General features: G+C 40.6%; 81 protein-coding genes, 3 tRNA genes, 1 rRNA gene and 7 pseudogenes (2 of these 92 running past the window's edge). 37 read left to right on the top strand and 55 right to left on the bottom strand.

The features are described from left to right. Window positions 1-1,314, bottom strand: a 16S ribosomal RNA gene (locus QUD05_RS04360); it reaches 178 nt to the left of the window's first position. Window positions 1,315-1,973: 659 nt separating this feature from the next. Between QUD05_RS04360 and rsmA the strand changes: the two genes are divergently transcribed. The 6 genes from rsmA (at window position 1,974) to QUD05_RS04330 (ending at window position 6,172) form a co-directional block, all read left to right on the top strand. Beyond that, window positions 1,974-2,816: a 16S rRNA (adenine(1518)-N(6)/adenine(1519)-N(6))-dimethyltransferase RsmA gene (gene rsmA, locus QUD05_RS04355; protein WP_289795017.1), complete on the top strand. Its 843-nt coding sequence runs from the start codon at window positions 1,974-1,976 to the stop codon at window positions 2,814-2,816. A 67-nt stretch (window positions 2,817-2,883) separates the two neighbouring features. Next, complete coding sequence (gene ispE, locus QUD05_RS04350) at window positions 2,884-3,858, top strand: 4-(cytidine 5'-diphospho)-2-C-methyl-D-erythritol kinase (protein WP_289795016.1); 975 nt, start codon at window positions 2,884-2,886, stop codon at window positions 3,856-3,858. A gap of 177 nt (window positions 3,859-4,035) precedes the next feature. Beyond that, window positions 4,036-4,365 (top strand): DUF3082 domain-containing protein, encoded by a 330-nt coding sequence (locus QUD05_RS04345; protein ID WP_289795015.1) that lies wholly within the window; start codon window positions 4,036-4,038, stop codon window positions 4,363-4,365. Between the two features lie 402 nt (window positions 4,366-4,767). Beyond that, window positions 4,768-5,373: a GerMN domain-containing protein gene (locus tag QUD05_RS04340; RefSeq protein WP_289795014.1), complete on the top strand. Its 606-nt coding sequence runs from the start codon at window positions 4,768-4,770 to the stop codon at window positions 5,371-5,373. Window positions 5,374-5,543: 170 nt separating this feature from the next. Beyond that, window positions 5,544-5,615: transfer RNA gene (locus QUD05_RS04335), tRNA-Gly, on the top strand. A gap of 176 nt (window positions 5,616-5,791) precedes the next feature. Further along, window positions 5,792-6,172, top strand: a complete 381-nt coding sequence (locus QUD05_RS04330) for an Arm DNA-binding domain-containing protein (protein WP_289795013.1) — start codon at window positions 5,792-5,794, stop codon at window positions 6,170-6,172. Window positions 6,173-6,218: 46 nt separating this feature from the next. Here QUD05_RS04330 and QUD05_RS04325 read toward each other — a convergent pair. The 6 genes and pseudogenes from QUD05_RS04325 to QUD05_RS04300 all read right to left on the bottom strand — a co-directional run. After that, window positions 6,219-6,407 (bottom strand): annotated as a pseudogene (locus QUD05_RS04325) (IS4 family transposase); the annotation flags it as partial. Between the two features lie 81 nt (window positions 6,408-6,488). Continuing rightward, window positions 6,489-7,247: a type II toxin-antitoxin system RelE/ParE family toxin gene (locus QUD05_RS04320; RefSeq protein ID WP_289795012.1), complete on the bottom strand. Its 759-nt coding sequence runs from the start codon at window positions 7,245-7,247 to the stop codon at window positions 6,489-6,491. After that, window positions 7,244-7,498 (bottom strand): hypothetical protein, encoded by a 255-nt coding sequence (locus QUD05_RS04315; RefSeq protein ID WP_289795011.1) that lies wholly within the window; start codon window positions 7,496-7,498, stop codon window positions 7,244-7,246. Before QUD05_RS04315 ends, QUD05_RS04320 begins: the two co-directional genes overlap by 4 nt. 38 nt (window positions 7,499-7,536) lie before the next feature. Beyond that, window positions 7,537-8,169, bottom strand: a pseudogene (locus tag QUD05_RS04310) (N-6 DNA methylase); the annotation flags it as partial. Window positions 8,170-8,274: 105 nt separating this feature from the next. After that, on the bottom strand, window positions 8,275-9,582 hold the full coding sequence (locus QUD05_RS04305) for an NF041680 family putative transposase (protein WP_289795010.1): 1,308 nt from the start codon (window positions 9,580-9,582) through the stop codon (window positions 8,275-8,277). A 542-nt stretch (window positions 9,583-10,124) separates the two neighbouring features. Continuing rightward, window positions 10,125-11,876: a hypothetical protein gene (locus tag QUD05_RS04300; protein WP_289795009.1), complete on the bottom strand. Its 1,752-nt coding sequence runs from the start codon at window positions 11,874-11,876 to the stop codon at window positions 10,125-10,127. A gap of 649 nt (window positions 11,877-12,525) precedes the next feature. On the opposite strand from QUD05_RS04300, the gene QUD05_RS04295 reads away from it, so the two are divergent. The 3 genes and pseudogenes from QUD05_RS04295 to QUD05_RS04285 form a co-directional block, all read left to right on the top strand. Beyond that, window positions 12,526-13,752 (top strand): succinate--CoA ligase subunit beta, encoded by a 1,227-nt coding sequence (locus tag QUD05_RS04295; protein WP_289795008.1) that lies wholly within the window; start codon window positions 12,526-12,528, stop codon window positions 13,750-13,752. A gap of 272 nt (window positions 13,753-14,024) precedes the next feature. Next, the gene (locus QUD05_RS04290) at window positions 14,025-14,906 is read left to right on the top strand and encodes a succinate--CoA ligase subunit alpha (RefSeq protein ID WP_289795007.1); all 882 of its coding nucleotides are present in this window, start codon (window positions 14,025-14,027) and stop codon (window positions 14,904-14,906) included. A 405-nt stretch (window positions 14,907-15,311) separates the two neighbouring features. After that, window positions 15,312-15,568, top strand: a pseudogene (locus QUD05_RS04285) (rubredoxin); the annotation flags it as partial. Window positions 15,569-15,585: 17 nt separating this feature from the next. Here QUD05_RS04285 and QUD05_RS04280 read toward each other — a convergent pair. Continuing rightward, a complete protein-coding gene (locus QUD05_RS04280; protein ID WP_289795006.1) occupies window positions 15,586-17,085 on the bottom strand; it encodes a hypothetical protein in 1,500 nt (499 codons plus the stop codon). A gap of 1,064 nt (window positions 17,086-18,149) precedes the next feature. On the opposite strand from QUD05_RS04280, the gene QUD05_RS04275 reads away from it, so the two are divergent. After that, entirely contained in the window at window positions 18,150-19,580 is a 1,431-nt protein-coding gene (locus QUD05_RS04275; RefSeq protein ID WP_289794880.1) for an IS110 family RNA-guided transposase, read from the top strand. A gap of 41 nt (window positions 19,581-19,621) precedes the next feature. Here QUD05_RS04275 and QUD05_RS04270 read toward each other — a convergent pair whose 3' ends face one another. The 4 genes from QUD05_RS04270 to cysK all read right to left on the bottom strand — a co-directional run bounded on the left by QUD05_RS04270 (window position 19,622) and on the right by cysK (window position 23,900). After that, a complete protein-coding gene (locus QUD05_RS04270) occupies window positions 19,622-20,710 on the bottom strand; it encodes a sensor histidine kinase (protein WP_289795005.1) in 1,089 nt (362 codons plus the stop codon). A gap of 5 nt (window positions 20,711-20,715) precedes the next feature. After that, window positions 20,716-21,426: a response regulator gene (locus QUD05_RS04265; RefSeq protein WP_289799881.1), complete on the bottom strand. Its 711-nt coding sequence runs from the start codon at window positions 21,424-21,426 to the stop codon at window positions 20,716-20,718. 225 nt (window positions 21,427-21,651) lie between these two features. Continuing rightward, window positions 21,652-22,347 (bottom strand): LabA-like NYN domain-containing protein, encoded by a 696-nt coding sequence (locus QUD05_RS04260; RefSeq protein ID WP_194042607.1) that lies wholly within the window; start codon window positions 22,345-22,347, stop codon window positions 21,652-21,654. A 593-nt stretch (window positions 22,348-22,940) separates the two neighbouring features. Beyond that, on the bottom strand, window positions 22,941-23,900 hold the full coding sequence (gene cysK / locus QUD05_RS04255; protein WP_289795004.1) for a cysteine synthase A: 960 nt from the start codon (window positions 23,898-23,900) through the stop codon (window positions 22,941-22,943). A 1,018-nt stretch (window positions 23,901-24,918) separates the two neighbouring features. Between cysK and QUD05_RS04250 the strand changes: the two genes are divergently transcribed. From QUD05_RS04250 to QUD05_RS04220, 7 genes are all read left to right on the top strand, one after another. Beyond that, window positions 24,919-25,341, top strand: coding sequence for a hypothetical protein (locus tag QUD05_RS04250; protein WP_289795003.1), 423 nt, complete (start codon window positions 24,919-24,921; stop codon window positions 25,339-25,341). A gap of 35 nt (window positions 25,342-25,376) precedes the next feature. Beyond that, entirely contained in the window at window positions 25,377-25,664 is a 288-nt protein-coding gene (locus QUD05_RS04245; RefSeq protein WP_289795002.1) for a hypothetical protein, read from the top strand. Window positions 25,665-25,666: 2 nt separating this feature from the next. Continuing rightward, window positions 25,667-25,978, top strand: coding sequence for a hypothetical protein (locus QUD05_RS04240; protein WP_289795001.1), 312 nt, complete (start codon window positions 25,667-25,669; stop codon window positions 25,976-25,978). 315 nt (window positions 25,979-26,293) lie between these two features. Continuing rightward, complete coding sequence (locus QUD05_RS04235; RefSeq protein ID WP_289795000.1) at window positions 26,294-26,656, top strand: hypothetical protein; 363 nt, start codon at window positions 26,294-26,296, stop codon at window positions 26,654-26,656. A gap of 149 nt (window positions 26,657-26,805) precedes the next feature. After that, complete coding sequence (locus QUD05_RS04230) at window positions 26,806-27,813, top strand: LLM class flavin-dependent oxidoreductase (RefSeq protein WP_289799880.1); 1,008 nt, start codon at window positions 26,806-26,808, stop codon at window positions 27,811-27,813. Further along, window positions 27,803-28,177 (top strand): hypothetical protein, encoded by a 375-nt coding sequence (locus QUD05_RS04225; RefSeq protein WP_289794999.1) that lies wholly within the window; start codon window positions 27,803-27,805, stop codon window positions 28,175-28,177. Before QUD05_RS04230 ends, QUD05_RS04225 begins: the two co-directional genes overlap by 11 nt. A gap of 257 nt (window positions 28,178-28,434) precedes the next feature. Beyond that, window positions 28,435-29,283 (top strand): RpnC/YadD family protein, encoded by an 849-nt coding sequence (locus QUD05_RS04220; protein WP_289794998.1) that lies wholly within the window; start codon window positions 28,435-28,437, stop codon window positions 29,281-29,283. Between the two features lie 192 nt (window positions 29,284-29,475). Here QUD05_RS04220 and QUD05_RS04215 read toward each other — a convergent pair whose 3' ends face one another. The 12 genes from QUD05_RS04215 to QUD05_RS04160 form a co-directional block, all read right to left on the bottom strand. Beyond that, on the bottom strand, window positions 29,476-29,997 hold the full coding sequence (locus QUD05_RS04215) for a pentapeptide repeat-containing protein (protein WP_289794997.1): 522 nt from the start codon (window positions 29,995-29,997) through the stop codon (window positions 29,476-29,478). 406 nt (window positions 29,998-30,403) lie between these two features. Then, window positions 30,404-31,219 (bottom strand): hydrogenase nickel incorporation protein HypB, encoded by an 816-nt coding sequence (gene hypB, locus QUD05_RS04210; protein ID WP_289794996.1) that lies wholly within the window; start codon window positions 31,217-31,219, stop codon window positions 30,404-30,406. Continuing rightward, entirely contained in the window at window positions 31,210-31,551 is a 342-nt protein-coding gene (gene hypA / locus QUD05_RS04205) for a hydrogenase maturation nickel metallochaperone HypA (RefSeq protein ID WP_289794995.1), read from the bottom strand. Before hypA ends, hypB begins: the two co-directional genes overlap by 10 nt. Before the next feature lie 19 nt (window positions 31,552-31,570). Then, a complete protein-coding gene (hypE, locus tag QUD05_RS04200; protein ID WP_289794994.1) occupies window positions 31,571-32,671 on the bottom strand; it encodes a hydrogenase expression/formation protein HypE in 1,101 nt (366 codons plus the stop codon). Window positions 32,672-32,728: 57 nt separating this feature from the next. Then, on the bottom strand, window positions 32,729-33,907 hold the full coding sequence (hypD, locus tag QUD05_RS04195; RefSeq protein WP_289794993.1) for a hydrogenase formation protein HypD: 1,179 nt from the start codon (window positions 33,905-33,907) through the stop codon (window positions 32,729-32,731). Window positions 33,908-33,959: 52 nt separating this feature from the next. Next, the gene (locus QUD05_RS04190) at window positions 33,960-34,220 is read right to left on the bottom strand and encodes a HypC/HybG/HupF family hydrogenase formation chaperone (RefSeq protein ID WP_289794992.1); all 261 of its coding nucleotides are present in this window, start codon (window positions 34,218-34,220) and stop codon (window positions 33,960-33,962) included. A gap of 74 nt (window positions 34,221-34,294) precedes the next feature. Next, window positions 34,295-36,643 carry a carbamoyltransferase HypF gene (gene hypF, locus QUD05_RS04185; RefSeq protein ID WP_289794991.1) on the bottom strand — a complete coding sequence of 783 codons (2,349 nt, stop codon included), beginning with the start codon at window positions 36,641-36,643 and terminating at the stop codon, window positions 34,295-34,297. Next, on the bottom strand, window positions 36,633-37,850 hold the full coding sequence (locus tag QUD05_RS04180) for an NHL repeat-containing protein (protein WP_289794990.1): 1,218 nt from the start codon (window positions 37,848-37,850) through the stop codon (window positions 36,633-36,635). The genes hypF and QUD05_RS04180 overlap by 11 nt, the downstream gene beginning before the upstream one ends. Window positions 37,851-38,647: 797 nt before the next feature. Beyond that, window positions 38,648-39,493: a NifU family protein gene (locus QUD05_RS04175; protein WP_289794989.1), complete on the bottom strand. Its 846-nt coding sequence runs from the start codon at window positions 39,491-39,493 to the stop codon at window positions 38,648-38,650. A gap of 63 nt (window positions 39,494-39,556) precedes the next feature. Further along, the gene (locus QUD05_RS04170) at window positions 39,557-39,781 is read right to left on the bottom strand and encodes a hypothetical protein (RefSeq protein ID WP_289794988.1); all 225 of its coding nucleotides are present in this window, start codon (window positions 39,779-39,781) and stop codon (window positions 39,557-39,559) included. Window positions 39,782-39,789: 8 nt separating this feature from the next. Then, window positions 39,790-40,056, bottom strand: a complete 267-nt coding sequence (locus QUD05_RS04165) for an asr0689 family protein (RefSeq protein ID WP_289794987.1) — start codon at window positions 40,054-40,056, stop codon at window positions 39,790-39,792. 96 nt (window positions 40,057-40,152) lie between these two features. After that, window positions 40,153-41,127, bottom strand: a complete 975-nt coding sequence (locus QUD05_RS04160; protein WP_289799879.1) for a tetratricopeptide repeat protein — start codon at window positions 41,125-41,127, stop codon at window positions 40,153-40,155. Window positions 41,128-41,529: 402 nt separating this feature from the next. Between QUD05_RS04160 and QUD05_RS04155 the strand changes: the two genes are divergently transcribed. From QUD05_RS04155 to QUD05_RS04140, 4 genes are all read left to right on the top strand, one after another. Continuing rightward, on the top strand, window positions 41,530-42,384 hold the full coding sequence (locus QUD05_RS04155; protein ID WP_289794986.1) for an Rpn family recombination-promoting nuclease/putative transposase: 855 nt from the start codon (window positions 41,530-41,532) through the stop codon (window positions 42,382-42,384). A 93-nt stretch (window positions 42,385-42,477) separates the two neighbouring features. Then, window positions 42,478-42,675: a hypothetical protein gene (locus QUD05_RS04150; RefSeq protein ID WP_289794985.1), complete on the top strand. Its 198-nt coding sequence runs from the start codon at window positions 42,478-42,480 to the stop codon at window positions 42,673-42,675. Window positions 42,676-43,115: 440 nt separating this feature from the next. Then, on the top strand, window positions 43,116-44,078 hold the full coding sequence (locus tag QUD05_RS04145) for a hydrogenase small subunit (RefSeq protein ID WP_289794984.1): 963 nt from the start codon (window positions 43,116-43,118) through the stop codon (window positions 44,076-44,078). Between the two features lie 161 nt (window positions 44,079-44,239). Then, window positions 44,240-45,835 (top strand): nickel-dependent hydrogenase large subunit, encoded by a 1,596-nt coding sequence (locus QUD05_RS04140; RefSeq protein WP_289794983.1) that lies wholly within the window; start codon window positions 44,240-44,242, stop codon window positions 45,833-45,835. A 46-nt stretch (window positions 45,836-45,881) separates the two neighbouring features. Here the strand turns inward: QUD05_RS04140 and QUD05_RS04135 are convergent, their stop codons facing one another. From QUD05_RS04135 to QUD05_RS04125, 3 genes are all read right to left on the bottom strand, one after another. Then, complete coding sequence (locus tag QUD05_RS04135; RefSeq protein ID WP_409878073.1) at window positions 45,882-46,490, bottom strand: Uma2 family endonuclease; 609 nt, start codon at window positions 46,488-46,490, stop codon at window positions 45,882-45,884. 154 nt (window positions 46,491-46,644) lie between these two features. After that, window positions 46,645-47,052, bottom strand: a complete 408-nt coding sequence (locus tag QUD05_RS04130; RefSeq protein ID WP_289794982.1) for a hypothetical protein — start codon at window positions 47,050-47,052, stop codon at window positions 46,645-46,647. Window positions 47,053-47,056: 4 nt separating this feature from the next. Then, complete coding sequence (locus QUD05_RS04125) at window positions 47,057-47,266, bottom strand: hypothetical protein (protein WP_289794981.1); 210 nt, start codon at window positions 47,264-47,266, stop codon at window positions 47,057-47,059. Between the two features lie 148 nt (window positions 47,267-47,414). Here QUD05_RS04125 and QUD05_RS04120 point away from each other — a divergent pair, with 148 nt between their 5' ends. Both QUD05_RS04120 and QUD05_RS04115 read left to right on the top strand, forming a co-directional pair. Continuing rightward, a complete protein-coding gene (locus tag QUD05_RS04120; RefSeq protein WP_289794980.1) occupies window positions 47,415-47,660 on the top strand; it encodes a type II toxin-antitoxin system Phd/YefM family antitoxin in 246 nt (81 codons plus the stop codon). Next, a complete protein-coding gene (locus tag QUD05_RS04115) occupies window positions 47,657-48,055 on the top strand; it encodes a type II toxin-antitoxin system VapC family toxin (RefSeq protein ID WP_289794979.1) in 399 nt (132 codons plus the stop codon). The genes QUD05_RS04120 and QUD05_RS04115 overlap by 4 nt, the downstream gene beginning before the upstream one ends. A gap of 36 nt (window positions 48,056-48,091) precedes the next feature. On the opposite strand, the gene QUD05_RS04110 is transcribed toward QUD05_RS04115, so the two are convergent. From QUD05_RS04110 to QUD05_RS04095, 4 genes are all read right to left on the bottom strand, one after another. Next, window positions 48,092-48,274 (bottom strand): type II toxin-antitoxin system HicA family toxin, encoded by a 183-nt coding sequence (locus QUD05_RS04110; RefSeq protein WP_289799877.1) that lies wholly within the window; start codon window positions 48,272-48,274, stop codon window positions 48,092-48,094. A 45-nt stretch (window positions 48,275-48,319) separates the two neighbouring features. After that, complete coding sequence (locus tag QUD05_RS04105; RefSeq protein ID WP_289794978.1) at window positions 48,320-48,529, bottom strand: type II toxin-antitoxin system HicB family antitoxin; 210 nt, start codon at window positions 48,527-48,529, stop codon at window positions 48,320-48,322. 85 nt (window positions 48,530-48,614) lie between these two features. Further along, on the bottom strand, window positions 48,615-49,283 hold the full coding sequence (locus tag QUD05_RS04100; RefSeq protein ID WP_289794977.1) for a DUF1294 domain-containing protein: 669 nt from the start codon (window positions 49,281-49,283) through the stop codon (window positions 48,615-48,617). Between the two features lie 110 nt (window positions 49,284-49,393). Further along, on the bottom strand, window positions 49,394-50,131 hold the full coding sequence (locus tag QUD05_RS04095) for an SDR family oxidoreductase (RefSeq protein ID WP_289794976.1): 738 nt from the start codon (window positions 50,129-50,131) through the stop codon (window positions 49,394-49,396). Window positions 50,132-50,233: 102 nt separating this feature from the next. On the opposite strand from QUD05_RS04095, the gene QUD05_RS04090 reads away from it, so the two are divergent. The 4 genes from QUD05_RS04090 (at window position 50,234) to QUD05_RS04075 (ending at window position 52,840) form a co-directional block, all read left to right on the top strand. Next, the gene (locus tag QUD05_RS04090; RefSeq protein ID WP_289794975.1) at window positions 50,234-50,566 is read left to right on the top strand and encodes a winged helix-turn-helix transcriptional regulator; all 333 of its coding nucleotides are present in this window, start codon (window positions 50,234-50,236) and stop codon (window positions 50,564-50,566) included. Between the two features lie 165 nt (window positions 50,567-50,731). Next, complete coding sequence (locus QUD05_RS04085) at window positions 50,732-51,154, top strand: hypothetical protein (RefSeq protein WP_289794974.1); 423 nt, start codon at window positions 50,732-50,734, stop codon at window positions 51,152-51,154. A gap of 479 nt (window positions 51,155-51,633) precedes the next feature. Beyond that, the gene (locus QUD05_RS04080) at window positions 51,634-52,173 is read left to right on the top strand and encodes a hypothetical protein (protein WP_289794973.1); all 540 of its coding nucleotides are present in this window, start codon (window positions 51,634-51,636) and stop codon (window positions 52,171-52,173) included. A gap of 196 nt (window positions 52,174-52,369) precedes the next feature. Further along, on the top strand, window positions 52,370-52,840 hold the full coding sequence (locus tag QUD05_RS04075) for a hydrogenase maturation protease (RefSeq protein WP_289794972.1): 471 nt from the start codon (window positions 52,370-52,372) through the stop codon (window positions 52,838-52,840). A 46-nt stretch (window positions 52,841-52,886) separates the two neighbouring features. On the opposite strand, the gene QUD05_RS04070 is transcribed toward QUD05_RS04075, so the two are convergent. The 5 genes from QUD05_RS04070 to QUD05_RS04050 all read right to left on the bottom strand — a co-directional run bounded on the left by QUD05_RS04070 (window position 52,887) and on the right by QUD05_RS04050 (window position 57,401). Continuing rightward, window positions 52,887-53,261, bottom strand: a complete 375-nt coding sequence (locus QUD05_RS04070; RefSeq protein ID WP_289794971.1) for a hypothetical protein — start codon at window positions 53,259-53,261, stop codon at window positions 52,887-52,889. A gap of 18 nt (window positions 53,262-53,279) precedes the next feature. Continuing rightward, window positions 53,280-54,566 (bottom strand): nitroreductase family protein, encoded by a 1,287-nt coding sequence (locus QUD05_RS04065; protein ID WP_289794970.1) that lies wholly within the window; start codon window positions 54,564-54,566, stop codon window positions 53,280-53,282. Then, the gene (locus tag QUD05_RS04060) at window positions 54,529-55,017 is read right to left on the bottom strand and encodes an ankyrin repeat domain-containing protein (protein WP_289794969.1); all 489 of its coding nucleotides are present in this window, start codon (window positions 55,015-55,017) and stop codon (window positions 54,529-54,531) included. Before QUD05_RS04060 ends, QUD05_RS04065 begins: the two co-directional genes overlap by 38 nt. Window positions 55,018-55,338: 321 nt before the next feature. Next, entirely contained in the window at window positions 55,339-56,484 is a 1,146-nt protein-coding gene (gene lysS / locus QUD05_RS04055; RefSeq protein ID WP_289794968.1) for a homocitrate synthase, read from the bottom strand. Window positions 56,485-56,519: 35 nt separating this feature from the next. Then, the gene (locus tag QUD05_RS04050) at window positions 56,520-57,401 is read right to left on the bottom strand and encodes an ATP-binding protein (RefSeq protein WP_289794967.1); all 882 of its coding nucleotides are present in this window, start codon (window positions 57,399-57,401) and stop codon (window positions 56,520-56,522) included. Window positions 57,402-57,719: 318 nt separating this feature from the next. On the opposite strand from QUD05_RS04050, the gene QUD05_RS04045 reads away from it, so the two are divergent. Next, window positions 57,720-57,929, top strand: a complete 210-nt coding sequence (locus QUD05_RS04045) for a TOBE domain-containing protein (RefSeq protein ID WP_289794966.1) — start codon at window positions 57,720-57,722, stop codon at window positions 57,927-57,929. 209 nt (window positions 57,930-58,138) lie between these two features. On the opposite strand, the gene QUD05_RS04040 is transcribed toward QUD05_RS04045, so the two are convergent. From QUD05_RS04040 to QUD05_RS34290, 13 genes and pseudogenes are all read right to left on the bottom strand, one after another. Beyond that, on the bottom strand, window positions 58,139-58,399 hold the full coding sequence (locus QUD05_RS04040) for a FeoA family protein (protein WP_289794965.1): 261 nt from the start codon (window positions 58,397-58,399) through the stop codon (window positions 58,139-58,141). A 104-nt stretch (window positions 58,400-58,503) separates the two neighbouring features. Beyond that, on the bottom strand, window positions 58,504-58,803 hold the full coding sequence (locus QUD05_RS04035) for a 2Fe-2S iron-sulfur cluster-binding protein (RefSeq protein WP_069069799.1): 300 nt from the start codon (window positions 58,801-58,803) through the stop codon (window positions 58,504-58,506). A gap of 234 nt (window positions 58,804-59,037) precedes the next feature. Beyond that, window positions 59,038-59,409 (bottom strand): HesB/IscA family protein, encoded by a 372-nt coding sequence (locus QUD05_RS04030; protein WP_069069800.1) that lies wholly within the window; start codon window positions 59,407-59,409, stop codon window positions 59,038-59,040. Between the two features lie 72 nt (window positions 59,410-59,481). After that, window positions 59,482-60,288 (bottom strand): HesA/MoeB/ThiF family protein, encoded by an 807-nt coding sequence (locus QUD05_RS04025; protein WP_289794964.1) that lies wholly within the window; start codon window positions 60,286-60,288, stop codon window positions 59,482-59,484. Between the two features lie 10 nt (window positions 60,289-60,298). Then, complete coding sequence (gene nifW, locus QUD05_RS04020) at window positions 60,299-60,616, bottom strand: nitrogenase-stabilizing/protective protein NifW (RefSeq protein ID WP_289794963.1); 318 nt, start codon at window positions 60,614-60,616, stop codon at window positions 60,299-60,301. Then, a complete protein-coding gene (locus tag QUD05_RS04015; protein WP_265270016.1) occupies window positions 60,613-60,828 on the bottom strand; it encodes a CCE_0567 family metalloprotein in 216 nt (71 codons plus the stop codon). Before QUD05_RS04015 ends, nifW begins: the two co-directional genes overlap by 4 nt. 135 nt (window positions 60,829-60,963) lie before the next feature. Continuing rightward, window positions 60,964-61,440: a NifX-associated nitrogen fixation protein gene (locus tag QUD05_RS04010; protein ID WP_069069803.1), complete on the bottom strand. Its 477-nt coding sequence runs from the start codon at window positions 61,438-61,440 to the stop codon at window positions 60,964-60,966. Further along, window positions 61,437-61,850 (bottom strand): nitrogen fixation protein NifX, encoded by a 414-nt coding sequence (nifX, locus tag QUD05_RS04005; RefSeq protein WP_012407194.1) that lies wholly within the window; start codon window positions 61,848-61,850, stop codon window positions 61,437-61,439. Before nifX ends, QUD05_RS04010 begins: the two co-directional genes overlap by 4 nt. A 248-nt stretch (window positions 61,851-62,098) precedes the next feature. After that, the gene (gene nifN / locus QUD05_RS04000; RefSeq protein WP_289794962.1) at window positions 62,099-63,436 is read right to left on the bottom strand and encodes a nitrogenase iron-molybdenum cofactor biosynthesis protein NifN; all 1,338 of its coding nucleotides are present in this window, start codon (window positions 63,434-63,436) and stop codon (window positions 62,099-62,101) included. After that, window positions 63,436-64,819, bottom strand: a pseudogene (gene nifE, locus QUD05_RS03995) (nitrogenase iron-molybdenum cofactor biosynthesis protein NifE). The gene nifN and the pseudogene nifE overlap by 1 nt, the downstream one beginning before the upstream one ends. 99 nt (window positions 64,820-64,918) lie before the next feature. Continuing rightward, entirely contained in the window at window positions 64,919-65,266 is a 348-nt protein-coding gene (locus QUD05_RS03990) for a Mo-dependent nitrogenase C-terminal domain-containing protein (RefSeq protein ID WP_289794961.1), read from the bottom strand. Between the two features lie 195 nt (window positions 65,267-65,461). Further along, window positions 65,462-66,997 (bottom strand): nitrogenase molybdenum-iron protein subunit beta, encoded by a 1,536-nt coding sequence (nifK, locus tag QUD05_RS03985; RefSeq protein WP_289794960.1) that lies wholly within the window; start codon window positions 66,995-66,997, stop codon window positions 65,462-65,464. Between the two features lie 242 nt (window positions 66,998-67,239). After that, window positions 67,240-67,407 (bottom strand): annotated as a pseudogene (locus QUD05_RS34290) (nitrogenase molybdenum-iron protein alpha chain); the annotation flags it as partial. 519 nt (window positions 67,408-67,926) lie between these two features. On the opposite strand from QUD05_RS34290, the pseudogene QUD05_RS03980 reads away from it, so the two are divergent. Together QUD05_RS03980 and QUD05_RS03975 are read left to right on the top strand one after the other, a co-directional pair. Then, window positions 67,927-69,256: pseudogene (locus QUD05_RS03980) on the top strand (site-specific integrase). Window positions 69,257-69,673: 417 nt separating this feature from the next. After that, complete coding sequence (locus tag QUD05_RS03975; RefSeq protein ID WP_289794958.1) at window positions 69,674-71,347, top strand: patatin-like phospholipase family protein; 1,674 nt, start codon at window positions 69,674-69,676, stop codon at window positions 71,345-71,347. A 231-nt stretch (window positions 71,348-71,578) separates the two neighbouring features. Here the strand turns inward: QUD05_RS03975 and QUD05_RS03970 are convergent, their stop codons facing one another. Then, a complete protein-coding gene (locus QUD05_RS03970; RefSeq protein ID WP_289794957.1) occupies window positions 71,579-72,118 on the bottom strand; it encodes a DUF2267 domain-containing protein in 540 nt (179 codons plus the stop codon). Between the two features lie 319 nt (window positions 72,119-72,437). Between QUD05_RS03970 and QUD05_RS03965 the strand changes: the two genes are divergently transcribed. Next, window positions 72,438-73,235, top strand: a complete 798-nt coding sequence (locus tag QUD05_RS03965; RefSeq protein ID WP_289794956.1) for a dienelactone hydrolase family protein — start codon at window positions 72,438-72,440, stop codon at window positions 73,233-73,235. 54 nt (window positions 73,236-73,289) lie between these two features. Here the strand turns inward: QUD05_RS03965 and QUD05_RS03960 are convergent, their stop codons facing one another. Both QUD05_RS03960 and QUD05_RS03955 read right to left on the bottom strand, forming a co-directional pair. After that, on the bottom strand, window positions 73,290-73,937 hold the full coding sequence (locus QUD05_RS03960; protein ID WP_289794955.1) for a class I SAM-dependent methyltransferase: 648 nt from the start codon (window positions 73,935-73,937) through the stop codon (window positions 73,290-73,292). 411 nt (window positions 73,938-74,348) lie between these two features. Further along, a pseudogene (locus QUD05_RS03955) lies at window positions 74,349-76,536 on the bottom strand (sensor histidine kinase). Window positions 76,537-76,977: 441 nt separating this feature from the next. Here QUD05_RS03955 and QUD05_RS03950 point away from each other — a divergent pair. Beyond that, a complete protein-coding gene (locus QUD05_RS03950; protein WP_289794954.1) occupies window positions 76,978-77,874 on the top strand; it encodes a glycoside hydrolase family 75 protein in 897 nt (298 codons plus the stop codon). A gap of 995 nt (window positions 77,875-78,869) precedes the next feature. On the opposite strand, the gene QUD05_RS03945 is transcribed toward QUD05_RS03950, so the two are convergent. From QUD05_RS03945 to QUD05_RS03935, 3 genes are all read right to left on the bottom strand, one after another. Then, window positions 78,870-79,826 carry an orange carotenoid protein N-terminal domain-containing protein gene (locus QUD05_RS03945; protein ID WP_289794953.1) on the bottom strand — a complete coding sequence of 319 codons (957 nt, stop codon included), beginning with the start codon at window positions 79,824-79,826 and terminating at the stop codon, window positions 78,870-78,872. Between the two features lie 647 nt (window positions 79,827-80,473). Then, window positions 80,474-80,860: a four helix bundle protein gene (locus QUD05_RS03940; RefSeq protein ID WP_100903653.1), complete on the bottom strand. Its 387-nt coding sequence runs from the start codon at window positions 80,858-80,860 to the stop codon at window positions 80,474-80,476. A 198-nt stretch (window positions 80,861-81,058) separates the two neighbouring features. Further along, window positions 81,059-81,712: a TraX family protein gene (locus QUD05_RS03935; RefSeq protein WP_289794952.1), complete on the bottom strand. Its 654-nt coding sequence runs from the start codon at window positions 81,710-81,712 to the stop codon at window positions 81,059-81,061. A 169-nt stretch (window positions 81,713-81,881) separates the two neighbouring features. On the opposite strand from QUD05_RS03935, the gene QUD05_RS03930 reads away from it, so the two are divergent. The 5 genes from QUD05_RS03930 to QUD05_RS03910 all read left to right on the top strand — a co-directional run. Continuing rightward, window positions 81,882-82,460 carry an Alr1449 family protein gene (locus QUD05_RS03930; RefSeq protein ID WP_289794951.1) on the top strand — a complete coding sequence of 193 codons (579 nt, stop codon included), beginning with the start codon at window positions 81,882-81,884 and terminating at the stop codon, window positions 82,458-82,460. A gap of 122 nt (window positions 82,461-82,582) precedes the next feature. Then, window positions 82,583-82,930, top strand: coding sequence for an immunity protein TriTu family protein (locus QUD05_RS03925; RefSeq protein WP_289794950.1), 348 nt, complete (start codon window positions 82,583-82,585; stop codon window positions 82,928-82,930). Between the two features lie 142 nt (window positions 82,931-83,072). Then, window positions 83,073-83,148 (top strand) — tRNA-Met (locus tag QUD05_RS03920). Next, window positions 83,148-83,222: transfer RNA gene (locus tag QUD05_RS03915), tRNA-Met, on the top strand. The genes QUD05_RS03920 and QUD05_RS03915 overlap by 1 nt, the downstream gene beginning before the upstream one ends. Window positions 83,223-83,987: 765 nt before the next feature. Then, a protein-coding gene (locus QUD05_RS03910) for a slipin family protein (RefSeq protein WP_289799876.1) crosses the window boundary here: on the top strand, window positions 83,988-84,144 show its start. The gene runs 1,370 nt beyond the window's last position; only the first 157 of its 1,527 coding nucleotides appear in the window; its start codon is at window positions 83,988-83,990; the stop codon falls past the right edge of the window.

Raw genomic sequence — 84,144 nt, 5'->3', positions numbered from 1 at the left:
GTATGCTGACCTGCAATTACTAGCGATTCCTCCTTCACGCAGGCGAGTTGCAGCCTGCGATCTGAACTGAGCTCCGGTTTACGGGATTTGCTTGCATTCGCATGCTTGCTGCCCTCTGTCCGGAGCATTGTAGTACGTGTGTAGCCCAAGGCGTAAGGGGCATGCTGACTTGACGTCATCCCCACCTTCCTCCGGTTTGTCACCGGCAGTCTCTCTAGAGTGCCCAACTTAATGATGGCAACTAAAAACGAGGGTTGCGCTCGTTGCGGGACTTAACCCAACATCTCACGACACGAGCTCGACGACAGCCATGCACCACCTGTGTTCGCGCTCCCGAAGGCACTCTTCTCTTTCAAGAAGATTCGCGACATGTCAAGCCTTGGTAAGGTTCTTCGCGTTGCATCGAATTAAACCACATACTCCACCGCTTGTGCGGGCCCCCGTCAATTCCTTTGAGTTTCACCGTTGCTTAAGCGTACTCCCCAGGCGGGATACTTAACGCGTTAGCTACGGCACGGCTCGGGTCGATACAAGCCACGCCTAGTATCCATCGTTTACGGCTAGGACTACTGGGGTATCTAATCCCATTCGCTCCCCTAGCTTTCGTCCCTCAGTGTCAGTTACGGCCTAGCAGAGCGCCTTCGCCACTGGTGTTCTTCCTGATCTCTACGCATTTCACCGCTACACCAGGAATTCCCTCTGCCCCGAACGTACTCTAGCTATGTAGTTTCCACTGCTCTTATCTAGTTGAGCTAGACTCTTTAACAGCAGACTTACATTGCCACCTGCGGACGCTTTACGCCCAATCATTCCGGATAACGCTTGCATCCTCCGTATTACCGCGGCTGCTGGCACGGAGTTAGCCGATGCTTATTCCTCAGGTACCGTCATTGTGTTCTTCCCTGAGAAAAGAGGTTTACGACCCAAGAGCCTTCCTCCCTCACGCGGTATTGCTCCGTCAGGCTTTCGCCCATTGCGGAAAATTCCCCACTGCTGCCTCCCGTAGGAGTCTGGGCCGTGTCTCAGTCCCAGTGTGGCTGATCGTCCTCTCAGACCAGCTACTGATCGTCGCCTTGGGAGTCCATTACACTTCCAACTAGCTAATCAGACGCGAGCTCATCCTCAGGCAGCAAGCCTTTCACCTTTCGGCACATCCGGTATTAGCCACCGTTTCCAGTGGTTGTCCCAGACCTGAAGCCAGATTCTCACGCGTTACTCACCCGTCCGCCACTATGTCCGAAGACACCGTTCGACTTGCATGTGTTAAGCATACCGCCAGCGTTCATCCTGAGCCAGGATCAAACTCTCCGTTTTGTTGTGTTTCGAGTTTGTGGCTCCGAAAAAAATATTTCCCGGAATCCTATCTATAATTTCGATTGTCTTTTTGGGATTTCCCAAAAACAAAATCTTTTGACGAGGATTGGTTTTTTCTTAAGCTTTCAAAGTATTATGTTTTTTAGGTTCAGCGGTCGTTGGCGTCTTTTGCCTTCCGACTTAACTAGAGTAACTATTCATCCCTTAGTTTGTCAAGGGGTAAATTTATTTTTTTTTCTAAATGGGCAAATCACTTGACTGGCATTACTTTCAGTAGAATGACTTAAGCGGCATGAGGAGGCGAGAACGAAAGAACGAAGTGGCTAAACCTGGCTGCTTGTCTCCAAATGGAATCTGATGCAGGTGGAGTGATTATGGAAAAAGGCAGGAGGTAATCTTTCTGAAGGGATTTATCCTGAATCCCTACGCCTGAATTAACTATAATATAAGAGCATAATTGTTGCAGAGCTTGCGATTTAAGACTGCCATTCTACAAATAACGCTTGTATCGGCATTTATCGCGATCGCCATCACTACGTTCGTGGAGCCTTTGGAAGAGAAGATAGGAGTTACAGTGGGTCTAGCGCTGTAGAAGGGCTTCAAAATTTATAATGAATTTTTGAGAAAAAGCTAAAAACTAGACTAGGCAATAAATACAGATGATCCGACCGCGTAAGGTCTTTGCTCAACATTGGCTCAAAAGTGAAAAGGCGCTCGACGCAATAATTAAAGCAGCTGAGTGTACAGAAAGCGATCGCTCCCCCAAAGGCGATCGCGTCCTGGAAATTGGGCCTGGAACTGGCATTCTGACTCGTCGTTTATTACCCTTAGTGCAATCTCTGGTTGCAGTTGAAATAGACCGCGACTTATGCCAACTGTTGTCAAAGCAGCTTGGTAAGACTGAAAAATTTTTACTGCTGCAAGGTGATTTTCTGACTCTAGATTTACCATCTTATCTGGCAGCCTTTCCCAATTTCCAACAGCCAAATAAGGTAGTAGCCAATATTCCATATAATATTACAGGGCCAATCATTGAGAAACTATTGGGTACGATCGCTAACCCAAATCCCGAACCATTTGACTCAATAGTGTTGCTGGTACAAAAAGAAGTAGCAGAAAGGTTATATGCTAAATCAGGTTCAAAAGCTTTTGGGGCTTTGAGTGTGCGGGTACAGTATTTGGCTGAGTGTGAGTTAATCTGCACAGTCCCAGCGGCCGCATTCCATCCACCGCCAAAAGTCGATTCAGCAGTGGTGCGATTGCGCCCCCGAAAAATAGAGATACCAGCACTTAATCCCCGACAGTTAGAAAATTTCTTAAAGTTGGGGTTTGGTGCCAAGCGCAAAATGTTACGAAATAATTTGCAATCTGTTATAGAACGCGATCGCTTGAGCCACTTACTGGAACAATTAAAAATAAATCCCCAAGCCAGAGCCGAAGACCTCAGCGTTCAGCAATGGGTAATTTTAGCAAATGAATTGGGAGTAGAAAGTAGGGAGTAGGGAACAAGGCAGATTTTTCCCATTTCTCCTTCTTCATTCCCCATTCCCCATTCCCCACTCCGAGAAAATGCGTTCTTACAGCCTAATTGCCCCTGCTAAAATCAACTTGTATCTGGAAATCATTGGCGATGCCTCCGGCGGGCTACGCCAACGCCCCGATGGCTATCACGAGTTAGCCATGATACTTCAAAGTATCGGGCTTGCAGACCAGATTGATGTGCGTTCCATCAGCACTGACAATATCCGTGTTCACTGCAACCACCCACAAGTACCGACAGATAAAAGTAATCTGGCATACCGAGCAGCAGAATTAATGGTAAGGCAATTTCCCGAAGCCTTGGCTAAATATGGAGGTGTGGAGATTACCGTCAACAAGCAGATTCCTGTCGCTGCTGGGTTGGCTGGGGGTTCGACAAATGCAGCTGCTGTGTTGGTGGGGATAGATCTACTGTGGAAGTTGGGGTTAACTCAGTCAGAATTAGAGGAGCTGGGAGGTACACTCGGTTCAGATGTACCGTTCTGTGTGGCGGGTGGAACTGCGATCGCAACAGGTAGGGGTGAGCAACTTTCTCCCCTGCCGAGTTTAGATAACATATATATAGTATTGGCGAAATACCGCAGTCTCGAAGTTTCCACACCTTGGGCATACAAAACCTATCGACAGCAGTTTGGTCACTCTTATATTAGAGATAGTGACAACTTGGCAGCACGTGCTAATGCAGTTCATTCAGGAAAAATAGTAAAAGCGATCCTGGATAAAAATACAAGAGAAATTGCCCAAAAACTGCACAATGATTTAGAGCGCGTGGTATTGCCAGCCTATCCCCAAGTCTTGCAGTTGCGAGAAGTGTTTGCTAATCAGGAAGGCGTTTTAGGAACAATGATGTCTGGTTCTGGGCCAACAGTATTTGCTCTTTTTGAGTCTCAGCAGCAGGCAGAGCAAGTGAAACTGCAAGTCAGGGAAGCAATTCTTGATGAAGACTTAGAATTGTTTGTGACTCGGACAATTACACATGGTATTCAGGTGGCATCTTCAGTTTAAATAAATCTTTATTGTTAATAGAGTATGGGCAATAAGCTGATGAGCTTTTGAGTTGCATAGTTAAAATCGCCAAAAAAATGCAAAGACGCAAAGATGCAATTTGAATGACAACAAGCTGATGAAAATAGTTATTCCTAATGTTTCAATCCCAAATCTAACATCTAAAATCTAAATATTATGAATGACCAAAATCTAACGCCGCAAACAGATGCTAAAGAACAGGTAACAGCTAGTCCATTACGCTGTTTTACTGGGGCGGTGATTTCTGGAGGAATGGGATTTGCAGCGTATTCGCTGATGATTGCGATCGCGACAAATTTTGCTAGTAAACCGATCCATTCAATCAATCCATTGGTAGTGAAGATTTCTTCTGCTGTCCGCACTCTGGTTGTTGGTGTAGTTGCTTTAGGTAGCGGGATTTTTGGTATAGTGGCAATTGGTTTATTGGCTTTGGGAGTACAATTATTAGTACAGCAATTGACTAAGCAAAAAAGTAGTGAAAACTAGTAATTTGCTTTTAATCAGTAATCTAAAAGCACAAGTTTTTCTACTAAGGCAGAACAACTTATCCATACTGTACAAGGAGTTGATTTTACTGTTGCCAAATTTATCTAGCACGAGCAGCAGACGTAGATGCAGTGCTACTAGTTGCAGAAATTCTCTAGTTTACTGTATCCCTACTTGTTTTAGTCAAGCTTTTTGGGATTGACGTAGACACAAAGTGGCTTGTTGTCGGATATGTATGACTCCTTGAATAACAAATGTTGTAATTTTGGTAGATAGTATAAAATTTGACTTTAAGAGATTTTGGGTTGACACTTTAGGGACTGGCTCAATATTCACGAATTTATACGGAATTGATACCAACGACACTGAAATCGATAACAACAACATTTATAAGCAAAATTTATGAACACAATCAAGAGATATTTTTTACCCCCTATTTTTGTGACAATGGTTTTGAGCCTTGGTAGTTGTAGTTCTAATCCTACCGCGAGTAATTTAGACAGCAAAACGCCATCCCCTACCACATCACCGACGAATAGCCTACCTTCTCAGGCTCCCAGCCAAATTCCTAGCGTAGCTCAGTTGAGAGAAAAATCTCCTAATGAAGAATCTTCTAAGGAAAATGCGCCTTCCTCACCAACTTCTAAGGTTGCCACTGCCAAAACAACTACCGTAACACTATACACAAGTGATACCCAGTGTCAAAAACTAATTCCAGAAAAAGTTTCAGTACCAGCTGAGGAACCAGTGACAAATGTCGTGAGTAAAATCTTAGAAAAACGCGATACAAGCGACTTTAGCTTGTCTGGGTATCGTGTCAACATCAAAAATGGCATTGCTACAGTTGATTTACGCATATCTCCTGAGTCAAAGCGGCAAATAACTTCTCTTTCTAGTTGTGAACAGTTTGCTCTGTTTGGCAGTCTCCGCAAAACCTTAACGAGTAATGCTCAATGGAATATTAAAGAGGTTCGCTTCACGGAGCGAGGCGAGGACATTGTTCTTTAGTTAAATATGGTAGTAAGTACCGTCATCAGCTAGCTAAAAAATTTCCTAATCTGAACAGCCACAGGACTCATGCATCAGTAGTTGTCAAAATAGTGTATTTTCTAGCCAATTGAAAACAGATGTAAATAGTGGTATGGTTAATTTTAGGTATAAGTTTATCTTAGCAATCTGCGGGTGTAATTCAGTGGTAGAATGTCACCTTCCCATGGTGAACGTCGTGGGTTCGAGTCCCATCGCCCGCTTTTTAAATAAAGCCTTATTTAACAAGCTTTTCAACGATTTTTTCTATAACCTCTTCCATTGAGGGTGGTATATTTGTTTATTGCTAGAAACAAATATTAGCTCTTTTTAGGTACTTTTGGGTGTAACTTGGGTGTAAAGTTGGTGTACTAAAAAAGGTAATAAGAAGGATAAACCTGTGTACTCCAAACCCAACTATAGTAAAGCTTCTAAAGGTACTGTTCAAGTCATCTCTTCCAATGACCGATTACAATTATGGTTCAGGTTCGCAGATAAACGTCATTATCTCAGCATAGGTTTGGCAGATAACTCTGTTAACCGTAAAGCAGCAGAAGCAAAGGCAAGGCAAATTGAGCTAGACATAGTTTCTGGAAATTTTGACCCTACCCTAGCTAAATACAAACCACAGGCTGCACTGAGTAAGGTTGCAACAGAAATAACACGTAGTATCACTGTTAAAACATCACTAGCAGACCTTTGGGAACAATTTATTGAATATAAGCGACAGCAGTGTAGCCCTAACCTTACGGGGGGACAAAAAGGGCTAGGACGCAGATAGAATAAGCCTCATAGCCCTCTCTCCTTGCTGATAGTACTTACGCTTATAAAGACCAAAATCTCTGAAGTCTTTTTCTTCTACTTTCAAAAAATATGGGGATAGGTAAAGCAGTAGCCAGTGCTTCAATGCTAACAGTTTTAATAGATTGTAATAAATTTATCAGGATTTTTAGTAATAAATATTCTGCACGTCCCAATTCTCGCTTGAGGTTTGTTTCGTAGAATTCAGGTAATATTATCATTAAATAGAGCTTGTTGCCAATGAATGCTTTTTTTGTTTTACCACAAATTGCTATACTCGTTGCGCTATATCTATTTCAGGGTATTTTGTCCCCCCTCAAGGGTGTGAGAATACATTCTCTATCTGTTACTGCAACTCTTCCAGCACTTCCCTTGTGAGTAAAGATAACATCGCTAGGTTTTGAGAAACCTACTCTAAGTTTTTTGAGTGGCTCACCAGAAATTTTATATGCGCTGTCGTAATCAATTTTGAATTCTTTGACTTGTGCTGCTGTAATAAAAGGAAGTCCTATAGGAGTAAAATCCACAGTTTTTGGATGATTACTTCCATGATTGCCATCTTTCAAATCTAAAAACGCTCCGATTCTGGGAAGTTCAGCAGCAGAAGCATAAGTCCAAGTTTCAGGAATTTCCCAATTTGCAATAGCTTCTGGCTTTGCAATTTCCTGCGGAACTCCTCGTCGAATTTTATCCCTTAGTTTCAGATTTTTCATTCTCTCCAACAGAATTGAAGCAGTTTCAATGTCTGGGTTTTGTTCACGCCAATCTGCTGTTAAATCACCTCGAAAGGCAGGGGCGAGGACGGATTGGCGGAAGCGATCGCACAACTGAGGTATACTGTCTAGTGCTTCCTTCGCTTTTTGGGTGCGATCGTTCAGAGCTAATTCATCTCGCCTACGTCCCATACCAGGAAATTTTGCTAACCTTTCACATTTGCTGTTAATTTTGCTGAGAAGGCTTTCCGCAGCATTAAAACTACTATTGTCAGCAATGTAATCGATAATAGCCTCAATATCCCGACTTGCTGTAACTGTAAACCTACAAATGTTGCTCATTGACCAGCCTGAGCGCGTTTTTGTTGCAGTTTCGCGCGTAACCGTTGAAATACCTCTTCAGCATCCACTAGTTCACCCCGGTCAGCTGCTTCTATTCCAACTTGAATTTCTTGCTGTAGTTCCTTAAATCTTCCCTTGTATAACTTTTTCCACTCGTCAGCTTGCAATAGGTCGATAAAGGCCAGTACCTCTTGTTGCTTCTCTGGTGATAATACCCGCACTTTTTCTAAAATCGCTTGCTCGATGGTCATTTAACTGCTCCCTAGAGTGAAACTCGCGCATCATATTCCTATTCTAAAGTTGGCATACCCACCGAAGAACTAACAGCCTCTGCTGCTTCTTCCCCTTCCAGCAATATCATTAAAGCTTCCATCTCCTTGGTTGCAATTCGCAGTTTCTCCATAATCTCAGCAGCAATTACCTCTGGCTCAGGTAAATTATCACCTGATTGCAAACTCTCATCCCGTAGCCAGGAAATATCTAGGTTTTCATTACGTTTTTCAATATAATCCCGCGTAAAGCAGCGAAAACGTTCATTCTCTCCTAAATCTACACGAGGATGATTGCCATTAGGGTCATCTCCATAGCATTGCTCAAACTCAGCGAAATGCTCACGATTTAAAGGAAATCGCTTACCAAAACTGGGCATATTGGTTCGCATATCATAGATCCAAACTACTTTGGTGTTACCTTTCTCCGTTGTGCCACGTTGGAAAAATAAGACATTCGTTTTTACACCTTGGGCATAAAATATACCTGTGGGTAGCCGAAGAATGGTATGCAAATTGCACTTATTCATCAAATCAGCCCGAATTGATTTTCCTTGTCCATCCTCAAACAGTACGTTATCCGGCAAAACCACCGCAGCTCGTCCTTCCGGTTTGAGTGACCTGTATATGTGCTGCAAAAATGCCAATTGCTTATTTGAAGTGGAATAGGTGACTGGAGTTTAGACTAAGCCATGCAAAATGACCCAGCAGGGCTGAGTTAATCAGAGACTTAGTGAAATTATCAATAATCTTGAGTATTAAACTGCAATTGATGGTTCTTTGCGTGGTCGTGTTACAGTTTTTTTAACAATCGGACATCGGTTTTTACGGTGACGCTTTTTTCCTGGTTGCCAACCAGGGGACTTTCCACGAGGTTTGGGTGCAGAGGTGGGAGTACCAATGGCCGCGAAAACTCCACCCATAGCTTGAGCAACTCTTCCAGGGGTCAAATTACCCTGAGACTTCTGCCAAGGTAAAGGATTGTCAGTTACAATATCACGGGCTAACCACAATTCCCAAGTCATCAGAGGCATGAGGTCACTCCATCTTTCACAATGTATTGGAGTACTGAACTGTGGCACTGTCCAATGTAGACGTTGCTTTAAAAAGCGATACCAATGGTCAATGGTAAAGCGACGCAAGTAGAGACACCAAACTTCCTCTAATGGTGGGATTTCTTCTCCTACCCAAGCTAACCACAAAGGTTTGGATACTCGTTCATTGCCTTGTGCGTCGAGACGTTCAACCCGCAGGAGTAACATTGGGCGTGTAGCAGCCTGACGGAAGTGTAAATCTTTCCACAAGCTAACACGCACACGCCCTAATTTTGGGTCATTCATTTCCAACACAGATGTGGCTTCACTCCATGTTATTGGTTCATTGAGCTTAAATTTATCACCATGCTTCTTGGGACGGCCAATCCCTGGATAAGCTCCTGGTTCACCCCATAAACACAAATTTGAGCGCAACCGAACGAGAATATCTGCGGGAATACTGGCAGTTTTTAAGACAAAAGGGGCGCATCCATATTCACTATCCCAAACTGAAATCGGTCTAACAGGTAAATATTTACACACCTGTTTAAGTTGCCAAACCGCTTTCCCTATTGGACTTTCCCCACTTGTGATCCGCTCATGTCTCAAAGGTAATGCCCAACTGCCTGATTTTTCAGGTATCCAGGCAATTGTGCTATATCCTTGACCAATGGTAATCGGTTTATTTCCAGCTATGGATGTGCCACTATGTTCATAAGTTCTCTCTTGTAACGTTACTGCATCTGGGCGTGACCAGTTTGTATGGTCTCCTGCTAACAATGGTCGTCCCTCTGCTGGGATCTGTTTGATGTATAGCTGCATCAATTTTTGTCTTTGTGGTCTGCTATCTTGTAAGGCTTCATAGATGCTTGGCCACTTGCGTCTAAATACTGGTGATAAGGATAAATCTGCTAAGGAATAAACATTGCGAGTCAGCAATATGGCATCTGTTAATTCAAACGTCGCATCTTTAGCTCTACCTAAATATTTGTAAGCTACTTGACGAAACTCTTCAAGTCTGGCATTTTTCATGTTGGCAGGTGAGTAATGGTAGTTCTTTTCTCACTTTCTGCCAAAAGGGGGGCTGTATTCAATTAGACACCCCTTTTTTCTTGCTCATTATCTGATAATGATAATCGAATAAGGGGGGTGGGAGAGAAACGAGCGATGCTCGTTTCTCTCCCACCATTTTCATGATTATCATTATTGTATTATTTTCTCGGCAAGCATACTACACAAAAATTGTTCAAGGTCGCGGATGCTTTGAGGCTGACAAGATAATATTTTTAACCTCTAATTCCTTTTGATTTGCGTTCTCTCATATCGCTTTTAGTCTAAACTCCAGTATGGAGCAACTCCAAGGATAATCGGTCAAATGGACAAATTTGGGATAGTAGCCAAATACCCAGGCTTAGAGCTAATTTGTAAACTCAAGTAAAGTACTTGTCTTGTAAGGGTTTCAAGAATTTGAGTCAATAAAGCACTTATTCGCTGAAACTCAGACCTAGTAAGAAGTTGAGTATCCTTAAGATTTTCTTTACGAATCAGCACTTATACTTCACTGGGGATGCTACTTACCCGCCTAAAGTCCGCGTATAAATTACCTGACCTTGGGAATCATAAAGAAAAAGGGATAGATTGGCATTTTCACCAATTACGGCTAGGGCTTCGCGTAAGATTTGCAAGTGATTGGTAACATCAACAGCAGTATCCGAATTCTTAGAATAAGGATTAGCCAAGTTATTTTGCCTGATTTGGTCATACTCAGGGGTTAGTCGGACAATAATTTCTGCATTGTCCATACTAAAGGTGCAAATCCGAATTCCATTAGTACAGGTCTTATCCAAGTCAGTGCGGGTTTGTTGCAAACTACTAACAACTTGTAGTTTTTCTTGTGCTTGTTTGAGCGCAGATGAATAGGGTTCGATGAGAGACTGAGCCTGAGTGTAGTACAAGCTATCTTGGGGAACTTTTTTAGCAGTTTGCAAAGCCTGTTCCCAATATATCGCCGCTGCTTGCCATTGGTTTTGTTGTTCATAAACTTTGGCTTGCTTGGCAGTGCTAAAGGCCTGTTGGTAGGTTTTAACAGCTAATTGTTCTTTAGTAGCGCGATCGCGTACTAATACTAACTTAGGTTTATAATCTACCAACAGCTTTTGGGCTTCTTGGTATCCAACGCTATTTCGGGGAATGGTATTCAAGGCATTAATTACCACCAGCCAAGTAGACTGCGCCTTTCGCCAGTCATTTAAGGATTTAGCAGCAGTTTCCCGCTTCTGGGCTGCAACGGCTACACCTTTTGCCGCCGTTAGTTTTTTCAGCCATTTTTCCTCAATAAATATCTGTTGATTTACAGCGTGCAAACGAACACGATAATTCAGTAATTTACCCTGCACCAGCCCATAAAGTTCACTACTGGAACTTATACTTTCTAGTGGCGCTATAGCCTGTCGCCATAAGTGTTGCCTAGTTTGTAATTCTTCTAAGCTAGATGCTGGAGTTTGAACTTTTTGTGTCGCCAAAGATGCCATTTGCAAAGCTTTGACCACCTGATTGATTTTTTCTGCTCGTCCAGACAAACTTGCTTTTAGTTCCTGTGACAGCTGGTAGCGAGGCGACCAACTAGGAATTACATTCAGGTCTGTGCTGGCTGCTGCAAGTTGCTGTTGTACAGCGATTAATTCTTTTTCAGACTTGGCGCGGCGCATCAGTTGTGGAGATTTTGTTTTTAATTGCTTGGCATTTTGTATTTCCTTACACTCAGACATCACGCAAGGGCGAGTCAATAAGTAAGCACCACCGCCTAAAACTATAATTCCCACCAACACAGCACCCAGTAGGATAGGTTTGACCTGAAATCCTGGCTTTGAAGCCGACAAATTCGGCACATCTGCAAACGGGTCAAACAGTTCTTCTTCTTCTTCGCTCTCATTGATTAATGGAGAATATGTCAGAGATGATGAGGAGGATATTACCTCCTCATCTCCTTGTACTTCCTCATCTCCCTCTGTTACCCATCCCCCCGTCGGCTTCAATGCCAAGAAACATTTAGTATAAGGGAGTTGTTCGCCAAAAACTCTGAGGAAACATTGCACCCGCTGCTCTTTGTGGGGTGCTAGAGACTGAAGTACCTCCTCAATGACTGCAAAAATTAGTTGAGCGTCAACGATTACATCTGACGCGTGTTGCGTTAAAATCATTAACTCGCCTTTATTGACGACGCACTTAACCTCGAAGACTTCAGCCGTTGAGACTTCTACAAGTAATTGTTCTTGCAAAGTTTTGGCTAAAAGCTGTAAATCTTCCTGCTGGACTGCTACTTTCATAGAGCTTTCCCGCTGAACTTCTATATAGTTTTGATTATCTTTAAGGGGATGAAATGAACTTTTTAGGTTTGTTGAATGCAAATGCACAATTTAACCAACCACAGCCTGAGAATCTGAACGACCAACTTTCTAACACAAATTCTGACTTTTCACCAAAAATTAAAAAAGTAAATATTGTTCGTAACAATACATTTTTACAGCACTAGATGCAAAATTAAATAATCTGTCTTCAGATATAAATTACAAATAAAAAATGGGAATAATAGAAGGCTTGAGTATTTTCACTGCATTACTTTGCGATAATTAAATTCACAAAAGCTACTGCTTTGCGAAATTCTAGTTGCAGAGCAATTTTTACCAAATTATCTAAAGGTTAAGAAAACGATGCTATGTCAGAGGGTTTTGACAAAAAAGCTAGTTATCTTCTATGCTGGGAAACTTGCTGAGGAGATTAATTATGTGTTGTGGCTCCGGCACAAACAAGTTGACTATCAAAATTAATATGCTTCATTTGCTGAATTCGATAAAATTGATCCGTGAAAAATAAGTTTTTATAGCTGCAAAAAGGTTAATTCTGCAATAAAGGTGCTGCAAAATATCAAGACAGGAATAACCAAAATCTTGGAAAGTGTCAATACAAGGTGTATCAATGGATTTATTAGAGTACCAAGTTAAAGAATGGTTTGCAAAGATAGGCATTCCGGTATTGCCTTCCCAACGAATTGACCATCCTACAGATTTGAAACGGTTAAAAATTCGCTTTCCAATTGTACTGAAATCTCAAGTCCACGGAGCAGAACGGGCAAAAGCGGGCGGAGTCAGGTTTGCCCAAACAACTATCGATGCGATAGCAGCTGCTCAAAATATCTTTAGTTTACCAATATGGGGCGAATTGCCGGAAGTTGTACTGGCAGAATCTAGATACGACGCCAACCAAGAATTTTATCTAGCAGTAGTTTTAGATACAGCTGTCTGCCGACTAGTACTTTTAGGTTGCAAAGAAGCAGACATCGATTGGGAATCGGCTGGAGAAAGAATGCACCATGTTGTTGTGGAACAGGAATTCTCGCCATTTTATGCGCGACGATTGGCTTTGAAAATGGGTTTGCAAGGAACGCTGATGCAGTCGGTAAGCAGCGTTGTGGAGAAGATGTACCACTTATTTGTCCAAAAAGACCTGGATTTAGTCGAAATTAATCCCTTGGCAGTCAGTACTACTAGTCAAGTTATGGCCCTTAATGGTAAAGTCAGGGTCAACGAACGGGCGATCAAGCGTCATCCCGATCTGGCCGAGATGGCAGCAAAAATTATCAGTCGTCATACCACTACTGAAATTAACGGTATTTTGGGTGACTGGGATGGTGTGCAAATGCATGGAAAAATCGGTATTTTAGGTAATGGTACTGGTTCAGTGATGGCAACTTTAGATTTAGTTGCGAATGCTGGTGGCAACCCAGGTGTTTGTTTGAATCTACGTCATGCTTTCCTTACAGATACTACACCAACTACCTTCCGCGATCGCCTAGAAACAGGTTTGAAAATGCTGGAGGCTGATAAAAGCATTCAAGTAATACTAATTAACTTTCTGGGTAGCATTCCGCAAACTGAGGAAGTGGCTGAAGTTATAGCTAGAGTTGTGCAGCAAGACAACAGCGAACTTCAATCACAGGTTGTACGTTCTAATGGTAGTAAAGTTCGGCGACAGCTTAATTTTCCATCCTTAGTTGTCCGTCTTGCGGGTTCTGAATTTAACACTGCGAGAAAATATTTGACAACACTAAAAACCCACACCGATGCGCTCGTCGTGGTAGAAAATTTAGATGAGGCAGTTGCAGCAGCAGTTCTCCTTGCTAAACCAACGGCTAATAAAAGATAGTGAATGTCATTTTGTTCCAATTCAAAAATCAAAAATTATTAGTTTTTACCTTCAGGTATAAATTGTTGAATTTGATGCTCAAATCAAGTAAAGCTTTGCTTTTTGGAACTAAATTATATAGTACATTCAAACTGGATATTCCTATCTAGAGGCGCGTTTTCTGACTTTTGGAACACTCGGCTTCAAAACTAGTTTTTGGAATTTCAGTAAAAATTGAATCAATATGCCCAGTGGTTGAAGGCGCTGGGTTGCCAAATTTACGGTAATTTTTTATGAACCTAACGCCAGAAAGTAAAGTCTTAATTCAAGGCTTTTGTGAATTTATATCAAGCACTCATGTTGCTCAAATGAAAGCTTATGGCACAAATTTAGTAGCTGGTGTCAATCCTGGATGCGGCGGACAGGAACTGCATGGACTGCCAGTATTTGATTTAGTAGAGGAGGTAATAGAACAATTTGGGGCAATTGACACAACAATTATTTGTGTAGATCCTTACGACGTATTGGATGCGGCATTAGAAGCGATCGCATCTAAGATTCGCCAGATTATTATTATTACTGCTGGTGTGCCGCCTTTGGATATGGTGCAATTACTCCGCAAAGCCGAAGCTTGTGAAACTTTGGTAATCGGGCCAAATAGTCCGGGGATCATCGTACCGGGAAAAATTCTCTTAGGGACTCAACCCAGCGAATTTTATACCCCTGGAACAGTGGGAATCGTTAGTCGTAGCAGCACCCTCACCTACGAAATTGCTTACGAATTAACAAAAGCAGGTTTAGGGCAGTCGATTAGTGTCAGTATTGGTAGTGATGCGATCGTTGGTTCCTCGTTTTTGCAATGGCTGCAAATTCTCGATGAGGATGAAACCACACAAGCGATCGTTTTAGTCGGTCAACCCGGTGGTGGTAGTGAAGAAGCAGCAGCGCGGTACATTGCTGAGGCAATTGATAAACCAGTAATTGCCTACATTGCAGGTAGACTTGCACCGCCAGGAAAAAGTTGGCGTCAAACTGGGACTTTAGCAACGGTTATTGGACGCGATCCTAACTTTGGCACAGCCCAAAGTAAATTAGCCGCTTTAAAAGAAGCAGAAGTTACAGTAGCCGAACGCCCTTCTCAGATTCCAGAATTATTGCGAAAGGAGATTAACTAATTACTAATACTTCTCTACGAGAGGCTGTGCCCGAAGCGTAGCTATGCCGCAGGCTTTACGGCTACGCTCAATACAAGTTCGTAATTCAATTCTTAACTACGAATTACGAATTACGAATTACGAATTATTTTAATGAACGATTTTGAGGGAACAGGTAGGCGATCGCAGCATAACCCCAAGCACTGAGTAAACTAACCAAAAAAGCAGCCAAAATAAAAGTAGACATAATGTTACACTCTATGCATTTCTAAAATCCTGGCATTCATCAACAAACCAAGATTTTGGATACTTTCAAATTAGCAATTGGCTATGACACAGCCATGACTACCTTGTGTCAATCCCTTGTATCTCAAAGGCTTTAACCAGAGAGGCCGCAATAGATAAATTTCAACCTCCTGCCTTCTCCATTATGCCCGTCAGTATTCAGAAGCACTCCAAGCTTTAGATGAAGTGGCGAGTGCAGTCAAGGCAGCAACGATCCGGCGACTCAGAAATGGATTTGCTGCCAGTGTTCAATGATTTACGATCCAGTTGAAGGCGATCCTGATTCGGGTATTGTTCCTGGTACACCATTTGCGGCTATTCCTGAAGATTGGCGTTGCCCGATTTGTGGTGCTACGAAGAAAACGTTTGTTCCTTACGAAGAAGCTGTAGCTGCTTAGGAATTTGCCAAACCGGGTTATAGCAAAACCCGGTTTATTACACTAATACCGTCGATATCACAAAATCGAGTAAATTCGCTTCCTCCAAACATTGTAGTGCCAATTGGGGTAAGGGTGACAGTATTGTTAAATTGAAAAGGAATAACACCTGGTGATGCACCTAACTTAACAGTTAGTGAGTCTAACACTGAGGAAAGTCCTAGATTAGAATTAGTTAGCAATGCATTGCCTAAATTGTTGTTTACGACTTCAAAAGAGTCATTGGGATGAGAATAATTTGTGAGATAATCTTTAATGAAATTACCAAGGGGGATGACATCTTTGAATGCGCTTGGGTCAATTCCATCAATATAATCCAAGTTGACGGCGACATCAGCAACACTAGCACCATCAATCGGAAGTAAAATATCTTCTAGTTGAAATGAGACAATATCGTTAATATCACCATTGGCTGTGCGGGTAATTGTGGTGTCAAATTGGAAAGGAATAATTTTTGGTGACACATCCAGATTAACGCTTAATGAGTCCAACACCCCAGATAGTCCTATAGTGCTATCATTTAGTAACCCTTGGGTAAGGTCGCGATTGAGGACTTCATACAAGCCTGCTTCTACTGGATAATTTGCCAAGAAATCTTTAATGTAATTACCGATGGGTATGACATCTTTTAAGGCGCTTGGGTCGATTCCATCAACATAATCTAAATTAACAGTGACATCGGTAACTATACCACCATCAATTGGAGATGTAACGTCTTCTAAACGAAATGAAACAATATCGTTTATGTCGCCATTTGGGGTACGAGTATTTGTATTATTAAATGGGAAAGGAATAATGGCTGGTGCGACATCAAGATTCACACTTAAAAAGTCTAGCACGGAGGAAAGCCCTAGATTGTCATCACTTAGCAATTCTTGAGTGAGATTGCGATTGATGACTTCAAACAAGTCATTGGGATTATTTGGATAATTAGTTAAATAATCTTTGACTTGATCAGCTATCACTCCGACTTCTTTAAAGTCACTAGGGTCTACTCCATTAATATAATCAAGGGTAATGGTGACATCCGCATTCTCTCTATTTGTAACATCAAGCTGAATATCTTTTAACTGAAACGAGACAATATCGTTAATGTCTCCATCTGAGGTACGAGTATTTGTATTATTAAATGGGAAAGGAATAACTTTTGGTGACACATCCAAATTAACACTCAATGAGTCCAATATTTTAGAAAGCCCTAGATTCTCATCATTTAGCAATTTATTGGTGAGATTGCGATTGATAACTTCAAATAAGTTATTAGGATTATTTGGATAATTAGTCAAGTAATCTTTGATATTATTAGCAATGGGTACAACATTTTTTAATTCACTTGGATTCAGTCCATCGATATAATCCAAGTTAACTGTAACATCAACAACTTCCTTATTCTCCACTTGAAGTCGAATGTCTTCTAACTTAAACGAAACTAAGTTAGATGTGCGTGCTTTGCTATCAAAATTGCATGACTGTGACATAATCTAATTTCTCCAGAAAGTTTTCGCATTCTCTAATTTCTAGAATACCAAAGTTGGGTATTGTTATCTTTGCTGGACACAACTACGCTCTAATTGCGCGAACTCCAACTCATTGTCGCAAAATTTATATCATGCATCATATCCGACTTTGCACGATCACCAAACCTCCTTAAGTTGTGAAGTTATAACCACCATTGTCAATTAAATTTTGTGCTTAACTCCTTCCCTCCCAAATCAAAAGTTGCCTTGAAGCTGCAACAAAGCAGTTGAGATGCTTGATGATTTTCTAGCCCTAAAATTTTCGCTATTTCCGGTAGAGTTTTACGTTTTATATCAGAAACACATCCCATATGTAGGTACTTAAAAGCTTCAAAGCTTCTAATACCAATTCTGTATGAAGATGCGCTAAACCATATTGAAGTACAAGAAATAAGAAAGAGAAACAAACCGCATTCGCGTTAGCGTCTCCCCTTGGGAGAAGGACGCATTCGCGCAGCGTCTCGTAAGAGTTGGACACAAAGAAAGAAGTTAAAAGGGTTTGGCGCAGCCTCACAAAGAAATGGTATAACTTCTGGAAAGAGGTTTTGATACAACTGGCAGTATTCGTCCACAAATTTTACTGTGGGTGCGGGTGGGCGAGGCTCAACCATACTCTCTTTCTAGTGTTTTTGCGTTCGCGTAGCGTGCCGGAGGCACTCGCCCTTAATTATACTTTGCCGAGAGTGATAAAAGCGCCCAAGGAAAGCGATCACATTCCCAATGGATGTAAAGAAACATTTCTGTTTCTTGAAAGCACCGCACTGGCGGCGTTTTCCGCCCGTTATGGATGAAAGAAACAATAAGCATGGGCGCATGGGCGAAATACCAGATACATTTATAAGTATCCTGACAGTTAAAACCGTACCCACAATAGTGTATTAAAAAAAGCCTGATTGAAAGCATGGTTCTGGGTTGAATGGTTATGGCATTGGTGAAGGAAAATTTTCCTATCCCGTTTCAGAGATTATCTACATATAACCAACCCAGGTCAGGACATATTGGAATGATCAAACTGGGGTGCCAAGATGAAATTGCCAATAAACCAAGATCAAAATCCATTTAGTGGTCAAGAACAAAGGCTAGAGTCATCTAATGCTTCACATTTAGCGCAAATAAATGAGAATGCGGCAGGAATTGACTTGGGTAGTGCAGAACATTGGGTGTGTGTTCCGCCTCTGAGAGACGAGAAAAATGTGCGGCGATTTGGATGTTTTACCCCAGATTTGATGGCAATGGCTGATTGGTTGAGTCAATGTGGCGTAACATCTGTAGCAATGGAGGCAACAGGAGTATATTGGATTCCGGTGTTCCAAATTTTGGAAACCAGAGGGTTTGAGGTCAAACTGGTAAATGCTCACCATTTGAAAACAGTGCCAGGACGTAAAACAGATGTCAAAGACTGTCAATGGTTACAACAGTTACACACCTATGGGCTATTGTCTGGCTCTTTCCGCCCAGAAGATCAAGTTTGTATCTTACGTAGTTATATTCGCCAAAGAGAATGCTTGATTAAAAGTGCTGGAACTCATTTGCAAAGAATGCAAAAAGCACTGATTCAAATGAATCTACATTTACATCAAGTGATTAGCGATATTAGTGGTTTAACTGGAATGACAATTATTAAGGCAATTGTCGCTAGTGAACGAGACCCACAAAAGTTAGCTGCCCTCAAAGACCCTAGAATTAAAAGTAGTAAAACAGACATTGCTAAAGCCCTAACTGGAGACTATCGTCCAGAACATTTGTTTGTCCTCAATCAAGAGTTAACCCTTTATGAGGTTTATCAACAACAGATAGCTGCCATAGATAAAGAAATTGAAAAATGTTTAAATACGTTTGAAATTAAAGTACAGGATGAACCACCTCCCAGCAAGCGAAAACGCAGAAAAAAGCCCGTAGGCAATAATCCCAATTTTGATTTACGTAAATATCTTTATCACATTTCTGGCGTAGATTTTACCCTGATTGATGGCCTTGATGTTTTGACTGTGCAAACCATTTTCTCAGAAGTTGGATTAGACCCCAAACGATTTCCCACTGTTAAGCACTTTACCTCATGGTTGGGTTTATGCCCTGGTCAAAAAATTACTGGTGGTAAAGTCAAAAGTTCTCAGACTCGTCGAGTTGTTAATCGTGCAGCTTCGGCTTTTCGGATGGCTGCTTTTTCTCTAACTCAAAGCCGTTCTGCTTTGGGTGCTTTTTACAGGCGTTTACGATCGCGCTTGGGTGCTCCAAAAGCCATCACCGCTACTGCCCATAAATTGGCACGCTTGTTTTACCAAATGTGGGCGACTGCTGGGCAATATACCGACCCTGGTATGGACTACTATGAGCAAAAATATCAGGAACTGATTCTCAAAAATCTCAGGAACAAAGCTCATGCTCTTGGTCTTGAAATTGTCCCAATTTCTCCAGAGCAGCAAAATACTCTATCCTCTCCTACCCTTGCTACATAAGCTTTACGCAAAGTGTTTCTTCAGAGAGGGTTAAACTCAACTCAAGCCAAAGGCAGAAAAAAGCGAAACGTACTACCAACTTTCAATTCGCTTTCAACCTGAATTTGACCGCCTTGTAATTCAATCAAACGGCGGGAAATAGTTAAACCAATACCAGTACCTCCCGAATGGCGATCGCGCGATTGGTCGGCTCGCCAGAAGCGCTCAAACACATGAGGCAAATTTTCTGGAGCGATACCAATGCCTGTATCACTAACCGCAATCCAGAGTTGAGATGCGTCAATCCCAACAGTAATGGTAATTGAACCTTCGTTAGTATAACGAACTGCATTACCTAGCAGATTAACCAATACCTGTTCCGTGCGGTCAATATCTGCCAATACAGGAGGTAGCACTGATGGACATTGCAAGAGCATAACTGGCCCATCTTCTAATAGTTGGTCGGTAAATTTCTCCACTAATGACTCTAACAACGGATATAAATTTACCCGTTGGATATTAATTGGTAGATAACCTGCTTCTGCCTTAGATAATTCTTGTAAATCGTTCACCAACCGCTCTAAACGCCTAGTTTCTTTCGCTAAACGCCGATAGATTTCAGGAGATGCTTCAATTTCCCCATCAGCCAGTTCTTCCAAGTAACCGCGCACCACAGTTAATGGTGTACGTAGTTCATGGGTCATGTCCCCAATTACTTCTCGCCGCCGTGCTTCTACCCCTTCTAAACTGGCAGCCATTCGGTTGAAACTAGCACTCAGTCCACTTAGTTCTGGAATGTCAGACACAGGTAGTCGTGCATCCATTTGACCAGCAGCAAATTTTTGGGTGATTTGTTCCATCTCGGTCAATCGCTGCATAATTCGTCTGGACACCCAGTAACTCAATCCTCCGGCGGCAGTAGTACCGACTAAGACTGACCAAATAGTGCTGCGCTGCCAAGCAAGTTCAAATCCTGTAACCAATTCCGCACGGACATCGATTAAGTCGAACCCCTGATTCTCTAATCCTTCCAAATGCAAGACAAATAAGCGGGGGGAAGAGATTTTGCTGATGCTCACCAGACTAGCTACCCCCACGATCATTACTACTAAATGGGAGAAAAATAGCCGTCCTCTCAGCCCCATCTTCATAACATTTACGCTACCAGAAGATCTTCAAATTTATAGCCCACCCCAACAACAGTTCTAATAAAAGTCGGATTTGCCGGATCGGGTTCAATCTTTTTTCGCAACCGAGCTACATGAGTATCTACCACTCGTTCATCGCCAAAAAAATTATCTCCCCAAAGTTTATCAATTAGTTGAGTCCGGTTCCAAACTCGACCAGGATTACTGACAAAGGTGGTTAGCAAGTTAAATTCTAGGGTAGTTAAGTCCAAAATTTCAACTTCTTGAGAATTTATCTGGCGACTGGCAGTGCGCTGGTCTACATCAACAATAAAGTGTTGGGTACGATTGACTTGGTGTTGTCCCCCTTGGCGGAGGCTACGCCGTAATAGTGCCCGCACCCTAGCTACCAACTCTCTGGGGCTAAAGGGTTTGACCATATAATCATCAGCACCAGTAGATAGACCAATGACGCGATCTATTTCCTCACCCTTAGCCGTGAGCATTAAAATGTAAGGATCTTTTGCACCTGGTTTCTGGCGAATTCGGGCACAAACTTCCAACCCATCCAAACCAGGAATCATTAAATCTAGAATGATTAAATCCGGTGGTTGCTCTTGAAACATCCGCAAAGCATTCATGCCATCGCGGCTAGTGCGACAAAAAAATCCTTCTTTTTCTAAAGATAGTTCGATTAAACGAGCAATTTCTGGTTCATCTTCAACTATTAAAATATCCATCTGAAATATAGGGTCGAGCAAAATTGGCACAGGAAATACACGGAGACACAGAGATATCTTTTATGCGTTCCTGTGTCTCCCACTCTCCACCTCTTTTTAATTAGGAATGAGAATTAAATAACATCGACTTTTGTAGGTTAGGTTGAGGCACGAAACCCAACGCCCCAGAGATATTGGGTTTCGCAGACTCAACCCAACCTACACAGGTTATTAAATCCACGATCCTTAGAGGTTTGAATTTGACGACGTGCGGTAACTATAGCCAAGATTAGAATCTTTTTGAATGTGTGTTTTAATACTATCAAGATCAATGAAGCAGTCAGCAACATCAATCAAACTTTCACTAGTCGTTGTTTGCAGACTGACTACTTCCACCCGAACCCCCATTCTGCTGACAGCGTTCACCGCATAAGCTAAATCTCCATCGCCACTGACTAAAACCGCTGTGTCATAGTAAGGAGCTAAAGTTATCATATCTACAGCAATTTCTACGTTCAGATTTGATTTTTTGAAATTCTCTGCTGGTACAACCAGTTCCTTTGCCACTACGCGATAGCCATTACGACGCATCCACAAAAGAAAACCCTGTTGCTTTTCATTACTGATATCAACCCCAGTATAGAAAAAAGCACGCAATAGTCTGGAACCACTGGTTAAATGACAAAGCAATTTAACGTAGTCAATTTCTATGCCGAGTTGTAAGGCTGTATGGAACAGGCTTAAGCCATCAATAAAAATAGCAACTCGACCACGATTTAAGTTATTCAAAATCGAACTATCAGGTGCAGGATCTCGCATCTTGGTATCTTTACCTTTGACAGCAGTATCGCTCAAATTTTGCCCTTGCCAATGTGGTTTCGCTTTGAGTACTTTCGATTCCTTAAATTCATTTCTTTGTTTGCTAAAATTAGTTATAATCATTGATACCTCTGATTTTAAAGCTGTAAAGAATTTTGACTAAATTTTCTATAGTATAGTCTGTGCTTGATTTATAACCTAGCAGGTAATGGTCTTAAGTCACTATATGCAGATAAGTTTAACTGGTGCTAAACAAGATTAAAAATAGACAGCGCAAGGTTTTCACTATTGTTGTGGTTGATTCAACGAGATATTGCTTCTGCCCACAGATATGTTAATCTTTACCCACCGAGACAGCAAGAGTTTCGATAAAATAAATCTTTTTGTCAGGGTAAGGGCTGTTTTTGTTAGGTCTGTATTGCACTCAATCCAGAAGCACTATATCTATAATTGCGTAGGCATGAACTGTAAGACCTGTAATAGGGGCAACCCGACATAAGCAAATTCCGCACAAGAATCCCACTGCTTTTAGGGGGAATGAGCGTAGCAATATTTACGCAGCTGTGGGAGTGTCAAAGAGTTAGAAGCACTAATAACGTAATATGGGATGCGATCGCACCTCAAAAGGTAACTCAAAAAGTAAGTTGTATTAATTTATATAAGAGCCAAATGAGAAGGACAGAGATGATTCGTTGCTCTCTTGTCCCTCTATTTGCCTAACGCACGCCAGCAGTTTCTAAAGACAAATCTTGAAACATGGGTGTGCTGAGATAACGTTCGCCAAAGGAAGGCTGAATCATCACGATTAAACGTCCGGCATTTTCTGGACGTTTACCGACTTGAATTGCAGCACACAAAGCTGCACCAGAGGATATCCCAGATAATAAGCCTTCTTCTTTTGCCAAACGTCGCCCATAGGCGATCGCTTGTTCATCGCTGACTCTAATTACTTCATCAACCAATTCTAAACGGAGGACATCTGGGATAAATCCAGCCCCAATACCTTGAATTTTATGTGGCCCAGCTTCACCACCAGAGAGGACTGGGCTATTGCTGGGTTCAACTGCGATCGCTTTAAAAGTCGGCTTGCGCTGCTTAAGTACTTCTGCAATCCCAGTAATCGTCCCACCAGTACCTACCCCAGCAATGACGATATCTACTTCCCCGTCTGTATCTGTCCAAATTTCTTCAGCGGTGGTTTCCTGGTGAACTTTGGGGTTAGCAGGGTTGCGGAACTGTTGCAGCATAAAAGCATTAGGAGTATTAGCCACAATTTCTTCGGCTTTGCGAATTGCTCCCCGCATTCCCTCAGCACCTGGTGTCAACTCTAAAGCTGCACCATAAGCCCTGAGCATAGCGCGTCGTTCTTGGCTCATAGTCTCTGGCATGGTCAAAATTAAACGATAGCCACGCGCTGCTGCTACCATTGCTAGAGCAATACCTGTATTACCGGAAGTAGGCTCAACTAAAATGGTTTTTCCTGGGGAAATTGAACCAGCAGCTTCCGCCGAGAGTACCATACTTAACCCAATGCGGTCTTTCACCGAAGCCGCCGGGTTCATCCCTTCTAATTTAACAACTATCCTTGCTACTACTCCCTCAGCTTGAGGAATCTTGTTCAGTTGAACTAAAGGAGTTCGTCCAATCAGTTCTGTTATGTCTTGAGCAATCCGCATTATTTAACCCCTAAAATCCTAAATCTTAGTACAGAGTATTTACTTATAACAATAAGCTTTGATGTATTTATTTTGTTGTTTAATGTCAATGAGTGCATATACTATGTATTCTAACTAAACCACAAAATATGAAAGTTTAGGAAGAACTTTTATGAGATATTCCCATTGATTCTCACTTTATAAGAGGCTAGCTCACTATTCTTCTAGTTTACCATTTGGAACTGCTAACTATTGTCTCTTTGGTTGAGATTAAATTTTTATAATTCTGTATATATGAATATTTTTTAAATTATTTTCTCTTTGTTCTGGAAATATAATTTACTTTCCAAATATTTAATTGCTTTTTCTAATTTATTAGTCTATCTTTATCAAGAGACATTGATATTTTCTTTTGAGTGCAGATTTTATCAATCCCAAATTACATCTAAAACAGTCTTTAACCATTGCCTACATTGCTTTGAGATTGAGTGCAAAAACTCCAGAACCCCACCTCGAAAATACTAGAACCCCGTCTGAAAAACACTAGCACCCATACCCCAATGAATTTTTATCAGACTTATCAGGTGCGGATTACAGGCTTTGAGTACTACTCTAATGAATTTAATAATCTTAACAGGGCTGGGGTAAACTGTTTGGTGGAGAGCGGCTGATATAAATCGTATAGGATTTACGCAGAGATTCCCCTCTACCCCCCAACATTCCTGAGCGAAAGCTTAGTGAACTAGGGGGGACTTCTTAATCTCCCTTTTGAGAGTAAGAAGAAACCAGATTCCCGAATCAAGTGCGTTTTTTCTGACTGAATAATCCTATGTTTTGCAAAAAGGGTGGTAACTTTTTATTAGTCAGTAGTCAGTAGTAACGAGAAAAATAACTGGCAACTAATGATTGTAAAAATTACCGATTACACATATTTTAATATCAAAACTGTTTGAGAGGTAGAAATTATATAACTACTTTAGATAAACAGCAAAAGATATTTTCTTACTGGGTGCATACTACCTAGCAAGGGAGAGCCAAGATGAAAGCCAAACTTTTAAATGTTCTTACAGTTTGCGTCGTTACATTAGCAGTGCTTTCACCAGAATTAGTAGTATTTGGTATCGTTTGGGAGCGACATCTGGAGTTAGTAAAATCTCAGAATTTAGCTTACGAAGTTAACAACACAACTACAGATGCTCCCGCCTTGGCTCCCCAAACAGAGGGTACACATTCCCCTCAGACTAGCATTCAATCCGCCGATCGTAATGTGGTTCATCAAATGCTTGCTGTTGCTGAACAATATAAATTTGCCACTATCCTACAATGGTTCTTCTTATTAACCCCGATTTGTGTTGGGTTAGGGATTCTTTTTTATGACAGATATCTAGTTCATCGTGCTGCTGTTTTAAAAGAACAAGTTGAAATGTTGGAAAGGCTGTGGCACCAAAGTATCGAACAGTAACTTATTCACAATTTACTAAAATCAAGAAAATTACCATGACAGACCAAGAACAACGCCAAAGCCTGTATTTTAATCTGATTGATGAGTTACTCAGATGTCCTAATGGTCAAGAACCAGAAGTTTTGGAATCTAAACCCGAATTGATTGATTCCGGTTTAGTAGAAACAATGTTACAAGTAGCTACTATGTTTGCCCATGAAGGCAATCAAGATGGTGCCCAATTTTTATTTTTTGTGGCGCGTGAGCTAGCTAAAGAATTAGGTTTATACCCGGAAGTTCCCAGTACTGAAGTTGCAAATACTGAAGTTGCAAGTAAGGAGTAAAAATGCTGTTGACTTCAACGGATGCAGGACAAATAGCTTTAGAACTGCTGATGGCAGATTGGAATATTTCAGAAGAGAACAGAGAGTGGTTCACAATTTTTAGCTCTCGTCTGATTGGCGAGAGTTGGTACACTGTGGAACTAGGTATAGAAGGATTTCCCGATCGGTGGTTTATTCAAGTATATGACACTGGAGTGTGCGATCCAAACTATACATTTATTTCACCAATTCGTGGTTCTGAAGGATTTACGGACTTTGTAAATGTACCGGAAATCATCGCAGAGGTCTTAGTTTGTGAACGTAATGCTCGCTAATAATTAAAATTCAAAAGTTGGAATTCAACATCATAGGATTTGGGAGCATCTCACCTTTACAAATATACCTGGCGATTAGGAAAATCCAAGAAAAAAATTATCCAATATTGTGGGTTGGGCATCTTGCCCGCCATATAAACGGGCTTTTCGGCCTACCCTACAAGAGTTAATTGTATAAAGATGCTTTACGCAAATTTGAGGTGATGCCAAATGAGGCACACCTCTTTTTTTATGTAATATTTAAGCTTTTATTTAAGCTTAATAAGCTATTTTGTCATATTTAATTGATAAAATTATGTTATATTAAATAGCGTGATGAACGCTACAGAAATATCTGTTCCAATGATTGCTGAAGATATCTTAGCCAAAGAATTCACAAGAGTCGTCAACCATTACTACCCGCAAGTTGGAGAATTGCTGGATGGGTGTTATGTGAAAGTCATCACCTGTTTTTGGGGACGACCTGCTAGACGTTTGCAATATATAGGAATTTATTGCTCTGACGAAATGATTTCCTGTGTGCAAGCTCAAAAAGAAATACTCAGAGAAGTTGCAGACAACATGGGTTTAATCCAGGTTGTCTGTATGAATGCCAAGCGATTGTTGCGCGATCCGATGTCGAAGGTCAAAGAGAACAACCCACGTCTATGGTTGGAGTTGCAGTGGGTTGCAACTTAGTGATTCATCGCATTAATTGAGAGGGGTAAATTCTTTTGTAGAGAGGACTTTATTCCTCAAATATTTAAGCACGCTTTGTGCTTACTACAAACCTATCGACCACTAGAATAACCAGCACCTACGGTGAATATAAAGTATCAACGCAAGTAATGAAAACTGGAATTTTCTGCAATTACGATAATTTTCACCAAGATGCTCGTCGTGCCATCTTTGAGCAAGTTGCACTGGTAAAACAGGCAGAAAGCTTAGGTTTTGAGGAAGCGTGGGTGAGTGAACACCATTTTAGTGAATCTAATCTCAGCCCGTCTATGTTGGTGTTAATGGCACATTTGGCGGGATTGACTTCAACTATCCAATTAGGCACTGCGGCGGTATTGCTGCCGTTCCATAACCCGATTCGGGTGGCGGAAGATATTGCCACTTTGGATAACCTGTGCAATGGACGATTATTGTTTGGAGTTGCCAAAGGCGGCCCCTTCCCGCAACAAAACAAGCATTTTGCGACACTCCCAAGTGAAGCCCGTCCCAAGATGCTAGAGGCGATCGCACTGATTCAAAAGCTCTTATATGAAACTGATGTATCATTTAATGGGCGATATTATCAATGCGATCGCTTAACAATTTACCCAAAACCATTGCAGAGTCAAATACCAGTGTATGTTGCCACTGGCGGTGATGACGGTATCGAATTTGCTGCTAAACATTCCTTCAGCTTGATGGGTGGGCCGCCATTCTCCCTACACAGATTGAAGGATACTGTTACCAAATATCGAGCCTTAAATTCTAGTGGTGCGGAAAACTTAGTGCTGGCACGCTTCTTTTTTGTTGGCAAAACATACGATGAGGCGGTGAGTGAAGCGTTACCTTTCGTTCGCAAATTTAGCCAGAAAATGAAAGCTAATTCGGCTGAAGTATTGCAAAATAGTGCGAATCCCAACCAAAAACCATTCGACCGCACAAATATTTGTTTCGATGAAGATTATTTGATTGAGAATTCAATTATCGGTGATGTGGAGACTTGTCGAGACAGAATCAAGAAATTTCAGGACGAATTAAATTTAGGTACGCTAGCACTCAAACCCTCGTCTGCGGATTTGCAAAAAAACCTAGAGAGTTTGACGCGCTACAACCAAGAGGTGCGAAATTATGTCTTCTAAACTATACCAGCTTCCTCCCGATGATTTACCTCCCGCTGAGGTAACAAAACAGGATGGAATGCTGCAAATGGAGTTAGAACAGTCTGCTGGCAGATGCTTTTATCTAGCCTGCGATCGCATTACGCGAGTCCTGTTATCTAATTGTCAGTGGTATCTCACAACAAATGCTAGCATCCTCACATTAATTATTGATTGCCCTGACTTAGTATCTTACTGGCATATTGTCAGCAATATTCCCCAGTTGGGTAATAGGTTAGAGCGGTTTGCTAGCAATGGTAAAATCCGCGTTTATCCGCCATTCGGTAAAGGAACGCCGTTTGAAATCAGCGTAAATGAAATATCAGCTTATCGAGATTGGCTTTGAGGTAAATATAAACTGGGAATCATCCTTATCGCTGTTTTCCACCCTGTACTTTTAAAGTGCAGGGTGTTGTATTTTATGAGAAGTAGAATTCATTTTTTAAATTGAATACAGTTAGTTATTGAAGTAGAAATAACTACTGTAATATTGGTTTATTTTTGTATTTTGAGACAGAAATATTTAGGCGATCGCTATGTCTACACTCAGTGGTAGTCTAATTAAAAGTGCAGTAGCGCTGATCTAAACGTACCTACTTGCTTATGTCCAAACCTGCTGATATCAGCACTAAACGCCTAATCAGTCTTGCTCCCGATAACTGGGTAAAATGGGTAACACAAATTCCCGATGTTATTGTAGGTGAAATTCTCAACTCAGAATTTCAGTGGGTTAGTAGACAAAGTGATGTACTTATCCGTGTCGAGAATCCGCAGTATGGAAAATTTCTAATTGTCAATGAATTACAACTGCGCTATAAACCGGAAATGCCACGACGGATGCGTGCTTATGCAGCTCTAGCTGAAGAAAAATATAATTTACCTACCTATCCAGTATTAATCAACATTCTTAAAGGAAGTAACACAGACATACCTACAACATATACATCAAATGTTGCAGGTTTAAGAGCAACTCAAGATTATCGGGTGATTAACCTATGGGAAGTTGATGTAAATACTGTGTTTGAGACACCATTACCATCCTTAATTCCATTTGTACCCATCCTCAAAGGCGGTGAAAACGAGGTTGTAATTCGAGAAGCCTTGCAAATTCTGCGTCAGGATGAACAATTAAATCAACTTGAAACAGTTTTGGCTTTTTTTGCTACGTTTGTAATAGAGAGTGCCCTAGTCCAAGAAATCATGAGGTGGGATATGGCTGTGTTGCGTGAGTCGCCTTGGTATCAAGAAATTTTACGTGAAGGAGAAACACGCGGACGACGAGAGGAATTATATTCAGGTATTGAATTGGCACTGGAGATTAAATTTGGGACTCCTGGCTTAGATTTAATGCCAATCATTTACCAAATCACAGATTTACAGCGATTAAAAGTAATTCAACAGGCTATCAAAACCCTAAATACAGTTGAGGAACTACAGCGAGTTTGTGATTGATTTACTGGTAAAAAAACTTGTGATTTTTTCACTTAGAGATATACCACAATACGCTTGGGTTAAGGCCAAAAACTAAAACTGGCGTAGCGCGATTATCGCACTCTTTGCAACGAATACCCACCCCTAATCGCACCGCCAGTTCTAACCCTATAAGTCAATACGGTTCAGTTAAGGCTAAAACCACCACAAAAATCAAGGATGAATTTTCCCATCAGGCATCATTGTTCCTAGCAAGATGGCTCCTTGAAGATTGGCTCCTAGAAGGTTGGCTCCTAGAAGGTTAGCTTGCGTCAAACTAGCTCCCTGAAGGTTCGCTTTTAACAGGTTCGCTTCTGACAGGCTCGCTTGGAACAATTCAGCTTGCGACAAGTTAGCTCCTTGAAGGTTTGCTTGCGACAAGTTAGCTCCCTGAAGGCTTGCTCCCTGAAGGTTCGCTTTTGATAGATTCGCTCCTCGAAGGTTTGCTTGCAACAAGGAAGCTCCCTGAAGGTTTGCTTGGTACAAAGTAGCTTGCGACAAGTAAGCTCCCTCAAGGTTCGCTTCTGATAGGTTGGCTTTTGACAGCTTTGCTTGTAGAAAGTCGGCTAGCGACAAGTTAGCTCCCTGAAGTTTAGCTCCCTGAAGGTTTGCTTTGCCCAACAAAGCTTGCGACAAGTTAGCTCCCTGAAGGTTAGCTTCCTGAAGGTTGGTTCCCAGAAGGTTGGCTTGCGACAAGTTAGCTCCCTGAAGGTTAGCTCCTGATAAGTCGCAGGCTCACACACTTGTTGGTATTCAGCAGCTGCTTAACGTGTTCAGGATTGGCAGCATATCCGGGAGTAGTTAAAAGAGTAGAAGTGCTAACACTAATAAGCAGAAAAGCTTGGTAAATGTTTAACTGCATCGTAGTTCATTATACAATTCGAGAGAATTCTCTCATATTTGCATTTTTTCAGCTTCTTACTCCAAATTTTTCAACGTGATAGCAAGATTACAGAGATATAGCGATCATCCTATTAGAAAAAATACTTCCAGTTTTGATGAACTTCCAGAGGTATTTCGTAAGTCAGTGACTTAATTTGACAGGTTTTAGTTTAAACGCAGAGGTACGCTAAGGAAAGCGCAGAGGGGCGCAGAGTTTTTACTATAATGATGCAGATAGCCACGCATACCAATTCTCTAACCCAGCACCAGTAGTTGCAGAAACCTGAAAAATCTGAATTTTGGGATTTACTTCTCTAGCATATTCTATGCACTTTTGAACATCAAATTGCAGGTAAGGTAGCAAATCAATTTTCGTGAGAATCATTACATCACTAGCACGGAATATATGCGGATATTTTAGCGGCTTATCTTCTCCCTCCGTGACTGAGAGAATCACCACTTTTGCCTGTTCTCCTAAATCAAATAAGGCTGGACAAACCAAATTTCCGACATTTTCAATCATCACAACTGAATTTAGTGGCGGATTCAGTTGTTGTAAACCTCTGTCTATCATTGATGCATCTAAATGACAGCCCGTTCCGGTGTTGATTTGGATGACTTTAGAACCTGTTTCTTTAATTTTTTTGGCATCGTTAGCAGTTTCTTGGTCGCCTTCAATGACACTGATAGATAATTGATGCTTTAAATCATTAATGGTTCGCGTTAAGAGAGTTGTTTTACCTGCACCGGGAGAACTCATTAAATTTAAGGCGAGAATATTTCGACCTTTAAACCATCCACGGTTTTGGGCAGCTAGCAGGTTATTTTTTGCTAATAGGTCTTGTTCTAAAGATATCGTTGTATTGTGTATTTTTGCATGAATTTGAGGTGCTTCTATATGAGTGTCATGACTGTGGGAGTGAGTGATGACAGTTCCATCTGGTAAAGTGTGAGTATGATTATGTTCCGCCTTATCTGTTTCTAAATTTGTAATTTTTATTTCGCTATCATCAGAACAACCACAGGTTACACACATAATTCCTCTATTTCTATTTCTTTAATTTTCAGTTCTTCACCAGTAATTAAATCTAATTGCACGCTACCGCAATTACAAATTCCATAAGGTTTATCTAAATAAACTTCTGCACCACATTGGCGACATCGCCCTAAGCCGGGAATTTCTAAAATTTCTAATGTCGCCCCTTCTAAAATAGTGCCTTGAGTGCAAATATCAAAACAAAATCGGATAGCATCGGGCATAATGGCTGAAAGTTTACCGATTTCTAATAAAACTCGCTGCACTTTTGCACCTTTGGCGTGTTCAGTCACAATTGCCAGAATATTTTGCGTAATTCCAAATTCGTGCATACTATAAATATATTGAAGATTAACAAATTCGTGGTAATTGGTCGCCTACCAACATATCAACAATCCTTTCAGCACCAAAAACTGTTTTTAACAATACGATACCTGGGGGTGAAGGAATAACTTCGCCAATAATACAAGCATCTTTACCTGCTGGGTGTAATTTCATAGCTGATAAAACGTTGTCAGCATTCTCTTTTGGAACCACTACAACTAACTTCCCTTCATTAGCTAAATACAATGGGTCTAAACCGAGAATTTCACAAACTCCGTTGACTTCTTCACGCACTGGAATAGATTCTTCAAAGAGACGAATTCCCACATTGGAAGTAAGGGCGAATTCATTTAAGACTGTAGCTAAACCACCGCGTGTAGCATCTCGCATAGCATGAATTTGGGGACATACACGCAGAATATTTTCTACTAAATTATGCAACGGCTGACAATCACTTTCAATATTAGTGTCTAAGGCTAATTCTCCACGGGCAATTAAAATTGCTGTCCCATGATTGCCTATTTCACCATTAATTATTATTGCATCTCCAGGTTTAATATTTTGGGCGGAAATGTTAACTCCTCGCGGGATGACACCAATACCAGCAGTATTAATAAAGAGTTTATCAGCAGCACCACGATGTACAACTTTTGTGTCACCAGTGACAATTTGAATACCAGCTTTTTCTGCGGCTGCTTTCATACTGTTTGCGACACGGCGTAAGGTTTCGACAGGTAATCCTTCTTCTAAAATTACGCTACAAGTTAGATATAAAGGTTTAGCACCGCTTACAGCTAAATCATTAACTGTACCGTTTATCGCTAATTTTCCTATATCACTACCGGGGAAAAATAACGGGTCTACAACGTATGAATCTGTTGTAAATGCGAGTCTGTCTCCTTGTTGGAGGAGAGGGGTTAGGTTGAAGCTAGCTTGGTCTTCTAGTTGGGAGAGAATTGGATTATCAAAATTGTTGACAAAGATATCATCGATTAAATCGCGCATGGCTTTACCACCGCTGCCATGTGCGAGAGTTATATGAGTGTCTTGGATTTTAGTTTGGCGGCGGACTTTTTCTATTTTTTGGAATAGGGGATTTGTTATTGAGTTTTGGGAGGGAATATTCATATTAAAATTTTTTTAACGCAAAGGAACACAGAGGGAAGCGCAGAGGTACGCAGAGTATTATTCTGAGGAGAAACCGCAGGCGGGGAGAGGTTCTTGAGTTATTTTTGGTTTTTGGGCGATTGTTCTTTTGGCAATTGTGGAGAGTCGCCCGTATTTGTAATAGGCTGCACAAGCACCTTCGGAAGATACCATGCAAGTACCGATTGGTGTTTCTGGTGTGCAAGCTGTACCGAATACTTTACATTCCCAAGGTTTTAAGACTCCTTTGAGAATTTCTCCACATTTACAAGCTTTATGGTCGGCTACTTTGAGGTTAGGAATGGTAAATTTCAGTTCGGCATCAAATTGAGCATATTCAGGTTTGATTTGTAATCCTGAATAGGGTATATCACCTAAGCCACGCCAATCAAAACTATCTCGGACGGCGAAAACTTTATTTATGGCTTGTAGGGCTACTGTGTTCCCAGTTTTTTCTACAATTCGGTTATATTGATTTTCGACTTCGCAACGATTTTCTACTAACTGCTGCAATAGCATCCAAATTGATTGCAGAATATCTAAGGGTTCAAATCCTGAGACGACTATCGGCTTATTATATTGTTGGGAAATAAATTGGTATGGGTCACTGCCAATTACCATGCTGACATGGCTAGGCCCAACAAATCCATCTAGTTGTAAATCGGGATTATCTAGTAGTGCTTTGAGGGCGGGAATCACGAGGACGTGATTGCTAAACATACTAAAGTTATGAATTTTTTCGGCTGCTGCTTGCAGAATAGTGAAGGCGGTGCTGGGGGCTGTGGTTTCAAAGCCTAATGCGAAGAAGACTACTTCTTTGTCAGGATTATCTCTGGCAATTTGTAGGCTATCTAGGGGAGAGTACACCATACGGATGTCTGCACCTTGTGCCCTAGCTTGCAGTAAAGTGGTTTGGGAACCGGGAACTCGCATGGCGTCGCCAAAGGTGGCAAAAATGACGTTATGATTTTGAGAGATTGCGATCGCATCATCTAATCTCCCTTTTGGCATAACGCATACTGGACAACCAGGGCCATGAATTAGTTCGATGGTTTGGGGTAATATTTCTTCGATACCGTATTTAAATATGGAGTGTGTATGTCCACCACATACTTCCATGATTTTGATAGGTTTTTCTAGCCGATTGCATAATTTGGCGATTTCGCGGCATAAGGCTTCTGCTTTTTCCGGTTCGCGGAATTCGTCAACATATTTCATAAGGATTGGGAAATAATAGGTTTTATGTCAATATGGCTTAGTTAAGTATTAATTAAGTACCAATCCCTGCTTGTGCTGCTGCTAATTCTTGGAATAGTTGTAATGTCTCTGCTGCTTCTTGTTCGTTAATTCGATTCATGGCAAAGCCAACATGTACTAATACCCAATCCCCAATACAAGCTTCGGGGGGATGTTGTTCATCTACGATACAAGCAATATTTACTTCGCGCTTAACACCACCAATGTTAACTATGGCTAATTTGTGGTCAACGTTGGTTATTTCTATAATTTGTCCGGGGATTCCTAAGCACATTTTTTTATTTTTTAAGATAAATGAACCACAGAGAACGCAGAGAGAATTATTGTTGAAAGAAATTTTGTCAAATATCAACACTCATCTATTAATTGTGCGGCTGCAATAACTGCTTGTCCTAAAGATAAGCCGCCGTCGTTAGCTGGAACTAAACTGTGAGTAAGTACTTTTATTCCCAATGTTTGTAATTTTTTGGTAACTTGCTCTAACAATATACAATTTTGAAATACTCCTCCTGTTAAGGCTACCTGATAAATCAGATTTTCTTGAGACAGATGCTTAACCATTTGCACAATCGTATTCGCTAAACCTTTGTGGAATTTGGCAGCCATAACAGATTGTGGGATTTGCAGCTGTAAGTCATTAAGCAAGGCTTCCCACATTGGACGCGGGTCTATACAGTAAATACTATCTGAAATGCTAAAACTAAAAGGATATATTAGCGTTTCTTTATCATTATTTAAGCTGCTAACATCTACTATAGCTTCCATTGCGATCGCAGCTTGTCCTTCATAGCTACATTCTTCTCTATAAATACCGATAGCCGCCGCCACTGCATCGAACAATCGCCCCACTGATGAAGCTGGAGGAGAGTTAATTCTTTTCTCTATAAGTTGATTTAGTAGTTGGAGTGGCTGGTTTTTCAGAAATTTTACGATTTCTAAGTCAGTATACTTTTGTTCACAATCATCCCAAAGGTTAGCAGCTACTAATTGGGCATAAGTATTACGCCAAGGCTGATAAATAGCTTGTTCGCCACCAATCATTGCTACTGGTTTAAATGTTGCTAGTCGTTTAAATTTCCGGTAATCTGCTAAAAGAAATTCTCCACCCCAGAGCTTACCATCATTGCCGTAACCTAAACCATCTAAAGCAATACCTAATATTGGAGGTGCAGCTAAAGGAATACCATTTTCTGCCATGCAAGCGGCGATATGGGCGTGATGATGTTGAATTGGATAAATTTTGATTTGATTTGTGTCTGCAAGTTCTTTACCAAGTTTACTTGAGAGATATTCAGGATGTTTATCAATGGCAATTACTTCTGGTTGATGTTCAAATAAATTTAAGTATAAATTTAAATTTTTTTGGTAAGCGTTGAAAGCCGTGGCATTTTCTAAATCCCCTAGATGTTGAGAGAGAATTGCTTTTCCTTCACGCAATAAGCAAAAAGTATTTTTTAACTCACTGCCCATTGCTAAAATTTGCGGTACTTTGTCAAATCCCGCAGGTAAACTAATTGATGCTGGTGCATATCCTCTGGCACGGCGAATTGTTTGGACTTTATCACCAACAACACGCACAACCGAATCATCTACCCGATTAATAATCTCTCGATTGTGAAAGAGAAAATAATCAGCAATTGTTCTTAATTTTTCTCTTGCCTCGTCATTGTCAATACATTGTGGTTCATCAGCAAGATTGCCACTTGTTAAAACCATTGGGCGATTCATCCGTCGCAGAATTAAATGATGCAGGGGCGTATAAGGAAGCATGAAGCCAAGGGTATTTTGCCCTAATGCAACTGACGATGCTAATTGTTTTTTATCTGAAGCTTGTAATAAAACAATTGGTGCCGCAGAACTGGTTAATAATTCTTTTTCTTTGGCGTTGACAATACAATATTGTTCAATTATTTCAATATCTCGCGCCATTAAAGCAAAGGGTTTATGATAGCGCTTTTTTCGCTGACGCAATTTTTGTACAACGGTTTCTTGTGTTGCATCGCAAGCTAGATGAATACCACCTAACCCCTTAATTGCCACAATCTCACCTTTTTGCAACAAGCTACAAACAGCATCGACATCATCCAACATCGAAAACATGGAAGCAGTAACCGATTTCCCATCAGCGCGTTCTAACCAAGCTGCGGGGCCGCAAATATGACAAGCTACAGGTTGGGCGTGAAAACGACGGTTTTCGACATCATGGTATTCTTTTGCACATTCTGAACACATGGCAAACGCAGACATACTGGTATTACATCTGTCATAAGGAATGGCACGAATAATACTCAGGCGGGGNCCGCAATGAGTGCAATTAGTAAAGGGGTAGCGATAAAAGCGGCTAAAGGGGTCGAATATTTCTTGTTGACACTGGGGACAAGTGGCTGCATCAGGAGTAATTTCTGTTTTAATGGTATTATTGACACTACTAGAAATCATGAAATTATCAAATTTCAATTCACCTTCATAAGGAGTTCTAGTTAGTTGATTAATTCTTGCCAATGGTGGAAGTTCTGTTTGCAATCTGGCAACAAATTCGGTTATTACTTCCTCACTACCACATACCCGAATTAATACACCTTGTCCATCATTACAAACATCTCCATACAAACCGCAGGCTTTAGCCAGACGATATACAGTAGGGCGAAATCCTACTCCCTGAACAGTACCGCGAACTCTAATTTCTTCAGTCGGCATAGTTAAACTGCCACAGCAATATTCGGTTATTTCCAGAATCAGCTATCACTGCTGTATTGTCACAAATTTTTATCCCGTAACACCAATTTAAGCTATCTCGTTTAGGTAGTCCGAAATTACGATTTTCACCTTTACTTTGAAAATTTATTTGTCCTGCTAACCCATCTGCCACTACACCTTGCAGTGATAAAATTGATTCTGGCTTTCTCCATCCTAACAACCGAGAATTAGCTGTATCTGCAACAACTAACCAGTCGCCAGCCACCCCCACACCATAAGGCATACTCAAACTACTACCACTAGGATAATAGACTCCTTGATTCATTTCCACAAAATCAAAGCTTTTTTGTCCTAAAACCACTGCACAAGGGGTATTATTTTCTGTTGGTATTCCCTGCCAAATCATCACTCGATGATTACCTGCGTCGCTGACAACCAAATTCTCTCCCCAAAGGGTGATATCGTGACACCAGCGCATACTCGCTGCGGTTGCAGAAGCACCGCCGTTTTCATTGCGAGATATCATATCTGGTTGTCCCAAAACTACATCAGCAGGTTGACCATTTTCTGTTGGGAACTGATGCCAAATTAATACCCTGCGATTACCAGTATCGGCAATAAATAGCCGTCCTTGATGATAGAAAACACCATAAGGCCAGTGCATTGTACTGGCAGATGCTTCTTGACTTGCCCGATTTGGTTCATTATCGACAAAATTAGCTTGTCCTAACACCAAATCTGCTGGAACATTGTTATCTTCTGGTAAATTTTTCCAAATTAAGACTCGATGATTCCAAGCATCTGCAACAGCTAACCCTTCACCACAAGCACAAATTCCAGTTGGTACACTTAAGGTTGCGCTTCCTGGTGTAGTTTTAGCATTTTGTCCTTCATGATAAAAATCAGGTTGTCCAATTACCCAATCAGCAGGTTGACTATCTCGTGTGGGTAATTTTTTCCATCCTAATAATCGATGATGTCCTGTATCTGATACCCATAAAGGGCCGGTTTTTGATAATAAACAAGCACCACGAGGCCCAAACATTGTTATGGCACTAGGTGCTACAGGTATGACTAATTGTTGTGGTTCGAGAATGTTACCTAAAATTACCTCTGCACCTTGAGGTGATAGAGGTAAATATTTAAAAATTTCTGTTGCTTCTAGCGGTAATTGTGATACGGGATTAATTATGATTGGGATATCCATGAACCGCAGATAGACGCTGATAATTATTTAAAAACATTAATGCTGATTAGCATGTAACAATAGTAACGGTTTTGAATTATGCTTTTTTCAAATTCAGTTAAAACCTCTAATCAACTTCTGTATTAATCAAGCTGAAAAAACTCAAGATAGCCTTTAGAGGATGTTTGAAAAGTCCTATTCTCGGTATTAAATAGTTTTAGATCCCCCTAAATCCCTCTTAAAAAGGGGGACTTTGATTCCGGTTCCCCCTCTTTTTAAGGTGGGTTAGGGGGGATCTAAAAGTGCCTAAAGTCACAACAAAATACTTTTCAAACAACCTTTTAGTAAGTTTTGCTACATAGCGAATCTTTGACATGAGTGCGCGATTTACTGAAATGAGAAAGCAAACTGGGGTTTGAGAAAGTAAAAGCTTATTGTGCTTGCGGAAAACACTAAAATGAGTAAGTCAAATAAGCTTTTGCTTGCGGAAAACACCAAAATGAGAAAGCAAACTGGAGTTTGAATAAGTAAAAGCTTATTGTGCTTGCGGAAAACACTAAAATGAATAAGCAAACTGGGGTTTGAATAAGTCAAATGACCTTTTGAGAAAGTAATATGCCTTTTTACTTTCTCAAAACACTAAAATCAATACCTGAATTACACAAATGAGAATGAATTCAGGGATATTGAGAAAGCATTCGGACATTTTGCTTGCACAAAACACTAAAATAAATGCGCGAACTACTGAAATAAAAAAGCAAATTAGCCGTGATTGACTAATCGCCAAGTAGATTTGCTGAAATCTTACCTTCGCACGATCATTTTTGTAGTTTTACAAAAACCTTATTTTCTTTAACCTTGACTGGATAAGACTGAAGCGAAACATCAGGCACGGTTAAGCATTTACCTGTCTCCAATTTGTACTGAAATCCGTGGGCAGGACAGGTAATAATACCATTTTCAACTTTACCCTTTTCTAAGGGATATCCTAGATGGGTACAAGCATTACGGTAACATTTAACTGTAACGCCTTGACGATGTAAAATTAGTGAAGTACCAGCAAGTTGTACTGCGATTACGCTAAACTCAGGAACTTCATCAATAGTTGCTACTTTGATCCAAGTACAAGTTATTTTTGAAGAGAATGGACTGATTAAACCAGAATTTGCGTTCTTAACAGCAGGGCTGTTATTGACTGCAACAACTTTACTAATTTCAGGACAATGGTTTTTTATTGCCTGTTCTACTCCCTGAGATAAAGTTAAAGTAGAAGCCGGACAACTGCTGCAAGTGCCGATTAATTTGACTTCTACTGTATCTGGGGGCTTAATTGCTACTAGTTCTACATCTCCATTATGGCTTTTTAAACCTGGGCGAACTTCTTCAAGGGCTGTTTGAATTCGCTGTGCTAATGGTGGTTTTGGTGGTTTTACTAGTTCGTGATAAAGCAGCACTGCGTACACTACTTCATCAGTCACAGCATGACGCAAACCTGACATTGATTCTTGCTTTAGGCTTTTAATTAAATTAGTCAATGCTGCCTTATGCAAAGCTTCAATTGCCCTTTTTAGACCAACTGCTACACACCGTTGGCTTTCATCCCACTCGGATATAATTGCCTCAAAGCGGTTAATTTCCCTAACTAATTCTTCAAGGTTTGTCATTAGTCATTAGTCATTGGACATGGGGCATGGGGCATTGGTTATTCATAAATGACCAATGACAAATTACTTCATTTTGAAATCTTTGAGGAGAAAGGGCATAGTCAAGCCTGTCACTAGACTAGATAATGTTATTGGTAAACAAAAGGGAATGTCGATTTGGGCAAACAACACTAGCAGGAACGAACCTATAGTAGTAGCAATAGCAGTTCGTTGAACAAAATATATTGGATCGCGCAGTAATTTTCCTTTGAAAAATAACTTTGCAGAAAACCACCCAATTTCTAACATATTGACTCCTAATATTTTGTTAGTAAATTTAGGATTATAAATCCTAAGAGAATAGCAGGAATTACACCAGCCGGAGCAAATAATGCCCCAAGCATTGCTGAAAACTGATAGCCGATATCTTTTCCAGCTAACAGCATTCCACCAATAGCACCGCCGATCATAGACAAGACTGTTGCTATGGCTATCCACACTAATCCTGTTGCTATGTTCAAGTCACCATCTGCTAAACTTGTGAGAAAATCTCTCAGAGAAGGGTTTGTTAAAATATCTCTCATGCTGTTTTTTCCTGATCGTTAAGGAAGTGGGGGGATAAAGAAGATGAGGGGGATGAAAAAGACAAGGGACAAACAGAATAGCCAATTCCCAATGCCCTATTCCTTATTCCCTATTTCTGCTTCAATGTCTTGTAGAGCTTGGGCTACTATCTGTGCTTGTCCCATTTGTTGGTTTTGGGTAAATATTTCTAAAGCCTGTTGATAGTAAATACGTGCTTGTGAAAGATTTTTAGGATTGCCAAGTTCTGGCTTTTCTGAGTCGTCAGGTAAGTTGAATAAGGCGTTGGCTTTGTTTGAGATTGTGTTTGCGTACTCTAGAGGTGTATCTTGGAGATTACGGACTTTTAGCGCTTCATCATAAGCTGCGATCGCACGTAAGTTATTCTCCACAGGATGAGAACTCACTAAATATTGCAAAGCGTTGCCTAAGTTGTTTTGCAACATTGCATATTCTCTAGGATGATCGATCAAGTTAATATGCTTTAGCGCTACCTCAAATGACTGCACAGCTAACCCTTGACGCAAGTATTCCCGTTCTGATGCTAGTGGCATAGAAAGGTAAGCGATCGCAATATTGTTATACAAAATCGCGTATTCTTGAGGGTAATCTTCCCAAGTAAACACCCGCAACGCTTCATGATAAGCCTGGATGCTGTCAGTTATCCGCGCCAGATTGAATGGCACAAGCGACTGCAACACCAGCCCAAAATTCATCTGCGTCTCTGCTACTTCTTCTAGTGAAGCTAATTCTTGTAAAATTGGCAGTGCTTCTTCATAACCTGCTTTCGCTTGCATCAACAGTTGGTAATCAGCATCCGGTATTGCCTGTAACGTCCCCGCCATGCCCACTTTGGCCCTGGCTTTCAGTAGGGGATACTCCTCACCACACATTTCATAGGCCCGGTAATATAAACCAACTGCATTCCGCAAGTCTTGGGCAGCTTTGGGCTTTTTTTGAAAACCCTGTGCGATCTCAATCAGCATTTGGATTTTTTCCTCTGCTGAGGCTGACTCCGATGCAACAGCTGCTACCGCAGCTTTCACCGCCGAATCTGTAATGCTGGGGGTCATAACTCTGCCGTACTCTAGCCAATTGGGAATTGAGTCTGTTAACACCCATGAACGATCGAAACACGCGATCGCATTTCATCACGGGCCATACTGATTTACGCAGGCTTCGAGTCCTTTAGGCGGAATTCCCCTTTTTGATTTGAGCTAGGATTAAAGACTAGAAACTAGGGAAAAAACTTAATCCCCTATAGCTAACGTCCTATACCATGCTCAATACAATACTATAAAACACCCTATTTCTAAAATTCTAGGGGGAAATTGCTAATATTAATGTCAGTTTTAAACACCTAATATTTTTTAAATCCTTTTTGTATCATCGTCTTATACAATTTCAATATTTTTTATTGAATTGTTGACATACATATATTTATTGTACTCAAAATAGTCACCACCGATTAGTCGTTGTGTAAAATATCTTCATCAACTGTAAAACAAGCTCTTTTAAAAACAGACAGTATCTTTTATCGAATCTTTCAGAGTATCCCCAGTACTTTTTTTGAACTGATTAATCAACCACCACAACTAGCTAGTGCTTACCAATTTTCTTCAGTAGAAGTCAAACAATTGGCGTTTAGAATCGATGGCGTTTTCCTCCCAAATACGCCAGACTTACCGATTTATTTTGCCGAAGTGCAATTTCAGCCAGATAAAAAATTCTACTCACGTTTATTTACTGAAATTTTTAACTATCTCGATAAAACCGAATTAACTAACAATTGGCGTGGTGTTGTCATCTTCCCCAACCGCAGCGTTGATACTGGAGATACCGAAAGATATACAGAATTACTCAACTCACAACGAGTAACTCGCGTCTATCTCGACGGATTAAGCTCAATTGAGGCATCATCAATCGGTATAGAGACAGTTAAACTCATCATCGAACCCGAATCAACTGCGACAATAAAAGCTGTAGAGATAGTCAACAGTGCCCGACAGCAAATTCCTGATGTCACTACTATTAGGGAAATAATACAATTGATAGAGACGATATTAATCTACAAGTTACCGCGATTGAGCCAGGAGGAGATAGGAAAAATGTTTGGATTAAATGAATTAAAGCAAACTAGATTTTACCAAGATGTTTTTGCAGAAGGGAAACAAGAAGGTAGACAGGAAGGTAGACAAGAAGGTATACAAGAAGGTAAGTTAGAAACGATACCCCAATTATTAGGGTTGGGTTTAAGTATTGAGCAGATAGCTCAAGCGTTAGGTTTGGACGAACAAGTTGTTAGGCAAGCTGCACAACCAAAATCCTAAAATAATAGGGTGCGCGAAGGATTAACAGTGCGTTTAATAGAGACGATATTAATCTACAAGTTGCCGCGATTGAGCCAGGAGGAGATAGGAAAAATGTTTGAATTAAATGACTTGAGGCAAACTAGATTTTTCCAAGATGTTTTTGAAGAAGGTAAACAAGAAGGTAAACAAGAAGTTAAGTTAGAAGTGATACCGCACTTATTAGCGTTTGCTTTCAGTATTGAGCAAATAGCTCAAGCGTTGGGTTTGGACGAACAAGTTGTTAGGCAAGCTGCACAACCAAAATCCTAAAACAACTGATATATAGTTGACGGGGCGCAAAGTTTAGTGCCCCTATTTTTGGCTCATTTATTACATAAAAATCTGATTACTTAAAATACTCATCACCTCACACGCATTAACAGTTGATAGTAATCATTAATCATTACATAGTTTTCTCTGTGAGAAGTTAAGCATGTTGAGTTTATTTAATGTCAACATTTAAAAACAAGAGGCAGTGTTTATTTTTACTATTTTAGATTTGTCATGTGTGTTGTATATAACAGACAGAGCTATTGAAAATAATCTTGAGAGTATTTCATTTATTGTTAATGATTAATTCTTTTTTAATGAAAGTAAATTAGATAAAAAAATATCTTACTATTAAAAAATAAATATTGATAAACAGGTGAGACTTTGCAAGCATTATCACCTACATCATGCATGGGAAACAATACAAAAACACCTAGCCGATGACTAACGTACTATGGCTACAAGGTGGTGCTTGTTCAGGCAACACCATGTCATTTCTCAATGCTGAAGAACCGACAGTCTGCGATTTAATTGCCGACTTTGGTATCAAGGTACTTTGGCATCCCTCCTTGGGATTAGAACTAGGCAACGACTTACAAACACTTCTACGGAATTGTATTTCTGGCACAATTCCCCTAGATATCTTGGTATTTGAAGGCAGTGTTGTTAACGCCCCTAACGGTACTGGCGAATGGAATCGGTTTGCCGATCGCGCCATGAAAGATTGGTTATTAGACCTTGCCAAAGTTGCTAAATTTATCGTCGCTGTGGGAGACTGTGCGACATGGGGAGGAATTCCCGCCATGTCACCCAACCCTAGCGAATCAGAAGGTTTGCAATTTCTCAAACGTCAAGAAGGCGGCTTCTTAGGGAAAGATTTCGTATCGCAAGCTGGATTACCTGTAATTAATATACCTGGATGCCCTGCCCATCCCGACTGGATTACGCAGATATTAGTTGCGATCGCTACTGGACGCATAGCAGACATTGCTTTTGATGAACTAAATCGTCCCCAAACCTTCTTCAACACCTATACCCAAACAGGTTGTACTCGCAACGTCCACTTTGCTTACAAAGCTTCAACTGCCGAATTTGGTCAGCGCAAAGGCTGTCTATTTTATGACTTGGGTTGTCGCGGCCCCATGACTCATTCTTCCTGCAACCGCATCTTATGGAACCGCGTCTCATCTAAAACCCGCGCCGGAATGCCTTGTTTAGGTTGCACAGAACCAGAATTTCCCTTCTTTGACCTCAAACCAGGAACCGTATTCAAAACCCAAACAGTCATGGGAGTTCCCAAAGAATTACCGCCAGGGGTGAACAAAAAAGACTACGCCTTACTCACAATGGTCGCCAAAGACGCAGCACCACCTTGGGCAGAAGAAGACTTTTTTACTGTTTAGTCATTAGTCATTAGTCCTTTGTCATTTGTGAAAAAGCAATGACTAATGACCAATACTTCTCTACGAGAGGCTACGCCAACGGCTTCGCGGTAGTTGAGCGCAGTCGAAACTCAGTACAAGTGACCAATGACAAATGACCAATGACAAAGGACAAATAACAAATGACAATTCAATCATTAGACATTTCGCCCGTTGGTAGAGTTGAAGGCGATTTAGATGTCCGAGTTGATATTGAACATGGAAGAGTAGTCAACGCTTGGACACACGCTGAATTATTTCGCGGATTTGAAGTTATCCTGCGTGGTAAAGACCCACAAGCTGGATTAATTGTCACACCTCGCATTTGCGGAATTTGCGGCGGTTCTCACCTGACATCTGCATCTTGGGCATTGGATACAGCTTGGGAAACAGAAGTTCCCCGCAATGCAATTTTAGCGAGAAATCTTGGTCAAATTGTCGAGACAATTCAAAGCATCCCCCGCTATTTTTATGGTTTGTTTGCCATTGACTTAACCAATAAAAAATACCGCAATAGTCGCCATTATGAGGAAGCTGTTAGACGCTTTGCCGCCTTCACTGGCAAATCTTATGAACTAGGCATAACAATTTCCGCTAAACCTGTAGAAATTTATGCACTATTGGGCGGACAATGGCCTCATTCTAGCTACATGGTTCCTGGTGGTGTGATGTGCGCCCCAACTTTAACAGACATTACCCGTGCTTGGGCGCTTCTCGAATATTTTCGCACCAATTGGTTAGAACCAGTGTGGTTGGGTTGTTCTTTAGAACGCTACGAACAAATCCAAACTTATGACGACTTCAGAGATTGGTTAGATGAAGACCGCAATCATCGGGATTCCGACTTAGGTTTTTATTGGCGGATGGGTTTAGATATTGGTTTAGATAGATATGGCGCTGGTGTTGGTAAATATGTCACTTGGGGATATTTAGCCCATGAAGATAAATACCAAAAGCCGACTATCGAAGGGCGAAATGCGGCGATGATTATGAAAAGTGGAGTGTATGATAGCTTCGCAGACACTCACGTTTTAATGGATCAGTCATTTATCCGCGAGAATACAACTCACTCTTGGTACGATGAAGGGACAGAGGATATTCACCCTAGCGATCGCACCACTAAACCCACTGCAATCAATACCAAAGACTTCGATAACGCTTACTCTTGGTCGAGTGCAGTCCTTCACAAAGACTTCGGACGCTTGGAAACTGGCCCCTTAGCGCGGCAATTAGTAGCTGGTGGTCAACATGGCGAATCTTGGCAACACTACGACCCCTTCATCCTCGATGTCTTCAAACGAATGGGTGGTGCTAGTATTCATGTGCGTCAGCTAGCACGAGTTCACGAAATTGTCAAGTTATATCGGCAAGCTGAACACTGTTTGCGCGAATTCAAGTTAAACGATCCTTGGTATATTAAACCTACAGAAAAAGATGGTCGTGGTTGGGGTGCAACGGAAGCGGCGCGAGGTTCCTTATCTCACTGGGTTGAAGTAGAGGGCGGTAAAATTAAGAATTACCAAGTGATTGCCCCTGGTACTTGGAATATTGGGCCTCGTGACGGTGAAGGAATCCGCGGCCCCATTGAAGAAGCGTTAATTGGGACACCCATTTACGATTCTAGCGATCCGGTGGAAGTTGGTCATGTGGCGCGATCGTTTGATTCATGTTTGGTGTGTACAGTCCACGCCCATGATGCTAAAACAGGTGAAGAGTTAGCGCGTTTTCGGACTGCTTAATTCTCAAAATATCAGATCATCTACCACAACCTACATTGAGTGCTGCTTAATGGCACTGCAAAACTTGAACAGCAGTCAACTTTAGATCGGCAAATACCAGTGAAGCGATCGCACTATCTCCTAAATACACCTTCTCCTCATAAAAACCCTCTACCCATTCCAGAACTGTCACTCGCTGTTGTATCGGATCAACAATCCAATACTCAGCGATACCCCGTGCGGCATACTCAGATCGCTTATAGCGATAATCACGACTACTCTGATTTGGACTTACCACTTCAACCACTAATAACGGCGGTGGCATCTCTGGCATTACCGTAGATCGTTTAGCCCCCTCCATCGCCGTCGCCAACTCCTCAGAAAACACCACTAAATCAGGAACGCGCACCCGTGAGCCAGTAGTCATAATTTCTGTTTTCATCGACAGCCGATAAGCAGGAATACCCAGTTGCACAAAGCAGACAAGGATAAACATGGCAATTCGTCGATTTATCTCACTCTCAGCCGTTATCAGAAGCAATTCTCCATCTTCAAACTCATAGAGAGCATCTGTACCATCGTCATAATTAAAGAACTCCTCAAGAGTCATATTCCCAGATGCAGCTTTATCTAATGTGATTGCCATAATCACCTTACCTTCTGGTAAAAACATCATTAGCTTACTACTATCACAATATCTCTAGGACTTACCCGTTTAATTTAATTATCAGGTGGGTTAGTCATAAGCTCACTTTACAACTTACTGGATTAGCCATATACCTACGCTAAGGTATAGCCAGTCGTAGATATCGCTTCACAGATTATATTTATTACTTAGATTTTGGTTCGATCTCAAATTCAAGTTTGGAACGGTAGAAACACACATCAAACTCTAGGAAAAAGTTTGTCTGTCCAAAAATTAAGGGTACATTCGCTCTTCTCACCCAAGCAAATACCAGTTGAACTGGCGCAAAATCACCGATCTCAACGTTTGCCAAGAATGGCATTGCTGGCAGATTGCTCAGGTTCCCTGCTAATTGAATAATCGCCCTGCTATCATCCCAAACCCCACCTAACTCAATACCAATTTCATAGAGTAGAACATTTACAGTTGCACCACTGTCCACCAGTCCAAGAGCTTCAACCGCTCTATCACCTAGACAAAGACGCAGTGGAATCCGTGGCAAACTGTCAAACTCATTTTGAGAAGTATCAATAGTCGAGTATTTGAATCGCATCTGGTCACATTTGATCTGTCTGTTTCAATGCCTGCATAAGAACTTCACCTGCACCAAACGAATTGTAGGGAGTAGGCAAATCATAGGTTTTAAATGGTTCTAGAGGCGAAATATCTTCGTTAGTATCCAATTCTTGTGCCAAAATGCGGATTAGCTTAAGTTTTTCTGATACAGACAGTTTGCGGACAGCAGGAAGTAGCTCACTGAGTGTCATGTTTCGCGCTCCATTTATCCAACCAGGCTCACTTATAGCTTACTAGATCCGTTATCCAACTGAGCGTAGGCGTAGCCTGTCGTAGACATCGCTCTTGCACCACTATGACAATCAGACTAAACTTAGTTTGCAGGCTTAGTTTAATCTTATGGAAACCGTAAATATTCATCAAGCTAAAACGAATCTCTCAAAGCTGTTGTCACGCGTAGAACTTGGAGAAGAAATCATTATTTCCAACCGAGGTATTCCTGTTGCTAAGTTGGTTCCGTTTCGCTCCTCATCAAATCGACTCAATAGTTTAGGGCAGGATCAAGGGCGTTTCGTAGTACCAGATGATTTCAACGCGCCTTTGCCAGAAGATATTTTGGTAGCATTTGAGGGCGGTGAGGAGTGAAACTTTTGCTAGATACGCAGTGCTGGTTATGGTGGTTTGCCCAACCAGAGCTTTTAAATGAAGCAGCGATCACCCATATTGCCGATGAAACCAATGAATTGTGGCTCTCAGTTGCTAGCATTTGGGAAATGGGGATAAAAGTTGCGATCGGCAAGTTACCACTGTCAGATCCCATAGACAATTATATTTCTAGTCGGATGGGGGTGTTGGCAATGCGCTCTCTAGAAATTACAGCTTCTCATGCTTTACAAGCGGCTGCGTTACCTTTGCACCACCGAGATCCTTTTGACAGAATGTTGATCGCACAGGCTCAGATAGAAGATATGACGCTTGTGAGTGCCGATTCAATGTTCAATCAGTACGACATTTCACTACTTTGGGCAGCCAAATCCTGAGATTTTAACATTTGATTTCTGGTTAAGTGTTAAACCTCATCGCCACTCCAGCATTTCTTCAATCGTCAAACCAATATCACTCGCAATCTGCCGTAGCAACCTTGGTGAGATGTCACGCCCTTTGTGGAATGGGACTGTTGTTCCTCGTCCATCTTCGTGTCGAAACTGTTTGTGTGAGCCTTTCTGACGCACCTCCACAAACCCAAGCTTCTCCAATATTCGTACAACTTCTTAGGGTTTCAGAATAGGAATATTACTCATGGTCTACTGAACCACAATCTGTTGTATACCTACAAACTCTGTCTCGAATACCAGATCCTCGTCCTCTAGAAGCATTTCAATAACTTCACGCAAATTTTCCTGCAATTCATCCAAGGTTTCGCCTTGAGAATGCGCTCCAGGAAAGCCAGGGACATAGCCCACATAGAACTTAGTATCAGAATCTCTTTCAACGATCGCAGTAAAAGTTTTCATATCATAATCATATACAAGGCTCACTTTACAGCTTACTGGATTGGTCATCGAAGTGAGCGATCTATGACAATCAGACTAAACTTAATTACCACCTAGAAGCAATACCGAAAAACAGATTTATCAACGTCTTACCAAAAAATAGCCAATCTAACCAAAATACAATGTGAAGAATTGCTATCACCCAAAATACAACTTGATAAGAAGCTTTGCTGCTTTTGTGACGTAGCTTCTGTTGAGCAACAAATGCACCTAACCAACCACCCATAAATTCGCACAGATGTAAAGTATTTTCTTGCGTTCTCCATCGTCCTTGTTGTGCGCGAGACTTATCATCGGCATATAGTCCAAAAGTAATTAAACTCATGACAGGATAAAGAATTAGCGGAATTGGGTTGCCAGTTGTTAGTGCAAGATGAATTGAACCCAACCCTGGTAGTAAAGATAGAAGTAATGTATTTAATGCTAATGATAAAGATTTATCTACAGTTCTGGATACAGACTTATTTGGTGCGTTAGAAGATAAGGATTTTGATTTAACTTCTTCAATAGAAGCATTACAAGCGCGTACTTTGCCATCTTTACTAACTGTTAATTGATAACAAATGAAATCACCAGCTTGAGGACGACGGTTAACGTCTTTAAATCCTGTAATGTGTAGAAAGACTTCTTGACTACCATCATTAGGTTGTATGAAACCAAACCCGCGATCGTCCTTCCAGATAGTTAGCTGTCCTATGTGTAAAGCAGGTTTCATGAACAAATTATATGTTTATACCTGCTTTACAGTATGCCCTAGTTTACACAAATAGATAACACCAAAAATGCGTAGGCGTAGCCCGTCGGAGACATCGCTCCATCAACTCTTTACCCTGGTAAAAATGTCGCAATAAACTTTTCAACTCCTTTAGGATCTTGCATTAGTTGCTCATTGAGTTGCTTGGCCTGCTCACCTGGGTAAACTTCTTCTATGCCATCAACTACAGCTTGCAGCGCATCCCGAACTACTTCTTCTGGAGGTACTTTTGGATCAGGGAAAGACTTGCCCATACCAATATCGATCGCTCCTGGTAACACTGCTACCACCAGCGTTTTTTGAGCCGCTAATTCTGCCCGAACCGCCTGAGTCAATGACAAAACTGCTGCTTTAGAAGCGCCATAGCTCCCATTAAAAGGAAGATTCACCCGCGCCACCATTGAAACCATATTAGCGATCGCTCCACCTCCATTTTGTTTCAAGATAGGAGCAAAAGCACGGCACATAATCAACGTCCCAAAATAATTAACTTCCATTTCTGCCCTAGCGGAAGACAAATCAGGTGCAGCAATCAATCCCTGGTTCAAGCCCACACCAGCATTGTTAATCAACAAGTTGACATCTTGACATTTTAGTGCAGCTTGACGAACAGATTCTTCATCAGTAATTTCTAACTGAATCGGGATAATTCGCTGCGGATCAGTTGCAACAATTTCAGCTAAAGCATCCACCTTGCGAGCGCCAGCATAAATTTTGGCTACACCTTGCGCTCTCAATCCCTCTACAAAGTACTTCCCTAGACCTCCATTTGCGCCAGTTACCAGGGCAGTTGCACCTAAAACTTCCATGCTTTTCCTTTATACCGTTGAAATAGGAATTACTCTAATCCAAAAATATACTTATACTTACTTTTTGGGAAGTACTTACTTTTTTGTAAGTTCGCATAATATATGTCAGAAAAGCAAACTGAAGGCACATCATTTGTGCAAGCAACACTAAAAATTTTAGGTGGCAAATGGAAGATTTTGATTCTCTGGCACTTGAAGGATGAAGCCAAACGATACAGCGAATTGAAACAATTGATTCCTGAGATTACTGAAAAAATGTTGATTCAACAACTTCGTGAGCTAGAAAATGATGGAATTGTTAACCGAAAAGTGTACTCAGATGTACCTTTAAAAGTGCAATATTCTTTTACAGATTATGGCAGAACTCTTATACCTGTATTAAAAGCTCTTTGCGACTGGGGACAAGAACATCTAAAGCGAGTTATTAGGGAATAGAAATTAGGAAGTGGAGCAGAGATTTTCTAATGCCCTATTCCCAATGTCCTATTCCTAATGCCTGATATTCACAACTCGTAGCGTAACACACTAAAACTTATAGAAATAGTGGGTTAGGCTTGCGTTAATGCATTTGCATAAAACAGCAATTTACACGGTAAGCTTGTGTCTGATTTAGCGCTACATAATTATCTCCCTCGCGTTCCCGATGCAGCATTGCAAGAATACATAGAATGGTGTGTTTTAGAGCAAGCTCAAGCCGCAGAATGTAACTTTACTCCTGATATAAGTAAGTTAGATAATTTGCCACCAGAAGACTATGTTCCTAAACTTGTCGAGCAGTTCATGAAAGTTAAACCAGACCCAATTAAAGCCGGTTTGGTAGCTGCGATCGCTGGTAAGGAAGCTGACAAACACGCTTTATCCGGTTTAGCGATCGCTGCTGATTTTGTATCTCTTTATGTCAAGTACTTAATTCCTAAAGAAGGAAGTACTAAAGAACAGGCTGAAGAGATATTAACTAAAGTGTCACAAGATCAGTATGATAAACTGACTGAAGTTGCCAAGAAACATGGTGTAGCTTTATAGTTTCCTGCTGATAAGTTACTTCTTCAGAGGCTTTGTCTATACTATTAGCCAAAGCCTTTTGTGTAACCCTGCATTTTGCAGATTATGGTAACAACTTAAAGTAATCGCAGTGTCTTGAACGAACAAGCTCAAAGTCACGACAATTTAGTGTCAAAAATTTCATAATTATGTTGCATGAGACAAACATAATTTCTGATTTTATTGCTGTCAATCTCATCCGATGAATAATTGATTGCTGTTCTTTCAAAGCCAACTGAAAATAAATTATTTTGGATAGCGATAAATTTATCTTCATCCATACTATTATGAAGCAGCAATAAAGTATATATTAAGTCAATATAAAATATTGATTAACTGTCTTAACTGTCTTAACTGTCCTTGCATCTTGAATAGCGATCGCTAGATGATACGAACACGGTCTTTAAAAAAGCCAAACTAATCAACCAAATCATTTTTAGTTTAAGATAGAGGTTAACATTATGATGCTAGGTGGACTTCTTCCGCCGATCGGTTTGGAGATCCCGATCAGTGGCTACACGGTAAATACACCGCTGAGAGTGGATGTCTTAGGGATCATTACGCTGGACTTTAAGGGAGGGCTTCTAGTGCGAGTAGAGGCCAACCTCGCAGGTGGTCTTGGTGGCGTTAAGCTAAAGGTGATCGGTCTCGAGTTCTCGGCTGATAGTCCTGTGCTCGGCAAGGTTACCATCAGTCAGGCCGATATCGACGAGACGCCGCTCAGCCTGCTCGAAGTTACCAAGAATATGCCGCCGACTTTTCGGCAGACTATGTTTCTGGATTTAAATGTGACAATCGAGAAGCCACCAGGCGGCGGTCCGCCCCTGGTGCTGTCGAACACTAAGACGGCTACACTGCTCAACGACAACCTTACGATGTTTCCGCCGCAAGGTGCCGTTTACCAATTACAGCAACCAGTAGACCTCGCGCCAGTCGGAGCGCCGAACCAGGTCGTTGCCCAGCTTCTCCAGTTCCCCGTCACGTTGTCGCACAACCCGTAACAAGCCGGACTGGGGGCTGTCATTGTAGAGTGAACTACCTACATCCACCGCGATCGCAGTGGATGTAAGGTTCTGGAATTCCTGATTAGTCATCTATCTCCAAATTTTCATTTATCTCTATTCTAGTAATACAATGCGATCGTCAAACTTAGCCCCCAGTTTGCGATCGATAGACTAAGCGAATAAAATTTATCCCATGCTCACTATTATTGGTTGCGGAAATCTCAATCGCAGTGACGACGCAGTAGGCGTAATCATTGCTCAACGTTTACAAAAATATCTAGCTGAAAACCCTCATCCTCATGTGCGAGTATATGACTGTGGCACCGCAGGGATGGAAGTAATGTTTCAAGCTAGAGGTAGTAAACAATTAGTAATTATTGATGCAAGTTCAACAGGTTCTGAACCGGGTGCTGTGTTTAAAGTTCCAGGAAAAGAACTGGAAGCAATGCCCGAACCTAGTTATAACTTGCACGATTTTCGTTGGGATAATGCTTTAGCCGCCGGACGGAAAATCTTTCAAAATGACTTTCCTGAAGATGTGAAAGTTTATTTAATTGAAGCGGCAAATCTTAGTTTGGGACTGGAATTAAGTCCTGCTATCAAACATTCTGCTGATTTAGTTTTTGAAGAGGTAGCTGCACTCATCAGCCAGAATAATAAGTAAAAATTTCTAACTCTTGTACAGACGCGATTAATCGCGTCTCTCTTATCTATGCCCAATCCCGATAAACAGAAAGTTCATCTACCCTCATCTCAAAAGGTATACCTTGACTTTCTGGCGGACAAACACGGATTTTAGCACTGTTAACAATTCCATATAGCAATGTTCCCATTGGCACAATTTTTTGTAAAACACGCCAATTAATAACTTGATCGGGACATTCAATTACCAATGTCAGAGCATTGGCGTGCGTTGTGACATACCACCGACAATCAGACAGTAGATTTTGAATGGTGCGATCGCAAGCGTCATAAAAGTATCTGCTAATAGAATACTCTAATTGCTGCCGCAGTATAATATCAGCAGATGTCGGTTGCATCGGATGTGAATCATCACCATTTAAGTAATACATCTTTTTAGCCATCTCTCTTTAGCTTCCTGCTTATATTCCAATCACCATTCCATAAAGTACATCTTTATTCGTTTCTAATAATTCTTGGGTTTCGTCATCATAATATGCACCAATTCCACTACACTCAATTCCCAAATAATTACTAGTTAAATAAAGTCTTTGTCCGAGAAAACCAGCTATTTGCATAGCAGTTTGATAATTTAAATAATCTGACACAAAAAATAAAGTTACTGCGCCATCTCTAGCAATAGCCTGATTAATACATAAGTAACCTGTCTTTTCGCTAAAATTACCTGCTTTAACCAGATGTGTACCTCTATATAACCCAGGTGTCATTTTTTTTACTCGATGCACCACTGAGTAAATTTCTATTTCCTCATAGTTTTCTGTCGGTATTGACTGTTGAAGTTGTTGCACTACATATAAATAATCTTCTTGAGAAATAGCCTCTTTCCGGAAACGTCTAATAGAACGTCTATCCCAAACAGTTTGATAAAATTTATCCCGATCGAAATCAAATTGAGGATACTCTAATTTTTGCTGACGACTCTTTTCTAGAGTAGTTGCTTGATAAGCATCTTCAATAAATTGATTGGATTCAAAATAATCAGTACCAGAGACAAAAGGAACTTTCAGCCTTAAGCTTCTGATTTTCTTGTCTTGTATTTCTCCTGACACCGCACAAGCAGTAATAAACTCTTTATTCTCCAATCCCAAATCAGAATTGAGAGCGAGTTTATCAAAGTCAAAAATTAGTTGTATATCTCGGTTGTGGAGAAAAGCTGAAGCTGCGATCGCACCTAAATGGTGTCCGCTATCTAAGAAGCAATATCTTATGCTTCTATTTTGATATTTCCAGCTAGACCTATAATAAACACAACTAATTAAAAAGATGAATCCGTTGATACATTTACCCGGTATAATATAATTCTCCAACCCATCATCAATTAATTCATAGATGAGAGTTAGACAATTATTCTCAACTTCTAGATGGTATATACCATTTACCATTCCCTCAATTCCACGAACCTGTACGTAAACTTCCGTAGGATACAGAGCGCCTGCTGATGGATTCACTCGCAGTTTATAAGGGCCATCTTTATATACTTTTTCTAGTGTTATCGCACTGGTTAATGAGATAAAAGAGTGAACAGGATTATTGAGATTTAATTTCACTCTCCGATAAAACTTGGGATAAACTTTAAATGCAGATGGCTGTGTTGAAGCATCTACATAATTTGGATCGAGTTGTACCGATAAGTAAGAATGCTTGGTAGCGTCATGATAAGCTTTGCCCAATATCTGACTTGATGGCATTTTTAATTATCCTTAAGACTTCTACGTTGCTAGCAAAATCTATCGCTTTATAATCGTCTAAGTTTTTTAAATATAAATTAGGATGATGTTCTAAAAGTAACTTGACGACTTCTGTCTTTCCGGCTGATGCTGCGTACATTAAAACAGTTGCACCGTTATCATTTTGGTTGTTAATGTCAATGTTATGAGCCAAGAGTAAATTAATTAAATCGTAGTGATTACCAAAACAAGCAAACCATAAAGCATTGTTGCGATCGCTATTTCGAGCATTAATATCTACGCCTGTATCAATTAGCTCTTTGACGACTGTATAAACTCCTTCTCTTGTCGCTTTCATTAAAGCTGTATCACCATTTTCACCTGGCTGATTCAAATCGCCAGGATTATAGCCTTTTGCTATTAGCCATTGGGTTGTTACGCCACTCAATTTTTGACTGTTGGTTAGATTCATAACTACTCCTAAGTTAACTTTTTTACTAATATAAATTTGCTTGGCAAATAGAATGGTGAGCAATGCTCACCATTTTTGCAAAAATGTTATTTAACTCCTTTTAACTTACATATATGCTATCAATTTTATAAGTTTAAATTATGAATCATTTATAAAGAACAGCAAACATTCATCTTAAAAAAGCTTGAAAAATAATGGAAAAGCAGTAATTTTTACAGTTTTCTTACATAAGATAGATTAATAGCAGATATAGGTGGATTTAGATCCCCAACTTCTTGAAGAAGTCGGGGATCTGCACTTGGACAGTAAGTGTGTATATTTTCAAATTGACTGACAATGATAAGAATATAAAATATTATCTACATCTTCGATGGTAAGACTTTGGTTATCAGCTAAAGCTTTCAATCTATGGGTAATATCTTTAAGCTGGGATAAATTAAAGGAAAGTCCTAATTCATTAGCTCGGTGATTAACCGCCTGTTTTCCAGCCAATTTATGATTAATTAAAATTGAGCGCGTTACACCAAAACTCCGGGGATTAATAGCTTCATAAGTCTCCGAGTTATTGAGCATAGCTTTAGTATGAATACCAGCTTTATGACTAAAAGCACTTTCCCCAAAAACACAATGGTTAAAAGGAATAGAAATCCCAACTTTTCTCGCAACTAATTCATGCAAGTAACCAAGTTCATCCAAGCGATATTTAGACTTAATCTGCTCTGGATTTGTAGCATATAACCTCGCAATAAATCCAGCTAGTGAGGTAATACCATTTCGCTCACCAATACCCAGAACACAAGTATCAATATGAGTTGCACCCGCTTCCAGTGCTGTATAACTGTTAGCATTTGCACATTCTGTATCATTATGACCATGAAACTCAATATCTAAATTAGTGAATTGGCGCAAAGTCTTCACTAATTCAAATACTTGCATTGGGGTAATAATTCCTACTGTATCGGCAATTCCTATGCGTTTGACAACTCCTAACTTTTCAATCTCAGAATAAATTGTAATTAAATCTTCTATGGAAGTGCGTGACGAATCCTCAGCCGAAAACCGTAACTCAATATCGGGGGCTTGTTGATGAATAAAAGTTAAAACTTCAGATGCTAAATCAATAATTTGATTAATATTTTTACCATGACTAAACTGACGCATCAAAGAAGAACTACCAATAGTTAAATTAATCCCAGCGACGCCTGTTGCTAAAGCGACTTTAGCATCTTCTAAATGACAGCGAATGTGAGTTAATATTTTGGATGGCAAGCCTAACCTAGCTAATCGTTCACAGTCTCGTCTAGACTGAGGTGAAGCAATTGGTGACGTTAACTCTATATATTCTACTCCAAATGCAGCAAGGGCCTCAGCAATTTCGACTTTATCATCTGAAGAGAAATTGGCTTTGACGAATTGTTCACCTTCACGGAGAGTACTTTCTACAATTGCAAATTCAGATAGCGACATTGAGTAATCCCTATACTAATTCTTACTAAGGATATTCACTTGTTAGTTTTTATATTAACAGATTTGCATAATTGAGAAATAATTGCTTTGGCTGATTCTTGGGGACTGGTTATAGTATCAATTATAAGAGAGCGATCGCTTGTATCCATCGCTTCTAAAATCTGTTTTGTCGGAACCGAATCATAGTTCTGACTCTCTTCCACAAATATTTTTAGTTTTTCTCGCAATTCTACACCTGTAACAACTTGTTTGCTTACAAGTTCTAAGATTTGTTGTTCTTCTTTAGGAGTAAAATAAGCAGAAGCCTCTGGTACGCCTAAACTAGCAAAATTGCTCAGTACTTCTGGGATAATTTGCATACGATCGTCTAATTCTTGATTAGCAATTCGATCAAAAGAATCATGACGTTTTAGAAGCCTTTCTAAACGCACCGTATTTGGTGCGGTCAACATTACAAATTTAGCATTTTTTAAAGCTGTAGCTGCATAGCGAACCTCATTTTCACCACGCAAACTATCGAAAACTAACATAGAGTTTACTTCTTGTGGATTGATGTGTAGAGAAGCTAAAATGTGACCCATTCCACCAGGAAAGTATTCTCGATAAAGGCGAGTATAAGTTAAACGTTTAATCCGGCAATGAGGCTGCATGAGTTTCTCTTGCATTTTTAACATTGGCGCAATTATCACGCGTTCGGTTAAAACACGACGATTAGGTAAAAGTGTAAAATCCAAGCCTTCTTCAGCCAAAGCTTTTGTGATTGTGCTTTTCCCCACACCAGTCATACCTACTATAATAAGTAAGGGAAAACTTGTTATTGGCAACCAATCTTTAGGAACAGGAAATCCTACACCTCCAACTGGACTTAAATGTTCAAAAAATAGATTTGGTCTTGTTGTATTAACTTGATGCTGCACAATATAAACCTCTTTTTAGTTTAGTCATTATAAGTACATAAATATTTTCTATCTTCGGTACTTATACATAATTAACTAGCTGTGTTAAATGAATGATCATATCCATCAATAGTTAGTTTTTTTAAATTTTTTATCTTACTTTTTGCAGCAAGTGACTACCACGCCTATTTTTGTAATTCTTGTCAAGCAGAGATACTACTGTTAAGTAAATGAGGATTATTTCAAAATTATTAAGATATCTTAAAAAAAGCTAGTTTTAAAATCAAAACTTGCTAACTTAACTAAGGTATAAATAGTTCAAGATAGTGAATTAAAAACATGGAAATTAGCGCTCGTAATTCTCTTAAGGGTACTGTCAAAAAAGTTGTACATGGTTCAGTTAATACTGAGATAACTTTAGAACTAGCGCCAGGAGTAGAGCTAGTGTCAATCATCACAAAATCATCAGCAGAAAAGCTAGGACTTGGAGAAGGTAAACAGGCTTATGCCGTGATTAAAGCATCAGATGTGATAGTTGCTGTTGATTAAAAAATAGAGTGGCTTCCTTTGCAAGCTACTCTATTTTTCATATCAAATTGCATTTATATAATTTAGTGACAAAAAGAGTGCAATAACTTAGTTTGGTGTAATTACAGCAATCATATTAGATTTTTAAGAATTGAAAATCATAGTTCCCCGACTTATTTAAAAAGTCGGGTATTTTATTTCTCATAAATAATTAAGGATATACATAAATGCTAATTAGTGGAATTATCACTAACGCGAACATAAATCGCTCGGACACTTTCTAAATCTAGTACAAAATCTCTGTTATCAATCTTGAGGATAAAAGAGGGAAAATCTTGCTTTAAACTAATATGATTTCCTGTTACTATTCCCATGAATGTAAGTTTTTTCAAGATTGTTTTATCCTGAGTTTTACAGAAAATTACGATTCCTCGCTCTCCTATTCTCAATAACTCTAATGAACAGCCAGTAACACTAAAGCTGGTAAACATTTTAATTATAAATTAGGAATTGTGAAAGGAAGAAGGAAGTATATTTTCATCCTTCGTCCTTCATGTTTTATTTGGTCGCTAAAGGCAGCAACCAAAGTAGTAACTTAGACCAGATATGCTTCTTGATGTGTCTTAATTGTGCAATTAGAACGAGGATAGGTTACACAAAGTAGAGCGTATCCTTTAGAAACCTGATCGTCATCTAAAAAGTTTTGATCGTCTTGATTAACTTCACCTTCGACAACTTTACCAACACAGCTAGAGCAGGAACCTGCATGACATGAAAAGGGCAACTCAATACCATTTTCTTCTGCTGCTTCCAAGATTGTCGTTTCTTCGTCAACTTCAATTGTGGTGTCGATGTCTTCTTTTTTGTTGATTAATCTAACTTGGTAGGAAGCCATTTTCCGATTCTCCTCAAACGTTATACAGTTGGTGTAATTTCTGAAGTTTTTGAGCAACCTATCCTACTTTTTGCTTCCCTTCTTCTTACAGAGATGCTAAGTTCAGTTAGCTTCTTTATAGGGGTAAAAGATGCAAAGCGAACTAGAAGCTATTTCAAGGGCATTGAAACTCTGCGGAGTGTGTCTATGGGAAATCTCTACAATTGACTTAGCACTAACGAAATGATGTTAGCTTTAGCTGCAAGGTACACCAGTAGGCGTACCATCGTCTGTTTTAAAGGACTTGCCACAACCGCAGGTATCAGTTGCATTGGGGTTGATGAATTTAAAACCGCTTTCCATCACTCCCTCAACGAAGTCAACGATAACTCCGTCTAATAAGGGCGCACTTTTGGCATCAACGTAAACTAGCACTTTGCCTTGCTGGCTTACTAGATCATCTGGTTGGGGCTTGCTGGTGATATCGATCGCATATTCATAGCCACTGCAACCACCATCTCTTACCGAGATGCGGACACCTTTAGTTGCGCCATTAGCGTCGGGTGCTGAACCTTTGAGGAATGCTCGCAGATGAAATTCTGCTTTTTCTGATAAAATGACGGCCATTAAGTCTCCTGATTTGTAGCGATTAGTTGTTTTGATTTCAGGTGGGGATTGTCATTTGTCTTTTGCTAATGACTAATGACTATGTTGTGTAATACCTGTGGGTTCCATCGAATTGGATTGTGCGTGTCTCCAAGGCGCACTATTGCCGCATACTGGACAAGAGCGATCGCGGTGAGAACGGCGTTTAGCAAATTCCATTCGATTTAAGTCGATTGTCAGCAATTGCGATAATAGAGGCTGACTAAACCCGGTGATCAGCTTGATTGCTTCCAGTGCTGTTAGACAAGCTAGGGTTCCAGAAACAGCGCCTAGAACTGAAAAGCCGCGCTGATCCCACTCAGGCTTTTCTGGAAACAGACAAGATAAACAAGGAGTCACACCAGGAATAATCGTTGTCAGGTAAGCCTCCATCCCATTCATTGCGGCTTCCACCATTGGCTTACGCGATCGCACACAGGCTTCATTTAACAAATTGCGCTCTGTAAAATTGTGGGCGCAATCAAGAGCCATATCAGCCGACTGCACTAACGAATCTACATTTTCCGGGGTGATGTAATCATGAACAATTTCCACTTGGACATCAGGATTAATCGCATCCAGAGTTTCTTTAGCTTTGAATACCCTTGGCTTACCTACCCAATCATCAGTCATGAGAACCTGACGATTCATATCATCTAGCCGCAAGTCACCACCCCGGACTAGGATTAGCCGCCCAACGCCCGCTACTGCTAAGTAAAGCGCCGCTGTACCGCCTAATCCTCCCACACCTGTAACCAAAACTGTCGCTGACTTTAGGCGTTTCTGTGCTGTTTCGCCAAAATTTGGAAGCATCATTTGGCGACGATAGCGTTCTAATTCGGTAGGCGTTAGGTTAACCAATTTATACCTCCTAATCAGAAGTGATTTCTGTCAGTGTGACTACATTTTTCGGCTTGTCGTTAAACACTTTGAACAGCTTTTGTTCATAAGCTGTCGATTCGATAAATAGCTGATAAGCTTTTTGCAAAGCCAAAGAATATTGATTTAGTCTCTCTTCTTGACTCAAGTCAGGAGAATTATCATCAATTTCCTGCATGTGTTGAGAAAACTTTTTCAGAATATGTAGACGATGCACATTCACAACTTCTAAGTCGTAGGACATATTAAAGAATTGAAAAAATTCTTCTGCATCTACGAGCTTCTTGAATTCATCCATAGTTCCAGTCATTTAGCATTCTCCAATTGTTTCAGATGTTGCTTAAGTTCATCTAACTGGCGATAGATTTCATAAGTTGCGGCGGCAACATCCATAAGTTGTTTGTAATCTGTTGGCAGACCTTCAGCTAAATCATGCAGATCCATTTTCATTTGACCTGCTTTACTGTTGAGCCGTCTGATTTGTCCTTGTAGTTCCTCAATACTCGTTTCTTCTGCTTGCACAATCAGCCACTCCTTTTCTAAAAGTTAGGAGTTAGAAGTTATGAGTTATGAGTTATAAATCAGGAACTGTAGATCATGAATTATCAGTTAATAGTTAATTCAACTCCTCACTCCTAACTCCTCACTCCTAACTATTTAAATTTTCCCAACTTCAGGAAAACGTTTCGCCAAATCAAGACCTTTTTTGACGTAGTTTTCTCCCTCTTCTGCTAATTTCTCTACTGAGTCAAAGCCAAAGCGATGGGCATCTCGCAGGGTTTTCACGGTTAGCAAAAGACGACCAGAAAAGACTAGGGCCCAGCCAAATCCTTCATGGCTCAAATCAACTACAACCTGGGATATTAAACCTGTTTCTTGTTCAATCCCAGCCGCTACAGCCCGAAAAAATGCCATAATCCGGGCTTGAGTTACCGGATCAACTTCGCCCTCAACGGAGATTTCCCGTTTCTTTTGTTTGGTGACAATAAAGGGTTTGAGAATCAATTCATCCGACCAAGTACGATAAACTCCATAACTGTCTTGACCACGGATTTGTTTGATTAATACCTTCAGAAAAGGTGAGTTCAAGACTTCAGTTGTAGCGGTTCCGTTCACACTATTATTTGCGGTCATACTGTTGCTTCGTCTTCAATTTCGTCAGCAAAGTTTGTGGTTTTTGGCTGCAAAGCTTTACGCAACCAAGGTGGAGGATTACCTTTGAGGGTTTTCACTAGCTTATTTAGCACTTCACTAATTTCTTCTTCTTCCGATCGCGCCTTCACTGGGGTGACACCTTTCTTGATTAACCGAGCGGCGGCACTACCACCAATTGCTGTTACGTAAACAATCGTACAGTCACCTATTGCCTCAAGTTTTGGGGTGATTTTGTCTTCGTTACCATCTTCTTTGAGTTCGCCTTCAAAGGTGAGGGTTTCTACGAAGTGATATCCCTCATCGGTAATTTCGTAAACATCAATCATTTTTGCCCATCCAAAGTGGGCGTTAATATGAACTCGGTCGCTCGTCGTGAAGGCTATTTTCATTGTAATTCTCCTCTCTAAAGTTTTGAATTTTGAATTTGGAAAAAGGAATTCAGGAGTCAGGAGGAGGTAGTGCGGTCTTGGGGTCTCCCCAAGTAGAGCAACTACCGTTCAGAATTCAGGAGTAAGAACTAAATCTGCATATTTAGTGGTTTTTCCTATGGAAATGCCAAATGCAAACCATCAGTGGCAGGTTTGACTCTTTCTGAAACGCATTCTGAATTCTGACTCCTGAATTCTTGAAGAAGAATTCAAAACTCAGCGCTCACAGTTCCGAACTCTTGGAACTGTTTAACTCTCGCTTCTTCTGCCTCTAAAAACAGGTTGCCGATACCAAATAAAAGCTCCATCGTGCCTCGATAGCCAACTTTGGTAAATTGACCATTACCTAAGCGGTCATAAATGGGCAATCCTAAACGATAAAGAGGAATTGAGAGGCGTTTTGCGATCGCACCCACATTCGAGTTACCAATCAGCAAATCTGAACCACCAGCTAGACTCTCAAAGTCTTCTAAGTCGCCGATGGTAATGCTTTTAACTGGGAGTTTTTCTAAGAGAGGCGATCGCGTGGTTGTCACCACAGCATGAATTTGACTACCCATCGATTGCAGGAAATGCACTGTTGACCACAACAAGTCTGGTTCCAATGCTAAAGAAACTCGTTTTGCACCGAAGTAAAAGTGAGTGTCCAACATTGCATCTTGCAACTGACGACGTTGGCGGCGATATTTTTCGGGTACGCTATTACCGCTCAGAATCGCTAATGCTTGGATAAATTCATCTACTGGTTCTAATCCTGTTAGTTCGCCAAACACCTCATAAGGTGTGCCAAAGCGTTCTTCCAGAATCTTGGCAGCCCCCCGCATACTTTCACCTAATGCCAGGGTAAAGGCAGAACTACCGACTTCTCGTAGCTGTTTTAAGGTAGTTCCACTGACTGTAACCGCACTATAATTATCCTCTAAATGTCCATCTAGAGAAGCGCCAAGGTCAGGTACAAAGATCGGCACTAGTCCAAAGGACGTTACCATCTCTTTGATTTCCTGTACATCCCCAGGTGTGAAAGCAGAACCCGCCAAAATCGTGACTTGTTCAGTTCTGAGTCCACCCGCGCGAGGAATTTCCTTAACGATGCTTTCGACAGCAACAGCAAAACCATCTTGCAACGCACCTTTAAAATCTGGAGTAGGTGCAAAAACGATCGCTAAATCATTCAATTCTGGATGGCGATCGCGGATTTCCTTAAGAAATCCTTCAATGTCATCGCCTCTAGTTTCTGTTAACCCAGTGGTACATAAACCAATAATTTCCGGGTTAGCCTTTTCCACCAGAGTGAGAATTGCTTGCTCCACATTCTCTTCACCACCCAAGATAGTGGTAACTTCCGTCATCGCCGTCGTAGCAAGGGGAATCGCTTCCCGGAAATGCCGCACTAGCACAACTTTAGCGAAAGCAGTACAACCTTGAGATCCGTGGAATAAGGGCATTGTCCCTTTCAATCCCAAAAAGGCTAAGGTTGCACCCAAAGCTTGACTTTGCTTGAGGGGATTAACTGTCAGTGCTTTGTTAGAAGCGGTAACGATCGCCATTAAACTTCCTCCTCTTCTTCCCAAGGAGCGGGTTTGCGTATTTGTTCCCAAATCGGGCTATACAAAGCTTCGTACAGTTCCCGCGCCATCTCAATCATTCCTACATAGCCTGCATAAGGATGGTGGCGTTCTTGGTTGATATCAAGGAAAGGAATCCGAGCTTTCAAAGCTGTGTATTGGTTACGTCCACCAGCAATCAGCATATCTGCGCGAGTGTCTTTAACCAGTTGTAGCAATTCTTGAGCGTTGCCTTTCTCCAGCATGATGCCATCGTTGCCAATCAACTTCTTGATTTTGGCTTTATCTTCCTCAGTACTTTTCCGAGTACTGGTAGCAACAACTTCAATACCCAAGTCTCTAGCAGCCGATATAATCGACCAACTCTTGACACCACCAGTATATAAAACAACTCGCTTACCTTTGAGTCGAGCGCGATAGGGAGCTAATGCCAAATCTAAAGCAGCCGTTTCTTCTGCAATTAGCTTTTCTGTCCGCTCCTGTAAATCAGCGTCGCCTAATTTAGCGGCGATGTTTCGCAGACAGCGATTCATATCATCGATGCCGTAGAAAGACTCTTCAATGTAAGGGATGTTGTAACGCTCCTCCATCTTTCTTGCCATATTGAGCAGCGCTCGTGAGCAGATCATGACGTTGAGCTTGGCACGGTGGGCGTAGCGAATTTCATTGTAGCGAGCATCGCCCGTAATTTTAGACAGAATACGGATGCCTAATTTTTCTAGCAGTGGTGTTACTCCCCACATTTCCCCGGCGATGTTGTATTCACCGATTAAGTTAATATCATAGGGCGTTGTATGTTCCGGTTCTGCTGTTCCGACAACATATTCTAATAAAGCTTCACCACCAAAACGGTTGCCCAGATTTTTACTGCCAATGAATCCTGGGGCAATGACGGGAACAACAGGAATACCAATTTTCTCAGCCGCCGCTTTGCAGACAGCATCCATATCATCGCCAATTAAGGCTGTAACACAAGTGGCGTAGACGAATACTGCTGCTGGTTGGTAACGCTCTTTGAGTTCCAGAATCGCTTTGTAGAGCTTCTTTTCGCCACCAAAGATGACATCATTTTCACCCAAGTCAGTCGTAAAGCCCATTTTGTAGAGTTGCGGGCCAGACGACAGACTACCACGACTGCCCCAGGAATTACCAGCACAGGCGATCGGCCCGTGGACTAGATGCGCTGCATCTGCGATCGGCACTAAAGCAATCATTGCACCATCAAAGGCACAGCCCCCTTGAGCCGCGCCAGGTTGTGCCTGTTGAGCGCATGATTTGTTTTTCTTTTCCGCTTGTTTGTGCTGATTATGTTCGCATCCTGTCTCAGTCAGCAGGCTCGTTGATTTTGCCTTGGGTGCTTTTCATCTCTCTTCTCTTAATTGTTAATTGTCATTTGTCATTTGTCCTTTGAATAACTAACAACTAATGACCAATGACCAATGACTAATGACCAATGACTAATGACTAACAAATGTATTTTGTGACATCCTCTCCACATACATCAGCGAGGTAAGATAGAGCGCGGAAACGCAATCCTACAAATTCGTCATATAAAGGATTGAGTTTACATAGTGGTGGGATATCAATAGTCTTCCCAAATAATTTAATTTGTCGCTCAAAGGGACAACAACAAGGAATTGTTTGGCAAATTAGATGAGCGATGCGATTATTTTTAACCTGAATTCCATCCACTACACTACGCAACGGATTCAGAATATTGTGGAACCATCCTGGTTTTTTCTGATTAGGTGGATGGTAATTAGGATGAGGATGAGTGTGAGTATGTTCGTGAGTGTGATTGATGGTTTCCATCTATAAATTCCTTGGGTAAATGCTATCAAGAAAAAGGGGAGTTGGGGATTGGGGATTGGGCATCGGGAATTAGGTATTGGGCATTGGGCATTGGGTGTTTTCCCAGTCCCTAGTTCCCAGTCCCCAATCCCTATTCCCTACTCCCTACTCCCCTTCTTCACCCTTTAATTAACACGTTGTGTTTCTACGCAATTTCTAACGAATCAAGTCGTAGGAAATATCTGTCTTAGAAGGAATGTTGGTGTTGCGATCGATTTCTTCAAACAGGGTGTTTACAGTCCAGTTGAGGAGGTTGATCACGCCTTGATAACCAATGGTGGCGTAGCGGTGTAAGTGGTGGCGATCCATGATGGGGTAGCCGATTCTCACGAGGGGAATCTTGGTGTCGCGCCACAGGTACTTACCGTAGGTGTTACCAACTAAGAAATCTACTGGTTCGGTGAACAACAATGAACGCATGTGCCACAAGTCTTTACCAGGCCAAACAGTTGCATGTTGACCGAAGGGGCTAGAAGCAAGCAATTCTTTGATTTCTGCTTCAAATACTTCGTTGCTGTTGTGAACCAAGATATGCACAGGTTCAGCACCCATTTCTAGCATAAAGCCAACTACGCTGTATACTAAATCTGGTTCGCCGTAGATAGCGAAGCGCTTGCCGTGAATCCATGAGTGAGAGTCAGTCATGGCATCAACTGCACGACCGCGTTCGATTTCCAATTCTTCAGGAATGGGGATACCGCTCAATTCGCTGAGTTTCATCAAGAACTCATCAGTACCCTTAATGCCCCAAGGACGGGAAACTGAGGTTGGTTGCTTCCATTCTTTTTCGATGTACTCGCGGGTTTTTGGTGTAGAGTGTGCTTGCAGAGCGATCGTAGCTTTCGCATTGATTGAATCTGCTGCATCTTCTAGCTTTGTACCACCTGGGTACATATCGAACTCACCTGTGTTTGGTGAATCGAGGTAGTCGCTGTTGTCGGCTAGAATTGTGTAGTCAAAGCCGAACAAAGAAGCAATCCGCTTGAGTTCGCGGTTGTTGCCTACGTAGGTATCAAAACCTGGGATGAAGTTGATTTTACCATTGCTGGTTTCTTTCTTATGACCTGCGGTCAAGTTAGAAAGAATTCCCTTCATCATATTGTCGTAACCAGTGATGTGGGAACCGACAAAGCTAGGGGTGTGAGCGTAAGGTACTGGGAAATCTTGAGGAACTGAACCAGCTTGCTTAGAGTTGTTGATGAAGGCTTGTAAGTCATCACCAATTACTTCTGCCATACAGGTGGTGCAGACAGCGATCATTTTGGGCTTGTAGAGTTGGTAAGAGTTCGCCAAGCCGTCAATCATGTTTTGCAGACCACCAAACACGGCTGCATCTTCAGTCATTGAAGAAGATACACCAGAGAATGGTTCTTTGTAGTGACGGGTTAAGTGGGTGCGGAAGTAAGCAACGCAACCTTGAGAACCTTGAACGAAAGGTAGAGTACCTTCAAAACCAACAGCAGCAAAGATTGCTCCCAATGGTTGACAACCTTTAGCAGGGTTAACGGTTAAAGCTTCACGAGCGAAGTTCTTTTCACGATAATCCCAACCCTTTGTCCACTCTGCAACCCGTGTTACTTCTTCGGGGTCGTGACCGTTTTCAAACTGCTTTTTGTTTTCAAATAGCTGTTGGTACTCAGGCTGGTGGAATAACTCGACGTGGTCTTGAATTTTTTCTGGATTCTGAGGCATTTCTGGATCTCCAAGCTTACTGAATTCTTTACTAATTGAGGTGTGAGTGGGATAGAGACGCGATTAATTCGTTACAGACGCGATTCATCGCGTCTCTACAAGGGAGTGGGAATATGATTCAAAATTCAAAATGCAAAAATCAAAATAAATTTTTAATCTTTCAATTTTGAATTTTGGATTCCCAACTTCCCCCTGGGGTTTTAGCCCCAGGTTATCCTTACTTATCTCACTCTCCCATTTCCCTAAACGGCAGCCTTAGCCTTAGCTTCAGCCTTCTTAGCCTGAGCTTTTTCATTCCAAGGAGCGCCAATTAATGACCAAGTTGGGCTGTTGAGTGCCAAGTCCATATCACGAGCGAAGATGGCAAAGCCGTCATAACCGTGATAAGGGCCGGAGTAATCCTTTTGGTGGTTTAATTCTTTTTAACTGTCTAATGTTTGCAGTAAACAGTGTCAGCGATAAGCATTGTTCGTTGATAACACATTTATTTTTAGCCTAAATATAGGCTAAAAACAGCGATGCATAATCAGGTTCAGGACTCACGCATCATCTAAATGTTGTCCTGAGCCAAGGCGTTGCTGAATAAAGTGATGATTTTTGTAGGGTGGGCATCCTGCCATTGGTGTCAAGCTAAGCTCAAACTTACTATGTCAATAAGTATTTAGGCTTAAAAATTCGGTTTTCAAGGGACAAAAAACGAACTTTTTCAGGGACTATTAATGCTTTGTTTATTAGCATCACTCCCAGCTTGTGTATAGAAGTCAGAAAAAGTTCACCTTTATACTTCGTTCCTAACAAAACCTATCGTTGACAAATGGGTTTTAACCTTAAGTTGACACTAATGGCATCCTGCCCGCCTGGAAATACAAGGGACGGGCAAGATGCCCATCCCACAAATATGCAACACCGCCTGATGTTTATGTTTATCTCTGCAATCACAGCAACAAAGAACGCACGATGAAAACAAAAGTACTATTGGAATTAGAGAAAGTTAATCTGCGTTTGAAGTCTGCAAAGGCAAAGGTGACAATTAGAGAATCGAATGGAAGTCTGCAATTACGAGCGACGTTACCAATTAAACCGGGAGACAAAGATAGTAATGGTACTGGGAGAAAACAATATAATCTCAGTTTGAATATTCCCGCTAACTTGGATGGACTCAAGACGGCTGAGGAAGAAGCTTATGAGTTAGGAAAGTTAATTGCGCGTAAAACTTTTGAATGGAATGATAAGTATTTAGGAAATGAAGCAATTAGAAAAGATTTCCAATCTATAGGGGAATTACTTGAAAAGTTTGAAGAAGAGTATTTTAAAACTCACAAACGTACAACTAAAAGCGAACATACTTTTTTTTATTACTTTTCCCGTACCAAGAGATTTACGAATCCTCAAGATTTAGCTACTGCGGAAAATTTGATAAGTTCAATTGAGCAAATCGATAAAGAATGGGCTAAGTATAATGCAGCTAGAGCGATCGCAGCATTTTGTGTGACATTCAATATCGAAATCGATTTATCTAAATATTCCAAAATGCCTGAGAATAGTTCCCGCACTATCCCTACAGATGCGGAAATAGCTGATGGAATTCTCAAGTTTGAAGATTATCTGAATAATAGAGGGAATCAAGTTAATCAAAATGTTCAAGATAGTTGGCAACTTTGGCGCTGGACGTATGGTATGTTAGCAGTTTTCGGTTTACGTCCAAGGGAACTTTTTATTAATCCTGATATTGATTGGTGGTTGAGTCAAGAAAATATAGATTTGACATGGAAAGTTCATAAAGACTCTAAAACTGGTGAAAGACAAGCATTACCATTACATCGGCAATGGATTGAGGATTTTGATTTGAGAAATCCGAAATATTTAGAGATGTTGAGGAGTGCGATCGCTAAAAAAGATAACACTAATCATGCGGAGATAACGGCGTTAACACAGCGAGTTAGTTGGTGGTTTCGCAAGATAGGATTAGATTTTAAACCTTATGATTTACGTCACGCTTGGGCAATTCGGGCGCATATTTTGGGAATACCAATTAAAGCTGCGGCGGATAATTTGGGGCATAGTGTGCAAGTTCATACGCAAACTTATCAGCGTTGGTTCTCGCTAGATATGCGGAAGTTGGCGATTAATCAAGCGTTGAGTAAAAAGAATGAAGTGGAGTTGATTAGAGAGGAAAATGCTAAGTTGAGGATGGAGAATGAAAGTTTGAAGTTGGAGATTGAGAAGTTGAAGATGGAGTTGGCTTATAAATATAGTTAAATATTATTGATACTTAGCGATCGCATCCCCAATGTAGGGTGCGTTGTCGCAAAGCGCAACGCACCATGCATGATCTCAAACATTCCAAATATCCGACGAAAGCGGAACCTAACCATCACCACCCTAATCTAAGAGGTAAATCTTTTGCTCAATAAAACGATGAATACTCGAAAAAACCCATTGCTGTGCGAATTCACAAAGCTGATGCCGCACAGGATTATAGTGGATGTAATCGCAATGATTAGCAAAATAAACTTCATCAATACTCATGTATTATTTCTTAATATATGAGTATTCCAAAAAAAGTTTTTTTTGATATCATCAGAAAATATACGGAGATAAAATTATGTATTTGCCCAAAGAAAGCATATATAAGCTCTGTTTATTTAGTTTAGATATTAAATTAGAGGGAAATAAATGCCCAAAAAGCTTGCCATTGTTATCAGTGGAGCGGTGTCACTTGGCAGTTATGAAGCTGGCGTTATGTATGAAATTCTTGAAGCGATCGCTAGACATAATGAATCTATAAATAATAATGAAGATCGCATTGAAATTGATGTGATCGCAGGTGCTTCGGCGGGTGGGATGACCGCTTGTATTTTAGCCCAACATCTTCTTTGTGGCGATCAGACTGCACCCTTTAATCAAGACCAGTCTCTACGAAAACCATATAATAATCCACTTTATAATACATGGGTCGATGAAGTTGATATTCGCCAACTAATTGATGTTAAAAAAGATTGTCAAAAGTACTCACTTCTACAAACAAAAGTTGTCGAAGACATTGGGAAGAAATACCTTCAAGATAATCCCAAATTCAACGAAAAGCATCCAGCATCTGCGTCTCAAATTTACGTGAGTATAGCTATGTCCAACTTGTCTGGCTATACTTTCCCTCTTTCAACTGATTATGATCGTTCAAAGAAAAGCCAGAAAGAAGGAATACAAGAGTTTGCATATACCCGCTATAAAGATCAATTTGTTTGTGTAGCTCGCCGCGATCCATCAGGTAGTGTAACGCTTGATGAAATAGACCGAGAAACTACAAGAAATCTAGAAACCAAACAAGAGACAGTAAAATGGCAAAAACTTAGAGATACTAACTGGACTGAGTTGCGCGAAGTAGGTCTTTCATCGGGTGCATTTCCTTTTGCTTTTCGACTTAGAAAAATTCAACGTTTTGGTGGATTTGGTAAACGTCATCATCGGGATGATAAGTACCTGTACACAGATGGTGGTGTTTTTGAAAATGAGCCTATTGGTATGGCTAAACTACTCGTTGATAAAATTGATGAGAATCAAGATTCATCTAATAAGAGGTATTACCTTTATATTGCACCAGGTCAACGCCAATTACCCGATAATCCTTTTATAAAAAAAGATGACGATCTCTTAGTGACTGGAGTTGCATTGTTGAGTTCAATTTTTCACCAATCTCGCTTCCAAGATTGGATTATGGAAGAAATGAATGCTCCAGTATTCTCAATTACAGCTCATGACTTTGAGTTAATTGGGGATGTCTTTTCAGCCTTTGCTGGGTTTCTCGAAAAGAAATTCCGGGCTTATGATTACAATATTGGTCGTGAACGTACTCAGTATGAACTGTCTAATCCTGAAGCTAAAAGTCAACTCCAAGATTTACTCAAGCGTGAACTGAATAAAATGCCACCTCTTGAGTGGATAGTTAATTGTAAGATTGCTGGTAAAGAGTTGGATAGTTGGGATGACGCAAAAAAAGAATTGAGTAAATTAGCAAAACCACGTTCAGAAGAAGGAAAACAACTAAAAGATAATGAACTAAAAAAACGGGACCAGCTTGTAGAATTACGAAGGTTAATGGCAGAAGTAGACAAAGAGACACGCAATAAAATTCTAGATCAGTTAACCTTCCGCTTAGAATCGCTTGTTGATCTTATCAATGATAGGCTAGAACCGCTTGATCGGATAAATAATGGTTCTCCTTTATTTAAGCTATGGAGTTCAACTAAACTGAATGCAAGGATTTATATTGGAAAACCCTTAACAAAGCTAGTTTTAAAAGGCATACTTAGATTTTGGTTACAACAAAATATTCTTAATCTTAAAGATTAATACGGTTAACAAATCTAATGTACGCAGTTATAAATCAATACAGTTCAGTTAAGGCTAAAACTCTGTTACCAAAGTCGTTTTTTTAACGAACCCCCAAGGCGCAGAGAACGCAGAGAGAAGAAAGAGATGCTTCACTGAACTGTATTGAGTTATAAATCAGTAAATCTATTATATGAAAAGTCTGTTTGCGATCGCTACTCGCAAACAGACTTTACTTTTTTATACTTCTAATTAAGCTTGTTCCCAAAGCTGACGTACATAATCAGGTAGCCAGCTAGCAATTTCCTGAATCCGCTCCTCGGAAAGTTCGTCTTTGGTGGCAGAAAACACTGCTTTAACGGCTTGCTCTCGTTCGACCGATCGCGGCATTCCACTTTCATTAGCAACTCGGAACAAGAAGCGATCGGAATCGATATTAAAGATACCCAGGCCTTTCCAGGGTGGACGAACCCGGCTCAAAAATCCCACAATGGGGTTGGTGTCTTTCCAGAGATCGGACACTTCAAACTGGAGTGCTTTCTCATCGGTAGGCACTGCCTCTATATGCAGTTCTGCCTCGACGCGATCGCTAGCTTCTGTGGTCATTAAGTCGCGCATCACGCGAAACACAACTTCGGTAAAGTCTCTTGCATCATAAGGATCTGCAAATCCAGCTTTGACCTGGACTTTTTCTAGAAATGAGCGATGTTCGTCTGCGATCGCAGTTCGATTATCTTCAATCTCCGTTGGGTCAACTTCTGGAATGTTTGTTCTAAAACTTTGATCGGGCATTGTTTTTTCTTGTGGTTATTAATTTTGAGTCTTTCTACTTGCTCTATGTAAGGTCGCACAAATCAAAAACCCTTAGTATCATCCAGAAGTTTGAGATGCCATTTATTCAAAAGTTAGAAATTCATCTGATTTGCATAGATATAGGTAATAGAACTACCCCTCTAAAAAGGTTCTGGCTAACACATATTTAATTTCTGGAAATATCATATCTATTGAGTAAAGCAATACTCCTGGTGTTTTTGCTCGTTGTAGACATCACCCATTGGTATCAAAAAACAGTCAAAATAGATGAGTTAGTATAAAAGCTGCCGAAACAAAGATGCTAGAAACAACAAACATCGAAATTCACACTTCCTATATCAAAGTTCCTAACAATGGCTTAGAAATCGATGCTTACTTAGCTCAACCAGCACAAAATGGAACCTTTGGCGCAGTTATAGTTTTTCCAGAAATTTTTGGAATCAACAGTAATATTCGGGATATCACCGAACTAATCGCTAAACAAGGTTATGTAGCGATCGCCCCAGCCATGTATCAACGTACTGCTCCCGGTTTTGAAGCTGACTTTAGTCCAGAAGATGTTGGCTATAGCCCAGAAGCTTATCGATTGGGCTTGGAATACTATCAACAAGTAAAATATCAAGAGATATTCAGCGATATTCAAGCTACCATTACTTATCTCAAAACTTTACCCAATGTCAAAGATGATGCCATCGGTGTGATTGGTTTCTGTTTTGGCGGTCATGTTGCTTATATGGCTGCAACTTTACCGGATATCAAAGCCACAGCTTCGTTTTATGGTGGCGGAATTACCACTGCTAGCTATGGTGAAGAGACTCCAACTATTAATCGTACTTCAGAAATTAAAGGTAATATTTATGCATTTTTTGGTACAAGAGATGCATTAGTTTCTCAAGAAGAAAACGAGCAAATTGAAGCAGAATTAAAGAAACATCAAATCAATCATCGTGTATTTCGATACGACGCTGGACACGGATTCTTTGCCGGATTCTTTAAAGACAAGTACCCATTTTTAGCCCAGCACCCAAGTTATAACCCAGAAGCGGCTCCTGATGCTTGGCAACATGTTTTAGAACTGTTTCAAAAGCACTTGTAATCCGGCTTGTCGTCAATATCGCACTCTTGTCCAATGAGTGCGATACTTTAGCCTTTAAGCTTTTGAGTTTCTAAGCAGTAATTGACAACCACATAAAAACGGGTTTGGATTTTCGATGCGATCGTCTGCAAGCACTTCAATGGGGAGCTTGCTGTTGTAAATCAATTCATCATAATCCATCAATGCATCCCACTTGATTTTACCAGTTGGGAAGCCTAGCTGTGAAGAACTATCAGCTATTAACTCTTGCCATTTCTGAATTTCTGGATCTTGCGATTTGCAGTAATCAAGAATGGCAATCAAGGCACCAGGCTTAGTAACTCGCAGTATCTCTGCAAGGGCGCGGACTGGATCGCTAACGACACAGAGGGTAAATCCTGATGCTGCTGCATCAAAACTATTATCAGGAAAATCAAGATTGCAGAGATCCGATACTTTGAAGGTGATGTCTGCGGATACGCGCTTTTTACGTGCTTCATCCATCATCTTCTCAGAAAGATCGACACCAACGACACTTACACCTTCAGGATAGGCTGGAAGATTAAGACCAGTTCCTACCGCAGCATCCAATACGGTTTGTCCTGGTTTTAGCTGCAAGGAAGCAATTAAGGGTTCGCGCTCGATGTGCCAGTAACGCTTCATAATTGCGTCATAATCCACCGATCCCTGATCGTAGGTTTCAATCACCTGATGTATTTGCATAGATTTTTTAACAAGCAGAACTACTGATTTTAACTATCTGTCCAACTGTATAATCTGTTAGCGCCCAAAATTTGTATATTCTCTGACAAATAAAAAAAATTCATAGTATATTCTCTTGCCAACAAAATAACTTTATAATACACAGATTCTCCGATATCCTTTGACCGAACAATATCTAGAGCAGCAAAGTGACAAGAGCGGTTGGTGTATTATCAAAAATTGCGATCGTGTAGAGTGATTCACCCTAAACAGCAAATCATTGTTCAAGCGTTCGGAAATTAGCAAAGGTATTGTTACTTACAGCACTTTACAAGTCAATTAAGTACACCCCTCTTCAACTTGAAATATGCTGTATAATCTAAAACTCTCTATATCTTCCTGTTCCCCCAAACCTCAGCCATAATTCATCGTTCAACCATTCCTTAGCCCCAAAGGAATCTGAATGATAAACTCGGTTCCTTTTCCAGGAGTTGAGAAACACTCCAGTTTACCGCTATGTTTTTCTGTGACGATTTGATAGCTGATGGACATACCCATTCCGGTTCCTTTGCCAATGGGTTTGGTGGTGAAAAAAGGATCGAATATGCGTTGCTGAAATTCTTGAGAAATACCAACTCCATTATCAGCGATCGCCACTTCTAACCACATTAAATTAACTACCGATGTGCGAATCTTAATTTGACTAGGATTTTCCTTAATTTCCTGATAGGTAAGCTTAGTATTCTTTTCTTCTAACGCATCAATTGCATTTACTAAAATATTCATAAATACCTGATTGAGTTGTCCGGCATAGCATTCTATTAGGGGTATAATGCCGTAGTCTTTAATCACCTCAATTTCAGGTTGTTCTGGTTTAGCTTTCAGGCGGTGCTGTAAAATCATCAAAGTACTGTCGATGCCTTCATGAATATCAACGCGTTTAAATTCCGCTTCATCAACGCGAGAGAAATTCCGCAGCGACAGTACAATTTGACGAATGCGATCGGTGCCTACTCTCATCGAAGACAACATTTTTGGCAAGTCTTCCTGCAAGAACTCTAGATCGATGTCTTCAGCAACGGTTTGAATTTCAGCAGCAGGGTAGGGATTATATTGCTGATACAACTGCATCAGATGCTAATAAATCCTGAGTATATTCCTGGACATGGGCGAGGTTGCCATGAATAAAGTTAACTGGATTATTAATTTCATGTGCGACTCCAGCAACTAGTTGTCCCAGACTAGACATTTTTTCACTTTGAACAACTTGAGATTGAGTACGCTGCAATTCCCCTAATATATTTTTCAGTTCAGTAGTGCGTTCTTCTACCCGTTCTTCTAATTCTTCTTTGCTTTTCTCTAAAGCACTAAAGGATTCATGCAATTGCCGTGTCATGTGGTTGAAAGATTTAGATAAGGTATTTAGTTCTCGAATACCGCTAGTTTCTACTGTCTGATTTAAATTGCCCGATGCCATTGCCTCACTTGCCCAATTCAGGCGCAGAATCGGGCGGACAATCCAATGGGAGGTAAACACGCCCATCACAGAGGCAACAACTAATGCCCCAAAACAAAGAGCGATCGTGGTGCGCGTGTTAGCGTTAATTTGAGACATAAATGTGTTTTCTGGCACACTTACTACCACCAGCCAATCCAAGCCATACTTGTCACGCCAAGGTATAACATTGACAAAATGCCGTTTTTCTTGAACCTCAAGTTGAAAATCTGTGTCTTGGGTGATAGACCTAAACCCAGAAGTTTGGAAGCGTCTGGCAACATTCTGGATTATTGGGTCAGAACTATCGCTCGCTCGCAATCGCCGGATCTCTTGATTGACCACGACAAAAGGCTTCTCTGTACCGGAACTGGCAATTAATGTACCATCCCGTTCTAAAAGGAACACCTGCCCAGACTGACTAATATTCAAACTGCGTAAAAAATCGCTGAGTTTTAGTAGGTGAATGTCTGTTGCAATCATTCCTAATAAGCGATTTTGCGAATCATAGATCGGACGACTAGCAGAGGCGGCAATGTAAGGGCCGGTGGGATAATTTCCAGTTACAATCTTTGCCCAAATAGGTTTACCAGCAGCGATGGGTTGGGTATACCAAGATTCAGTAGAATTTTGCCAATTCCACCGAGCATTGACCTGAGTTCGATTACCTTGATTATCGGTAGCGTAGGTGTAAACATTATTCGGAGGCTTGGCAGTCCAATCATCAATGGTAATCGTTTTGCCATCATAACGAGCAGCTCCTAGCCCCTCACCCGTTGTTAGCCCAATACCAATATAAGTTAGGTCATAAGCCTGCATCTGATCCCAGAAATACTTGCCAAGGGTTTCGCGATTGCGCACATCCAATAGTCCCCTGCGAATAGCATCTGCGTTAATCTGATTAAGGGTTTGCGGAATGGCAAGATAAGACTTCAGGTGTTCGTCCACTACATCGCTGGTGCGATCTATCAACTGTTCGGCTAGGTCGTTAACTGCTCTTTGTCCATTTTTAAAAGACAAATAACCTACCAAGCTGACCGCTGCAAAAATTTGGATAAGGAAGGGAACAATAAGAACAATCTGTAATGGGAACGCCTTAGCTTTGCTGAGATAGGGAGTCTTCATTGCTGGAAGCTGAAAGTTGTGCTGATTTGATTTGCTTCTATAGTTCCCAAGATGTTCGCATACTCACATTTGTTGAAATTTTTTTGTCAAGTCAAAGGTGGCTTTAGGGTGGAATGGTACTTTCTTAGGCAAAAATTGCTGCCCAGATCCCTACTTCTACTCTCCGGGTGTCTGCAAGCAGTCGGGGATCTAAATCCAGCGATTTAGTAAGTGACATTTAGATTTAGGATGCGTTGCGGGGGTTTCCTCTCCTGTATTCGCCTTTAAGAGCAGGGAAAATCAGATATTGCCCGCCCAACTTACTAACTCCCCGTTATAGCAGCCGACGCAACACAAAAAAATCAGAGTTTGAGATGTTCTAGATATTAGCGATCACATCAGCACAAAATTTAGTTTTTTAATGTAGTTCCATGAGTTCAATTTTTAAATTTGGAGTAATTTATGCAACGATTTCAAGTAACATCAGATAGTTTGAATATACGTTCAGCACCGATTGTTGATGACGCTAATCAATTAGCATCTCTTCCAAAAGGATGTATTGTATCTAAAATTCAAAATTCGGATAATGACAAGTGGTGGAAGGTGGCAACTATTATTGAAGGAAAAACTTTAGAAGGTTTTGTTGCTCAAAAATTCCTAAGTCCAGTCACAAAGTTTTCTATTAAGACTGTGCTTAAAATTGGTGAAATTCCCATTCTCCAGGCAAATGGAGAATCTGCATTTTTCTATGAAGCAGGAATGAGCATTAATGCTGATGGTGCGCCTAATGCTTATCACCCCGCAGATAGAGGGATTGATTTTTTGGCAAATGCTGGTAATCCAGGTAACTGGTGGGCACTAGCTGTAGATAAAAACGGCAATCCATTTATTCAAGGCAGTACCGATCCATATCCTGGATACTATATTTCTACAACTGCATTATTCGACTCTGGATTTGTTAAACAAGATCCACGTCGCTATGTTGATTCAGCCAAGATTCCGTATATTGTTCTTCCAGGAAATGGTGATTTTAGAAAGGCTACAGGCGTTAAATTAGGAGATTTAGCAGTTGTTTACAACACTAATAATGAAAAACTCGCCTTTGCAATTTATGCTGATGTTGGGCCTACAAACCAGATTGGAGAGGGTTCAATAGCTTTGTCTCATGCTCTGGGAAATGATCCATTAGTACGCTCAAGAGTCAGACAAGGAATTCCCAAGAATATCGTTTATATTGTTTTTCCAAGCTCTGGGAATGGAAAAGCAAGAACAATTTCAGAAATAGAAGCTGAAACTAAACGGTTCTTTGAAATATGGGGTGGTGTAGAACGGATAAAGTCTCTAGACAATACAGTTTAGATCAGTTCAAAACCCTAATGTAGAGACGCGATTCATCGCGTCTTGAAAGACCAATGATTTACACCAATAACTTTTAACCCAAGCGTATTGCTCTATAAGAGTGTACCTGATGCAAATTCAATTGCAATAGAGACGTAGCGCTGCTACGTCTCTGTTTTTGGAGAGCAATGACTTCTTGTAAAAGTCCCCAACCCCTCCCCGCTCTTCGGGCTACGGTGTACACACAAGTCGAAAAATCCTCTACAGTGAAACTGTCACGCCCACCCATATCCCGCCCAGAACTGAAGTTTAGGGCTGATAGCGAAACTCCACTGAAAGTGGACTAAGTAGGTCGGCGTAAATAATTATTGTTGCAATAAGGCAGGGGGCAGGGGGAGAAAGAGTTTGAGCCTTATTTACTTTTGTTTACATAGTTTGCTTTTACTGCACCGACTTACTTAAATAATTAATTCAGTCCACTTTCAGTGGACTTGGGCTATGAGACTCGGAATTCATTCCGAGGCGGGATAAAAACACAGTGCGAGATTCATTAATAAAGAAAGATATGGTTGCGGCAAGACTTGTGTGTACACCGTAGGCTCTTCGGGAGGGGAGACAAAGCGTAGCTTTGGCGGGGTGGAGTTCTTTCTTATTTTTGATTTATGCAAGAGGTCTAATGTCTACGACAAGCCACTTTGCATTTACGCAATCATTTTTGCTGTGATGACTAGTTTTGATCGGTGTGATGGTAGTGCGATCGCAAGCAGAACATAACGCTTTTTTGGATCTGGAAAATGTAGCTGACGTTGATTTATAACACTAGCTTAGAAATGGAAACCCAACGCCCCAGAGATGTTGGGTTTCGCAGACTCAACCCAACCTACACAGGTTATTAAATCCACGATCCTTACCTACAATTAACTAAAGCTCGGTTCACTTATAACCGAGCTTTAATTGGGATTTTATTTGATGATGATTATCGCGCTTAAAGGATGTTTTAAAAAAGCAAAGAAATATTACTTGCGAGTTAGGTTAAGCAGTTCTTTGGGAGAAGCAAGTAAATCAATAGCCACGAAGTAAATTTGACCTTGAGGATCGAGTAAAAATCGCCAAGCAATGTTCATCCCAACATTACCCCCAAACCAAGGAGTTTCTACCGTACCAGTAATTTTATGCTGTGTATAACCATCTTCGATGGTTTCCGAAATGCCTTTGGTTGGCTTCATCACTAAGCCTTGTCCCTCATCTCGTAGATAAGAAGTGATTGCTTCTCGACCAACAATTGGTTTTTGGAAGGGTGGTTGCAGCGCACCGTTGTTAGCAAATAAAGCAACAGCAGCTTCAAAGTTATCTGCATTCATCGCTTCAATGTATTTCAGCACTGTCGGTTCTGTAACTCCCTCGATCGTAAATTGGGGAGTTACAGATGCACGTGGGAAATTAAAGTTTATTTGTGCTTGTTTGTTATCAGCCACAGACGGATCGAAGCCCATATTTACTACAGTATTGCGTAGTACAGTAATTTGCTGACTCTGATCGATTCTCTGAACAGCTTCTAGCACTGCTTTAACTTCAGTTGACATTTGATAGCCAACTGGCATAGGAGCAACAATACCCTCTTTCATCCACTCTCCTAACTGCCACCAGAACCCTAACTTGGCGTTAACACCAAAATATGCATAAGAACGGCTGATAGGAGTGTCAGCATTACTCGCTAAATCTCTCATTAACTGCGTTTGTTCTTCATGAGACATCTGCTTAATGTCGTTGAATATACCTTCCATTAATTGGAGATTTGCTTTTCCGGGAGCAGCTGGAGTAATTGTACGACCTAGTTCAGCGTAGGCATACCAGAGAAATGCTAGTTGATCCTCAATGTTGAGTTTCGCAAACATTGCTGTAGTGGCTGGAACTGCATCTGCCACTTGAGTGCTAGAGAAAATATTGCGTGCGGACTCGATACTATAAGTCATGCTTATTACCTTAAAGATTTACCTATTTAGTAGTTGCTTTTAACTACATTTTGTAGCTAGAAGGGTAAATCTAGGGCATTTTTATTGGATGACATAGTTATCCCTAGATTTTTAAATTTGATTCATTTTTATTTACTACTTTGGCATCATAGCTGGTAAAGATTAACAAAAGACTAAGATTTATAAGATTTATCTGATGAATATCATTGAATGAAATGTATATCTACTATTTATTTCAAATTTCTAGTTAAATCAAAGTATTTTTTTGAAAAAAATATCCTTCTAAAGAAAGATATTTAACTATATATTATCTATCTATGGAAACAGATATCTACGTTTTCAGTTTTTTGACACTACAAATAGAATTTGGTAATTGCTTCAATTAGTTTTTTTTAATTACTGGCAGATTTATCTCTAGCCGTAGGTTGGGCTAAATCAAGTGAAATCCGTCTAATGTAAGCCCTCAATTTGTTTATTAGTAAAATACAACTTACAATTTTTTGCGATCGCCGTTTAGTTATGAGATGGCTGTGTGTAGTTCAATAAGCCGCATTGTTGCAAGGATGGAATGGGAGCGATGCGATTTTGTGAGATGCCTTGCTTCGTTTGGGCAGGGGGCAGGGGGCAGGGAGCAGGGGGATTAGAAATTAGCGTTTTATAAGCCAAGGAGATGGATTGTTGATTATAGTTACTAGAATGCCTAAAACTCGATTGTAAACTGCATAAAGTTCTCTGCCTGTATCAACGTCTAAATAACTACATTTCACAGCAAATTTAAGCCAAGTTTGAGTTTCTGCTGCCTCAGCTTCACTGTCATTCAACTTAGCTACAAAAGCTGCTTCATAACGGCGTTTTCTCCAAGCTTCAGCTAAATTAGCACATACAGAACGGGATGATCTACGAATCTGATCAGTTAAAGAATAACGTTCTTCAACAGGAAACTTCTTAGATAATTCAAAGATTTTCATGGCCACATCAAATGCCATTTTGTATACTTCTAGGTCTTCATGACTTTTGATTGGTTCTTTTTCCATTCCCCCTGCTCCCTGCTCCCTGCTCCCCTGCTGTCTTTATGATGATCTCACAAAATCGCATTGCTCCCAGATGGAATGCACTATAATTTGCCTATGATCAAAACTTAGCGTAGGCTTAGCCCGCACTTCGGCTCATTTCGGCTACGCTCAATGACCAACGCTCAGTGACACCGTAGACATCGCTGATAAATCATCAATCTACCTGGAATATATTAAATAATTGATTATTCCTAAGATTATTAAATGAGCCGGGTAAAACACATAGAACCATCTAGTTCGTGAACCTTGTTTACCATTGAATTGAAAAACAATGAGTCCTGCAAAAACTGCCCAACCTTGAGATATATTAATCATAGATAGGATTACTAAAGTAAAAAAGTGAAAGATGCACCAGTAGAGCAACCATATTTTGGGCTTTATTTTGTCTGTAAGGGACATCAAGAAAATTACTCCAATCCCATAAGCTCCATAGGAAAAGTCCAAGTTCTCGGCAACTACTGCACACAATCCAATAATTATTGATTGCTGCCATAATTGCGGATAACGCTTTACTAAGCGCAACATCACAAGTCCAAGAACAAGCGTGTAAAGAATATTAAATGATAACCTCTGGAAAATAAAACTATAGATTGGCTGAGATATAATTGCTGTAATTAATAGCCTGCTTCCATAGCGGTACACATTTTTGGTGTGTTTTTCGCCTTTTGCCAAGAGCCATGCAAAAAGGGGAAAGCTCAATCGCCCAAAAAAGTGCAAGATTAGAAACTCTGGCATTAGCAAATAGCACACATGATCCATAACCATGAATACTACTGCTAAGATTTTAATGTTAAAAGCTGAAACTTTAATCACAACGTTACAGTTACCTTATTAGATTCGTTAATATAAAATATCTTAAATTTTATTTATTTAATATAAGAGTTATTCAAAATCCTAGCAATTTGATAACATTAACAAAAAGGGCAATATCTACGAAGGGCTGTTTAGTGACACCCTCTTTAGCAGAGATAACAAAAACACTATGGCAAAGCGTAAGAAAAGCAATCTCCAGTGGATTAAAGAAACGCTTGAACTAAAACCTGACCATCGCTGGGAATCTCCATCAGGCTACAAAATATTTGTCGCAGATAGAGGCGCTGTTCGCTTCAATGTTCCCCAGGATTGGGTTTTTGAGCCACAAGAGAAATCCTTCAAGTTCATGGATAAAAAACCGCCCAACGATGATTGCTGCCTAGAAGTATCTTTCAATCGTCTGCCACCCAATGACTGGAGCCAGTTTCCGCTAAAATCCACCTTGAAGAAAGTCTTGGAAGACGACAGCCGCAACATCATTGAGAGGGGAGAAATTATTACCGTCAAGCGTCAAACCGCCAGAATTGTCTGGACAGAGATGAAGTTCATTGATGTTCAAGAAGAACCACGGGAAGCTTTTTCGCGGACTTGCATTGGTTTGGGGTCGAATGTTCAGTGCTTGATTACATTCGATTATTGGGCAGATCAAGCAGAACAATTAATACCTGTTTGGGATGAAGCGATGCGTAGCCTAACGCTAGGGTTATATATTCGTGACCCCATGACTGGTCTAGCTTTCCCAGACTGAGCTACAACAAGGAATTGTGAGCATCTATCAAATTGAGGCGCGTAGCTCAAAGTCTACGATGAGCTACTTATTTTTTACGGAGTTGGAGCAAATTAATAATACTCCTGCTTTCAATATAAGAAATGAGTCTAAATCCACTAAAACAGCTAATTTCAGAACGAGGTTTTGACCGATTTCAATCAGGATTAAGATCGCGTTTCGCTGCTTATCGCCTGAAATATACACTCACTTACTGTAAATCTAGTGATAATCCAGCTATGTGTCTTGACTTTGAGAGTTTATTACATCTCGGTAGAATAACGGTTTGGGAGTCAGGAGCTTGTGAGATGGATATTCTTGAAATATCAACTGGTAACAATGTTTTTTATGAAAGTCACCAGTTCAACAACGAAAAGGAATTTCATCAAACCTATCTAAGACTGGTGATTTTTATGCGCGATATGTTGCGACTTAAGTCAGACAATATTTAAGGCTACACCTACAATTTCCAATATGCTAAATTTGGAGCGGGATAGTAACAAAGTTACAAAGCTATGGTTTAGGTTCTATATGCCTAACTGGTGCGCCATCCTTTAGTATGAGCGTATACTGCCGAGTACTTTAAACTATATTGCTTGATTAGCTCAGTTGGTAGAGCGATCGACTCATAATCGAAGGGTCACAGGTTCGAGTCCTGTATCAAACCCCAGGAAGTTAGCTCACTGGTAGAGCAATCGACTCATAATCGATGTGTTGTAGGTTCGATTCCTATACTTTCACCCAAAACCCTGTCCGGGTCAAAAGACACTACCCTTTTAAGGTAGCCAATATGGTACGGATCTTAACAGATTCGAGACCCCTCATTTTCTCAACTCTGCGTGCAAGTGTTTTGCTGTCGGTCATCACTCATAAGGGTGATGTTCGGTAGCCACAGTTAAGGAGTAAGCGCAACTGCATTTCTCCCTAACTTGAGTATGTTCCTTCCTTTCCTACATCTAGTTTTCTTTCGGGATTCTAGATTGGCAAACGAACGGCATATTTGAGCGCGGTTATTTTTTTCTAGATTGCCATTGAGTAATCGGGGAAAAATAACAGCAATCTTAATCCAGCTTTGGAGAAGCTTTTGCCCACACCTGAACTGTAAACACTTGCACTAGCAGAGTTAAAAAATATTTTGTAGTATTATAGTAGTACAAATAGCTAAAACAAATCCTTGAGCCTTTTTCTACAAGGTTGCAAACTTCAATAATTCCTATATTCAAGCTGTAATATGGTATCTGTCAAATCACCCATAATAAGCAGTTTGTAGTGGGGACTGAAGTCCCCAAAGCCAGGACTAAAGTCCTTACTACGAACTAACATTTTTATTCTATTTGATTAATCCAGACATGGTAGAAGATGGCAAGTTTTCTTGCAGGTGGTATTTAAGTTTAAAGAAGGTTATAAATGTCTTGACTAAATATTCTTGGCTAGTTGCAATCGCTACGTCAGTCGCAAGCATCGCCTAGCTTATCTAAAATATCGCACAAATTATCTATGCAAATTACTATGTGGCAAACATTTTATATCAAACCTAACGAAATGGGCATCTTATATCACCGCAGTGACTTTAAGAAAATTTTGCAACCTGGTACGCACACATATTTAGGTCGGCATTGGCAAGTAAAAATTTATGATCTCAATCAGCCACTAGCTCAGATTGAAA

Origin of the sequence: Nostoc sp. GT001 (assembly GCF_030382115.1) — a bacterium.
Lineage (GTDB): Bacteria > Cyanobacteriota > Cyanobacteriia > Cyanobacteriales > Nostocaceae > Nostoc.
The sequence above is the reverse complement of the archived record's forward strand: the minus strand, read 5'-3'. Positions and strand labels throughout refer to the sequence as shown.

Bases quoted from the DNA above. Each gene is read 5' to 3' on its own strand.
- nifW (WP_289794963.1), bottom strand. From the start codon at position 60,616: ATGACTGGAACTATGGATGAATTCAAGAAGCTCGTAGATGCAGAAGAA.
- QUD05_RS04235 (WP_289795000.1), top strand. From the start codon at position 26,294: ATGAACGCTACAGAAATATCTGTTCCAATGATTGCTGAAGATATCTTA.
- QUD05_RS04010 (WP_069069803.1), bottom strand. From the start codon at position 61,440: ATGACCGCAAATAATAGTGTGAACGGAACCGCTACAACTGAAGTCTTG.
- QUD05_RS04275 (WP_289794880.1), top strand. From the start codon at position 18,150: ATGAAATTGCCAATAAACCAAGATCAAAATCCATTTAGTGGTCAAGAA.
- QUD05_RS04035 (WP_069069799.1), bottom strand. From the start codon at position 58,803: ATGGCTTCCTACCAAGTTAGATTAATCAACAAAAAAGAAGACATCGAC.
- QUD05_RS04340 (WP_289795014.1), top strand. From the start codon at position 4,768: ATGAACACAATCAAGAGATATTTTTTACCCCCTATTTTTGTGACAATG.
- QUD05_RS04170 (WP_289794988.1), bottom strand. From the start codon at position 39,781: ATGTTAGAAATTGGGTGGTTTTCTGCAAAGTTATTTTTCAAAGGAAAA.
- QUD05_RS04245 (WP_289795002.1), top strand. From the start codon at position 25,377: ATGACAGACCAAGAACAACGCCAAAGCCTGTATTTTAATCTGATTGAT.
- QUD05_RS03975 (WP_289794958.1), top strand. From the start codon at position 69,674: ATGCCCAAAAAGCTTGCCATTGTTATCAGTGGAGCGGTGTCACTTGGC.
- QUD05_RS04145 (WP_289794984.1), top strand. From the start codon at position 43,116: ATGACTAACGTACTATGGCTACAAGGTGGTGCTTGTTCAGGCAACACC.
- QUD05_RS04160 (WP_289799879.1), bottom strand. From the start codon at position 41,127: ATGACCCCCAGCATTACAGATTCGGCGGTGAAAGCTGCGGTAGCAGCT.
- QUD05_RS04320 (WP_289795012.1), bottom strand. From the start codon at position 7,247: ATGAGCAACATTTGTAGGTTTACAGTTACAGCAAGTCGGGATATTGAG.
- QUD05_RS04080 (WP_289794973.1), top strand. From the start codon at position 51,634: ATGATGCTAGGTGGACTTCTTCCGCCGATCGGTTTGGAGATCCCGATC.
- QUD05_RS04100 (WP_289794977.1), bottom strand. From the start codon at position 49,283: ATGAAACCTGCTTTACACATAGGACAGCTAACTATCTGGAAGGACGAT.
- hypA (WP_289794995.1), bottom strand. From the start codon at position 31,551: ATGCACGAATTTGGAATTACGCAAAATATTCTGGCAATTGTGACTGAA.
- QUD05_RS04250 (WP_289795003.1), top strand. From the start codon at position 24,919: ATGAAAGCCAAACTTTTAAATGTTCTTACAGTTTGCGTCGTTACATTA.
- QUD05_RS04230 (WP_289799880.1), top strand. From the start codon at position 26,806: ATGAAAACTGGAATTTTCTGCAATTACGATAATTTTCACCAAGATGCT.
- QUD05_RS04300 (WP_289795009.1), bottom strand. From the start codon at position 11,876: ATGAAAGTAGCAGTCCAGCAGGAAGATTTACAGCTTTTAGCCAAAACT.
- QUD05_RS04190 (WP_289794992.1), bottom strand. From the start codon at position 34,220: ATGTGCTTAGGAATCCCCGGACAAATTATAGAAATAACCAACGTTGAC.
- hypD (WP_289794993.1), bottom strand. From the start codon at position 33,907: ATGAAATATGTTGACGAATTCCGCGAACCGGAAAAAGCAGAAGCCTTA.
- ispE (WP_289795016.1), top strand. From the start codon at position 2,884: ATGCGTTCTTACAGCCTAATTGCCCCTGCTAAAATCAACTTGTATCTG.
- QUD05_RS04290 (WP_289795007.1), top strand. From the start codon at position 14,025: ATGAACCTAACGCCAGAAAGTAAAGTCTTAATTCAAGGCTTTTGTGAA.
- nifN (WP_289794962.1), bottom strand. From the start codon at position 63,436: ATGGCGATCGTTACCGCTTCTAACAAAGCACTGACAGTTAATCCCCTC.
- QUD05_RS03970 (WP_289794957.1), bottom strand. From the start codon at position 72,118: ATGCCCGATCAAAGTTTTAGAACAAACATTCCAGAAGTTGACCCAACG.
- QUD05_RS04305 (WP_289795010.1), bottom strand. From the start codon at position 9,582: ATGAAAAATGCCAGACTTGAAGAGTTTCGTCAAGTAGCTTACAAATAT.
- QUD05_RS03945 (WP_289794953.1), bottom strand. From the start codon at position 79,826: ATGACTTATAGTATCGAGTCCGCACGCAATATTTTCTCTAGCACTCAA.
- QUD05_RS03960 (WP_289794955.1), bottom strand. From the start codon at position 73,937: ATGCAAATACATCAGGTGATTGAAACCTACGATCAGGGATCGGTGGAT.
- QUD05_RS04220 (WP_289794998.1), top strand. From the start codon at position 28,435: ATGTCCAAACCTGCTGATATCAGCACTAAACGCCTAATCAGTCTTGCT.
- QUD05_RS04135 (WP_409878073.1), bottom strand. From the start codon at position 46,490: ATGATGTTTTTACCAGAAGGTAAGGTGATTATGGCAATCACATTAGAT.
- QUD05_RS04125 (WP_289794981.1), bottom strand. From the start codon at position 47,266: ATGACACTCAGTGAGCTACTTCCTGCTGTCCGCAAACTGTCTGTATCA.
- QUD05_RS04140 (WP_289794983.1), top strand. From the start codon at position 44,240: ATGACAATTCAATCATTAGACATTTCGCCCGTTGGTAGAGTTGAAGGC.
- QUD05_RS04105 (WP_289794978.1), bottom strand. From the start codon at position 48,529: ATGAAAACTTTTACTGCGATCGTTGAAAGAGATTCTGATACTAAGTTC.
- QUD05_RS04130 (WP_289794982.1), bottom strand. From the start codon at position 47,052: ATGCGATTCAAATACTCGACTATTGATACTTCTCAAAATGAGTTTGAC.
- rsmA (WP_289795017.1), top strand. From the start codon at position 1,974: ATGATCCGACCGCGTAAGGTCTTTGCTCAACATTGGCTCAAAAGTGAA.
- QUD05_RS03990 (WP_289794961.1), bottom strand. From the start codon at position 65,266: ATGGAAACCATCAATCACACTCACGAACATACTCACACTCATCCTCAT.
- lysS (WP_289794968.1), bottom strand. From the start codon at position 56,484: ATGTCGCTATCTGAATTTGCAATTGTAGAAAGTACTCTCCGTGAAGGT.
- QUD05_RS03940 (WP_100903653.1), bottom strand. From the start codon at position 80,860: ATGGAAAAAGAACCAATCAAAAGTCATGAAGACCTAGAAGTATACAAA.
- cysK (WP_289795004.1), bottom strand. From the start codon at position 23,900: ATGCGGATTGCTCAAGACATAACAGAACTGATTGGACGAACTCCTTTA.
- QUD05_RS04240 (WP_289795001.1), top strand. From the start codon at position 25,667: ATGCTGTTGACTTCAACGGATGCAGGACAAATAGCTTTAGAACTGCTG.
- QUD05_RS04070 (WP_289794971.1), bottom strand. From the start codon at position 53,261: ATGGCTAAAAAGATGTATTACTTAAATGGTGATGATTCACATCCGATG.
- QUD05_RS04225 (WP_289794999.1), top strand. From the start codon at position 27,803: ATGTCTTCTAAACTATACCAGCTTCCTCCCGATGATTTACCTCCCGCT.
- QUD05_RS04045 (WP_289794966.1), top strand. From the start codon at position 57,720: ATGGAAATTAGCGCTCGTAATTCTCTTAAGGGTACTGTCAAAAAAGTT.
- QUD05_RS03930 (WP_289794951.1), top strand. From the start codon at position 81,882: ATGGCAAAGCGTAAGAAAAGCAATCTCCAGTGGATTAAAGAAACGCTT.
- hypB (WP_289794996.1), bottom strand. From the start codon at position 31,219: ATGTGTGTAACCTGTGGTTGTTCTGATGATAGCGAAATAAAAATTACA.
- nifX (WP_012407194.1), bottom strand. From the start codon at position 61,850: ATGAAAATAGCCTTCACGACGAGCGACCGAGTTCATATTAACGCCCAC.
- QUD05_RS04040 (WP_289794965.1), bottom strand. From the start codon at position 58,399: ATGTTTACCAGCTTTAGTGTTACTGGCTGTTCATTAGAGTTATTGAGA.
- QUD05_RS04030 (WP_069069800.1), bottom strand. From the start codon at position 59,409: ATGGCCGTCATTTTATCAGAAAAAGCAGAATTTCATCTGCGAGCATTC.
- QUD05_RS04280 (WP_289795006.1), bottom strand. From the start codon at position 17,085: ATGTCACAGTCATGCAATTTTGATAGCAAAGCACGCACATCTAACTTA.
- QUD05_RS04150 (WP_289794985.1), top strand. From the start codon at position 42,478: ATGTTTGAATTAAATGACTTGAGGCAAACTAGATTTTTCCAAGATGTT.
- QUD05_RS04120 (WP_289794980.1), top strand. From the start codon at position 47,415: ATGGAAACCGTAAATATTCATCAAGCTAAAACGAATCTCTCAAAGCTG.
- QUD05_RS04265 (WP_289799881.1), bottom strand. From the start codon at position 21,426: ATGGATATTTTAATAGTTGAAGATGAACCAGAAATTGCTCGTTTAATC.
- QUD05_RS04175 (WP_289794989.1), bottom strand. From the start codon at position 39,493: ATGACAAACCTTGAAGAATTAGTTAGGGAAATTAACCGCTTTGAGGCA.
- hypE (WP_289794994.1), bottom strand. From the start codon at position 32,671: ATGAATATTCCCTCCCAAAACTCAATAACAAATCCCCTATTCCAAAAA.
- QUD05_RS04345 (WP_289795015.1), top strand. From the start codon at position 4,036: ATGAATGACCAAAATCTAACGCCGCAAACAGATGCTAAAGAACAGGTA.
- QUD05_RS03965 (WP_289794956.1), top strand. From the start codon at position 72,438: ATGCTAGAAACAACAAACATCGAAATTCACACTTCCTATATCAAAGTT.
- QUD05_RS04090 (WP_289794975.1), top strand. From the start codon at position 50,234: ATGTCAGAAAAGCAAACTGAAGGCACATCATTTGTGCAAGCAACACTA.
- QUD05_RS04060 (WP_289794969.1), bottom strand. From the start codon at position 55,017: ATGAATCTAACCAACAGTCAAAAATTGAGTGGCGTAACAACCCAATGG.
- QUD05_RS04065 (WP_289794970.1), bottom strand. From the start codon at position 54,566: ATGCCATCAAGTCAGATATTGGGCAAAGCTTATCATGACGCTACCAAG.
- QUD05_RS04260 (WP_194042607.1), bottom strand. From the start codon at position 22,347: ATGATTATAACTAATTTTAGCAAACAAAGAAATGAATTTAAGGAATCG.
- QUD05_RS04295 (WP_289795008.1), top strand. From the start codon at position 12,526: ATGGATTTATTAGAGTACCAAGTTAAAGAATGGTTTGCAAAGATAGGC.
- QUD05_RS04165 (WP_289794987.1), bottom strand. From the start codon at position 40,056: ATGAGAGATATTTTAACAAACCCTTCTCTGAGAGATTTTCTCACAAGT.
- QUD05_RS03950 (WP_289794954.1), top strand. From the start codon at position 76,978: ATGCAACGATTTCAAGTAACATCAGATAGTTTGAATATACGTTCAGCA.
- QUD05_RS04095 (WP_289794976.1), bottom strand. From the start codon at position 50,131: ATGGAAGTTTTAGGTGCAACTGCCCTGGTAACTGGCGCAAATGGAGGT.
- QUD05_RS03925 (WP_289794950.1), top strand. From the start codon at position 82,583: ATGAGTCTAAATCCACTAAAACAGCTAATTTCAGAACGAGGTTTTGAC.
- QUD05_RS04315 (WP_289795011.1), bottom strand. From the start codon at position 7,498: ATGACCATCGAGCAAGCGATTTTAGAAAAAGTGCGGGTATTATCACCA.
- nifK (WP_289794960.1), bottom strand. From the start codon at position 66,997: ATGCCTCAGAATCCAGAAAAAATTCAAGACCACGTCGAGTTATTCCAC.
- QUD05_RS04180 (WP_289794990.1), bottom strand. From the start codon at position 37,850: ATGGATATCCCAATCATAATTAATCCCGTATCACAATTACCGCTAGAA.
- QUD05_RS04270 (WP_289795005.1), bottom strand. From the start codon at position 20,710: ATGAAGATGGGGCTGAGAGGACGGCTATTTTTCTCCCATTTAGTAGTA.
- QUD05_RS04075 (WP_289794972.1), top strand. From the start codon at position 52,370: ATGCTCACTATTATTGGTTGCGGAAATCTCAATCGCAGTGACGACGCA.